80 protein-coding genes and 3 pseudogenes are annotated in these 87,481 nt (G+C 53.6%); 43 read left to right on the top strand and 40 right to left on the bottom strand.

What is annotated here, in order from left to right; genetic code table 11:
* Window positions 1-391 precede the first annotated feature (391 nt).
* The gene (lysC, locus tag NNN64_RS07535; RefSeq protein WP_271440982.1) at window positions 392-1,741 is read right to left on the bottom strand and encodes a lysine-sensitive aspartokinase 3; all 1,350 of its coding nucleotides are present in this window, start codon (window positions 1,739-1,741) and stop codon (window positions 392-394) included.
* A gap of 436 nt (window positions 1,742-2,177) precedes the next feature.
* Here lysC and pgi point away from each other — a divergent pair, with 436 nt between their 5' ends.
* From pgi to psiE, 6 genes are all read left to right on the top strand, one after another.
* Window positions 2,178-3,827, top strand: coding sequence for a glucose-6-phosphate isomerase (gene pgi / locus NNN64_RS07530; protein WP_271440981.1), 1,650 nt, complete (start codon window positions 2,178-2,180; stop codon window positions 3,825-3,827).
* Between the two features lie 418 nt (window positions 3,828-4,245).
* Window positions 4,246-4,488 carry an exopolysaccharide production protein YjbE gene (gene yjbE, locus NNN64_RS07525; RefSeq protein ID WP_003826562.1) on the top strand — a complete coding sequence of 81 codons (243 nt, stop codon included), beginning with the start codon at window positions 4,246-4,248 and terminating at the stop codon, window positions 4,486-4,488.
* A 119-nt stretch (window positions 4,489-4,607) separates the two neighbouring features.
* Window positions 4,608-5,246 carry a YjbF family lipoprotein gene (locus NNN64_RS07520; protein WP_271440980.1) on the top strand — a complete coding sequence of 213 codons (639 nt, stop codon included), beginning with the start codon at window positions 4,608-4,610 and terminating at the stop codon, window positions 5,244-5,246.
* On the top strand, window positions 5,243-5,980 hold the full coding sequence (locus NNN64_RS07515) for a capsule biosynthesis GfcC family protein (protein WP_271440979.1): 738 nt from the start codon (window positions 5,243-5,245) through the stop codon (window positions 5,978-5,980). The genes NNN64_RS07520 and NNN64_RS07515 overlap by 4 nt, the downstream gene beginning before the upstream one ends.
* Complete coding sequence (locus NNN64_RS07510) at window positions 5,980-8,076, top strand: YjbH domain-containing protein (RefSeq protein ID WP_271440978.1); 2,097 nt, start codon at window positions 5,980-5,982, stop codon at window positions 8,074-8,076. The genes NNN64_RS07515 and NNN64_RS07510 overlap by 1 nt, the downstream gene beginning before the upstream one ends.
* Before the next feature lie 175 nt (window positions 8,077-8,251).
* A complete protein-coding gene (psiE, locus tag NNN64_RS07505; protein ID WP_003031674.1) occupies window positions 8,252-8,662 on the top strand; it encodes a phosphate-starvation-inducible protein PsiE in 411 nt (136 codons plus the stop codon).
* Window positions 8,663-8,702: 40 nt separating this feature from the next.
* Here the strand turns inward: psiE and xylE are convergent, their stop codons facing one another.
* The 3 genes from xylE to malF form a co-directional block, all read right to left on the bottom strand.
* On the bottom strand, window positions 8,703-10,178 hold the full coding sequence (gene xylE / locus NNN64_RS07500) for a D-xylose transporter XylE (RefSeq protein ID WP_271440977.1): 1,476 nt from the start codon (window positions 10,176-10,178) through the stop codon (window positions 8,703-8,705).
* A gap of 335 nt (window positions 10,179-10,513) precedes the next feature.
* A complete protein-coding gene (malG, locus tag NNN64_RS07495; RefSeq protein WP_016155340.1) occupies window positions 10,514-11,404 on the bottom strand; it encodes a maltose ABC transporter permease MalG in 891 nt (296 codons plus the stop codon).
* A 14-nt stretch (window positions 11,405-11,418) separates the two neighbouring features.
* On the bottom strand, window positions 11,419-12,963 hold the full coding sequence (gene malF / locus NNN64_RS07490; protein WP_271440976.1) for a maltose ABC transporter permease MalF: 1,545 nt from the start codon (window positions 12,961-12,963) through the stop codon (window positions 11,419-11,421).
* Between the two features lie 40 nt (window positions 12,964-13,003).
* Here malF and NNN64_RS23325 point away from each other — a divergent pair.
* Window positions 13,004-13,078: pseudogene (locus NNN64_RS23325) on the top strand (hypothetical protein); the annotation flags it as partial.
* A gap of 15 nt (window positions 13,079-13,093) precedes the next feature.
* On the opposite strand, the gene malE reads toward NNN64_RS23325, so the two are convergent.
* Window positions 13,094-14,284, bottom strand: coding sequence for a maltose/maltodextrin ABC transporter substrate-binding protein MalE (malE, locus tag NNN64_RS07485; RefSeq protein ID WP_003031680.1), 1,191 nt, complete (start codon window positions 14,282-14,284; stop codon window positions 13,094-13,096).
* A gap of 361 nt (window positions 14,285-14,645) precedes the next feature.
* On the opposite strand from malE, the gene malK reads away from it, so the two are divergent.
* The 5 genes from malK (at window position 14,646) to ubiA (ending at window position 19,794) form a co-directional block, all read left to right on the top strand.
* On the top strand, window positions 14,646-15,755 hold the full coding sequence (gene malK / locus NNN64_RS07480) for a maltose/maltodextrin ABC transporter ATP-binding protein MalK (protein ID WP_005132674.1): 1,110 nt from the start codon (window positions 14,646-14,648) through the stop codon (window positions 15,753-15,755).
* A 91-nt stretch (window positions 15,756-15,846) separates the two neighbouring features.
* The gene (locus tag NNN64_RS07475; protein ID WP_271440975.1) at window positions 15,847-17,169 is read left to right on the top strand and encodes a maltoporin; all 1,323 of its coding nucleotides are present in this window, start codon (window positions 15,847-15,849) and stop codon (window positions 17,167-17,169) included.
* Window positions 17,170-17,282: 113 nt separating this feature from the next.
* Window positions 17,283-18,230, top strand: a complete 948-nt coding sequence (gene malM / locus NNN64_RS07470) for a maltose operon protein MalM (RefSeq protein WP_137381187.1) — start codon at window positions 17,283-17,285, stop codon at window positions 18,228-18,230.
* A gap of 180 nt (window positions 18,231-18,410) precedes the next feature.
* Complete coding sequence (gene ubiC, locus NNN64_RS07465) at window positions 18,411-18,908, top strand: chorismate lyase (protein ID WP_005132668.1); 498 nt, start codon at window positions 18,411-18,413, stop codon at window positions 18,906-18,908.
* Window positions 18,909-18,921: 13 nt separating this feature from the next.
* Window positions 18,922-19,794 carry a 4-hydroxybenzoate octaprenyltransferase gene (ubiA, locus tag NNN64_RS07460; protein WP_137381186.1) on the top strand — a complete coding sequence of 291 codons (873 nt, stop codon included), beginning with the start codon at window positions 18,922-18,924 and terminating at the stop codon, window positions 19,792-19,794.
* 58 nt (window positions 19,795-19,852) lie between these two features.
* On the opposite strand, the gene plsB is transcribed toward ubiA, so the two are convergent.
* Window positions 19,853-22,273, bottom strand: a complete 2,421-nt coding sequence (gene plsB, locus NNN64_RS07455; protein ID WP_188232235.1) for a glycerol-3-phosphate 1-O-acyltransferase PlsB — start codon at window positions 22,271-22,273, stop codon at window positions 19,853-19,855.
* A gap of 171 nt (window positions 22,274-22,444) precedes the next feature.
* On the opposite strand from plsB, the gene NNN64_RS07450 reads away from it, so the two are divergent.
* From NNN64_RS07450 to NNN64_RS07435, 4 genes are all read left to right on the top strand, one after another.
* Complete coding sequence (locus NNN64_RS07450) at window positions 22,445-22,813, top strand: diacylglycerol kinase (protein WP_003031701.1); 369 nt, start codon at window positions 22,445-22,447, stop codon at window positions 22,811-22,813.
* Window positions 22,814-22,922: 109 nt separating this feature from the next.
* Window positions 22,923-23,531 carry a transcriptional repressor LexA gene (gene lexA / locus NNN64_RS07445; protein ID WP_103777801.1) on the top strand — a complete coding sequence of 203 codons (609 nt, stop codon included), beginning with the start codon at window positions 22,923-22,925 and terminating at the stop codon, window positions 23,529-23,531.
* A 121-nt stretch (window positions 23,532-23,652) separates the two neighbouring features.
* Window positions 23,653-24,972 (top strand): MATE family efflux transporter DinF, encoded by a 1,320-nt coding sequence (gene dinF, locus NNN64_RS07440; RefSeq protein WP_271440974.1) that lies wholly within the window; start codon window positions 23,653-23,655, stop codon window positions 24,970-24,972.
* Between the two features lie 136 nt (window positions 24,973-25,108).
* Window positions 25,109-25,318: a CsbD family protein gene (locus NNN64_RS07435; RefSeq protein ID WP_005132658.1), complete on the top strand. Its 210-nt coding sequence runs from the start codon at window positions 25,109-25,111 to the stop codon at window positions 25,316-25,318.
* A gap of 44 nt (window positions 25,319-25,362) precedes the next feature.
* On the opposite strand, the gene zur is transcribed toward NNN64_RS07435, so the two are convergent.
* Window positions 25,363-25,881, bottom strand: coding sequence for a zinc uptake transcriptional repressor Zur (zur, locus tag NNN64_RS07430; protein WP_137381183.1), 519 nt, complete (start codon window positions 25,879-25,881; stop codon window positions 25,363-25,365).
* A 115-nt stretch (window positions 25,882-25,996) separates the two neighbouring features.
* Between zur and NNN64_RS07425 the strand changes: the two genes are divergently transcribed.
* The 3 genes from NNN64_RS07425 (at window position 25,997) to pspG (ending at window position 27,966) form a co-directional block, all read left to right on the top strand.
* Window positions 25,997-26,485 carry a cupin domain-containing protein gene (locus NNN64_RS07425; protein ID WP_048213928.1) on the top strand — a complete coding sequence of 163 codons (489 nt, stop codon included), beginning with the start codon at window positions 25,997-25,999 and terminating at the stop codon, window positions 26,483-26,485.
* A 106-nt stretch (window positions 26,486-26,591) separates the two neighbouring features.
* Window positions 26,592-27,590 (top strand): tRNA dihydrouridine(20/20a) synthase DusA, encoded by a 999-nt coding sequence (dusA, locus tag NNN64_RS07420; protein WP_137381181.1) that lies wholly within the window; start codon window positions 26,592-26,594, stop codon window positions 27,588-27,590.
* Window positions 27,591-27,723: 133 nt separating this feature from the next.
* Entirely contained in the window at window positions 27,724-27,966 is a 243-nt protein-coding gene (gene pspG / locus NNN64_RS07415; protein ID WP_048213926.1) for an envelope stress response protein PspG, read from the top strand.
* 228 nt (window positions 27,967-28,194) lie between these two features.
* Here pspG and NNN64_RS07410 read toward each other — a convergent pair whose 3' ends face one another.
* Window positions 28,195-29,178, bottom strand: a complete 984-nt coding sequence (locus tag NNN64_RS07410) for a quinone oxidoreductase (RefSeq protein ID WP_271440973.1) — start codon at window positions 29,176-29,178, stop codon at window positions 28,195-28,197.
* 61 nt (window positions 29,179-29,239) lie between these two features.
* On the opposite strand from NNN64_RS07410, the gene dnaB reads away from it, so the two are divergent.
* The 3 genes from dnaB (at window position 29,240) to tyrB (ending at window position 33,210) form a co-directional block, all read left to right on the top strand.
* Window positions 29,240-30,655: a replicative DNA helicase gene (gene dnaB, locus NNN64_RS07405; protein WP_137381179.1), complete on the top strand. Its 1,416-nt coding sequence runs from the start codon at window positions 29,240-29,242 to the stop codon at window positions 30,653-30,655.
* A 145-nt stretch (window positions 30,656-30,800) separates the two neighbouring features.
* Window positions 30,801-31,880, top strand: a complete 1,080-nt coding sequence (alr, locus tag NNN64_RS07400; protein ID WP_271440972.1) for an alanine racemase — start codon at window positions 30,801-30,803, stop codon at window positions 31,878-31,880.
* A 136-nt stretch (window positions 31,881-32,016) separates the two neighbouring features.
* The gene (gene tyrB / locus NNN64_RS07395) at window positions 32,017-33,210 is read left to right on the top strand and encodes an aromatic amino acid transaminase (RefSeq protein WP_271440971.1); all 1,194 of its coding nucleotides are present in this window, start codon (window positions 32,017-32,019) and stop codon (window positions 33,208-33,210) included.
* Here tyrB and NNN64_RS23320 read toward each other — a convergent pair.
* Window positions 33,211-33,329, bottom strand: a pseudogene (locus NNN64_RS23320) (hypothetical protein); the annotation flags it as partial.
* Window positions 33,330-33,450: 121 nt separating this feature from the next.
* Here NNN64_RS23320 and aphA point away from each other — a divergent pair.
* Both aphA and NNN64_RS07385 read left to right on the top strand, forming a co-directional pair.
* Window positions 33,451-34,164, top strand: a complete 714-nt coding sequence (aphA, locus tag NNN64_RS07390; protein ID WP_137381176.1) for an acid phosphatase AphA — start codon at window positions 33,451-33,453, stop codon at window positions 34,162-34,164.
* A gap of 127 nt (window positions 34,165-34,291) precedes the next feature.
* The gene (locus tag NNN64_RS07385; RefSeq protein ID WP_006688292.1) at window positions 34,292-34,648 is read left to right on the top strand and encodes an MmcQ/YjbR family DNA-binding protein; all 357 of its coding nucleotides are present in this window, start codon (window positions 34,292-34,294) and stop codon (window positions 34,646-34,648) included.
* 589 nt (window positions 34,649-35,237) lie between these two features.
* Here NNN64_RS07385 and uvrA read toward each other — a convergent pair.
* Window positions 35,238-38,060 carry an excinuclease ABC subunit UvrA gene (uvrA, locus tag NNN64_RS07380; protein WP_271440970.1) on the bottom strand — a complete coding sequence of 941 codons (2,823 nt, stop codon included), beginning with the start codon at window positions 38,058-38,060 and terminating at the stop codon, window positions 35,238-35,240.
* A 251-nt stretch (window positions 38,061-38,311) separates the two neighbouring features.
* Between uvrA and ssb1 the strand changes: the two genes are divergently transcribed.
* Window positions 38,312-38,836 carry a single-stranded DNA-binding protein SSB1 gene (ssb1, locus tag NNN64_RS07375; RefSeq protein ID WP_003826621.1) on the top strand — a complete coding sequence of 175 codons (525 nt, stop codon included), beginning with the start codon at window positions 38,312-38,314 and terminating at the stop codon, window positions 38,834-38,836.
* Window positions 38,837-38,902: 66 nt separating this feature from the next.
* Here the strand turns inward: ssb1 and NNN64_RS07370 are convergent, their stop codons facing one another.
* Entirely contained in the window at window positions 38,903-39,184 is a 282-nt protein-coding gene (locus tag NNN64_RS07370) for a YjcB family protein (RefSeq protein WP_048213921.1), read from the bottom strand.
* Window positions 39,185-39,735: 551 nt separating this feature from the next.
* On the opposite strand from NNN64_RS07370, the gene NNN64_RS07365 reads away from it, so the two are divergent.
* Window positions 39,736-41,322 (top strand): EAL domain-containing protein, encoded by a 1,587-nt coding sequence (locus NNN64_RS07365; RefSeq protein WP_271440969.1) that lies wholly within the window; start codon window positions 39,736-39,738, stop codon window positions 41,320-41,322.
* Window positions 41,323-41,324: 2 nt separating this feature from the next.
* On the opposite strand, the gene soxS is transcribed toward NNN64_RS07365, so the two are convergent.
* Window positions 41,325-41,648, bottom strand: coding sequence for a superoxide response transcriptional regulator SoxS (soxS, locus tag NNN64_RS07360; protein WP_005132611.1), 324 nt, complete (start codon window positions 41,646-41,648; stop codon window positions 41,325-41,327).
* 86 nt (window positions 41,649-41,734) lie between these two features.
* On the opposite strand from soxS, the gene soxR reads away from it, so the two are divergent.
* The 4 genes from soxR to NNN64_RS07340 all read left to right on the top strand — a co-directional run bounded on the left by soxR (window position 41,735) and on the right by NNN64_RS07340 (window position 46,835).
* The gene (gene soxR / locus NNN64_RS07355) at window positions 41,735-42,193 is read left to right on the top strand and encodes a redox-sensitive transcriptional activator SoxR (RefSeq protein ID WP_003826630.1); all 459 of its coding nucleotides are present in this window, start codon (window positions 41,735-41,737) and stop codon (window positions 42,191-42,193) included.
* A 599-nt stretch (window positions 42,194-42,792) separates the two neighbouring features.
* Window positions 42,793-44,142: a guanine/hypoxanthine transporter GhxP gene (gene ghxP, locus NNN64_RS07350; RefSeq protein ID WP_137381172.1), complete on the top strand. Its 1,350-nt coding sequence runs from the start codon at window positions 42,793-42,795 to the stop codon at window positions 44,140-44,142.
* A 157-nt stretch (window positions 44,143-44,299) separates the two neighbouring features.
* Window positions 44,300-45,946 carry a Na+/H+ antiporter gene (locus NNN64_RS07345; RefSeq protein ID WP_040229801.1) on the top strand — a complete coding sequence of 549 codons (1,647 nt, stop codon included), beginning with the start codon at window positions 44,300-44,302 and terminating at the stop codon, window positions 45,944-45,946.
* Between the two features lie 397 nt (window positions 45,947-46,343).
* Window positions 46,344-46,835 carry an REP-associated tyrosine transposase gene (locus tag NNN64_RS07340; protein ID WP_271440968.1) on the top strand — a complete coding sequence of 164 codons (492 nt, stop codon included), beginning with the start codon at window positions 46,344-46,346 and terminating at the stop codon, window positions 46,833-46,835.
* A gap of 77 nt (window positions 46,836-46,912) precedes the next feature.
* Here the strand turns inward: NNN64_RS07340 and NNN64_RS07335 are convergent, their stop codons facing one another.
* The gene (locus NNN64_RS07335) at window positions 46,913-47,803 is read right to left on the bottom strand and encodes a LysR family transcriptional regulator (RefSeq protein WP_271440967.1); all 891 of its coding nucleotides are present in this window, start codon (window positions 47,801-47,803) and stop codon (window positions 46,913-46,915) included.
* A gap of 101 nt (window positions 47,804-47,904) precedes the next feature.
* Here NNN64_RS07335 and NNN64_RS07330 point away from each other — a divergent pair, with 101 nt between their 5' ends.
* Together NNN64_RS07330 and NNN64_RS07325 are read left to right on the top strand one after the other, a co-directional pair.
* Complete coding sequence (locus tag NNN64_RS07330) at window positions 47,905-48,315, top strand: CidA/LrgA family protein (RefSeq protein ID WP_271440966.1); 411 nt, start codon at window positions 47,905-47,907, stop codon at window positions 48,313-48,315.
* Window positions 48,308-48,997, top strand: a complete 690-nt coding sequence (locus NNN64_RS07325) for an LrgB family protein (protein WP_137381170.1) — start codon at window positions 48,308-48,310, stop codon at window positions 48,995-48,997. Before NNN64_RS07330 ends, NNN64_RS07325 begins: the two co-directional genes overlap by 8 nt.
* Before the next feature lie 45 nt (window positions 48,998-49,042).
* Here the strand turns inward: NNN64_RS07325 and actP are convergent, their stop codons facing one another.
* The 3 genes from actP to acs form a co-directional block, all read right to left on the bottom strand.
* Window positions 49,043-50,692 (bottom strand): cation/acetate symporter ActP, encoded by a 1,650-nt coding sequence (actP, locus tag NNN64_RS07320; protein ID WP_186413820.1) that lies wholly within the window; start codon window positions 50,690-50,692, stop codon window positions 49,043-49,045.
* Complete coding sequence (locus NNN64_RS07315; RefSeq protein WP_003031750.1) at window positions 50,689-51,003, bottom strand: DUF485 domain-containing protein; 315 nt, start codon at window positions 51,001-51,003, stop codon at window positions 50,689-50,691. The genes actP and NNN64_RS07315 overlap by 4 nt, the downstream gene beginning before the upstream one ends.
* 242 nt (window positions 51,004-51,245) lie before the next feature.
* A complete protein-coding gene (gene acs / locus NNN64_RS07310; protein ID WP_271440965.1) occupies window positions 51,246-53,204 on the bottom strand; it encodes an acetate--CoA ligase in 1,959 nt (652 codons plus the stop codon).
* Window positions 53,205-53,636: 432 nt separating this feature from the next.
* Between acs and nrfA the strand changes: the two genes are divergently transcribed.
* From nrfA to gltP, 7 genes are all read left to right on the top strand, one after another.
* Window positions 53,637-55,073: an ammonia-forming nitrite reductase cytochrome c552 subunit gene (nrfA, locus tag NNN64_RS07305; RefSeq protein ID WP_137381165.1), complete on the top strand. Its 1,437-nt coding sequence runs from the start codon at window positions 53,637-53,639 to the stop codon at window positions 55,071-55,073.
* Window positions 55,074-55,117: 44 nt separating this feature from the next.
* Window positions 55,118-55,684, top strand: coding sequence for a cytochrome c nitrite reductase pentaheme subunit (gene nrfB / locus NNN64_RS07300; RefSeq protein ID WP_137381164.1), 567 nt, complete (start codon window positions 55,118-55,120; stop codon window positions 55,682-55,684).
* Window positions 55,681-56,352: a cytochrome c nitrite reductase Fe-S protein gene (gene nrfC / locus NNN64_RS07295; protein ID WP_202037163.1), complete on the top strand. Its 672-nt coding sequence runs from the start codon at window positions 55,681-55,683 to the stop codon at window positions 56,350-56,352. Before nrfB ends, nrfC begins: the two co-directional genes overlap by 4 nt.
* Window positions 56,349-57,305 (top strand): cytochrome c nitrite reductase subunit NrfD, encoded by a 957-nt coding sequence (nrfD, locus tag NNN64_RS07290; RefSeq protein WP_202037162.1) that lies wholly within the window; start codon window positions 56,349-56,351, stop codon window positions 57,303-57,305. The genes nrfC and nrfD overlap by 4 nt, the downstream gene beginning before the upstream one ends.
* Before the next feature lie 8 nt (window positions 57,306-57,313).
* The gene (nrfF, locus tag NNN64_RS07285; protein WP_271440985.1) at window positions 57,314-59,527 is read left to right on the top strand and encodes a heme lyase NrfEFG subunit NrfF; all 2,214 of its coding nucleotides are present in this window, start codon (window positions 57,314-57,316) and stop codon (window positions 59,525-59,527) included.
* Window positions 59,524-60,144, top strand: a complete 621-nt coding sequence (nrfG, locus tag NNN64_RS07280) for a heme lyase NrfEFG subunit NrfG (protein ID WP_271440964.1) — start codon at window positions 59,524-59,526, stop codon at window positions 60,142-60,144. Before nrfF ends, nrfG begins: the two co-directional genes overlap by 4 nt.
* A 345-nt stretch (window positions 60,145-60,489) precedes the next feature.
* A complete protein-coding gene (gltP, locus tag NNN64_RS07275; protein WP_271440963.1) occupies window positions 60,490-61,800 on the top strand; it encodes a glutamate/aspartate:proton symporter GltP in 1,311 nt (436 codons plus the stop codon).
* Between the two features lie 103 nt (window positions 61,801-61,903).
* Here gltP and yjcO read toward each other — a convergent pair whose 3' ends face one another.
* Together yjcO and fdhF are read right to left on the bottom strand one after the other, a co-directional pair.
* The gene (gene yjcO / locus NNN64_RS07270) at window positions 61,904-62,587 is read right to left on the bottom strand and encodes a Sel1 family TPR-like repeat protein YjcO (protein WP_271440962.1); all 684 of its coding nucleotides are present in this window, start codon (window positions 62,585-62,587) and stop codon (window positions 61,904-61,906) included.
* 91 nt (window positions 62,588-62,678) lie between these two features.
* The gene (gene fdhF, locus NNN64_RS07265) at window positions 62,679-64,826 is read right to left on the bottom strand and encodes a formate dehydrogenase subunit alpha (RefSeq protein WP_271440961.1); all 2,148 of its coding nucleotides are present in this window, start codon (window positions 64,824-64,826) and stop codon (window positions 62,679-62,681) included.
* Between the two features lie 288 nt (window positions 64,827-65,114).
* Between fdhF and NNN64_RS07260 the strand changes: the two genes are divergently transcribed.
* Entirely contained in the window at window positions 65,115-65,846 is a 732-nt protein-coding gene (locus tag NNN64_RS07260; protein ID WP_271440960.1) for a response regulator, read from the top strand.
* A gap of 86 nt (window positions 65,847-65,932) precedes the next feature.
* Here NNN64_RS07260 and NNN64_RS07255 read toward each other — a convergent pair whose 3' ends face one another.
* From NNN64_RS07255 to NNN64_RS07230, 6 genes are all read right to left on the bottom strand, one after another.
* Window positions 65,933-66,937 carry a carbohydrate kinase family protein gene (locus NNN64_RS07255; RefSeq protein ID WP_271440984.1) on the bottom strand — a complete coding sequence of 335 codons (1,005 nt, stop codon included), beginning with the start codon at window positions 66,935-66,937 and terminating at the stop codon, window positions 65,933-65,935.
* The gene (locus tag NNN64_RS07250) at window positions 66,934-67,794 is read right to left on the bottom strand and encodes a ketose 1,6-bisphosphate aldolase (protein WP_271440959.1); all 861 of its coding nucleotides are present in this window, start codon (window positions 67,792-67,794) and stop codon (window positions 66,934-66,936) included. The genes NNN64_RS07255 and NNN64_RS07250 overlap by 4 nt, the downstream gene beginning before the upstream one ends.
* A 14-nt stretch (window positions 67,795-67,808) precedes the next feature.
* The gene (locus tag NNN64_RS07245) at window positions 67,809-68,492 is read right to left on the bottom strand and encodes a D-lyxose/D-mannose isomerase (RefSeq protein WP_271440958.1); all 684 of its coding nucleotides are present in this window, start codon (window positions 68,490-68,492) and stop codon (window positions 67,809-67,811) included.
* Window positions 68,493-68,612: 120 nt separating this feature from the next.
* Complete coding sequence (locus NNN64_RS07240) at window positions 68,613-69,554, bottom strand: ABC transporter substrate-binding protein (RefSeq protein ID WP_271440957.1); 942 nt, start codon at window positions 69,552-69,554, stop codon at window positions 68,613-68,615.
* A gap of 88 nt (window positions 69,555-69,642) precedes the next feature.
* Window positions 69,643-70,638 (bottom strand): ABC transporter permease subunit, encoded by a 996-nt coding sequence (locus NNN64_RS07235; RefSeq protein ID WP_271440956.1) that lies wholly within the window; start codon window positions 70,636-70,638, stop codon window positions 69,643-69,645.
* Window positions 70,631-72,154, bottom strand: a complete 1,524-nt coding sequence (locus NNN64_RS07230) for a sugar ABC transporter ATP-binding protein (protein ID WP_202037148.1) — start codon at window positions 72,152-72,154, stop codon at window positions 70,631-70,633. Before NNN64_RS07230 ends, NNN64_RS07235 begins: the two co-directional genes overlap by 8 nt.
* 114 nt (window positions 72,155-72,268) lie before the next feature.
* Between NNN64_RS07230 and NNN64_RS07225 the strand changes: the two genes are divergently transcribed.
* From NNN64_RS07225 to NNN64_RS07215, 3 genes and pseudogenes are all read left to right on the top strand, one after another.
* Window positions 72,269-74,533, top strand: a complete 2,265-nt coding sequence (locus tag NNN64_RS07225) for a hybrid sensor histidine kinase/response regulator (protein WP_271440955.1) — start codon at window positions 72,269-72,271, stop codon at window positions 74,531-74,533.
* A 69-nt stretch (window positions 74,534-74,602) separates the two neighbouring features.
* A complete protein-coding gene (yjdP, locus tag NNN64_RS07220; RefSeq protein ID WP_271440954.1) occupies window positions 74,603-74,932 on the top strand; it encodes a DDRRRQL repeat protein YjdP in 330 nt (109 codons plus the stop codon).
* 10 nt (window positions 74,933-74,942) lie between these two features.
* Window positions 74,943-75,014 (top strand): annotated as a pseudogene (locus NNN64_RS07215) (HigA family addiction module antitoxin); the annotation flags it as partial.
* A 51-nt stretch (window positions 75,015-75,065) separates the two neighbouring features.
* Here the strand turns inward: NNN64_RS07215 and phnP are convergent.
* The 16 genes from phnP to NNN64_RS07135 all read right to left on the bottom strand — a co-directional run bounded on the left by phnP (window position 75,066) and on the right by NNN64_RS07135 (window position 87,109).
* A complete protein-coding gene (gene phnP / locus NNN64_RS07210; RefSeq protein WP_271440953.1) occupies window positions 75,066-75,824 on the bottom strand; it encodes a phosphonate metabolism protein PhnP in 759 nt (252 codons plus the stop codon).
* Between the two features lie 9 nt (window positions 75,825-75,833).
* Complete coding sequence (gene phnO, locus NNN64_RS07205; RefSeq protein WP_137382893.1) at window positions 75,834-76,268, bottom strand: aminoalkylphosphonate N-acetyltransferase; 435 nt, start codon at window positions 76,266-76,268, stop codon at window positions 75,834-75,836.
* Window positions 76,255-76,809, bottom strand: a complete 555-nt coding sequence (phnN, locus tag NNN64_RS07200) for a ribose 1,5-bisphosphokinase (RefSeq protein ID WP_271440952.1) — start codon at window positions 76,807-76,809, stop codon at window positions 76,255-76,257. Before phnN ends, phnO begins: the two co-directional genes overlap by 14 nt.
* A 2-nt stretch (window positions 76,810-76,811) precedes the next feature.
* The gene (phnM, locus tag NNN64_RS07195) at window positions 76,812-77,948 is read right to left on the bottom strand and encodes an alpha-D-ribose 1-methylphosphonate 5-triphosphate diphosphatase (RefSeq protein ID WP_271440951.1); all 1,137 of its coding nucleotides are present in this window, start codon (window positions 77,946-77,948) and stop codon (window positions 76,812-76,814) included.
* Window positions 77,945-78,631, bottom strand: coding sequence for a phosphonate C-P lyase system protein PhnL (gene phnL, locus NNN64_RS07190; protein WP_271440950.1), 687 nt, complete (start codon window positions 78,629-78,631; stop codon window positions 77,945-77,947). Before phnL ends, phnM begins: the two co-directional genes overlap by 4 nt.
* Window positions 78,632-78,899: 268 nt before the next feature.
* Window positions 78,900-79,658, bottom strand: coding sequence for a phosphonate C-P lyase system protein PhnK (gene phnK, locus NNN64_RS07185; protein ID WP_271440949.1), 759 nt, complete (start codon window positions 79,656-79,658; stop codon window positions 78,900-78,902).
* On the bottom strand, window positions 79,655-80,446 hold the full coding sequence (gene phnJ / locus NNN64_RS07180; RefSeq protein WP_271440983.1) for an alpha-D-ribose 1-methylphosphonate 5-phosphate C-P-lyase PhnJ: 792 nt from the start codon (window positions 80,444-80,446) through the stop codon (window positions 79,655-79,657). The genes phnK and phnJ overlap by 4 nt, the downstream gene beginning before the upstream one ends.
* Before the next feature lie 46 nt (window positions 80,447-80,492).
* A complete protein-coding gene (locus tag NNN64_RS07175; RefSeq protein WP_271440948.1) occupies window positions 80,493-81,560 on the bottom strand; it encodes a carbon-phosphorus lyase complex subunit PhnI in 1,068 nt (355 codons plus the stop codon).
* Window positions 81,560-82,144: a phosphonate C-P lyase system protein PhnH gene (gene phnH / locus NNN64_RS07170; protein ID WP_271440947.1), complete on the bottom strand. Its 585-nt coding sequence runs from the start codon at window positions 82,142-82,144 to the stop codon at window positions 81,560-81,562. The genes NNN64_RS07175 and phnH overlap by 1 nt, the downstream gene beginning before the upstream one ends.
* A complete protein-coding gene (gene phnG, locus NNN64_RS07165; RefSeq protein ID WP_271440946.1) occupies window positions 82,141-82,593 on the bottom strand; it encodes a phosphonate C-P lyase system protein PhnG in 453 nt (150 codons plus the stop codon). The genes phnH and phnG overlap by 4 nt, the downstream gene beginning before the upstream one ends.
* Window positions 82,594-83,319 carry a phosphonate metabolism transcriptional regulator PhnF gene (phnF, locus tag NNN64_RS07160; protein WP_271440945.1) on the bottom strand — a complete coding sequence of 242 codons (726 nt, stop codon included), beginning with the start codon at window positions 83,317-83,319 and terminating at the stop codon, window positions 82,594-82,596. It lies immediately after the preceding gene.
* A gap of 20 nt (window positions 83,320-83,339) precedes the next feature.
* Window positions 83,340-84,119 (bottom strand): phosphonate ABC transporter, permease protein PhnE, encoded by a 780-nt coding sequence (phnE, locus tag NNN64_RS07155; protein WP_016155398.1) that lies wholly within the window; start codon window positions 84,117-84,119, stop codon window positions 83,340-83,342.
* Window positions 84,120-84,223: 104 nt separating this feature from the next.
* Window positions 84,224-85,240, bottom strand: a complete 1,017-nt coding sequence (gene phnD, locus NNN64_RS07150; protein ID WP_271440944.1) for a phosphonate ABC transporter substrate-binding protein — start codon at window positions 85,238-85,240, stop codon at window positions 84,224-84,226.
* 23 nt (window positions 85,241-85,263) lie between these two features.
* Window positions 85,264-86,052 (bottom strand): phosphonate ABC transporter ATP-binding protein, encoded by a 789-nt coding sequence (gene phnC, locus NNN64_RS07145; RefSeq protein WP_271440943.1) that lies wholly within the window; start codon window positions 86,050-86,052, stop codon window positions 85,264-85,266.
* 132 nt (window positions 86,053-86,184) lie between these two features.
* Window positions 86,185-86,634 carry a VOC family metalloprotein YjdN gene (yjdN, locus tag NNN64_RS07140; protein WP_271440942.1) on the bottom strand — a complete coding sequence of 150 codons (450 nt, stop codon included), beginning with the start codon at window positions 86,632-86,634 and terminating at the stop codon, window positions 86,185-86,187.
* 139 nt (window positions 86,635-86,773) lie between these two features.
* Window positions 86,774-87,109 (bottom strand): zinc ribbon domain-containing protein YjdM, encoded by a 336-nt coding sequence (locus NNN64_RS07135; protein WP_003031835.1) that lies wholly within the window; start codon window positions 87,107-87,109, stop codon window positions 86,774-86,776.
* Window positions 87,110-87,481: the final 372 nt, after the last annotated feature.

Here is an 87,481-nt window from a genome sequence, read left to right as displayed (position 1 = left end):
ACTATCAATTGAATAATATTATAGAAGGCAAGCATGCTACTATGGGATTGGTTTAAAAAAAAGTGCGGGGTAAATTTTCTGAGAGGGGAACGTCATGAGCTATAAAATAGTCTTTAGGGTATTAATTGATGGCGAGAATGAATTTTGCGATTGTACATGACGATTGTAACAAAAAATTGCATAATGCCTTGATCGGTTATTTATTTTCTGTATAGGTTAAAGCGACGGAGTTATTATATCTAAATTTATTTTTAATAAAATTTAATGTCAGATGGGTTGTTACGATGGTTTGTCGGCGCAATGAAATAGCGCAGCCATTCCTAATGGGGAGGCTGCGCTTGTTGGTTGCGGCAGGAAAAGGGCCTGTTGCTTCTGGCCCTATAACATGATGTTATTCAAACAAATTATGGTGCAGTTTCTGGACGACCAACTCGGCTTCGGTGCCCGGCACCAGGAAGCACAGGTTATGGCTGGATGCGCCGTAGCAAATCATGCGAATGTTGAATGGCTCCAGTACACCGAACACCTCTTTGCCGACGCCACAGGCTTTTGACAGGTCATTACCAATCAACGCCACTAGCGCCAGACCTTCTTCAACTTCAACCCGACACAGGGCAGACAGTTCCATCAGCAGAGACTGTGTTAACAGTGTATCGCCGGTGGAGGTGGAGCCGGTGGTGTCCAGCGTCAGCGCCACACTGACTTCGGATGTGGTGATCAAATCTACCGAGATATTGTGGCGTGCCAGGATGCCGAACACTTCCGCTAAAAAGCCGCGAGAGTGCAGCATATTCAGGCTATGCAGCGTCAACAGTGTTTGTTTGCGGCGCAGGGCCAGCGCCCGAAACAGCGGCGGATTCGCGGTTTTATTACACACCAGCGTGCCGCCTGCTTTTGGATCTTTGCTGGAGCCAACAAACACCGGGATATCGCTACGTACGGCAGGTAACAGGGTTGCCGGGTGCAGGACTTTCGCACCGAAGGTTGCCATTTCCGCGGCCTCTTCGAAGGCGATCTCATCGATACGCTGCGCTGCGGGAACAACGCGCGGATCGGTGGTGTAAATGCCAGGAACATCGGTCCAGATATCGACGCGCGTAGCGTGCAGCGCTTCGGCCAGCAGGGCGGCTGTATAATCGCTGCCGCCGCGTCCCAGTGTGGTGGTACGGCCTTTGCTTTCGCTACCGATAAAGCCCTGAGTAATGACCAGACCTTCGCTCAACCGCGGGGCAAGCTGGATGGCTGCCAGTTCGGCCAGCGCCGCTACATCTGGCTCAGCACGACCAAAGCGATCGTTGGTGCGCATCACTTTGCGGACATCAAACCATTGGGCCTGAACGTTACGCTCGCGCAGGATCTCAACAAACAGCAGGGTAGACATCAGTTCACCGTGGCTGACCAGTTCATCCGTCAGCGCCGTGGAGGTAGCCAGTGAGGCCGCCTCGGCCAGCGTAGTAATGTTTTCCAGCAGACGCTCAATTTCTTCGCGGATCACGTTCGGATAACGCAGGCGTTCCAGAATATTGAACTGAATTTGACGAATGGCGTCGAGTTTCTCGAAGCGCTCAGTCGGCTCCAGCCCTTCTGCCAGTGCAACCAGCAGATTGGTAATACCTGCTGAAGCGGAAAGCACCACTAAGCGGACGTTAGTATCGGAAAGTACGACATCCGCGCTGCGATTCATGGCGTCAAAATCCGCCACGCTGGTACCACCAAACTTGGAGACAACTACATCAGTCATAACTACCTCGTGTCAGGGAATGAATAGAGCGACCATGGCACATAAGGCAGAACAAAAACCGGTGCAGGCGCAAATGCAAATACCGTATTACATTTCGTCCTTCAATCTGCCTCTTCGTTGGCTGCACCTGCTCACCACAGTCACTTACTTCAGTAAGCTTCTGTGGATTCTCAGGTTTGCCGCCTTGACGCAAATCGAATGACTTTATGTATATAAATAAAAGGCATGGCCTGTGCTGTCAACGCTGGGATTATGCGGATTTTTCATGCTGCAACTGCGTTGAGTAACGGTACTAATAACAACGCTGAAAACCGCTATACTTTTTAGCCACGTTTGGCGGATGCCCTGGCAATGGCATTAAAACAATCACACTTTTCTGTGACTGGCGTTACAATCGATCTCAGTCACAATTCTCAAAATCAGAAGAGTATTGCTAATGAAAAACATCAATCCAACGCAGACCTCAGCCTGGCAGGCACTACAAAAACACTTTGAAGAGATGAAAGACGTTACTATCGCGGACCTGTTCGCGAAAGATAGCGATCGTTTCACTAAGTTTTCCGCGACGTTTGACGATTTGATGCTGGTGGATTTCTCCAAAAACCGTATCACGGAAGAGACGCTGGCTAAACTGCAGGATTTGGCGAAAGAGACCGATCTGGCGGGTGCCATCAAGTCCATGTTCTCCGGTGAGAAAATCAACCGCACCGAAGACCGCGCCGTGCTGCACGTGGCGCTGCGCAACCGTAGCAATACGCCGATCATCGTTGATGGCAAAGATGTGATGCCGGAAGTGAATGCGGTGCTGGAGAAAATGAAATCCTTCTCTGAAGCGATTATCTCCGGAAGCTGGAAAGGCTACACCGGCAAAGCGATCACGGATGTGGTGAACATCGGTATCGGCGGCTCCGACCTCGGCCCGTTCATGGTGACCGAAGCGCTGCGTCCATATAAAAATCACCTGAATATGCACTTTGTGTCTAACGTCGATGGTACGCACATTGCTGAAGTGCTGAAGAAAGTGAACCCGGAAACCACGCTGTTCCTGGTCGCGTCTAAAACCTTCACCACCCAGGAAACCATGACCAACGCCCACAGCGCGCGCGACTGGTTCCTGGCGACCGCTGGTGACAATAAACACGTTGCGAAACACTTTGCTGCGCTGTCCACCAACGGTAAAGCGGTTGGCGAGTTTGGTATTGATACTGCCAACATGTTTGAGTTCTGGGACTGGGTTGGCGGTCGTTACTCTCTGTGGTCTGCCATTGGCCTGTCCATCATTCTGTCCGTGGGCTTCGACAACTTCGTTGAGTTGCTGTCCGGTGCACATGCGATGGACAAACACTTCTCCACCACCCCGGCGGAGAAAAACCTGCCGGTACTGCTGGCGCTGATCGGTATCTGGTACAACAACTTCTTCGGTGCAGAAACCGAAGCAATCCTGCCGTACGACCAGTATATGCACCGCTTCGCGGCCTACTTCCAGCAGGGCAACATGGAATCCAACGGTAAATACGTTGACCGTAACGGTAACGCCGTGGACTACCAGACTGGCCCAATCATCTGGGGTGAGCCGGGTACTAACGGCCAGCATGCGTTCTACCAGCTGATTCACCAGGGTACCAAAATGGTTCCTTGTGACTTTATCGCGCCGGCGATCACCCATAACCCGCTGTCTGATCACCATCCGAAACTGTTGTCTAACTTCTTCGCTCAGACCGAAGCGCTGGCATTTGGTAAATCTCGTGAAGTGGTTGAGCAGGAATATCGCGATCAGGGTAAAGATCCGGCCCAGCTCGAACACGTTGTGCCGTTCAAAGTGTTTGAAGGCAACCGTCCGACGAACTCTATTCTGCTGCGTGAAATCACGCCGTTCAGCCTGGGTGCGCTAATTGCACTGTATGAACATAAAATCTTTACTCAGGGCGCCATCCTGAACATCTTCACTTTCGACCAGTGGGGCGTGGAGCTGGGCAAACAGCTGGCAAACCGCATTCTGCCGGAACTGAATGATGATAAAGAAATCACCAGCCATGATTGCTCGACCAACGGTTTGATTAACCGTTATAAGTCCTGGCGTGCCTGATGGCGCTGCGCTAATCAGGCCTACAGGCGCACACTTGTAGGCCGGATAAGGCGTTTCGCCGCCATCCGGCATTAATGAAATAAAAAAGCCGATATTAATATCGGCTTTTTTATAAGATTACTCCAGGATATCTACACCTTTTCTTCATTTCTTAATTGAGCTTAATCCTAAAATAATTCATTCAACGTTATCCTGTTTCTGATATTTTCAGATTTTCCGGGTATTGTGTTTTTTATTTATATATTTTAACTGATTGATTAATTTAACTTTGTTATAAGTGGTTAATAATTTCATTTCTTGCCATCTAATTATCCTAAATATCCGGCCGGTCTAATTTGCATACTTTGGTTGTGTATACTCGATCTCGCCCGAAATTCTTTTGGGTAAATCTCCATTCATGCAATGAAGGGAATTTGTGATGAAAAAAGTTCTGTATGGCCTGTGGGCTATATCTGCGCTTGCGGCGACCTCTGTTTATGCCGCCCCCGTTCAGGTGGGGGAGGCCGCAGGGTCGGCAGCGGCGTCGGTTTCGGCAGGAAGTTCCTCCGCAACCAGCGTGAGCACCGTAAGTTCTGCTGTGGGGGTCGCCCTGGCGGCAACCGGTGGTGGCGATGGTTCTAATACCGGAACAACCACTACTACAACCACCAGTACCCAGTAGTACCGGTACGTTTAACCATAACCACACTTCGGTGTGGTTATTTTGGATTGCCATAAGCCTGTGGGATTTGTAGGCCGGGGTAAACATAGCATCACCCGGCAATAATGCGGAGAAGCGTCGTGAAGCGACCAGCGCTGATATTGGTTTGCCTGTTATTACAAGCGTGTTCAGCTACCACCGAAGGGCTGGGTCATTCGCTGTGGGAGAGTGTGTTTGGGTCACCTGGCGTTCTGATGACGGATGATGATATCCACAATATGCCCTACGCCAGCCAGTATATGCAGCTCAACGGTGGTCCCCGGCTGTTTGTCGTGCTCGCTTTTACCGAAAACGGGCAGCAGAAATGGGTGACTCAGGATCGGGCCATTCTCGTAACGCAGCATGGGCGACTGGTGAAAACGCAACTCGGTGGCGACAACCTGATCGAGGTGAATAATCTGGCGGCGGATCCACTGATCAAGCCCAATCAGATAGTCGATGGCGCAACGTGGACCCGAACGATGGGCTGGACTGAGCATCAACAGGTCCGTTACGCCACTGCCCACTCGATTTTCAAATGGGATGGCCCTGATAGCATCAGCGTGGGCAGCGAAGAGACCGCGGTTCGGGTGCTGGACGAAGAGGTGACGACCGATCAGGCGCACTGGCATAACCGCTACTGGATCGACAATGAAGGGCAAATCCGTCAGTCAGAGCAGTATCTGGGTGCACATTTCTTCCTGGTGAAAACCACGCTGATTAAGGCGGCAAAACCATGATGAAACGGACAATTACCGCGTTGCTCGTCAGTCTGAGTATGTCATCTGTTTTTGCCGCAGGTGACGTAAAAGTGATGATCGCAGGCCACTCAGAACCGCAGATGTTGACCGGTGCTGAACATCTGATCGACCTGGTGGGACAGCCACGATTAAGCAACAGCTGGTGGCCGGCAGCGATTCTCGGTGAAGCGCAAGCCACTATCTCGGCACAACGCCAGCAGCAGGCATTACTGGCGCGCCTGGCAGTGCTGAGTGCAGAGGAAAGTGGTGAGGATGCTGCAGCGATTAACGCGCTACGCCAGCAGATTCAGGCAGTGAAGATAACCGGCAGACAGAAGATTAACCTCGACCCGGATGTTGTGCGCGTCAGCGAACGAGGCAACCCGCCGTTGCAGGGTAATTACTCGCTGTGGGTTGGTCCACAGCCAACGGAGATAACGCTATTTGGCTTACTAAGTCGTCCGGGTAAACAACCGTTTATGCCCGGCCGTGATGTGGCCAGTTATCTCGCTGAACAACATCGGCTCAGCGGTGCAGATCGCAGCTATGCGTGGGTGGTCTATCCCGACGGACATATGCAGAAAGCGCCAGTGGCTTACTGGAACAAACGCCACGTTGAGCCGATGCCCGGCAGCATCATTTTTGTCGGACTTTCCGAAGCCGTCTGGAGCAACGTTCCGGATGAAATCAATGCCGATGTTCTTCGCACCCTGACTCAGCGGATCCCTGAATAATGAGAAAAACTTATCTGCTCAGCCTGTTGGCGCTGGGCGTGAGCGTTGCCTGCCACGGTGAAACCTGGCCTGCACCCGTTGGACCATCACAGTCCGATTTTGGCGGCGTGGGGCTGCTGCAAACCCCGACTGCGCGGATGGCCCGTGAAGGTGAAATGAGCCTCAACTACCGCGATAACGATCAATACCGTTACTACTCAGGGTCGGTGCAGCTTTTCCCCTGGCTGGAAACCACGCTGCGCTATACCGATGTTCGCACCAAAAAGTACAGCAGTGTAGAGTCGTTTTCTGGCGATCAGACATACAAGGATAAGGCGTTTGACCTCAAACTGCGGTTGTGGGAAGAGAGCTACTGGATGCCGCAGGTCGCGGTTGGTGCACGGGATATTGGTGGAACCGGTCTGTTTGATGCGGAGTACATTGTGGCGAGTAAAGCCTGGGGACCGTTTGATTTCTCACTGGGTCTTGGCTGGGGCTACCTGGGGACCAGCGGCAACGTCAGCAACCCGCTGTGTTCCTACAGCGATAAATTCTGTTATCGCGACAATAGCTACAAACAGGCGGGTTCTATCGATGGTAGTCAGATGTTCCATGGTCCGGCATCGTTGTTTGGCGGTGTGGAATATCAAACCCCCTGGCAGCCGCTGCGTTTGAAGCTGGAGTATGAAGGCAATAATTATCAGCAGGATTTTGCGGGTAAGCTGGATCAGAAGAGCAAGTTTAACGTCGGCGCTATTTATCGCGTCACCGATTGGGCCGACGTTAACCTCAGCTACGAACGTGGCAACACTGTTATGTTTGGCTTCACGCTGCGTACCAACTTTAACGATCTGCGGCCCGCGTATAATGACAATGCCCGCCCGAAATATCAGCCCCAGCCCCAGGATGCCATCCTGCAACATTCTGTGGTGGCGAATCAGCTAACGTTGCTGAAATATAACGCTGGGCTGGCAGACCCTAAAATTCAGGTGCAGGGCGATACGCTATACGTCACCGGTGAACAGGTGAAATACCGTGATTCGCGTGAAGGGATCGAACGCGCCAACCGGATCGTGATGAACGATCTCCCTGACGGGATCCGCACGATCCGCATTACGGAAAATCGCCTGAACTTACCGCAGGTGACGACCGAAACGGAGGTTTCCAGCCTCAAGCGCCATCTGGAAGGCGAGCCGCTGGGTCATGAAACCCAACTGGCGCAAAAACGCGTTGAGCCCGTGGTGCCGAATACTACCGAGCAGGGCTGGTATATCGACAAATCACGTTTCGATTTTCACATCGATCCGGTACTTAACCAGTCGGTGGGTGGGCCGGAAAACTTCTATATGTATCAACTGGGCGTGATGGGAACGGCGGATCTGTGGGTCACGGATCACCTGCTGACCACCGGTAGCCTGTTTGCCAACCTCGCCAATAACTACGACAAGTTTAACTACACTAACCCACCGCAGGATTCGCATTTACCGCGGGTGCGTACCCATGTGCGTGAGTATGTACAGAACGACGTCTACGTGAATAACCTGCAGGCCAATTACTTCCAGTCTCTCGGTAATGGATTCTATGGACAGGTTTACGGCGGTTATCTGGAAACCATGTACGGCGGGGCGGGCGCGGAAGTATTGTATCGTCCGCTGGACAGCAACTGGGCGTTTGGCATTGACGCCAACTACGTGAAACAGCGTGACTGGCGTAGCGCACAGGACATGATGAAGTTCACCGACTACAGCGTGAAGACCGGGCATTTGACGGCGTACTGGAATCCTTCGTTTGCTCAGGATGTTCTGGTGAAAGCCAGCGTGGGGCAGTATCTGGCGGGTGATAAAGGCGGCACGCTGGAAATTGCGAAACGCTTCGATAGCGGCGTGATAGTTGGCGGCTATGCGACTATCACGAATGCATCGCCGGACGAGTACGGAGAGGGGGATTTCACCAAAGGGGTGTACGTTTCCGTGCCGCTGGATCTTTTCTCCTCTGGTCCAACCCGCAGCCGTGCAGCGATAGGCTGGACACCGTTAACGCGTGATGGTGGTCAGCAGCTTGGGCGTAAGTTTGGTTTGTACGATATGACCAGTGACAGGAGTGAGAACTTCCGTTGATGTGAATGTTGATCGCCCGGTGGCGCTACGCTTACCGGGCCTACGGCAGGCCGAATAAGGCAAAGCCGCCATCCGGCAAGAACCGTTGTGCGAACAAAATCTAAACAAAAAATGTAGATCTCTGTCACATTTTTGCGTTATACAGGAACCTCGCCACTGAGTAAGAGGTGCTGTTATGACGTCGCTATCTCGTCCGCGCGTGGAGTTTATCTCCACCATCTTGCAGACCGTGCTGAATCTGGGGCTGCTGAGTCTGGGCCTGATCCTGGTCGTATTCCTCGGGAAAGAAACGCTGCATCTGGCAGATGTGTTGTTCGCGCCGGAACAAACCAGCAAATATGAGCTGGTGGAAGGACTGGTGGTTTACTTTCTGTACTTTGAATTTATCGCGCTGATTGTGAAGTATTTTCAGTCAGGGTTTCACTTTCCGCTGCGCTACTTTGTCTATATCGGGATCACTGCGATTGTGCGGTTGATCATTGTCGATCATAAAGCACCCATGGATGTGCTGATCTATTCTGCGGCGATCCTGCTGCTGGTGATCACCCTGTGGCTGTGCAACTCGAAGCGGTTGAAGCGAGAGTAAAAAACAACACGCCGTTGGGGCGGCGTGTTGCAGGTCAGTCTTATTGTGCAGAGACGGGTTTGGCTTTCTCTGCTGCGGGTTCCCACAGCTCTTCAAGTTCTTCCAGTGTTTTACCTTTGGTTTCCGGTACGAACTTCCACATGAACAGCGCCGCCAGAATGCCCATACAACCGTAAATCCAGTAGGAGAAACCGTTGTGGAAATGGGAAACCAGCCAGGAGTTTTTGTCCATCATCGGGAAGGTCCAGGAGACGAAGTAGTTCGCCAGCCACTGGGCTGCGACCGCAATGGCGAGTGCTTTACCGCGAATCGCATTGGGGAAGATTTCTGCCAGCAACACCCAACACACCGGTCCCCAGGACATAGCGAATGCTGCGACATAAAACAGCATCGACAGCAGCGCCACCAGGCCGGAAGCCTGTGTATAAAATGCAGTGCCGAGGCTGAACATCCCAATTGCCATGCCGAGTGCGCCAATGATCTGCAGCGGTTTACGACCAAACTTGTCCACCGTCATGATAGCCAGCACGGTGAAGCTGAGGTTGATTACACCGACAATAATGGTCTGCAATAGCGCCACATCGGTGCTGGCCCCAAGCGTTTTGAAGACTTCCGGTGCGTAGTACAGCACGACATTGATGCCGACAAACTGCTGGAAGATGGATAACATCACGCCGATGACGATCACGCCTGCACCAAACATCAACAGACGACCACCGGTTTTGCGTCCATGCTCAAGTGACTGATTAATCTCCTGCATTGCCTGAGTGGCGAGTGTGCTACCCATAATTTTGCGCAGAATACCTTCTGCCTGCTCATGTCTGCCGCGCGCCATCAGCCAACGTGGGCTTTCTGGTACAGTATACAGCAGCAGTAAAAACAGCAGGGCGGGGATACTTTCGGAGGCAAACATATATCGCCAGCCATCGGTATTCAGCCAGTTGGCATCACCAGAACGGGCAATAAAATAGTTAACGCAGTACACCAGTAACTGGCCAAAAATAATCGCGAATTGGTTAAAGGAAACCAGTTTTCCACGAATATGTGCCGGAGCCAGCTCAGCAATATACATAGGTGAAAGCATGGAAGCTAAACCTACGCCAATACCACCGATGATGCGATAAATAACGAATTCGGGGACATACCCTGCTAAATAAACAGGTACAGCATTATCGGGGTTAATGGTGGTAAAACCTAATTCTGGCCATGCGGAACCGATGCCGGAAATAAAAAATAACAGCGCAGCGATTTTCAGCGAATCCCGGCGACCAAAGCGGTTACTGCAATACCCGCCAAGCGCGCCGCCGATGATGCAGCCAATCAGTGCACTGGCAACACAGAAACCTAACAGCGAGTTAGCGGCGGATTCACCGAGGTTTTGTGGGGCAACAAAAACAGTATTTAAGGACTCTACCGTACCGGATATGACCGCAGTGTCATAACCAAATAATAGACCTCCTAATGTAGCAACTAGCGTAATCGAAAATATATAGCTGGAATTATATTGGGTATTCATTCAGACCTGCCTTAGACGATACAGCTCTTTTTATCAGTATTGGAGATGGTGGATTTAACAGGCAGGGAAGACAATTATCATTTTTTACATTGCAATTACGTTTTGTCTTTTCTGTGATCTTAGCTCTGTTTAATATGTTGCCAGTCAGGTGGGGAATTTAATTGCAGTGATGGAGAGCACGAAAGGAAATAATCATAACGGCAATGCAAAATAACATAAAAAAAGGGCGCTCCGTAGAGCGCCGAATAACAGTCACAGGTTGGGATAACATAAGTTGAGGGTTGCAGTGGCATTGCCCGTTGCCGGGCGGGGTAACACAACTACTTTGATGAAACTTAACCTTTCACACCACCCGCGGTCAGGCCGTTGACCAGCCAGCGCTGTGCCAACAGGAATACCAGCGTGATCGGAATGGCGGAAAGTACAGCTGCGGCGGCAAAGTCGCCCCACAAATAGTTCTGTGGATTGAGGTACTGCTGCATACCTACCGCAAGGGTGTAGCTGTTCACATCACGCAGCAGCAGTGATGCGACCGGGACTTCAGTAATGGCGGCAATGAATGACAGAATAAACACGACCGCCAGAATCGGTACCGAGAGCGGCAACAGCACCAGGCGGAAAGCCTGCCACGGCGTTGCGCCATCCAGCGCGGCCGCTTCTTCCAGCGAACCATCAATGGTTTCGAAATAGCCTTTAATCGTCCACACATGCAGTGCGATGCCGCCAAGATAAGCGAAGATCACACCACCATGGGTGTTGAGACCGATAAACGGAATGTACTGGCCCAAGCGATCAAACAAGGCATACAGCGCGACCAGGGACAGCACCGCCGGGAACATCTGGAAAATCAGCATCCCTTTCAGCAGCGTTGCTTTGCCCGGGAAACGCATGCGGGCAAAGGCATAAGCACAAGTGGTGGAGAGCGTCACAATACCGATCGCGGTAATGGTGGCTACTTTTACTGAGTTCCACAGCCATAACAGCACCGGGAACGGCGGCGGGGTCACGCGGCCATCCGCGTGCTCTACGCTAAAGCCCAGCGCCAGTTTCCAGTGCTCCCAGGAGATGTTTTCCGGGATCAGACTGCCAGTGGCAAAGTTACCTTCGCGCAGCGAGATAGCGATAACCATCAGCAGCGGGAACATGATCGCCGCGATAAAAATCAGCAGCAGCAGGTGCGTTGTTAAGAGACGCAGTTTCTGAGATTTGGGTTGTACCATAGCCATGTTCGTTGTCTCCCTTAATCAAACTTCATACGCGTGGCTTTCAGGTTCACGATCGCCAGTGCGCCTACCAGCAGGAAGATCAGTGTGGCAATCGCGGCCGCCAGACCGAAATCCTGACCACCGCCACCTTCAAAGGCGATACGGTAGGTGTAGCTCACGAGCAGGTCGGTATAACCGGCTGGCGTGGTGGTGCCAAGTCGATCCGGGCCACCATTGGTCAACAGCTGAATCAGCACGAAGTTGTTAAAGTTAAAGGCAAAGCTAGCAATCATCAGCGGCGTTAGCGGCTTAATCAGCAGCGGAAGCGTAATCTTAAAGAAGTTCTGGAACGGGCCTGCGCCATCCATTGCTGATGCTTCATACAGGTCATCAGGAATCGCCTTCAGCAGCCCCATGCACAGGATCATCATGTACGGATAGCCGAGCCAGGTGTTGACGATGATAATCATCGAGCGCGCGGTGGTTGGGTCGCTGAACCAGGCCGGTTTGATGCCAAATAGCGCGCTCAGCATCATGTTAATTTCACCAAAGCTCTGGTTGAACAGCCCTTTGAAAATCAGAATCGAGATAAACGATGGCACGGCATACGGCAGAATCAGCAGGACACGGTAAATCGCTTTACCCTTCAGGGATTCCCACTGCACCAGACAGGCCAGCACCATCCCTACCGCAACGGTGAGGATTACCGTCAGGACTGAGAACACCACCGTCCAGACGAAGATTGCGAAGAACGGCTTCTGGATGCCTTCATCGGTAAATACGCGGGTGAAGTTGTCCCACCCAATAGCGACGGTATAGCCTGGACTGAGTTTTTCTGTACCCCAACTCCCGTCAGCGTTAATTGCCTGATAGTAACCAACATCGTTGTTGGCCCGGTATTTTACGCCGCTCTGGTTATTGGTGAGCGTACCGTCATCAGCGAGCGTATAGAGCGGCTGCGTGCCGGAGAACTGACGCAGCGAACTCATGATAACTTTGCTGTCATCCGGCAGAATGGCCGTTAACTGCGTCAGCGCCTGACGATTTTGGGTGATAATACGCAGCGTCGCGCGTTCGCCAGTTGGCAGTGCATCAGCGTCCTTCAGTTGCAGTTTCTGCTCGCCGCCAAATTTAAAGGCATCGGAAACGTAATTTTTTCCTGTTTCACCGTCGGTAAGGGCCAGTTGCCACTCATCACCCGCCGGGTACAAGCCGAAATTATAGGTTTTGCCTGCCTGATATGAACGTTCCATCAGGACTTGTTGAGCGCGTTCAAAGGTCAGCTGGTTAGTGCTGCTGTAGTTGGTAAAGGCAATGGCAATGGTGCAAACCAACGGAAACAGAACAAACAGCCCCATCCCCGCGACACCAGGATAAACATAGCGCCAGGCATAGGCTTTACGGTTAGCGAAAATATACAGGCCAGCAGAGCTTAAAATCAGCGTCATGATGGCAAACAGGTACTCCCCCTGAGCGTACATCAAAACAACAAGGTAACCGACCAGTAGCCCAAGCAGACCCATCACTGACCATTTCAGCGTGTCGCTTTGCCACCAGTGCTTCTTTTTAATGACATCCATGGGGATCTTCCTCTACAACATTGAACATCTGTCGGCAAAAGTGCCTGATGGCGCTGCGCTTATCCGGCCTACGGTGAGTTGTAGGCCGGATAAGGCATTTATGCCGCCATCCGGCACGTGTGCTACAGCACTACTTGGTGATACGACCCTGTGCGTCTTTCAGTGCAGCATCAACAGTCTGACGACCGCTGGCTGCGTTGATCACTGCGGTACGAACGGCGTACCAGAACGCTGACATCTGCGGGATGTTCGGCATGATTTCGCCTTTCTGGGCGTTATCCATGGTGGCAGCGATGCGTGGATCTTTTGCTAATTGATCCTGGAAGGATTTCAGCGCAACGGCACCCAGCGGTTTGTCCTTGTTCACTTCATCCAGACCCTGATCGGTCAGCAGGTAGTTTTCGAGGAACTCTTTTGCCAGTTCTTTGTTCGGGCTGGCGGCGTTAATACCGGCGCTCAGTACCCCAACAAACGGTTTAGACGCTTTGCCTTTGAAGGTTGGCAGCAGCGTTACGCCGTAGTTGATTTTGCTCTTGTCGATGTTCGACCATGCCCACGGGCCGTTAATGGTCATCGCGGTATCGCCTTTGTTAAAGGCCGCTTCAGCGATGGAGTAGTCGGTATCCGCGTTCATGTGTTTGTTCTTGATGAGATCAACCAGGAAGGTCAGACCGGCTTTCGCGCCAGCGTTATCCACGCCGACGTCTTTCACATCGTACTTACCGTTTTCAAACTTGAATGCGTAACCACCGTCGGCAGCAATCAGCGGCCAGGTGAAGTACGGTTCTTGCAGGTTGAACATCAGTGCAGATTTACCTTTCGCCTTCAGCTCTTTATCCAGCGCAGGGATCTCTTCCCAGGTTTTTGGCGGGTTCGGAACGAGGTCTTTGTTATAAATCAGTGACAGTGCTTCAACCGCGATTGGGTAGGCAATCAGCTTGCCGTTATAGCGTACGGCATCCCAGGTGAACGGATAGAGTTTGTCCTGGAACGCTTTGTCCGGGGTGATTTCGGCCAGCAGGCCAGACTGTGCGTAACCACCAAAACGGTCATGCGCCCAGAAGATAATGTCCGGGCCATCACCGGTCGCGGCAACCTGCGGGAATTTTTCTTCCAGCTTGTCAGGGTGCTCAATGGTGACTTTGATACCCGTGTCTTTCTCGAATTTTTTGCCCACTTCAGCGAGGCCGTTGTAGCCTTTATCGCCGTTAATCCAGATAACCAGCTTACCTTCTTCAATCTTGGCGAGAGCCGAGGCGGAGAACATCATCGTCGTCAATGCGGACAATGCGAGGATGCGTGCGCCAGTTTTGATTTTCATAGTTCCCATCCTGTTTGGTGATTTTGCAGAGGTGGCTTAACGGTTACTAGTTTCTTTATACGACAACCTCTTTCCATCCTCCTTACCCCTACGCCCCACCCGTTCTTTATGTGATCTGTGTTACATAAATGTGAGTAATGCGTACTGGCGCACATAAAAACCCACTGATTTTTGCAAGCAACATCACGAAATTCCTCTGAGGCAGGTAGCCTGGGTCTCAGACGCTGCTCTCTCATCCTCCCGCCTCCTCCCCCATAAAAAAGCTGGGGGGTGGAGGATTCACGCCGTTAAGGGATAACGCATAGTCAATCCATCAATGAATGTTGCTGTCGATGACAGGTTGTAACGAAGGGAGAAGGGCATGGCGAGCGTACAGCTGCGAAATGTAACGAAAGCCTGGGGTGACGTGGTGGTATCGAAAGATATCAATCTCGACATTCACGAAGGGGAATTCGTGGTGTTTGTCGGACCGTCAGGCTGTGGTAAGTCAACCTTGCTGCGTATGATCGCCGGACTTGAGACCATTACCAGTGGTGATTTGTTTATCGGGGAGACCCGGATGAACGACATTCCGCCCGCCGAACGTGGTGTGGGGATGGTCTTCCAGTCCTATGCGCTGTATCCCCATTTGTCCGTCGCTGAAAACATGTCATTCGGCCTCAAACTCGCTGGTGCGAAAAAAGAGGTGATGAACCAGCGTGTTAATCAGGTTGCGGAGGTGCTGCAACTGGCCCATCTGCTGGAGCGCAAACCCAAAGCGCTCTCCGGTGGGCAACGTCAGCGTGTGGCAATTGGCCGTACGTTGGTTGCAGAGCCGCGTGTCTTTCTGTTGGACGAACCGCTGTCAAACCTCGATGCCGCACTGCGCGTCCAGATGCGCATTGAAATCTCCCGCCTGCATAAGCGTCTTGGCCGCACGATGATTTACGTCACCCACGATCAGGTCGAAGCGATGACCCTGGCCGACAAAATTGTGGTGCTGGATGCCGGCCGCGTCGCGCAGGTTGGTAAACCCCTCGAGCTGTACCACTACCCGGCTGACCGCTTTGTTGCCGGGTTTATTGGTTCGCCAAAGATGAACTTCCTGCCGGTGAAAGTGACAGCAACGGCGATCGATCAAGTTCAGGTTGAGCTGCCTAACCGCCAGCAAATATGGCTACCAGTGGAAAGCCGCGCGGTGCAGGTCGGCGCCAATATGTCTTTAGGTATCCGCCCGGAACATCTGCTGCCCAGCGATATTGCTGATGTCACCCTCGAAGGTGAAGTACAGGTAGTCGAGCAGCTTGGTCACGAAACTCAAATCCATATCCAGATCCCCGCCATCCGTCAGAACCTGGTTTACCGCCAGAACGACGTGGTGTTGGTAGAAGAGGGTGCCACATTCGCTATCGGCCTGCCGCCAGAGCGTTGCCATCTGTTCCGTGAGGATGGCACTGCATGTCGTCGGTTGCATCAGGAGCCGGGCGTTTAAGGTCCCCATAAAAAAACGAAACGCAAAACCATTCGTAGTTGCAGAAGGTGGCAGCGTTTAAAGAAAAGCAATGATCTCAGGAGATAGAACGATGATTACTCTGCGCAAACTCCCTCTGGCGGTTGCTGTGGCAGCAGGCATTATGTCTGTTCAGGCAATGGCTGTAGATTTCCATGGTTATGCTCGTTCCGGTATCGGCTGGACGGGTAGCGGCGGTGAACAACAATGTTTCCAGGCGACCGGTGCCCAAAGTAAATACCGTCTCGGTAACGAATGTGAAACCTATGCCGAAATTAAGCTTGGCCAGGAAGTGTGGAAAGAGGGCGATAAGAGCTTCTACTTCGACACTAACGTTGCCTACTCTGTATCTCAGCAGAATGACTGGGAAGCGACCGATCCTGCTTTCCGTGAAGCCAACGTGCAGGGTAAAAACCTGATTGAATGGTTGCCGGGTTCCACCATCTGGGCCGGTAAGCGCTTCTATCAGCGTCATGACGTCCATATGATTGACTTCTACTACTGGGATATCTCTGGTCCTGGTGCCGGTATTGAAAACATCGATCTGGGCTTTGGTAAGCTGTCTCTGGCCGCAACCCGTTCTCAGGAAGCGGGCGGTTCTTACATTTTCACCAGCAACAATACCTATCACGACTTTAAAGATACTGCTAACGACGTATTCGACGTCCGTTTAGCACAAATGGAAATTAACCCGGACGGCATGCTGGAACTGGGTGTTGACTATGGTCGTGCAAATAAAACTGACGGCTACAGCTATGCTGATGGCGCAACGAAAGATGGTTGGATGTTCACTGCTGAACATACCCAGAGCATGCTGAAGGGCTATAACAAGTTTGTAGTCCAGTACGCAACCGACGCGATGACGACCCAAGGTAAAGGTATTCCGCAGGGGTCTTATACCGGTAATGACTACAACAAAGACACCGAAATCGGTGTAGTCAACGGTAATATCAATAACAATGGCAGTTTGGTACGTATTCTCGACCACGGTGCTATTTCTCTCGGCGAGCGTTGGGACCTGATGTACGTCGGTATGTATCAGGATATCGACCGTGATGATAATAACGGTACAACCTGGTACACCGTGGGTGTACGTCCGATGTTCAAATGGACGCCGATCATGAGCACCCTGATGGAAATCGGTTACGACAACGTTAAGTCTCAGAAAACTGATGACACCAACAATCAGTACAAAATCACCCTGGCGCAACAGTGGCAGGCAGGCGACAGCATCTGGTCTCGTCCGGCAATCCGTGTCTTCGCAACCTATGCGAAATGGGATGAAAAATGGGGTTATGACAACGGTATCGCTTACAAAGATACCAGTGCGAAAACCTACAGCCGTGGCGACAATGATGAGTGGTCCTTCGGTGCCCAGATGGAAATCTGGTGGTAATCCAGCATTAACCTGACGTAATGACCTAAAGAGGGGCGTAAGCCCCTCTTACTTACGGTTTAGCGCGCTATTGCCTGGCCACCGCTGAACCCATGCTATCTGAGGTGATAACAATGAAAATGAAGAAAAGTCTCGTTGCCCTTTGTTTATCGGCAGGGTTATTTGCCAGCGTTCCTGGAATCAGCCTGGCCGATGTGAATATCGTTCCGCAGGACACCGCCGCTGCACCGTCGATTCCGACGGCTGCATTGCAACAGCTGACCTGGACGCCAGTCGACCAATCGAAAACCCAGTCAACCCCGTTGGCAACAGCGGGACAGCGTCTGGACATTGCCGGTATTAGCGGCCCGGTTGCCGCCTATAGCGTACCGGCCAACATTGGTGAACTGACCCTGACGCTGAGCAGTGAAGTTAACAAACAAACCAGTGTATTTGCGCCAAACGTCTTAATTCTTGATCAGAACATGACGCCATCTGCGTTCTTCCCCAGCAGTTACTTTACCTACCAGGCTCCGGGTGTGATGAGTGCGGATCGCCTGGAAGGGGTGATGCGTCTGACGCCAGCGCTGGGACAGCAGAAGCTTTATGTTCTGGTCTTTACTACTGATAAAGATCTCCAACAGACCACCACGCTGCTTGACCCGGCGAAAGCGTATGCCAAGGGTGTGGGCAACGCTGTTCCGGATATTCCGGACCCGATTGCCCGCCATACTACCGATGGCCTGGTGAAGCTGCAGGTGAAAACCAACAGCACCTCCAGCGTGCTGGTTGGGCCGTTATTTGGTTCCTCTGGCCCGGGGCCGGTGACAGTGGGTAATACCGCAGCGCCTGCGGTGGCTTATGCGGCTCCGGCTGCCGCGGTAGCCGCGCCGGCACCGCAACCCGTGAAGAAAAGTGAACCGGTGCTGAATGACACTGAGAACTATTTTAACCAGGCGATTAAGGATGCCGTGGCGAAAGGTGATGTTGATAAAGCGCTGAAGCTGCTTGATGAAGCTGAACGTCTGGGATCCAAATCTGCCCGTTCCACCTTTATCAGCAGTGTAAAAGGCAAGGGGTAACCATCTCCCCACATTGTTGATTTTGCAACAACTGGTGCGTCTCCTGGCGCACCTTTTTTTATCCTTCGATGCTACTTGTTACACTTATGTTGCCCTACCGATCACTTAATCGTGTTTGCTCACCCCGCAAAGCCTTTTCTGCGATACAATGCCCTCAGGTTATGAATCGGAGAGTAAGGCATGCCACACCCCGCGTTAACGCAACTGCGTGCTCTGCGTTATTTTGATGCGATCCCGTCGCTTGACCCTCAATTGCTCGACTGGTTGTTACTGGAAGATTCCATGACCAAACGTTTTGAGCAGCAGGGAAAACAGGTCACCGTAACATTGATACGAGAAGGATTCGTTGGGCAAAATGAGGTCACTGAAGAGTTGACGCTGTTGCCGGCAGAATCCCGCTATTGGTTGCGGGAAATCCTGTTATGCGCGGATGGTGAGCCGTGGCTTGCCGGTCGGACTGTCGTGCCGGAATCTACCTTGTGCGGCCCCGAACTGGCTTTACAAAATCTGGGGAAAACCCCGCTCGGGCGCTATCTGTTTACATCATCGACATTGACCCGCGATTTTATTGAGATTGGCCGCGATGCAGCGCTGTGGGGACGCCGTTCCCGCCTGCGGCTGAGCGGTAAGCCGCTGATGCTTACCGAGCTTTTTTTGCCTGCATCGCCGTTGTACTGAGAGGAAGATAAAGATGGAGTGGAGTCTGACGCAGAATAAGCTGCTGGCGTTTCACCGCTTGATGCGTACGGATAAGCCAATTGGCGCCTTACTGCTGCTCTGGCCGACGCTGTGGGCGCTGTGGGTAGCGACCCCTGGCGTACCGCAATTGTGGATACTGGCGGTGTTTGTCGCCGGTGTGTGGCTGATGCGCGCTGCCGGATGCGTGGTGAATGATTATGCCGACAGGAAATTTGACGGACACGTCAAACGCACCGCAAACCGACCGCTGCCGAGCGGTGCAGTCACGGAGAAAGAGGCCCGAACGCTGTTTGTTGTGCTGGTGTTGCTCGCCTTCCTGCTGGTTCTGACTCTTAACACGATGACGATTTTGTTGTCCGTTGCCGCGTTAGCACTGGCGTGGGTTTATCCCTTCATGAAACGCTATACGCACCTGCCGCAGGTGGTGCTGGGGGCGGCGTTTGGCTGGTCTATTCCCATGGCGTTCGCTGCCGTCAGTGAATCTGTACCGCTGAGCTGTTGGTTGATGTTCCTCGCCAACATTCTCTGGGCGGTGGCGTATGACACCCAGTACGCGATGGTTGATCGTGATGACGATCTGAAGATTGGCATTAAATCGACCGCCATTCTGTTTGGTCAGAACGATAAGCTGATTATTGGCATTCTGCAGGTCGGTGTTTTGGCGCTGATGGCGACGGTGGGCTGGTTGAATGGGTTAGGACTGGGCTATTACTGGTCACTGCTGGTGGCGGGCGCGCTGTTTGTGTATCAGCAGAAACTGATTGTCGATCGTGAACGGGATGCCTGCTTTAAAGCGTTTATGAACAATAACTATGTGGGGCTGGTGCTGTTCTTAGGGCTGGCGATGAGCTACTGGCACCTTTGAGTTTGGCTTAGCCCGCAAAATAAAAACCGGTCATTTCATTTTGACCGGTTTTTTATGCTTACTCGCCCTGCGTTGCGCTTTCGATGGTCAGACGCACATCGGATGTGACCAGCTCGGCCAGCATCTGATAGATCTTCATCGTTTCTTCCGGTTCGGCATCACCGGTATCGCTGATGTAGCCCTCGTCACGCAGCGTCAGCACCAGAGAGCTGAACACGGCTTTATCGAAGAACTCAGGCGCGTTGATACCGTGCAGCACGGAAAGACGTTGCGCCACGGTGCGGCTCTCTTTCTCCAGTGTACTGCGGTTGATGGACGGGTTCGCACTCAGCAGCCAGAAGGTAATGGCATAGCGCTGTAGCGTTTCACGCGCGCCCGCAGCCAACAGCTGCAGCGTGCGAGAGTGAACCGGGTTGATATGCAGCTCATCGTTCTGCAGGGTTATCAGACCCTGACGCTGCATTTCGTTGGCCAGCTCGTCAATCACACCGGCAAGCTCATCGCGCTCCCAACGCAGGAACAGCTCTGCTTTCAGCATCGGGTACAGCGCTTCAATATGCTGCTGCAATGCAGCGCGTGAAATCCGACGGTGCTGAGTCACAATCGCGGCCATCAACGAAGGTAGCACCAGCATGTGCGCAATGTTGTTGCGGTAGTAGGTCATCAGTACCGCCTGCTCTCGCGGCAGAATGATGATGTCACCGATCGTGTCTTTCTCAACCTCAAACTTGTTCATCTGCAAGGCGTGGTCGATCAGTTCACTGGCGCTTTGTGTCGGCACTGTCGTATCCGAAGCATACGGCACATTGCGTAGCAGGCTCAGGTAGCAATCGAGCTGTTCGGTTAGCTGCTCGCGGGTCAGAGAACGCTGACGGGAAGCCAGTAACGCGGTACAACACAGGTTCATGGCGTTGGCCGCGCCCGCGTTGTTAATGCGTACCATCAGATCGGCAGCAATGTTATTCACCGTCGGCGTCAGCCAGGCCGGGCGAATAGACTCGATAGGATCGATAGATTCGCGCCACTCCGGCACATGCTGATTCAGGTAGGTCATCAATGGCATAGGTTCGCCAAAGTTAACGTAGCCCTGACCCAGATTACGTAGCTTGCTCAAACCGCGTAGCATTTGCGGCAGGCTCTCTTTCTCTTTGGTCGCGCCACGCAGCTCTTTGGCGTAAGTTCCCACTTCCATCACATGCTCATAGCCGATGTAAATCGGAACGAGGGTAATCGGACGCGTACCGCCACGCAGCATCGCCTGGATGGTCATCGACAGGGTGCCGGTTTTCGGGTCAAGCAGACGGCCGGTACGTGAGCGACCACCTTCGACAAAGTATTCAACCGAGTAACCACGGCTGAACAACTCGCCCAGATATTCGCGGAATACGGTGGAATAGAGCTTATTGCCTTTAAACGTACGACGAATAAAGAATGCGCCCAGACGGCGGAAAATCGGACCTGCCGGCCAGAAGTTCAGGTTGATCCCTGCAGCGATATGCGGTGGAACCAACCCCTGATGGTACAGAACATACGACAGCAGCATGTAATCCATATGGCTGCGGTGGCACGGTACATAGACGATTTCATGCCCGTCGTGCGCCAGTTGGCGTACGCGCTCGGCATTGTGAACGTTAATTCCCTGGTACAGACGGTTCCAGGTAAAGCCCAGGATACGGTCCGTCAGGCGGATCATCTCATAGGAGAAATTCGCGGCAATCTCTTCCATCAATGCGATAGCGTTTTGCTGCGCCTTTTCATGGGAGATTTTTTTGCTGCGTGCTTCATCTTCCACCGCGCGTGCGATGGCTTTTGAGGCCAGCAGTTTATTAAACAGATCCTGGCGGGCAGGAAGGCGAGGGCCAACCGCGGCTAAGCGCTGGCGGGCAAAGTGCATACGCGCCACGCGTGCCAGTTTCTGTGCGATGGTTTTATCTGTGCCGTGTTCGTCTGCCATGCGGCGCAGGGAGACGGAAGGTGAGAAGCGGACAAAACTGTCGCGCCCCAGCCAGGAGACGGCAAAGAATTTCTGCACGCCATTCAGCATGCGCAGTGGCGGGTTGACCTCGCCTTTCTCGCGCCCTGGGGCTCGGCCAAACATCACCGATACCGGCACCATCTGCACATCCAAATCGGGGTTGCTGCGATGCAGATCGAGATAGTTATGGAACAGCTTGATGGACTCTTCTTTTGGCGTGTAATAGGTGAATACACGCGGGCCGCCGTGTATAAACACGTAGCGCGGCAGCAAAGTCCCGTCTATCTCCAGCGGTTCCAGGGGATCGGGGAGGTCGTGCACCAGACATTGTGCACGCAGTGTCAGCAAGTCAGCTTTTGAGTTGTACGGTAATACGTACATAATGGGACGAGAGGTATCGAGTCCCAATTCCGGGGCGGGTTCCGCCGGGATAGACTTGCTTTTTACCAGGATGCTTAATGGTAAATTCAGTAATTTGTAGTAAATTCGTGGCCAGCCGGACATAAACGATGTAAAGCCTCTGGTTAATAATGCAAATGCGCTGCAAGGATATCAGAAAGTTTAGTGAATTTCTGTGGTATCCCGTCATACTTCGCGCAGCTTTGCTTATGCCCTGAAACAAACAGGGTAACGATACAATGATACTAACGCTAATAATGTAAAAAGGTTCTTTTGATGGCCAATAATACCACTGGATTCACCCGGATTATCAAAGCAGCAGGCTATTCCTGGAAAGGTTTCCGCGCCGCATGGATCAATGAGGCGGCATTCCGTCAGGAAAGCGTTGCCGTACTGTTGGGGGTAGCCATTGCCTGCTGGCTGGACGTTGACGCAATTACCCGCGTACTGCTGATTGGTTCGGTGATGCTGGTGATGATCGTTGAAATTCTGAACAGCGCCATTGAGGCGGTTGTCGACCGAGTTGGTTCTGAGTATCACGAGCTTTCTGGCCGGGCGAAAGATATGGGATCGGCTGCGGTATTGCTTTCTATTTTCGTCGCTCTGATCACCTGGGGCATCCTGTTGTGGTCGCATTTGCGATAAAGATTCCACAACTTCATAAATCTCCTGTTTTTTGTGCAGTTTGCGGTTCCAAATTCGCCTTTAGCTGTATATACTCACAGCATAACTGTATATACACCCAGGGGGCGGAATGAAAGCGTTAACGGCCAGGCAGCAAGAGGTGTTTGATCTCATTAGAGATCACATCAGCCAGACAGGTATGCCACCGACGCGTGCGGAGATCGCGCAGCGTTTGGGGTTCCGTTCCCCAAACGCGGCTGAAGAACACCTGAAAGCGCTGGCGCGGAAAGGTGTGCTGGAAATCGTTTCTGGCGCATCGCGTGGTATTCGTCTGCTGCAGGAAGAAGAGGAAGGCTTACCGCTTGTTGGTCGTGTCGCGGCCGGTGAGCCACTTCTGGCACAGCAGCACATAGAAGGCCATTACCAGGTTGACCCATCACTGTTCAAACCGAACGCCGATTTTCTGCTGCGCGTCAGCGGTATGTCGATGAAAGATATCGGGATTATGGATGGCGATTTACTGGCTGTGCATAAAACGCAGGACGTACGTAACGGCCAGGTTGTTGTTGCCCGTATTGATGATGAAGTCACGGTTAAGCGCCTGAAAAAGCAGGGCAACAAGGTTGAACTTCTGCCAGAAAACAGCGAGTTTAAGCCAATCATCGTTGATCTACGTGAGCAAAGCTTCACTATTGAAGGGTTGGCTGTCGGCGTGATTCGTAACGGTGAATGGCTGTAATGATCTGCTGATTTCCTGTAGGCCGGAAAGGGCGTTTATGTCGCTCTCCGGCAAGTTGCCCGATGACGTTTCGCTTGTCGGGCCTACAAAAACGCGTTAATTCCTTTTCAGGCTACCTTCCATGCCTTTCTTTACCTCCTCTGATAAAGCACTTTGGCACCTTGCCTTACCGATGATTTTCTCCAACATCACTGTTCCACTGCTGGGGCTGGTGGACACGGCGGTGATTGGTCATCTGGATAGCCCGGTTTATCTTGGCGGCGTTGCCGTTGGCGCAACAGCGACCAGTTTTCTCTTTATGCTGCTGCTGTTTTTACGCATGAGTACCACCGGTCTGACAGCCCAGGCGTTCGGCGCGAAAAATCCGCAGGCACTGGCACGCGCGCTGGTTCAGCCGCTGATGCTGGCGTTGGGCGCCGGATTGCTTATCGCACTGTTTCGTACACCGATTATCAGCCTGGCGTTACATATCGTGGGAGGTAGTGAAGCGGTGCTGGAGCAGGCCCGAAGGTTCCTGGAAATCCGCTGGCTCAGCGCGCCCGCCTCGCTGGCAAATCTGGTGCTGCTTGGCTGGCTGCTTGGCGTCCAGTATGCACGCGCGCCGGTTATCCTGCTGATTGTTGGCAATGTGCTTAACATCGCGCTCGATTTGTGGCTGGTGATGGGCCTGCATATGAACGTGCAGGGCGCGGCGCTGGCGACGGTGATTGCCGAATATGCCACTTTGCTGATCGGCCTGATGATGGTACGTAAAGTCCTGCATATACGCGGAATTTCGCTGGCGATGTTGAAGCTTGCGTGGCGCGGCAACTTCCGCCGTTTACTGGCGCTTAACCGCGACATCATGCTGCGCTCGTTGCTGCTGCAACTCTGTTTTGGCGCTATCACGGTGCTGGGCGCGCGTCTGGGGGGCGATATCATTGCGGTTAATGCCGTTCTGATGACCCTGCTGACGTTCACCGCCTACGCGCTGGACGGATTTGCCTATGCTGTAGAAGCGCACTCTGGCCAGGCCTATGGGGCACGCGATGGTAGCCAGTTGCTGGATGTCTGGCGGGCGGCTTGCCGGCAGTCGGGTATCGTGGCGATCCTGTTTTCCCTGGTCTATGCCCTGTTCGGCGAGCAGATCATTACGCTATTGACCTCATTGCCGCAGATCCAACTGCTGGCCGATCGCTATCTCATCTGGCAGGTGATTTTACCGCTGGTGGGCGTCTGGTGTTATCTGCTGGACGGGATGTTCATTGGCGCAACACGAGCCGCGGAAATGCGTAACAGCATGGCCGTTGCGGCCGCGGGTTTCGCGTTAACGCTACTGGCTTTACCGTGGCTTGGAAACCACGGCTTGTGGCTGGCGTTAACCGTTTTTCTCGCGCTGCGCGGGCTTTCACTGGCCTTCATCTGGCGACGTCACTGGCGTAATGGCACCTGGTTTGCCTGATGCTTATGGTTAAAAATTCTGAATAGTAAATAAAACCCAGAATCCCTGACTACACTTATTATCACGCCCAGCAAAAACAGCATGTATCCGGGCGCAGCACTCTCGCTATTCACAACCTAACGATGAGGACTTGATGATGAATAAAGACGAAGTCAGCGGTAACTGGAAACAGTTCAAAGGTAAAGTGAAAGAGCAATGGGGCAAACTGACCGATGATGATATGACGGTCATTGAAGGTAAACGCGACCAGCTGGTAGGTAAAGTCCAGGAACGATACGGGTACGCGAAAGATCAGGCGGAGAAAGAAGTTAAAGATTGGGAAAAACGCAACGATTACCGCTGGTAATTAACCCCTCCCTCCTGAGAGTACAAGGATGTACGCTCTTTTATTTACCGCCCGACTTTCTTCTTCACCTGAATGGTATGGTCATGCTGGCAATCGCCAGGATGGCGGCATGATTCCACTTCCACACATGCCGGACACAGGCCGTGGGCTTCAATCACGTTATGGCGCAGAGCAAATCCCATTTTAGCTGCCAGCGTATGCATAATATCTTCCACGCCTTCCGCACACTCTTCTTTTACCACGCCACAGCGGTCACAAATAAACATTGCCGAGCTATGGGTTGGCTGATCGAACAGATGACAGAGCACATAGCTGTTGGTGGACTCCACTTTGTGCACAAAACCTTGTTCAAGCAGAAAATCAAGCGCACGATACACGGTAGGGGGTTTGGCCTGCGGCTCGGTTTCCCGCAGCAGATCAAGCAGATCATAGGCGCTGATCGCCCCTTCCTGCAGGCTCATCAGGCGCAGCACTTCGAGGCGTTGTGGCGTTAGTCGCACGTTACGTTGCACACAGAGTTTTTCAGCTTGAGCCAATAACTCCTGCGTGGTGGTTTTGTCCATTTGGCGCCTCGATTTGTGTGGAAGGTTAATCCCTTACTTTATCATGTTCTGCTTAAAACGCCGAGATCCACCGCTGTGTGCTATACCTGACGCATCGCAACACTGGAAAATTAACATGAAAAGACCCGATTGTATTCGCCACTGGCGTGAAGTTGAGGGGCCTGATGACTCCACCTATCCAGGCAGCGATGAGCTATTTTCTATTGGTGCGCCGTTGGCCCGCAGGTTGGGGTTAGGGCGATTAGGCATTCATCACGAACGTCTACCGCCGGGGCGTCGTACTTCTTATCCACACGCTGAAAGCGATGAAGAAGAGTTTATCTACGTGCTGGAAGGCTACCCGGAAGCCTGGATAAATGGTTACTTATGGAAGCTGGAACCCGGCGATAGCGTCGGTTTTCCGGCAGGAACCGGCGTGTGCCACACTTTTATCAACAACACCAGTGACGAGGTGCGGCTGCTGGTCGTCGGTGAGGCGAACAAGAAGCATAACCGTATCTACTATCCGCTCAATCCGGTCTATGCGGTCACACGTGAGGATCGCTGGGTTGACCATCCTCCACAGTTTTTTGGTCCACACGACGGAAAACCTGGGCGGAAATGACGATCTACGCGAACGAAGGGCGCTATCCACGACGATGTGGCTCACTATCGCAACGGTCTATGCTATAGTAGCGCCCCTTTTTTAACCGGATGCTTGAATATTCGCCATGCTGCCTGAATCTCAGTCTACCGCTTTTCCCGCTCATCGTTTTTCTATCGCGCCGATGCTCGACTGGACGGACAGACACTGCCGTTACTTTTTGCGCCTGCTGTCCCGCCAGACGTTGCTCTATACGGAGATGGTGACCACCGGGGCAATTATTCATGGCAAAGGCGATTACCTGGCGTATAGCGAAGAAGAACATCCGGTTGCACTTCAGCTAGGTGGGAGCGATCCGGCCGCGCTGGCCCAGTGCGCAAAGCTGGCTGAAGCACGAGGCTATGACGAGATTAACCTCAACGTCGGCTGCCCTTCCGATCGCGTACAAAACGGGATGTTTGGCGCTTGCCTGATGGGGAATGCGCAACTGGTCGCTGATTGTGTGAAGGCGATGCGCGATGTGGTGTCGATTCCGGTGACGGTGAAAACGCGTATTGGCATTGATGACCAGGACAGCTACGAATTCCTGTGTGACTTCATCAATACGGTTTCCGGTAAAGGTGAGTGTGAGATGTTTATCATCCACGCCCGCAAGGCCTGGCTGTCCGGGTTAAGCCCGAAAGAAAACCGTGAGATCCCGCCGCTGGATTATGACCGTGTTTATCAGTTGAAGCGTGATTTCCCGCACCTGACGATGTCGATTAACGGTGGAATTAAATCACTGGAAGAAGCAAAGACGCATCTGCAATATATGGACGGCGTAATGGTGGGTCGGGAAGCCTATCAAAACCCGGGGATTCTGGCATCGGTCGACCGTGAAATTTTTGCTGCGACTACTCCAGATGCTGACCCTGTCGCCGTGGTGCGCGCCATGTATCCCTATATTGAGCGGGAGCTGAGTCAGGGGACGTATCTGGGGCATGTGACCCGCCATATGCTCGGGTTGTTCCAGGGCATTCCAGGCGCACGTCAGTGGCGTCGTTATCTGAGTGAAAATGCGCATAAAGCCGGGGCTGATATTAACGTTCTGGAGCATGCGCTGAAACTGGTCGCAGATAAGCGTTAAGTTCTCACCAAAAGTTAGTCAATTTCACCACGCCCTGCGTTTTATCGCGGGGCATTTTCGTTATAAATCAATGCATTAATTTTGGCATGTTTCTTGTAATGCAATGGAGAGAACTTCATTTCGGGAGAGCGTCATGCTGGAACTACTTTTTGTGATTGGCTTTTTTATCATGCTGATGGTCACTGGCATATCACTGTTGGGCATCCTCGCCGCGCTGATGGTGGCGACGGCAGTCATGTTCCTCGGTGGGATGTTTGCGTTGATGATTAAACTGCTTCCCTGGCTGCTGCTGGCCGTCGCCGTGGTGTGGGTGATTAAGGCGATTAAAGCGCCAAAAGTCCCACAGTATCAGCGCAATAACCGCCGCTTTTACTAAGGTATTGAGCGGTGCGTCACAACCTGCAACATTGCCTTTAGAACCAAATAGGAATTGATTATCAAATCTGTCACTATTACGTGGTTAACGAATTCATCGAGCTGTACCCTACATACAGCCGAACTAAAAAAAGAAAGGGCTTCCTGCGGGAAGCCCTAATTCTTTCTTTCCCCGTCATAATTCAAACCGCAGGTGTGTTGGCTGCTTGAATTATTTAAGAGGGAAGTCTCACGGGATCAGCAAACTCGAACCCTGCGTGACCCGGCTTTCCAGCACTTCATGGGCACGCCGTGCGTCGTGCAGCGCGAATGTCTGACCAGGCGCAACATCCACTTTAATCACCCCACTGGCAATCAACGAGAAAAGCTCATTGCTGGCTTCCGTTAATTCGTGGCGGTTGGTGATGTAACCCTGCAGAGAAGGGCGCGTGACATACAGCGAGCCTTTCTGATTCAGAATACCTAAGTTAACGCCGGTTACCGGCCCGGAGGCGTTGCCAAAGCTGACCATCAATCCCCGGCGTTGCAGGCAATCCAGTGAGGCTTCCCAGGTATCTTTCCCCACCGAGTCGTATACCACCCGTACTTTTTTACCACCGGTGATTTCCTTAACCCGTTCGACGATACTTTCTTCACGGTAGTTAATCACTTGCCATGCACCGGCCTGCTGCGCTATTTGCGCCTTCTGCGCATTGCCGACAGTACCAATCAGCTTCGCTCCCAGCGCTTTTGCCCACTGGCAGGCAATCAGCCCAACGCCGCCCGCTGCAGCATGGAACAAGAAGGGCTCATCGGGCTGGATTTCGTAGGTTTTACGTAACAGATAAAAAACGGTCAACCCTTTCAGAAATGAGGCCGCTGCCTGCTCAAAAGAGATGGCATTAGGCAGAATGGCGGCTTTATCGGCTGGCACGTTGTGCACTGAGCTGTACGCGCCAAGTGTTGACTGGGCATACACCACACGGTCGCCAACTTTAATGTGCGTCACTTTGCTGCCAACTTTACTGACCACGCCTGCGGCTTCTGTGCCCAGACCACTGGGTAACGAGGGAGGCGGATAAAGTCCACTGCGGATGTAGGTGTCGATGTAGTTGATGCCAATCGCTTTGTTCTCGACCTGGATTTCATGTTCCGCCGGGTCAACGGGCGTAAACTCCACAGCCTTCAGTACATCAGGGCCGCCGTGCTTGTGAAATTCAATACGTGTTGCCATGCTTCCTCCAGAAATGTGGTAATCTTTCGACCCAATCATTATCTCGGTAACTCCATTCACTATGGCAGGAAATAAACCCTTCAACAAACAACAGACTGATGCTCGTGAGCGCGATCTCCAGGTCGCCGGGCTGAAAGTACCGCCGCACTCGATTGAAGCGGAACAGTCGGTGTTGGGCGGTTTAATGCTGGATAACGAACGCTGGGACGATGTCGCCGAGCGCGTGGTTGCGGAGGACTTTTACACCCGCCCACATCGGCATATTTTCACCGAAATGCATCGCCTGCAGGAGATGGGAAAACCTATCGACCTGATTACGCTGGCAGAGTCGCTGGAAGTTCAGGGACAACTGGACAGCGTCGGCGGTTTTGCATACCTGGCTGAGTTATCTAAAAACACGCCAAGTGCGGCGAATATTAGCGCCTATGCTGATATCGTCCGCGAACGCGCCGTTGTTCGTGACATGATTTCGGTGGCCCATGAGATTGCGGAAGCGGGTTTCGATCCGCAAGGGCGCTCCAGTGAAGACCTGCTGGATCTCGCGGAATCCCGCGTCTTTAAAATTGCCGAAAGCCGCGCCAATAAAGACGAAGGCCCGAAAAATATTACCGATGTGCTCGACGCCACCGTCGCGCGTATTGAACAGTTGTTCCAGCAGCCGCACGACGGTGTCACCGGGGTGAATACCGGCTATGACGACCTCAACAAAAAGACCGCGGGTCTACAGCCGTCGGACTTGATTATTGTCGCGGCACGTCCGTCGATGGGTAAAACGACATTTGCGATGAACCTCGTCGAAAATGCGGCGATGTTGCAGGATAAGCCGGTTCTTATCTTCAGTCTCGAGATGCCCTCAGAACAGATCATGATGCGTTCTCTGGCCTCGCTTTCGCGCGTGGACCAGACCAAAATCCGTACCGGTCAACTGGATGATGAAGACTGGGCGCGGATTTCCGGAACAATGGGTATTTTGCTGGAGAAACGAAACATCTATATTGATGATTCCTCCGGTCTGACGCCAACGGAAGTGCGATCGCGCGCACGCCGTATCGCCCGTGAACACGGCGGTATCGGACTTATCATGATCGACTACCTGCAGCTGATGCGTGTACCGTCGCTTTCCGATAACCGTACGCTGGAAATTGCCGAAATTTCCCGCTCGCTGAAAGCGTTAGCGAAAGAACTGCATGTGCCGGTGGTGGCGCTGTCACAGCTTAACCGTTCTCTGGAACAACGTGCTGACAAGCGCCCGGTCAACTCAGATTTGCGTGAATCAGGCTCTATTGAGCAGGATGCCGACTTAATCATGTTTATCTATCGTGATGAGGTTTATCACGAAAACAGCGACCTGAAAGGGATCGCAGAAATCATTATTGGTAAGCAACGTAACGGCCCAATCGGTACGGTACGTCTGACGTTTAACGGACAGTGGTCGCGATTCGATAATTATGCGGGCCCACAATACGACGACGAATAAATCTCCGTCATCCTTCATGCTGCAGATGCGTTGGCTACGCCTGTTCACCCCGGTCACTTAGTTTACTAAGCTCCCGGGGATTCTCAGGCTTGTCGCCTTTCTGCAACACGAATGATTCAGGCGATTCTTTTATTAAGGAATTAAAATGCAAGCGGCAACTGTTGTCATTAACCGCCGCGCTCTGCGACACAACCTGCAACGTCTGCGTGAACTGGCACCTGCCAGTAAACTGGTTGCGGTCGTGAAAGCGAACGCTTACGGCCATGGTCTGTTAGAGACCGCGCGAACGCTCCCGGATGCGGACGCTTTTGGTGTCGCTCGTCTTGAAGAAGCCCTGCGGCTACGCGCGGGAGGGATCACGCAGCCCATCCTGCTGCTGGAGGGATTTTTTGATGCTTCCGATTTGCCGACGATATCCGCGCAGCGTCTGCATACTGCCGTACATAACCAGGAGCAGCTTGATGCTCTGGAAGCGGCCGAACTGACTGAACCTGTCACTGTCTGGATGAAGCTCGATACGGGTATGCACCGCCTGGGCGTACGCCCGGAGCAGGCTGAGGCGTTTTATCAGCGCTTGACGCAATGTGAAAACGTGCGCCAGCCGGTCAATATCGTTAGCCACTTTGCCCGTGCCGACGAACCTGAGTGTGGCGCGACCGAAAAGCAGCTCGATATCTTCAATAGCTTTTGCGCAGGTAAACCGGGGCAGCGATCAATTGCTGCATCTGGCGGTATTTTGCTGTGGCCGCAGTCTCACTTCGATTGGGCGCGTCCGGGTCTGATTCTGTACGGTGTATCGCCGCTGGAAAATCACTCCATCGGAGAAGATTTTGGTTGCCAGCCAGTGATGTCACTGACATCAAGCCTGATTGCCGTGCGCGAGCATAAAGCTGGTGAGCCAGTGGGTTATGGTGGCACATGGCAGAGCGAACGCGACACACGTCTCGGAGTGGTGGCGATGGGGTATGGCGATGGTTATCCGCGAGCTGCGCCGTCGGGTACGCCAGTGCTGGTTAACGGCCGTGAAGTGCCGATTGTCGGTCGTGTTGCGATGGATATGATCTGCGTTGATTTAGGCCCCGAGGCGCAGGACAAAGCGGGCGATCCCGTGATCCTGTGGGGCGATGGCCTGCCTGTGGAACGCATCGCAGAGATGACGAAAGTAAGTGCTTACGAACTTATCACGCGCCTGACATCAAGGGTTGCGATGAAATATATCGATTAATTACCTGATATGCCGGATCAGGCGCTACCGCCGCCATCCGGCAATATTCTCACCAACTGCAACATCCTCTCGATCTTCTCCCGCTTCCGGTTTATTGTGTTCTTATCCCACTGCCTGTAAACCTGGAGAACCACACGTGTTTCAAAAAGTTGACGCCTACGCTGGCGACCCGATTTTATCGCTCATGGAGCGCTTTAAAGAGGATTCACGTAGCGACAAAGTGAACCTCAGCATTGGTCTGTATTACAACGAAGATGGGATTATTCCTCAACTTAAAGCCGTTGCAGAAGCGGAAGCCCGCCTCAATGCGAAGCCGCATGGCGCTTCGCTGTATTTGCCGATGGAAGGTCTGAACACGTATCGCCATACCATTGCGCCGCTACTGTTCGGGGCGCAGCATCCGGTACTCCAGCAACAGCGTGTGGCAACGATTCAGACGCTGGGGGGGTCTGGTGCGTTAAAAGTGGGAGCGGACTTCCTGAAGCGTTACTTCCCTGATTCTGGCGTATGGGTCAGCGACCCGACGTGGGAAAACCATATCGCGATTTTTGAAGGTGCGGGATTCGAAGTAAGTACTTACCCATGGTATGACGACGTGACTAATGGCGTTCGTTTCAACGACCTGCTGGCAACATTGAGCACCTTGCCAGCGCGTAGCATTGTGCTGCTCCATCCGTGCTGCCATAACCCGACGGGTGCGGATTTAACACCTGCACAGTGGGATGCGGTTATTGAGATCCTGAAAGCGCGCGACCTGATCCCGTTCCTCGACATTGCCTACCAGGGCTTTGGTGGCGGAATGGAAGATGATGCCTACGCCATCCGCGCGATTGCGAGTGCTGGTTTACCGACTCTGGTCAGCAACTCATTCTCGAAGATTTTCTCGTTGTATGGCGAACGTGTTGGCGGGCTTTCTGTGGTGTGTGAAGACGCAGATGCCGCTAGTCGTGTTCTGGGGCAGCTAAAAGCGACGGTTCGTCGTAACTACTCCAGCCCGCCAAACTTTGGCGCACAGGTTGTTGCCGCGGTACTGGGTGATGAAGAGCTGAAAGCCAGCTGGCTGGCGGAAGTTGAGGTAATGCGAACCCGCATTCTGGCGATGCGTCAGGAACTGGTCAACGTGCTGAACGCTGAGATTCCGGGCCGTAATTTCGACTACCTGCTGCAACAGCGTGGTATGTTCAGCTATACCGGGCTGAGTGCGGCTCAGGTTGACCGCCTGCGTGATGAGTTTGGTGTTTACCTGATTGCCAGTGGACGCATGTGCGTTGCGGGCTTGAATCACGGCAACGTGAAGCGGGTTGCGAAGGCATTTGCCGCAGTAATGTAATTAGGTGCCGGATGGCGGCGTAAATGCCTTATCAGGCCTACAAAGGCATATGGATTTTTCATTTGTAGGCCTGATAAGCGCAGCGCCATCAGGCACGTTTCCCTGTGTGATCGTCCTCTTTTTCTGTAACAAAACCAGAGAAAATCCTTCCTTTCCCTTCCCCCAGGGGGTAAGGTCAGATAGTTTTTTGACCAGTTGTTAAATAAAAAATCATAACTAACTGACTACTTAGGGAAAAATATGCGCAAGATTACTTTGGCACTGAGTGCCGTTTGTTTATTGTTCACGTTGAATCAGCCAGCCCAGGCTTTAGTTTCTTCTCCTTCTCAGCTCAATCCAGGTACTAACGTTGCAAAACTTGCTGAGCAGGCCCCCATTCACTGGGTCTCTGTTGCACAAATTGAAAATAGTTTGACGGGCCGCCCGCCGATGGCCGTTGGCTTTGATATCGATGATACGGTTCTCTTTTCCAGCCCGGGCTTCTGGCGCGGTAAAAAAACGTACTCCCCGGACAGCGAGGATTACCTGAAAAACCCAGCCTTTTGGGAGAAAATGAACAACGGTTGGGATGAATTCAGCATTCCGAAAGAAGTAGCGCGGCAGTTGATTGATATGCACGTGCGTCGTGGGGACAGCATCTTTTTCGTGACTGGACGCAGCCCGACGAAGACCGAAACGGTCTCTAAAACGCTATCTGATAACTTCCACATCCCGTCTGCAAATATGAATCCGGTTATTTTTGCCGGTGACAAGCCAGGGCAGAACACCAAAACGCAGTGGTTGCAGGAAAAAAATATCCGCATGTTCTACGGCGACTCCGATAATGACATCACCGCCGCTCGCGATGTCGGTATCCGCGGGATTCGTATTCTGCGCGCCTCTAACTCTACCTATAAGCCGCTGCCACAGGCAGGAGGGTTTGGCGAAGAGGTGATCGTAAATTCAGAGTACTGAGGTCACCGAATGCGGGGTGATGATTTTTTAAACAAATTTACGTTACCGGCTTTTACCTTTTGCGGACTTGCTGCACACTGAATAAATGATGTTCTCATTAGGCGACTTGCTGGTAAGGGGAATAAAAATGACGAATTCGGAGTTGCTGCAATACTGCATGGCGAAAACAGGCGCGGAGCAGAGCGTGCACAGTGACTGGAAAGCCACACAAATCAAAGTCGAAGATGTGCTCTTTGCCATGGTAAAAGAGGTGGAAGAACGCCCGGCAGTCTCTCTGAAAACCAGCCCAGAACTGGCGGAGTTGTTACGCCAGCAGCATAGTGATGTCCGGCCAAGCCGGCATCTGAACAAAGCACACTGGAGTACGGTGTATCTGGACGGCTCGTTGCCGGATTCACAAATTTATTATCTGGTCGATGCCTCTTATCAGCAGGCGGTGAACACGCTACCGGAAGATAAACGCCGGATACTGGCGCAGCCCTGATCTGTTTCGCCGGATGCGGCGCAAGCGCCTTATCCGGCCTACAGCTATTTATGTATTTTCGACCCGTTTCGTAGGCCTGATAAGCACAGCGCCATCAGGCGCAACCGTTGCCGGATGCGGCGCAAGCCCCTTATCCGGCCTACAGCTATTTATGTATTTTCGGCCGGTTTCGTAGGCCTGATAAGCACAGCGCCATCAGGCGCAACCGTTGCCGGATGCGGCGCAAGCGCCTTATCCGGCCTACGGCTATTTATGTATTTTCGGTCCGTTTCGTAGGCCTGATAAGCACAGCGCCATCAGGCGCAACTGTTGCCGGGTGCGGCGCAAGCGCCTTATCCGGCCTACGGCTATTTATGTATTTTCGGTCCGTTTCGTAGGCCTGATAAGCACAGCGCCATCAGGCGCAACCGTTGCCGGGTGCGGCGCAAGCGCCTTATCCGGCCTACGGCTATTTATGTATTTTCGGTCCGTTTCGTAGGCCTGATAAGCACAGCGCCATCAGGCACAGCCATTGCCGGGTGTGGTGCAAGCGCCTTATCCGGCCTACAATATTTACGGCTATACTGCAGGCCTGATAATTTCAGCGCTATTACAGCAGCGGTTTGAGGAAGCGGGCCGTGTGTGAGGCTTCACACTCAGCAACTGTTTCTGGCGTACCAGAGACCAGAATTTCGCCGCCGCCGCTACCCCCTTCCGGACCGAGGTCGACAATCCAATCGGCTGTTTTAATCACGTCCAGATTGTGCTCAATCACCACAATGGTGTTGCCCTGATCCCGGAGCTGATGCAACACGTCAAGCAGTTGCTGAATATCGGCAAAATGTAGCCCGGTTGTTGGCTCATCAAGAATATACAGCGTCTGCCCGGTACCGCGTTTTGACAGCTCACGCGCCAGCTTCACACGCTGGGCTTCACCGCCAGAAAGCGTGGTCGCGGACTGGCCCAGTCGAATGTACGTCAAGCCAACATCCATCAACGTTTGCAACTTACGCGCCAGCGCAGGAACAGCATCGAAGAACTCGCGAGCTTCTTCAATCGTCATATCCAGCACTTCGTGGATGGTCTTGCCCTTGTACTTAATCTCCAGCGTTTCACGGTTATAACGCTTACCTTTACACTGGTCGCACGGCACGTAAATATCTGGCAGGAAGTGCATTTCGACTTTGATCACGCCATCGCCCTGGCAGGCCTCGCAGCGTCCACCACGAACGTTAAAGCTGAAACGACCTGGCGTGTAACCACGCGCACGGGATTCCGGTACGCCGGCAAACAGTTCGCGCACTGGCGTAAACACGCCGGTGTAGGTTGCCGGGTTGGAACGCGGTGTACGACCAATCGGGCTTTGGTCAATGTCGATCACTTTGTCGAAATGTTCCAGACCCTGAATATCCCGGTATGGCGCGGGCTCTGCCAGCGTGGCGCCGTTAAGCTGAGTTTGGGCAATCGGGAATAATGTGTCGTTAATCAGCGTCGACTTCCCGGAACCGGACACGCCGGTAATACAGGTGAACAGACCCACCGGCAGCGTCAGGGTGACATCTTTCAGGTTGTTGCCGCGTGCGCCAGTCAGCTTCAGCACTTTTTCCGGATCAGCCGCAACACGTTGTTTTGGCACTTCAATCTTACGCTTACCGCTCATGTACTGGCCGGTTAACGATTCCGGTACGGCCATGATGTCTTCCAGCGTCCCTTCGGCCACAACCTGACCACCGTGAACGCCTGCACCTGGGCCAATGTCGATAACGTGGTCGGCGGCGCGAATGGCATCCTCATCGTGTTCAACCACAATCACGGTGTTACCCAAATTGCGCAGATGGATAAGTGTCCCGAGCAGGCGTTCGTTATCACGCTGATGCAGACCGATTGACGGTTCATCCAGCACGTACATCACACCGACCAGACCTGCGCCAATCTGGCTTGCCAGACGAATACGTTGTGCTTCGCCACCGGAGAGTGTTTCTGCTGAACGGGACAGTGTCAGATAGTTCAGGCCTACGTTGACCAGGAACTTAAGGCGGTCGCCGATCTCTTTGAGGATTTTCTCAGCAATCTTCGCCCGTTGACCTGCAAGTTTCAGGTTGTTGAAGAAATCCATTGCATGGCCGATGCTCATGTCGGAAATCGCAGGCAATGGCGTATTCTCGACAAACACGTGACGGGCTTCCCGGCGTAAACGGGTTCCGTCACAGCTGGCGCAAGGTCTGTTACTGATAAACTTGGCTAACTCTTCGCGGACTGCACTGGATTCCGTCTCTTTATAGCGACGTTCCATATTGTGCAATACACCTTCAAACGGGTGGCGACGTACGGACGTATCGCCACGATCGTTCATGTATTTGAATTCGATATTCTCTTTGCCGGAACCGTATAGCACCACTTTGTGGACCGTAGGATTCAGGCTGGCCCACGGGGCTTCTACATCGAATTGATAGTGCTCAGCCAGAGACTTAAGCATCTGGAAGTAATAGAAATTACGGCGATCCCAGCCACGAATCGCCCCGCCTGCCAGCGACAGTTCCGGGTTCTGGATCACACGGTCCGGGTCGAAGTACTGTTGTACGCCAAGACCATCGCAGGTCGGACACGCGCCTGCCGGGTTGTTGAACGAGAACAACCGTGGCTCCAGTTCGCGCATGCTATAGCCACAAATAGGGCAGGCGAAGTTGGCGGAGAAGAGCAGCTCTTCTGCTTTCGGGTCATCCATATCAGCGACCACTGCCGTACCACCGGAAAGCTCCAGCGCAGTCTCAAACGATTCGGCCAGACGTTGAGTGAGATCGTCTCGTACCTTGAAGCGGTCAATCACCACTTCGATAGTGTGTTTCTTTTGCAGCTCAAGCGTAGGCGGATCGGAAAGGTCGCACACTTCACCATCAATACGTGCGCGGATATAGCCCTGGCCTGCCAGGTTTTCCAGCGTTTTGGTGTGCTCACCTTTGCGTTCTTTAATTACCGGTGCCAGCAGCATCAGGCGCTTGCCTTCTGGCTGCGACAGGACGTTGTCTACCATCTGGCTGACCGTTTGCGCCGCCAGCGGCACGTCGTGATCCGGGCAGCGTGGCTCGCCAACGCGGGCATACAGCAGGCGCAGATAATCGTGAATTTCGGTAATTGTCCCAACCGTGGATCGCGGGTTATGCGACGTCGATTTCTGCTCGATTGAGATGGCGGGAGAGAGCCCCTCAATGTGGTCGACGTCCGGTTTTTCCATCAGCGACAGAAACTGACGTGCGTACGCGGAAAGGGATTCAACGTAACGACGCTGCCCTTCGGCATACAAGGTGTCGAAAGCGAGCGAAGATTTGCCTGAGCCCGAAAGCCCGGTGACGACAATCAGCTTGTCGCGCGGGATGACGAGGTTGATGTTTTTGAGATTATGGGTGCGGGCGCCCCGAACTTCGATCTTATCCATTCATCTTTCCCGGATTAAACGCTTTTTTGCCTGGCTGCATGGTGCTACCGGCGATCACAAACGGTTAATTATGACACAACCCAACCTGAATGGATATACAGTATTGGAATGCAAAACACAGGCGTCTGTGCAACAATGTCTGGCTGAGGTTGTTTACTGGAATCAACTTCGCAACGTAGTAAAAGCGCTATTGGAAATGCTACAATCCCGCGCTTACACTTATTCAGTAACGTTTTTCAGGAGACACGATCATGGCCAGCAGAGGCGTAAACAAGGTGATTCTCGTCGGTAATCTGGGCCAGGACCCGGAAGTACGCTATATGCCGAATGGTGGCGCAGTTGCCAACATTACGCTGGCTACTTCCGAATCCTGGCGTGATAAAGCGACCGGCGAAATGAAAGAGCAGACTGAGTGGCACCGTGTTGTGCTGTTCGGCAAACTGGCGGAAGTCGCCAGCGAATATCTGCGTAAAGGTTCTCAGGTCTATATTGAAGGCCAACTGCGTACTCGCAAATGGACCGATCAATCCGGCGTAGAAAAATACACCACTGAAGTCGTTGTTAACGTTGGCGGCACCATGCAAATGCTGGGTGGTCGTCAGGGCGGCGGCGCACCGGCAGGTGGTGGTCAGCAGCAGGGTGGTTGGGGTCAGCCTCAGCAGCCACAGGGCGGCAACCAGTTCAGCGGTGGCGCACAGTCTCGCCCGCAGCAATCCGCTCCGGCAGCACCGTCTAACGAACCGCCGATGGATTTCGACGACGATATTCCGTTCTAATCCCTCTGCTTTATTTCGTTAATCAGGGTTGCCCCAGTGTCGGGGTAACCCCATTCCTTTCTGTTATCAGTTCAACACCATCGGCCAGTCTGGCGGAGTATGGCTCATCACGTCGAGCATCACGGATTCGATGTTATTCCAGATAGTGGATACATCTACTAGGGTGATACCGAGTAATCCGGTTGCAAACCAGCAGGCAAAAACAAGCCCTAAACCGCTACTGATAACGGCCAGTCCAACATAATCTGATTTACGAAAACGAATATTGAGCGTACTGGCTAAAAACATCAGTACTGCGCTGAGCAGTTGCCACCGCAGAAGAACCACGCCAGTTGTTATTGTTGCCATGAAAAACGTCCTCAGAAAGTCTTGATGCCCAGGACAGCGCGGGGGTGTTCACAGAGGGTGTGGTACTCTGGCTATCGACGGGCAATAACACGAATGAAACAATGTTTCTGTTACATCAATTCTGTGAACTATATCACAACCGCTCGTTTGTTCACCAGTATCTGACGTTATTTTTGCCTGTCATTATCCATTGTAGTTGTGTGGTTATTTGGGTTCATAAACGAATAATAAATTATGCGTTATGTAAGATGCATTCATGTTGCTTGTTTTCTTTATCCGAAATTAATCGTTAAAAAAGTTAATGTGTTTTATACGTGCCGTCAGTATAACGCGTGTAAAACATTACTCCTTCTTGATAATGATGTTGCAAAATAAGCGTAACTTTAAGTTTGCCTTACGGGAAAATAATATCATCATCCACTATTATCAGACTTTTACATAGAGACGTCTGTTGATAATGTTGATAGATTCATGCAACTTAACCAGCTGGTGTTTATAGCATCCTGCCTTGATGGGTACTGGCATATACGAAACAGGGAAATAGGGCTGACATGAATCTCAGTGCGCAAAGCAAGATGCTGAAGCTCCTCGGCACGCTCACGGTGGTATTGCTCCCCGTGGTGCTGGCGCTATGGTTTGCTCATATCCGGGCGATGTCCGAAACCCGCACTCAACTCCGCTCTTTTGCTCAACTGGTGTTAAATAAAACGGAATTGGTGATCCAGCAAGCCGATTTAGCGCGTGATATGGCTCAACTGTATCAGGGCAAGATGTGTACCCCTGCACATCAGAAAAGTATGCTGAATATTATTCGCGGGCGTTTATATATCAGCGAGCTAATTTATGCACAAGCTGATCATTTTTTGTGCTCTACGTCGATGGCGCCGTCAGTTCCCTATATTATGCCAACCGCTGACTATAAACGTACGCCGGACGTTTCGATCTATTACTATCGCGATACGCCTTTTTTCTCTGGCTACAACATGACGTATATGCAAAGAGGAAACTACGTCGTAGTCATTAACCCATTATCTTACAGCGAAGTCATGTCAGATGACCCTGGCCTATTGTGGGGCGTCTATGACACGATAACGGATACTTTCTTCTCCGCCAGCAATCAGGCGCATGTTAAGCAATTTCTGCCACTGGTGCGCGGTAAAGCCTCTACCTTCCAACTGGACGATCGGTTCTATACCATCGTTCGTTCTGAGAAGCGCCCGATCGCGATTATTGTTTCGACTACCAGCGATCGCGTCCATCAAAATTTCTATCACGAAGCCGCACTAACGGTCCCCTTTGGAGTGATCTGCAGCATTCTGATGCTGTTGATGTGGTGGCGCACGCGCCAGCAGTACCATTCCCCTCGTCGTTTGCTAAGACGTGCACTGGAAAAGCGCCAGCTACGCCTGCATTACCAGCCGATCATCGATATCAAGAATGGTCAATGTGTGGGGGCCGAGGCGCTGATGCGTTGGCCAGGTTGCAAAGGTGAGGTCATGAGCCCGACGGAATTTATTCCGCTGGCTGAAAAAGAAGGCATGATTGAAAGGATCACGGATTACGTGGTCGAAGAAGTGTTCAATGATTTAGGGTATTTTCTTTCTGCGCATCCCCAGATTTATATCTCAATTAACCTCTCAGCTTCTGATTTCCATTCATCCCGACTGATTGCCCTGATCGCTGAGAAAGCGCGTGATTACTCAGTGGCTGCTCAGCAAATCAAAGTCGAAGTGACGGAACGTGGATTTATTGATGTGCAGAAAATGACCCCGGTAATCCAGGCATTCCGTCAGGCAGGTTATGAAGTGGCATTTGATGATTTTGGGACGGGATATTCCAATCTGCACAACCTGGCGGCACTGAACGTGGATATCCTGAAGATTGATAAATCTTTTATTAGTACGCTGGCGACCAACAGTACCAGCCACCTGATTGCCGAACATATCATCGAGATGGCGCAAAGCTTACATCTGAAGACAATTGCTGAAGGGGTGGAAACGGCAGATCAAATTGAATGGCTGCTTGAACGTGGCGTTCAGTATTGTCAGGGGTGGTACTTTGCGAAAGCGTTACCGCCGCAGGAGTTTATGCACTGGCTACAGCGCTCGCCCGCCATACTGACGCAGAGCGGGCAATAATCTTACAGGCGATGACGGTAGTCGCTGGGAGTGCGATCAAACTCGCGACGGAACACCCGTGAGAACGTTTGTTGCGACACATAGCCGAGATCCATTGCGATATCGAAAATAGGTCGTTCGGTCGTCCGTAGTTCCACGGCGGCTAACAAAAGTCGGCGCTGGCGGATATAGTCACCCAACGTCTGACGCATCACCGTGCGGAACATCCTCTGTAAATACCACTTCGAGTAACCTGATTTTTTCGCCACCGCCTCAATGTTCAGCGGTTGATCGATATGTTCATCAATCCATTCAATAAGGGTCTGAATTATCTGCTGATGGGACATAGGGCTGCCTCTTTCTCAGTATTCGATTCGTCGTTTTGTCTGTGGGCGAGTATAATTCCTCAAGTTAACTTGAGGTAAAGCGATTTATGGAAAAGAAATTACCCCGGATAAAAGCGCTGCTCACGCCTGGTGAAGTTGCAAAACGTAGCGGTGTAGCGGTATCAACTTTGCACTTCTATGAAAGCAAAGGGTTAATCAGCAGTATGCGCAACAGTGGCAATCAGCGTCGATACAAACGTGATGTGTTGCGTTATGTTGCGATTATCAAGATTGCTCAACGCATCGGGATCCCACTGGCAACGATTGGTGATGCGTTAGGGGTATTACCTGAAGGGCATTCGCTCAGTGCCAAAGAGTGGAAGCAGCTCTCGTCGCAATGGCGTGAAGAACTGGACCGACGTATTCATACTCTGGTGGCATTACGCGATGAGCTGGATGGTTGTATTGGTTGCGGTTGTTTATCGCGCAGCGATTGCCCGTTGCGTAACCCAGGCGACCAGCTTGGCGAGCAGGGAACCGGGGCGCGCCTGCTGGAAGATGATTGATGGGTTTGAAATATGTGACGGGTATAAAACTAAAGCGCCACAGAGGGCGCTTTAGTTTGGTTCCGGTCTTTGTCTTTCACTCTATCCCGCTGGTTCACGGGAGGGTTTCCCCCGACATCAACACCCCTCAGTCGAGCACATTAGGGGAGGTTCCGGCTTGTGTTGATAAGGTAAGTGTATGCCACCCCCGTCTATTTACCAGTCAATTGGTGATTTTTTAGCCGAAAAATTTTCCGCATCTTCATCCATTTTTTTGCGCGAGTGAACGTGAAAGGTAACTGTCGAGGTTGTAATAACTGCGCGAAATTTGTTGTCAGATTGCGCATTGACGATAACGTTTGCGCATCGACTGGCTATTTCTTGTGCGTTATAAGAAGAAATGAGTAAAAAGCGGCAAAGTTCAGTTGAAAACCGGCACATGATCGCTAGATAATCGTTTGCTTTTTTTTACCACCCGTTTTTTATGCGCGGAGCTAAACGTTTGCTTTTTTGCGACACCCCTACTGACGCAAACCTGGCACAGGGAGAAAACGTTAAGCAGGCAGTGGATTGTCCAGCACGCATAATGACGAAAAATAAACTCTCAGGGGATGTTTTCTATGTCTACGCCTTCAGCGCGTACCGGCGGTTCACTCGACGCCTGGTTTAAAATTTCGCACCGTGGCAGTACTGTTCGACAGGAAGTCGTTGCCGGATTAACGACGTTTCTGGCAATGGTCTACTCTGTTATCGTGGTTCCAGGAATGCTGGGTAAAGCCGGTTTTCCGCCTGCCGCTGTATTTGTGGCAACCTGCCTGGTCGCCGGTGTCGGCTCTATTGTGATGGGGCTGTGGGCAAACCTGCCGCTGGCGATTGGTTGTGCCATTTCGTTGACGGCGTTTACCGCGTTCAGCCTGGTGCTGGGGCAGCATATTAGCGTGCCTGTTGCGCTGGGCGCGGTATTCCTGATGGGTGTTCTGTTTACCATCATTTCCGCGACAGGTATCCGTAGCTGGATCCTGCGCAATCTGCCACAGGGCGTTGCGCATGGTACAGGTATTGGTATCGGCCTGTTCCTGCTGCTGATTGCGGCAAACGGTGTTGGTCTGGTCATTAAGAACCCGCTGGACGGCCTGCCGGTTGCGCTGGGTGACTTCGACACCTTCCCGGTCATTATGTCGCTGATTGGTCTGGCGGTGATTATTGGCCTCGAAAAACTGAAAGTACCGGGTGGCATACTGTTGACCATTATTGGTATTTCCGTTGTTGGTCTGATTTTCGATCCCGCGGTGCATTTTTCCGGTATTTTCGCCATGCCTTCTTTGAGTGATGCTGAAGGTAACTCTCTGATTGGCAGCCTGGACATTATGGGAGCGCTGAACCCTGTCGTCCTGCCGAGCGTGCTGGCGCTGGTTATGACTGCGGTCTTTGATGCGACCGGAACCATCCGCGCGGTTGCGGGTCAGGCGAATCTGCTGGATAAAGACGGTCAGATTATCGATGGTGGCAAAGCGTTAACGACGGACTCCCTGAGCAGCGTGTTCTCTGGTCTGGTAGGGGCAGCTCCGGCGGCGGTTTACATTGAATCTGCAGCGGGTACCGCGGCAGGTGGTAAAACCGGTCTGACGGCGATCACCGTAGGTGTTCTGTTCCTGCTGATCCTGTTCCTTTCTCCGCTCTCTTACCTTGTTCCTGCTTACGCAACGGCGCCGGCCCTGATGTATGTTGGTCTGCTGATGCTGAGCAACGTGGCGAAAATCGACTTTACCGACTTCGTCGATGCGATGGCGGGACTGATTACCGCCGTCTTTATCGTGCTGACCTGTAATATCGTTACCGGTATTATGATCGGTTTTGCCACTCTGGTTATTGGCCGTATTGTTTCCGGCGAATGGCGCAAACTGAATATCGGAACGGTGGTGATTGCCGTGGCGCTGGTTGCATTCTATGCGGGCGGTTGGGCTATTTAATCCCGATACGCTCTTGATCCTGAAAACGGGTGGCTTTTGCCGCCCGTTTTTATTTTCAGAACACACTCGTTGTCTTTTGCGTTACTCTCGAGTAGATAGAATTGAGGCACGACGCCTCTCATCACTAATCATAAGAAACATCGCAAACAGGGAACGCATGGAAATCTTTTTTACCATACTCATCATGACCCTTGTGGTCTCGTTGTCGGGGGTATTTACTCGCGTATTACCCTTCCAACTCCCTTTACCCCTTATGCAGATCGCCATTGGCGCGTTGCTGGCGTGGCCGACGTTTGGTTTGCATGTGGAATTTGACCCTGAACTGTTTTTGGTTCTGTTCATCCCGCCGTTGCTGTTTGCCGATGGCTGGAAAACGCCAACGCGAGAGTTTCTGGAGCATGGACGAGAGATCTTCGGTCTGGCACTGGCGCTCGTATTGGTTACGGTGGTCGGCATTGGTTTTATGATTTATTGGCTGGTCCCGGGGATTCCGCTGATCCCCGCTTTTGCGCTGGCCGCAGTGCTGTCGCCAACCGATGCCGTTGCCCTTTCTGGCATTGTAGGCGAGGGGCGTATACCGAAGAAAATCATGGGTATCCTGCAGGGCGAAGCGTTGATGAACGATGCGTCTGGCCTGGTATCGCTGAAATTTGCTGTGGCCGTGGCAATGGGGACGATGGTGTTTACCGTCGGCGGAGCGACGGTTGAGTTCTTCAAGGTAGCGATTGGCGGCATCCTGGCGGGTTTTGTCGTCAGCTGGTTGTATGGACGCTCTCTGCGCTTTCTTAGCCGCTGGGGTGGTGATGAGCCAGCAACGCAAATCGTTCTGCTGTTCCTGCTGCCGTTTGCTTCTTACCTGATTGCCGAACACATCGGTGTTTCCGGGATCCTCGCGGCGGTCGCAGCCGGGATGACGATAACCCGTTCAGGCGTAATGCGTCGTGCGCCATTGGCGATGCGTTTACGTGCTAACAGCACCTGGGCAATGCTGGAGTTCGTCTTTAACGGCATGGTCTTCCTGCTGTTAGGGCTGCAATTACCGGGGATTCTGGAGTCTTCGCTGGTGGCGGCAGAAGCCGATCCGAACGTTGAAACCTGGATGCTGTTTACCGATATCGTGCTGATTTACGTGGCGCTGATGCTGGTGCGTTTTGGCTGGCTGTGGACGATGAAAAAATTCAGTCTGCGCTTCCTGAAGAAAAAGCCCATGGAGTTTGGTTCCTGGACAACGCGTGAAATCCTGATCGCCTCCTTTGCGGGTGTTCGCGGGGCGATTACGCTTGCCGGTGTGCTCTCCATCCCGCTGCTGTTGCCGGATGGTAGCGGCTTCCCGGCGCGCTACGAGTTAGTATTCCTTGCCGCGGGCGTGATCCTGTTCTCGCTGTTTGTCGGTGTGGTGATGCTACCGATTCTGCTGCAACACCTGGAAGTGGCAGATCACTCACAGCAACTGAAAGAAGAACGGATAGCCCGTGCTGCGACGGCGGAAGTCGCGATTGTTGCTATCCAGAAAATGGAAGAACGTCTGGCGGCGGACAGCGAAGAGAATATTGATAATCAACTGCTGACCGAAGTGAGCTCTCGTGTCATCGGTAACCTGCGTCGTCGCGTCGATGGACGTAACGATGTGGAAAGCTCATTACAGGAAGAGAACCTCGAGCGACGTTTCCGCCTGGCGGCATTGCGTTCGGAACGAGCAGAACTGTATCACCTGCGCGCCACGCGCGAAATCAGCAACGAAACGCTGCAAAAACTGCTGCACGACCTGGATTTGCTGGAAGCGTTGTTGATTGAGAATCAATAAACGGTAGTGCCTGATGCGCTACGCTTATCAGGCCTACAAGACCGGCAATAGCGATGTAGGCCGGATAAGGCGTTAGCCGCACCCGGCGAAAGGTGTGCCTGATGCGCTACGCTTATCAGGCCTACAAGATCGGCATACTGATGTAGGCCGGATAAGGCGTTAACCGCATCCGGCGAAGGTTGTGCCTGATGCGCTACGCTTATCAGGCCTACAAGACCGGCAATAGTGATGTAGGCCGGATAAGGTGTTAAGCCGCATCCGGCGAAGGTTGTGCAAAATGGCGTACAGCTGATTGCAAATAATTATTATCGTGTAATTTGCGAGCGGCTTTCCTGAGTTCAGCTGTCTTTCTTGTCAAGGCTCCCTTTGTTCTCTACGTTGGAGAAAAGGGGGAAACATGTCTAACTATCGGCGCCATTACATCAGCGGTGGAACATGGTTTTTTACGGTGAATTTACAGGACCGTAGAAGCCATCTTTTGACATCCAACATTAACCAGCTTCGCTGCGCTATTTCGGCGGTAAAGAAGGTTATGCCTTTTCAAATCAATGCGTGGGTGGTTTTACCTGAGCATATGCATTGCATATGGACGTTACCTGATAGCGACGCTGATTTTTCCTCTCGTTGGCGGGAAATTAAAAAGCATTTCACCCGATCGCTATCCGCCAGGCATATCTGGCAACCCCGCTTTTGGGAACATACCATTCGTGATGAGCGCGATTATTGCCAGCATGTGGATTACATTTATATCAATCCTGTGAAACACGGTTGGGTGCAGCAGGTGAAGTCATGGCCTTTTTCAACGTTTCATCGTGATGTTAAATCGGGGTTGTATCCGGAGAACTGGGCGGGGGAAATGATGGACCTCCGTACGGGTGAACGAGCCTGATGGCGCTGTGCTTATCAGGCCTACAAAATCGGCATACCGATGTAGGCCGGATAAGGCGTTTACGCCGCATCCGGCACTTACGATTCTTGCGTTAGCCAAAACCCTTCGCAGCATGTCAGCCACGCCTGAGCGCTGTGCGAGAGATACACACCTTCACGCCAAATCATGCCGAGTTGCCAGCGTAAATCGCTCTCCAGCGGGATCCAGCGCAGCGTCTGTTTGTCCAGTCGTTGGCAAATCGGCTCAGGTAAAATGGCGATACCGACCCCGGCTTGCACCATGGCCGCCAGAAAATCCCACTGCCCGCTACGTACCGCGATGCGGGGTTTTACATCGTGCTGGTTAAACAGTTCCAGTAACTGACGGCTGAGGGCGAAATCTTCGTTGTAGATAAGCAGCGGGTGTTCCGCCAGTGCCTCGGGGGAAATGGATTCGCAGGTTGTCCACTGGCCCGAGCGCGGGACCAGCACGCAGAGCGGATGACTGAAAAGCGGCAAGGTTGCCAGTCCACTCTCTTCTTCAACCGGAAGTGCCGTCATTGCGACATCCAAATCACCGTTCATTACTGCCTGCTGGACGGTTAAGCCGCCAAACTCTGATACTTTAAGTTCAACGCCGGGATAACGCTGGCGAAACAGGCTGATGGGACCTGCCATCAACATACCGACCATTGGCGGGATACCAAGGCGTAATAGCCCTTTGTTCAGGTGGTTAATGTCGCTAAGTTCGGCTTCAAGCTGGCGAAACTCGGCCAAAATCGCCAGACCGCGCTCAAAAACAACCTGTCCGGTATCGGTCAGCAACAGCCGTCGTCCGTCGCGGATTAACAGCGTGCAGTTCAGCTCGTCTTCAAGGTTCTTCAACATTTTGCTGATGGTGGGTTGGGTGACAAAAAGCTTCTCCGCTGCGCGGGTAAAGCTCTGCTGACGCACCACCTCAACAAAATATCGCAGTGTTCTGATATCCATGATTATTCCTTAAGACTATGCCTGCAATGAGTTTAATTCATTTCAGTCCTGGACGGGTGCTCTCTATACTGGCGCTCTCTATTTTTTAAGGACATACCCTCATGGCTGTGGCGATAAGCCGCGTGACGCCTGCTGTCATTCACCGACTTCAGATACCTGTCCAGGTGCTGTTGTACGCAGGTTTATTTGTATTTGCTCAATATCTTGTCTCCTGGCTGCATTTACCGCTTCCCGCCAATCTGGTTGGGATGGTGCTGATGTTGGCGCTGATTGTCTGTCGGATCATCCCGCTGAGTTGGATACGTGCCGGTGCCCGCTGGTTACTGGCTGAAATGCTACTATTTTTTGTTCCAGCGGTGGTTGCCGTCGTCAACTATACGCAGCTGCTGTTGGTCGATGGCTGGCGTATTTTTGCTGTCATTGCGATAAGCACGCTGATGGTTCTCGGCGCAACCGCGTGGGTGGTGGATAAAGTGTACCGCTATGAAATGAGCAGGTTAAACCGTGAGTAACTTCCAGCTAAGCGTGCTGTGTCTGGTGATTACGCTGGGTATCTATTTTGCCAACAAGCGTCTGTATCGCCGTTTTCGCAAATTGCCGTTGATGCCGCTGGTTCTCACGCCAGCGTTACTGGTGCTGATGCTGGTCTTCGGCCATATCTCCTGGCAAAACTATATCGGTGAATCACACTGGCTGCTGTGGCTATTAGGTCCCGCGACCATTGCCTTCGCTGTTCCGGTTTACGATAACCTCGCGGTGATTAAGCGTCACTGGATGTCGTTGACAGCGGGGGTAATCACGGCGACGCTGGTGGCTGTCACCAGTTCCGTGTGGCTGGCGCGTCTGTTTATGCTGCCTGATGAGATCCAACGTAGCCTGGCGGTACGTTCCGTCACTACGCCTTTTGCGCTGGCAGCGGCAGAACCCTTGGGTGGGCAGCCAGATCTGGTGGCGTTGTTTGTGGTCGTGACCGGTGTATTCGGTATGGCGGTCGGCGATGTGTTGTTTTTACGACTCTCTATCCGCGAAGGTATGGCCAAAGGGGCAGGGTTTGGCGCAGCATCGCACGGTGCAGGTACGGCTCGCTCTTATGAGCTCGGTCAGCAGGAAGGCGTAGTGGCAAGTCTGGTGATGATGCTGTCCGGAGTGGTGATGGTTCTGGTTGCCCCGCTGGTTGCGAGGGTAATGTTCTGAGATTCGGTGATATCCTCCGGCCCGAAAGCCGGAGGATAAGTGAGATTAATGCGCGCGACCTTGCTCCACACCGTACCCGGTTTGGGAACGGATGAACTGCGCACGGAACTGCTCACGCTCACGGTTACCTTCTTCTGAGTTATCCGTGGCAGAGAAGAACCAGATCCCGAGGAATGCAACGCTTATCGAGAACAGCGCCGGATATTCATACGGGAAAATGGCTTTTTCGTGACCGAGGATTTGTACCCAAATTGTTGGACCAAGCACCATCAGCACAACGGCAGTCAGCAGACCTAACCAGCCGCCCATCATGGCACCACGCGTGGTCAGTCTTGACCAGTACATGGAAAGCAGAATGATGGGGAAGTTACAGCTTGCGGCGATGGCAAATGCCAGACCTACCATGAAAGCGATGTTCTGATTTTCGAACAGCACGCCGAGCACGATGGCAATGACACCCAATACCAGTACGGTAATTTTCGAGACGCGCAGTTCTTCACGTTCGGTCGCGCCTTTGCGGAACACGTTAGCGTACAGATCGTGCGACACCGCCGATGCGCCCGCGAGCGTCAGACCGGCAACCACCGCCAGAATGGTGGCAAATGCTACGGCGGAGATAAAGCCGAGGAACAGGTTACCGCCCACTGCATTCGCCAGGTGCACCGCCGCCATGTTGTTACCACCGATCAACGCACCTGCAGCGTCTTTGTACGCCGGATTAGCCCCTACCAGCATGATGGCACCAAAGCCGATGATAAAGGTCAGGATATAGAAATAACCCATAAAACCGGTCGCATAGAACACGCTCTTACGCGCTTCGCGGGCATCGCTGACCGTGAAGAAGCGCATCAGGATGTGCGGCAAGCCTGCCGTACCGAACATCAGACCGAGGCCTAACGACAGCGCGGATATCGGATCTTTAACCAGCCCGCCCGGGCTCATGATTGCGGAGCCTTTCGGGTGTACCGCCATTGCTTCAGTGAACAGATTGTTGAAGCTGAAGCCGACGTGCTTCATCACCATGAAAGCCATAAAGCTGGCGCCGAACAGCAGCAGAACCGCTTTGATGATTTGCACCCAGGTGGTCGCCAACATGCCGCCGAACAGCACATACATCATCATCAATACGCCAACCAACACCACGGCAATGTGATAGTTCAGACCAAACAGCAGTTCAATCAGCTTGCCTGCGCCAACCATCTGCGCGATCAGATACAGTGCGACCACCACCAGCGATCCACATGCTGACAGAATACGGATGGGGCCTTGCTTCAGGCGATAAGAGGCCACGTCGGCAAAGGTGTAGCGACCGAGGTTACGCAGACGTTCAGCAATCAGGAACAGAATGATCGGCCAGCCGACGAGGAAGCCGAGCGAGTAAATCAGCCCGTCATACCCGGAGGTGAAGACCAGCGCGGAAATCCCGAGGAACGAGGCCGCTGACATATAGTCGCCCGCAATCGCTAACCCGTTCTGGAAGCCGGTAATGTTGCCGCCTGCGGTGTAATAGTCATTACGCGAACGCACACGTTTAGACGCCCAGTAGGTAATACCGAGCGTAAAGATGACGAAAATCAGGAACATGATAATCGCCTGCCAGTTGGTTGGCTGGCGTTGGACTGCACCGCTAATAGCATCCGCCGCGTTCGCAGCGAAGGGCAGCGTGGCGGCAAGCGCCGTCAGGACTCTCTTCATGATGCTTTAACCTCGTGCAGAACCGCGTTATTAAGACGGTCGAATTCACCGTTTGCCCGCCAGATATAGATCCCGGTCAGGATAAAGGAAATAAGGATCACGCCGACGCCAATCGGGATACCTCGGGTGACGCTGGTTCCCGCATGCAGTGGGGTGCCCAGCCAGCCAGGTGCAAAAGCAATCAGTAAAATAAAGCTGATATAAACTGCCAGCATGATGATGGACAGAATAGTGGCAAACCGTTGCCGTTTTTCAACTAACTCCCTGAAACGCGCACTGTCTTCTATCCGCTGATAAATTTGGTCATTCATCACAGAGCTCTCCAGAGGTCCCCCTGCGTCTTTCGCGCTACAGGTTCGTTGGCCGCACTCGCCCACCCCAGTCACATAGTGAACTATGCTCCTGGGGATGTGCTCGCTTGCCGCCTTCCTGTAACACGAAATCCTTTGGGGGAGGTTTTTTATATTTCCCCCCCGGTGAAGAGAGGGTAGGGTCAGATTTGTAGGCCGGATAAGACGCTTTCGCGTCGCCATCCGGCATTTTCAGGACTTTGTTATGATGGCATCGCGATGGCCTGCTTCTCTTCGAGCAGTTTCTCTACCACGCCAGGATCGGCGAGGGTCGAGGTATCGCCCAGATTGCTGGTATCGCCCGCCGCAATTTTACGCAGAATGCGGCGCATGATTTTGCCGGAGCGGGTTTTCGGCAGTGAGTCGGTCCAGTGCAGCACGTCTGGCGTTGCCAGCGGGCCAATTTCTTTTCGTACCCAGTTGCGAACCTCGGCGTACAACTCAGGTGACGGCTCTTCGCCGTGATTCAGCGTGACGTAGGCGTAAATGGCCTGGCCTTTAATACTATGTGGAATGCCGACCACGGCGGCCTCGGCAATCTTTGGATGCGACACCAGCGCCGACTCGATTTCTGCTGTACCCAGGCGGTGACCCGAGACGTTCAGCACGTCATCCACGCGTCCGGTTATCCAGTAATAACCATCTTCATCACGGCGTGCGCCGTCGCCGCTGAAGTACATATTCTTGAAGGTAGAGAAGTAGGTTTGCTCAAAGCGTTCGTGATCGCCAAACAGTGTTCTCGCCTGACCCGGCCAGGAGTCGGTGATCACCAGGTTGCCTTCGGTCGCCCCTTCCTGCGGATTGCCCTCGTTATCAACGATGGCCGGTTGTACGCCAAAGAATGGACGGGTTGCGGAACCCGCTTTCAGCTCGGTGGCGCCCGGCAGTGGGGTGATCATGAACCCCCCGGTTTCGGTCTGCCACCAGGTATCGACGACCGGGCATTTTTCGTTACCGATCTTCTTCCAGTACCACTCCCATGCTTCCGGGTTAATCGGCTCGCCAACGGAACCTAAAATGCGCAGTGATGAACGGTTAGTGCCTTCTATCGCCTTATCACCTTCTGCCATCAGGGCGCGGATAGCCGTTGGTGCAGTATAGAGGATGGTGACCTGGTGCTTGTCCACGACCTGTGACATACGCGCCGGGGTCGGCCAGTTAGGTACGCCTTCAAACATCAGCGTGGTGGCACCGCAGGCCAGTGGGCCGTACAGCAGGTAGCTGTGGCCGGTAACCCAACCCACATCAGCGGTACACCAGTAGATATCGTCCTGATGGTAATCAAACACATACTTAAAGGTCGTTGCCGCGTAGACCAGATATCCGCCGGTAGTATGCAGCACGCCTTTTGGCTTACCGGTTGAACCAGAGGTATACAGGATAAACAGCGGATCTTCCGCATTCATTTCTGCCGGCTGATGTTCCGGGCTCGCTTTCTCGATAAGATCGGACCACCATAGATCGCGGCCTTCCTTCCAGTCCGTTTTTCCGCCGGTACGTTTGAGGACAATGACATGCTCAACCGTCTTCACATTCGGGTTTTTCAGCGCATCATCAACGTTCTTTTTCAGCGGGATACCGCGCCCGGCACGTACGCCTTCATCGGCGGTGATCACCAGACGTGAATTGGAATCGATAATACGTCCGGCAACGGCTTCTGGAGAGAAACCGCCAAAGATGACCGAATGTACCGCGCCAATACGGGCGCAGGCCAGCATGGCAACCGCGGCTTCCGGGACCATTGGCATATAAATAGCCACGACATCGCCTTTTTTAACCCCCAAATCCAGAAGGGTATTAGCAAAACGGCAGACATCGCGATGCAGTTCGCGATAGGTAATATTTTTACTCTGGGTAGCATCATCGCCTTCCCAGATAATGGCGGTGCGATCGCCGTTTTCCTGTAGGTGGCGATCAAGGCAGTTTGCTGCCAGATTCAGCGTGCCGTCTTCGTACCATTTAATGGATACGTTGCCAGGGGCAAAAGAGGTGTTCTTTACCTGGCTGTACGGTGTGATCCAATCAAGAATTTTTCCCTGCTCGCCCCAAAATGTGTCGGGATCGGTAATGGACTGTTGGTATTTCGCTTCGTACTGCTCCGGGTTGATCAGGCAACGGTCCGCAATATTTGCGGGAATAGCGTGTTTGTGTATTTGGCTCATGGCTTTTGTTCTCCTTGTAGGATGTTAATAATATGTCGCACAAACGTTAAATGTAGGGGCTTTGCAAGTTTTGTTTAGTATTTGGGCGACAGATCACGCAATAACCGAATTGTGCAAATTAGCGGCAAACTGAATTTTGAAGAGAACTAGCAAAAATTGATTAAACATCGCGATAACATGCGGTTATATAGAGAGTTTTGAAAAGGTGATCTGTGTCGGGTATAGACAAAAGAGTAAGGGGTTAGAGGGGGTGAATAACTCTAAAGTGGTATTTTACATACACTTACAATTGATTAAAAACAACATTTCTTGTGGGGTTTCTTGTTACAAATAGGGTGGAGCAATGTCATGACAGTATTGTGTGGTTGCTGTTATGGAAAACAATAAAAGAACCGCCATTGCAGATAATGGCGACATCTGGATGAGACCCCTATGGCAAGGACAAAATCACGCGTACGCCGTTTCTTCAGCCTGATATTACCGTTTTTATTTATTACTGCCGTTCACGCTGAGCAAACCTCTGTACCCGCAAAGACCGTCACCGTTGAAGCGAAGAATGAAACCTTCGCCCCTCAGCATCCTGATCAATACCTCTCCTGGAAAGCCACGTCTGAACAGTCAGCCCGTGAAGATGCGCTGGCAGAAGACCCTCGCCTGGTGATCCTGTGGGCGGGATATCCTTTCTCCCGCGATTACAACAAACCGCGTGGACACGCGTATGCGGTTACCGATGTGCGTGAAACGTTACGTACCGGTGCGCCAAAAACGGCTGAAGATGGTCCGTTGCCGATGGCCTGCTGGAGCTGTAAAAGCCCGGATGTGGCACGTCTGATCCAGAAAGACGGTGAAGATGGGTACTTCCACGGTAAATGGGCGCGTGGCGGCCCGGAAATTGTTAACAACCTCGGCTGTGCTGACTGCCATAACACGGCATCAGCAGATTTCGCGAAAGGGAAACCGGAACTGACGCTGTCGCGTCCTTATGCCGAGCGAGCGATGGAAACCATTGGCAAACCGTTTGAAAAAGCCAGCCGCTTTGATCAGCAATCCATGGTCTGCGGTCAGTGCCACGTGGAGTACTACTTCGACGGTAAGAACAAAGCCGTTAAGTTCCCATGGGATGACGGTATGAAAGTCGAGAACATGGAGAAATACTACGACAACATAGCTTTCTCTGACTGGACCAACTCTCTGTCTAAAACCCCAATGCTGAAAGCGCAGCACCCGGAGTATGAAACCTGGAGTGCGGGCATTCACGGTAAGAACAACGTGACCTGTATCGACTGCCACATGCCGAAAGTGCAGAACGCAGAAGGTAAAATCTACACCGACCATAAGATTGGTAACCCGTTCGACAACTTCCCACAGACTTGCGCCAACTGCCACACCCAGGACAAAGCGTCTCTGCAAAAAGTGGTTGCTGAGCGTAAGCAAGCGATTCATGACCTGAAAATCAAAGTTGAAGATCAACTGGTCCATGCGCACTTCGAAGCGAAGGCTGCGTGGGATGCGGGTGCGACGGAAGCGGAAATGAAGCCGATTCTGGAAGACATTCGCCACGCACAATGGCGCTGGGATCTGTCGATTGCTTCTCACGGTATCCATATGCACGCACCGGAAGAAGGCCTGCGGATGCTGGGTAGCGCGATGGATAAAGCCGCTGATGCACGTACCAAACTGGTCCGTCTGCTGGCGACCAAAGGCATCACGCATGAAATCCCACTGCCGGATATATCTACCAAAGAGAAAGCCCAGCAGGCGATTGGTCTGAACATGCAGCAAATTAACGCTGAGAAGCAGGACTTCATCAAAACGGTGATTCCGCAATGGGAAGATCAGGCGCGTAAAAACGGTCTGTTAAGCCAATAACCCCATTCCGCCTCGCAAGGGGCGGATAACTCAACGGAGTGAATATGAGCGTATTACGTTCGTTATTAACTGCTGGGGTGCTGGCGTCAGGTCTGTTCTGGAGCCTGAGCGGGATAACCGCCACGCCAACCCCACAGGAGTCAGATCAACGCTGGACGGTCACCCAACAGCGTAATCCGGATGCGGCGTGCCTCGATTGTCACAAGCCGGATACCGAAGGCATGCATGGTAAACATGCAGAAGTCATCAACCCAAATAATAAACTGCCGGTTACCTGCACCAACTGTCACGGCCAGCCATCTCCAAACCACCGTGAAGGGGTGAAGGATGTGATGCGCTTTAACGAGCCGATGTACAACGTGGAGCAGCAGAACAGCGTCTGTATGTCCTGTCACCTGCCTGAGCAGTTGCAAAAAGCGTTCTGGCCGCACGATGTTCACGTGACGAAAGTAGCGTGCGCCAGCTGTCACTCACTGCATCCGAAGCAAGACACGATGCAGACGCTAAGCGATAAAGGACGGATCAAGATTTGCGTCGATTGCCACAGCGATCAGCGTAACAATCCAAACTTTAACCCGGCGTCTATTCCCTTGCTTAAGGAGCATCCATGAGTTGCTCTCGTCGCCAGTTTATCACCGGCGTCGGCGCGCTGGTGGCTGTTAGCGGGACGGCGGGACGCGTCGTAGCGAAGACGTTAAACATTAATGGCGTGCGTTACGGCATGGTACATGATGAGTCATTATGCATCGGCTGTACCGCGTGCATGGATGCCTGTCGGGAAGTTAACAGCGTACCGGAAGGCGTCTCGCGTCTGACGATCATTCGCAGTGAACCGCTGGGGACGTTTCCCGATGTGAAGTATCGTTTCTTCCGCCATTCGTGCCAGCACTGCGATCACGCACCCTGCGTTGACGTCTGCCCGACGGGGGCATCGTACCGCGATGCCGCCAGCGGCATTGTGGATGTGAACCCGGATCTGTGCGTCGGTTGCCAGTATTGCATCGCCGCCTGTCCTTATCGCGTGCGCTTTATTCATCCGGTCAGCAAGACGGCGGATAAATGCGATTTTTGCCGCAAAACCAACCTGAAAGCGGGCAAGCAGCCCGCCTGCGTGGAGTCATGTCCGACGAAAGCGCTGACGTTTGGTAATCTGGACGACCCCAACAGCGAAATCTCGCGGTTGTTGCACCAGAAAAATACCTACCGTTACAAGCTGGCGCTGGGCACGAAACCGAAGGTCTACCGCGTTCCCTTTAAATATGGGGAGGTGAGCCAATGACACCCGCTTCTGCATTTCATTTTGAATCACTGGTGTGGGACTGGCCCATTGCCATCTATCTGTTTCTGATAGGCATCTCTGCCGGGCTGGTGACACTGTCGGTATTGTTACGACGGCTGCACCCGGAAGCGGGCGGTGCTGACAGCACGTTGCTGCGCACCACGCTGGTACTGGGACCGGGAGCCATTATTCTTGGTCTGCTGATCCTGGTATTCCACCTGACGCGTCCATGGACTTTCTGGAAGCTGATGTTCCACTACAGCTTCACGTCAGTGATGTCGATGGGGGTCATGCTGTTTCAGTTGTACATGGTGGTGTTGGTGCTGTGGTTGGCAAAAATCTTTGAAAAAGAGGTGATTGCCTTACAACAGCGCTTCATTCCACGCCTGAGCATTGTGCCGAAACTGCTGGCGTTGATCGCACCGTTCCACCGGATGCTTGAAACGGTGATGCTGGTGCTGGCGGTACTGCTCGGGGCGTACACCGGGTTCTTGCTGTCGGCGTTGAAATCCTACCCGTTCCTGAATAACCCGATCCTGCCGGTACTGTTCCTGTTTTCTGGGATCTCCTCCGGTGCTGCAGTGGCGTTAATCGCCATGGCATTACGCCATCGTAGTAACCCACACAGCACTGAAGCGCACTTTGTCCACCGTATGGAAACGCCGGTGGTGTGGCTGGAAATCTTCCTGCTGGCGGCTTTCTTTGTCGGGCTGGCGCTGGGTGATGACGGCAAAATGCGCGCGCTGGCTGCTGCCTTGGGCGGTGGGTTCTGGACCTGGTGGTTCTGGCTGGGTGTGGCAGGGCTTGGACTGATCCTCCCGATGTTGTTGAAACCGTGGGCGAATCGTAGCTCAACGTTTCATGGCGTACTGGCGGTATGTGGTGCCAGCCTGACTGGTGTTTTACTGCTGCGTTTCTTTATTTTGTATGCAGGACAGCTAACCGTTGCGTAAGGTGATATCTGGACGTCTTCCTTCCTGAAGCCGGTTTTCTGGCTCTGTTGTTAAGTTTCGGGGTCAACGTGTTGACCCCGCTTGTCGCGCTGGTGGGGCTCCGCCGGCGCTGGCAGGGTGTGATGCAGCTGGCCTGCGTGGGGACGTGGACGCAATTTACGCTACAGCTGATCGCTTTTGCCATTCTGTTCTTCTGTTTTATGACCAGCGACTTCTCGGTTGTCTATGTTGCTCAGCATAGCTATAGCCTGCTGCCGTGGGGACTAAAACTGGCGGCGGTGTGGGGCGGTCATGAAGGATCGCTGCTGCTGTGGGTGCTGTTTCTTTCCGGCTGGAGCGCGCTGTTCGCTCTTCGCTATCGGCGTGATACCGACGCGCTTTTTCCGCTGACGCTCTGCGTCCTGTCAATGATGTTGGCCTTACTGCTGCTGTTTGTCGTGGTGTGGTCCGATCCGTTCGTGCGCATCTTCCCGCCAGCCATTGAAGGACGCGATCTTAATCCGATGTTGCAGCATCTTGGGCTAATCCTCCACCCTCCGCTGCTCTATCTGGGTTACGGTGGATTGATGGTTGCGGCTGGGGTTGCGCTGGCTTCGCTGCTGCGTGGCGGCTTTAGCGCAGAAACTGCATGGGTCTGCTGGCGCTGGGCTTTACCCGGCTGGTGTGCGTTGACGCTGGGCATCATCCTCGGCTCCTGGTGGGCGTACTGCGAGCTGGGTTGGGGCGGCTGGTGGTTCTGGGACCCGGTGGAAAATGCCTCTTTATTACCCTGGCTTTCTGCCAGCGCGTTGCTGCATAGTTTGTATGTCTCGCGCCAGCGCGGGCTCTTCCGTCACTGGTCGCTGCTGCTGGCCATCGTCACACTGATTCTATCGCTGCTCGGGACGCTGATTGTGCGTTCCGGCATCCTGGTGTCTGTTCATGCTTTCGCGCTGGATAATGTCCGCGCCGCGCCGCTGTTTGCACTATTTTCCGTCTTAAGCCTGGCGTCGCTCGGGCTGTACGCCTGGCGGGCACAGGATGGTCGCCAAACTGCGCGTTTCGGCGGTTGGTCGCGCGAGATGTTAATTCTGGTCGCGTTACTGCTTTTTTGTGCGGTGCTACTGATTGTGCTGATCGGCACGCTCTATCCCATGATTTACGGTCTGTTTGGCTGGGGGCGACTCTCGGTTGGCGCACCGTACTTTAACCGCGCCACGTTGCCGTTTGGGTTATTGATGCTGGCGGTCATCGTTATCGCAACCATCAGAAGCTGGAAAGGATCGCTGCGAAGCCAGCTTCCGGCCCTGTTAGCGCACAGTGGGGTACTGGTTTTCGCGGCGGGGATCGTGTTTTCCAGTGGCAGTCGTCAGGAGATTAGCCTGAATCTGAGTCCGGGCCAGCAGGTTGAGCTGGCAGGTTATCTCTTCCGTTTTGAGCGCCTCGACCTGGAAGCAAAAGGAAATTACACCAGTGAAAAAGCACTGATTTCGCTGTGGCAGGATGAGAAACGTATCGGCAGTCTTCAACCCGAACGGCGCTTCTATGCCGCGCGTCGCCAGCAAATGATGGAGCCGGGTATCCGCTGGAATCTGCTGCATGACTGGTATGCGGTAATGGGCGAAAAAACAGGGCAGGATCGTTATGCCATGCGCTTATACGTGCAAAGCGGCGTGCGCTGGATTTGGGGGGGGGGACTGCTGATGGTATTTGGTGCGCTGCTGAGCGGCTGGCGGGGAAGGAAACGCCCTGAGTTATTGCCTGATGGCGCTGCGCTTATCAGGCCTACGAGTGAAAAGCCTGGTAGGCCGGATAAGGCGTTCACGCCGCCATCCGGCAAAACGATGTTACTTATGCTCTTGCTGATTTTTCTACCTTTCATCACGCATGCTCAGGTTGTGGACACCTGGCGCTTTGCAAACCCGCAACAGCAGGAAAAGGCGCTGTTTATTGCCAGCCAACTGCGGTGTCCACAATGCCAAAACCAAAACTTACTGGAATCCAATGCGCCGGTGGCGGTCAGTATGCGTCACCAGGTTTATAGCATGGTTGAAGAGGGTAAAAACGAAGCAGAGATCACTGCCTGGATGACCGCGCGTTACGGTGATTTCGTTCGTTATAACCCCCCACTGAATGAGCAAACGCTGCTGCTATGGGCGCTACCGTGCGTGTTATTGCTGCTGATGGGCGTGGTGATTTGGCGGGTGAGATCGCGCCAGCGTACTGAGGAGGACGAGCGATGAGTCACTCCGAACGCGCCGTGGCACCGTTTCGTCCGATGCCGGTAAAACGGCTGGTTACCGCGGTTGTGATGATGGTTATTGCCTGCATCGGAGGTTATCTGTTAACGCCAAAATGGCAGGCTGTCCGTCAGGAGCAAGCACGACTGGCCGACCCATTGCACGCGTTCTCTGATGAAAATATTCAGGAAAAACAGCTGCTTTCTTTGCAGTCGCAGATTCGTGCCACGCCACAGGACGGTGTGTTATGGGCGCAACTGGGGGAATATTATCTTTGGCAAAATGCGTATCACAATGCACTGCTGGCCTATGAGCAGGCGCTGCGTTTTCGGGGTGAAAACGCCGAAATCTATTCGGCGTTGGCGACGGTATTGTATTACCAGGCCGGACAGCATATGACACCGCAAACGCACGAAATGATAGATAAATCCCTGGCGCTGGACGGCAACGAAGTCACCGCGCTGATGCTGTTGGCTTCTGATGCGTTTATGCAGGCTGATTACGTACAGGCGATTTCAATGTGGCAAAAAGTAATGGATTTAAACTCGCCAAGGGTGAATCGTGCGCAGTTGATCGACTCCATTAATATGGCGAAGTTGTTGCAGAATCGGCAAAAATAAATTTGTTTTTTTTGTGATTTGTATCATTTTGCCTGTTTAAAAAACAGGCAGTCGAACAAGTGGGTAAAAAAAACTCACGGAAGAACTTCTTCATTTTTTATCAAATAAAAATTCTTTTATAACAAAAAGTTATTCATGATTACCGATATAAACTCGCGTTTTTATGCATAATTTCAGCTAAACCCCCTGTTCTGAAAGGCTTGCGCGAGATAGCGTGCAAATGATAATGATAATAAGCGTTAAAAAACTCTATAAACGAACGCAACACAAATCATACCCTTTCAGTATGTACTGTTCTCGCATTTTTATATGCGGAATAGCGCTCCATCGAGGAAGTCCGTTGTTATGAAAAATTTGAAAGTCAGCCTGGCATGGCAGATCCTCATCGCCATGGTGCTGGGCATTTTGCTAGGGAGTTACCTGCACTACCATAGTGACAGCCGCGAATGGCTGGTATTAAACCTGCTGCAACCGGCGGGTGATATCTTTATCCACCTGATTAAAATGATCGTCGTGCCCATTGTAATTTCCACGCTGATTGTGGGTATCGCCGGGGTGGGGGATGCAAAACAGCTGGGCCGTATTGGCGCCAAAACCATTATCTATTTCGAAGTGATCACCACCGTGGCGATTATCCTCGGTATTACGCTGGCAAACGTATTCCAGCCAGGTACCGGTGTTGATATGTCGCAGCTGGCGACTGTGGATATTTCGAAATATCAAAGCACAACGGCAGAAGTGCAGAGTCATGCACATGGCCTGATGGGTACAATTTTGTCACTGGTGCCGACCAACATCGTTGCGTCGATGGCGAAAGGTGACATGCTGCCGATTATCTTCTTCTCAGTGCTGTTCGGTTTAGGTCTGTCTTCTCTGCCTGCCACGCACCGTGAACCGCTGGTTACCGTGTTCCGCTCTATCTCCGAAACCATGTTTAAAGTGACCCACATGGTCATGCGTTATGCGCCGGTCGGTGTCTTTGCGCTGATCGCCGTCACGGTCGCAAACTTTGGCTTTGCCTCCTTGTGGCCGTTGGCGAAGCTGGTGCTGTTGGTGCATTTTGCCATCCTGTTCTTTGCACTGGTGGTGCTGGGTATCGTGGCGCGTGTCTGTGGTCTGAGTATCTGGATCTTAATCCGTATCCTGAAGGATGAGCTGATTCTGGCGTATTCAACCGCCAGTTCTGAGAGCGTACTGCCGCGTATTATTGAGAAAATGGAAGCCTACGGTGCACCGGCATCAATCACCAGTTTCGTGGTGCCGACCGGCTATTCATTCAACCTGGATGGTTCGACGTTGTACCAGAGTATCGCCGCTATCTTTATTGCCCAGCTGTACGGTATTGACCTGTCGTTGTGGCAGGAAATCGTGCTGGTACTGACGCTGATGGTAACCTCGAAAGGGATTGCAGGTGTGCCGGGCGTATCGTTTGTGGTGCTGTTGGCGACGCTGGGCAGTGTGGGGATCCCGTTGGAAGGTCTGGCATTTATCGCCGGTGTTGACCGTATTCTCGATATGGCGCGTACTGCGCTGAACGTGGTGGGTAACGCGCTGGCGGTACTGGTAATCGCCAAGTGGGAACACAAATTTGACCGCAAGAAAGCGCTGGCCTATGAGCGTGAAATATTAGGTAAGTTTGATAAGACCGCTTTGTAGGCCGGATAAGGCAACGCCGCCATCCGGCAACCTGCTCCGGGTTGCCTGATGGCGCTACGCTATCAGGCCTACAACGACTACGTTCATCCGGCAATGCCAACCGTTACCCGTTCGTTAACTTATCAAACTCTTCGCAGCCGGTATCGAATCCTTCTGTACAGCTCAGATTCAGCCAGTGCAGCGCCTTCTGTTTATTCTTTTCGATAAAACCCTGCTCGCCGTTTAAGAACATCATCCCGGCCCAGTATTCGGAATACCCGGTGCGAGAAATGGCCGAGCTACGTTTGAAATACCAGGTGGCTTTCTCATCGTCGGCAGGAATACCCACGCCATTGGCGTAGATCAGTCCGAGCAGCATTTGCGCATCGACAGCGGAGTCGTTCTCCAGGTTTTCCGAGGCGTTTTGCAGCAATGTAATCGCTTTGGGGTAATCTGTGTGCCCGGCCTGCGTGTTCACCAGAATTCTCGCCAGCGTAATTTCCCCCGCCTTACTACCTGCCTGGGTCGCTTTTTCGGCCAGCGTTTTGGCTTGTGGATAATCCAGACTGACTGGGTTGGTTATCTTAATTTGCGCCAGTAAGGCCCAGGCATCCGCATCACCGCTGTCGGCTGCTTTTTGGGCCCAGTATTCGGCTTTGCTCAAATCGCCTGAACTAAACCAGGTATCGGCGAGAAAGTATTGTGCGCGTCGGTCTCCAGATTCGGCTGCCTTCAGAAACTGACTGCCAGGCTCTTCGGCATGAACAAAGCCTGTTATTAGCAACATCAAGGCGAAAAGTCGTTTCATCTTATATTTAGATTTAGAGTAGGGAATGGACAGTATAGAGAGATTATTGGCATAAAAAAACGGCCTCCGAATGGAGGCCGTCAGGGGAAGCTTAACCCATCGCGCTTTCGCGCAGGCTGGCTTTCAGCTTGGTGTACTCATCAATCACATACTGTTCGGCAGCACGCTGATCGGCAATGCGTTCAACATTAACGGCACAGTATTTGTACTCCGGCGTTTTGGTAATCGGGCTTAAGTTCTCGGTTACCAGTTCATTACATGCACCAATCCACCATTGATAGGTCATGTAAATCGCGCCTTTGTTTGGACGATCGCTTACTGCAGCGCGGGTGATAACCCGGCCTTTACGCGAGTTAACCCACACTAGCTCTTCATCCTGAATGCCTAGGCGTTCAGCGTCAGCAGTGTTGATCTGGGCATAGCCCGGCTCATCAGCCAACGCAGCCAGTGCCGCACAGTTACCGGTCATAGAACGGCAAGAGTAGTGGCCGACTTCACGCACCGTTGACAGTACCATTGGGTACTCTGGGGTGAGTTTGTCGATTGGCGCTACCCAGTCACAAGTGAAGAACTGCGCCAGGCCGTTCGGGGTGTCAAACTTCTCTTTGAAGAGGTAAGACGTACCCTGATCGGCGTCTGAGGTGTCGCGGCAAGGCCACTGGATATAACCCAGTTCGCCCATCTTCTCGTAAGTGGCACCGTAGAAATCCGGGCACAGATGACGCAACTCGTCCCAGATTTCCTGGGTGTTGTTGTAGTGCATCGGGTAACCCATACGGGTGGCAATTTCACTGATAATCTGCCAGTCCGTTTTCAGATCCCACTTCGGCTCAACGGCTTTAAAGAAGCGCTGGAAGCCACGGTCAGCCGCGGAGAATACGCCTTCATGCTCACCCCATGACGTAGACGGTAAAATAACGTCTGCGGCAGCAGCGGTTTTGGTCATGAAGATATCCTGCACGATGACCAGTTCCAGATCTTCAAAGCCTTTGCGCACTGCGGAGAGTTCAGCATCGGTCTGTAATGGATCTTCACCCATAATGTAGGCCGCACGAACTTCGCCATGGGCCGCACGGTGCGGCAGCTCGCTGATGCGATAGCCGGTGTGTGCAGGCAGGCTTTCCACGCCCCAGGCTTTGGCGAATTTCTCGCGGTTAGCCGGATCTTTCACGTACTGATAGCCCGGATAGGTATCCGGCAGCGCACCCATGTCACATGCGCCCTGAACGTTGTTCTGGCCACGAACCGGGTTAACACCGACGCTTGGCTTACCGAGGTTACCGGTCAGCATGGCGAGGCTGGTCAGTGAACGCACGGTTTCCACGCCCTGATAGAACTGGGTAACACCCATGCCCCACAGGATGGCCGCGCTTTTCGCCGAAGCATACATACGTGCAGCCTGACGGATATCCTGAGCGCTAACGCCAGTAATATCTTCGACGGACTCCGGCGTATAGCCTTCGACAATCTTGCTGTACTCTTCGAATCCTTCCGTACGCGAGGCGACAAACGCCTGGTCGTACAGTTTTTCTTCGATGATGACATGACCCATAGCGTTAAGCAGCGCGATGTTCGAGCCGTTTCTCAACGCGATGTGCATGTCGGCAATACGCGCAGTTTCAATTTTGCGCGGATCGCAGACGATAATTTTCGCCCCGTTGCGTTTAGCGTTGATCACGTGATTCGCCACGATAGGGTGGGAATCCGCCGGGTTGTACCCGAAGATGAACACTAAATCTGTGTTATCAATTTCATTGATAGCATTACTCATTGCGCCGTTACCGACCGATTGGTGCAGACCTGCAACCGAAGGGCCGTGTCAGACGCGAGCGCAGCAGTCAACGTTATTGGTACCAATAACGGCGCGCGCGAATTTTTGCATTACATAGTTGGTTTCGTTACCCGTACCGCGAGATGAACCGGTCGTCTGAATGGCGTCCGGGCCATACTTCGCTTTGATGGCGCTCAGGCGATCGGCGACGTAATTAAGCGCTTCATCCCAGGAAACGGATTCCAGTTTGCCGCCACGCTGGCGACGGATCATTGGGGTCTTCAGACGAGGGGTCAGGATCTGGGTATCATTAATAAAATCCCAGCCATAGTAGCCCTTCAGACACAGGGTACCCTGGTTGGTTTTCCCCTGCGCCGCTTCAGCCCGGACGATTTTGCCGTTATCGACCACCAGGTTGATTTTGCAACCTGATGCGCAATATGGGCAAACCGTGACGACTTTTTTCATCGGTCTCGCTCCAGTTAATCAAATCGCGCATACGCGCTTGTCGCTTTCGTTATGCATCTTTTATGCCATGTTTTTATCAGGGGCATTCGCCGATAATACGGGCGAATTTTGCGCAAAACCCTGACGAAAAACAGGCTGTCGTCATATTTGACGTGACGAATCTTCAATACGTGACGCCCCGGCAGTGTGACCGAGGTTATGTTTCCCACATGTCCTTGTGCCTTATCGCTGTCACTCTGTGCAGAATCAATCACACTCATTTAAGTTGGCCAGAAATGGGGAGGAACGATGAAGCCAGCCATACTGGTTGTGGATGATGACGAGGCAATCTGCACATTGCTCCAGGATGTGCTGAGTGAACACGTCTTTGCGGTGACCGCCTGTCATACCGGACAGGATGCGCTGCGCTGCGTTGATACTCAGCCGGATATCGCGCTGGTATTGCTGGACATGATGTTGCCCGATATTAATGGCCTGATGGTGCTTCAGCAGGTGCAAAAAATAAGACCGGGATTACCGGTGGTGATGCTGACAGGGTTAGGTAGCGAATCGGATGTGGTTGTGGGGCTGGAAATGGGGGCTGACGATTATATCGGCAAACCGTTCAATGCGCGGGTACTGGTGGCGCGGGTAAAAGCCGTGCTCAGGCGTGTCGGTGTTTTAACACCTGAAAGCAGCGGTCCACAAACCACGGGGTTATCCTTTAATGGCTGGCATCTGGATACCGCAGGTTGTCAGTTACGTAATCCTCAGCAGTTGAAGGTGGACCTGACGCAGGGCGAATACAGTCTGCTGCTGGCGCTGGCACAGAACGCCCGCCGGGTGCTTAGCCGCGAACAATTGCTGGAGTTGACGCGCAGCGACAGCGTTGAGGTGTTTGACCGCACTATTGATGTGTTAATCATGCGACTACGGCGAAAGATAGAGGTTAACCCTCATCAGCCGATGTTGATTAAAACCCTGCGCGGGCTGGGTTACGTTTTTGCCGCCGACGTGCAGCATCACGATAAGGCGGCGTGATCTGCGCAGTTGCCGGATGCGGCGTAAACGCCTTATCCGGCCTACAAAAGCGATAACGACCCCGTAGGCCTGATAAGCGTAGCGCATCAGGCATCAGCCATTCCGGCTTTTAACTCCTCCAGCGTTTTTGCGCCGTCGATTGCATTGGCACACAGCAGGCTTGCCCGCGCGCAGGCGTGTGCCAGCCTGATACTGTCCGCTAACGACCAGCGCTCGTGGCAGCCATACAGAAAACCGGCGCAAAATGCATCTCCTGCCCCGACACTGCCGACGATCTCTTCCTGGGCCAGAAATTGTGAGGGTATCCAGGTGCCAGCCTGATCAGGATCTTCACCCCATGCGCCTTCCGGACAGTGGATCACCACCCGCTGGCGTACACCCGCGTCCAGTAGTTCACGGGCGGCAGTAGCGATGTGCGGAATATGCAATTCGCCGTTGGGCTGGCGGATCTCCAGTCTGCTGAATTCCCCGGCCTCCAGTTCATTGATCACCAGATAGTCGAGATGGCGAAGCGCTGGCATCACCAGTGGCTGGTAGCGAGGATCGCCTTTGCGTGAGACCAGATCCAGTGACGTTTCAAAGCCATTTTCACGCATTTGTGCCAGTAGTCGTGCGCTTCGCGTACCGAACTCGTCGTCAGGCATGTCCAGACTATCGAGCAGCAGCAGATAGCCCAGATGGAAAATTTTCATCGAGGTATCCAGCAGCTCAAACGCAGGCAGATCGAGTAGCCGATTGGCACCCGGTGAGTGAAAAAAGGTGCGCTGGCCGCTGGGATCGGTCATCACCTGCGACATCGACGTGGGGGCTGATGTCGTGCGCTGAACATGCTGGCGATTAACGTGATACTGTTCCAGCATCGCCATGATATAGTCGCCATCGCTGTCCTTGCCAATTAAGCCCACTGCCTGCAACGGTAGCCCGGTGTGCATTTTTGCCAGCGTGAGCAATACGTTAAGCGGAGCCCCCCCCGTTGCGCGTTCGCTATGGGTTATCTCCGCCAGCCAGCCGCGTTCTGGCCACTGCACAATCTGATGTACATGATCGACCAGCATGTTACCTGCGGCGATAATGCCTTTACGTTCCATCAGATCTGCCCCGCGCTACCAAAAATACGCATCTGTTCAGAAACGGTATCGGTAATGGCTTCCTCAATACTCAGCAGCAGTTCGGCGAATTCGTCGTACAGCGGTTGGCGATTAGCCATACGCGACTCTACCGCAGCCAGTGCCGCCTGCGACATACCGGTGTAGAAGTTGATTTTGTGAATGCCAAGCTCGATTGCCCGACGGAAATCGTCGTCGCTAATGCCGGAGCCGCCGTGTAGTACCAGCGGAATTGCCGCCTGTTGGCGAATAGCGTCCAGACGGGGAAAATCGAGTTGTGGCACGCCTTTGTACTTGCCGTGTGCATTGCCAATAGCAACGGCCAGCGCATCAATACCGGTTCGATCGACGAAATCCCGTGCCAGCATGGGGTCGGTAAACAATGATTCATCGGCATGACCATACAGTGCTCCGCCTTCATCGCCGCCCACCGCACCGAGCTCTGCTTCCACCGACACACCCACCGCATGACACATCTTCACGACTTCGCGGGTTTGACGGATATTGTCTTCGTATTCCAGCGTGGAACCATCAAACATGACCGAACTGAAGCCTAAGCGCAGCGCCCGAACCACTGACTCAAAGTGCAGGCCGTGGTCAAGGTTTAGTACCACCGGAATATCATGGCGTGCGGCTTCAAATTTGACCGCTTCGACGAGGGAGTCCAGCGAGATATATTTAAAATGCACTTCGGCAATGTTGATAATAAAAGGCGAACGTTCCTGTTTTGCGGCGGCAAACAGCGCGCGCAGGAAGTGTGAGTCCAGTACGTTAAATGCCCCTAAGGCATAGCGGTGCTCGCGGGCATGGGCAAGCCCATCGGCGAGGGAAATTAACGGCATAATACGCTCCTTGGTTAACGGAACAGGCGGTACTCGTTACACAGCACCAGATGCGCCGGTTCGTCTTCTTCAATGTCGTTATAGCGGGCTATCGGTTGCAGAAAATGGTTATCGTGGTCGTCGTCATTGACGGAAGAAACCTCACCGACCAGCACGTCACCAAACCCTTCCTCAGCCCAGAAGCTGTGATACAGACCGGGCGTCAAACAGATGCTTTCCCCTGGTGCCAGGCGTAGCTGGCTACCTGCAGCATGGGTTTGTCGGCAACCATCAATGACCACATTGACGTCGCTGTCCTCCGTTTGTTCTCTGATACCGGCGTTCCACAGTTCGACAATCAGATTGCCGCCGCCGCGATTGATGATGTCTTCACGCTTGCGCCAGTGAAAATGCATCGGCGTAACCTGGGCATCGCGAACATGCATGATCTTCTCTGCGTAGCACTTCTCGTATGGCATGCCTTTTGGCGAGCCATTTCGCAGGGTGAACAGCGTTAAGCCCTGAGCGGCGAAATTGTCGCCGCCAAATGCGGTGACATCCCAACCCAATTTGAGGTCAAAGACTTCACTCCAGGCGGAAGCATCAAGTTTTCGCCATTGCGTGGGTGGGAAGCTGGCGAAAGCGGGGAGATGCACGTCGTGCTGGGAAAAAAACTGGCGTGTGTGGCCAAGAATTTCGTTTATTGCGGAGCGTTTCATGGACAGAATTCTCCTGAGTATAATGCCGAATGGCGCTGTGCTTATCCGGCCCACAAATTCATATCGATCTTGTAGGCGGGATACGGCATTTTTGCCGCCATCCGGCGTTGTTGTGGCGGGTTATTTCACCGTCCAACCCTTATAGCTACCGACGTTGTTTTTATCGATCATCGTCACTGGGATCAGCACAGGTTCTTTCGGCGCGGGTTTCCCCTGTAATATGTCATAGCCGATTTCGACTGCCTTGGCTGCCATTACCTGCGGATCTTGTGCCGGAGTCGCCACAAATAGTGAGTTTTCGCGCTTCAACGCTTCTTCGCCGTCCGGCGATCCATCTACGCCGACAATAAAGAATTCATTGCGCTGTGCCTGTTTCGCTGCCAGATCGGCACCGATCGCAGTCGGATCGTTAATGGCGAATACGCCGTCGATCTTCGGATTAGCCGCCAGCAGTGCGGTCATAATCTCCAGGCCGCCTTCGCGACTGCCTTTGGCGTTTTGGTTATGTGATAGCACCTTGATATCGGGATGGCGTTTGAATTCAGTCTGGCAGCCTTCCACGCGGTTCTGAACGGCGGAAACTGGTGGCCCGTTGATGATCACCACGTTGCCTTTACCTTTCAGGCGGTCGGTGATGTATTTACAGGCCATTTCGCCTGCCTGGGTGTTATCGGAGGTGATGGTTGCATCAGCACCTTCCGCCGCCACGTCAACGGCGACCACCACGATCCCCGCGTCTTTCGCGCGTTTTACCGCTGGGCCGATGCCTTTGGAATCCGCTGCGTTAAGAATGATCATGTCGACTTTGGCAGCAATAAAGTTGTCGATTTGCGATACCTGTTGCCCCAGGTCGTAGCCGCTGGAGACCAGCGTCACTTTGACGTTATCACCGGCCAGTTTACGCGCTTCCAGCTCTGCGCCTTTGGTTATCTGCACGAAGAACGGGTTGGCCAGATCGCCCACCGTAACGCCGATCGATTTCAGTTCTTTTGCCTGCACAAACGGAGCTGCAGCAAGCAGTGCGCCAGCACAGAGCGCGGTCACTAATGGCTTCAAACGCATACTCGTTTCCTCACGTAGGGTATTGTTGTTATACGCCTCATGGCGCTGCGCTTATCAGGCCTACGAATATGTAGGCCAGTAAGCTTGTCTATGCACTTTGATGGTGTCGGGTACGGTATTTGTCGATCAGCACCGCTATGATGATCACCGCCCCTTTGATCACCAGTTGCCAGAAATAGGAGACGCCCATTAGCGTCATGCCGTTATTAAGCGTGGCAATAATCAGCGCCCCTACCAGCGTGCCGGTGATGGTGCCAATACCGCCGACAAAGCTGGTGCCGCCGAGGATCACCGCGGCAATCGCGTCCAGCTCATAACCCATCCCTAAGTTGCCGTTGGCGCTGTACAGCCGCGAGGCGCTCATCACCCCACCAAGGCCCGAGAGCAGACCGCTCATGCCATAGACGAACAGTAGCACCAGCCAGACTTTGATACCGGTTAAACGTGCGGCCTGCATATTGCCGCCAACCGCGTAGATATGGACGCCCAGCGTGGTGCGGCGCAGAATGAACCAGCACACCACCACCACCGCCAACGCAACCACCACCAGCCACGGTACCGGACCGAGATAGTTATTGCCGATCCACTCAAAGCTGATGTTGGAGTTGATAACCGTCGTGCCATCCGCCAGCAGATAGGCCGCACCACGTAACGCGGTATAAGTCCCAAGCGTGACGATAAACGGCGGCAATCCGGCGAAGGCAACCAGTGCGCCATTGAACAGCCCCAGCACCAGGCCGAGCATCAGCGCCGCCGGAATCGACAGCATGGCAAACTCAGGAATAAGAGAAACGACCATGGCCGCAACGGCGGTGGTGCCGAGAATTGAACCGACGGAGAGATCGATCCCGCCGGTCAGGATGATGAAAGTCATGCCGGCCGCCAGGACGATATTGATCGACGCCTGGCGGGTAATATTCAGTAGGTTGCTCTCAGTAAAAAAGTTTGGCGCGATAAAGCCAAACACCGCCACAATCAGGATCAGAATAGGTAAGATGCCGACCGTTTGCATTAGATCGCTCATCAACATCTTTTTCGCAGAGGCGGATTTCGCCACTTGCTGGGGAGGGGTTGGATTATTCATGGGGCACCGCCTGATGATGGGAGTCGTTCACGCCGGTTGCCAGCGTCATAATGTTTTCCTGGGTAATGCTTTTCCCGTCCAGTTCGCCGGCAATACTGCCTTCCCGCATGACATATACCCGATCGCTCATGCCGACCACTTCCGGCAATTCACTGGAGATCATCAGGATCGCCACGCCTTTGCGCGCCATATCGTTCATGATCCGGTAGATCTCGCTTTTGGCACCGACGTCTACGCCGCGCGTGGGTTCATCAAGGATCAAAATGCGGGGGCCGATCGCCACCCAACGCGAGATCAGCAATTTTTGTTGATTGCCGCCGGACAGCCCACCCGCCCGTACCTGAGCATGCGGCACGCGGATGTTGAGTAATTGAATCGCGTCATCGGAAATGGCCTGCGCTTTTTTGCGATCGAGCAACCCCCAGTTGGCATCACGTTCCAGCGTCGCCATGGTGATGTTCTCCGCTGCCGCCAGTTCTAAAAATAACCCCTGTTCTTTGCGGTTCTCCGTCAGAAAGCCAATACCGTGGTCAATTGCTTCACGTGGGGAGTGGATCACTACCGGTTCGCCGTCGACTTCAATCATGCCGCCGATCGCTTTGCGTACGCCAAAAATCAGCTGCGCCAGTTCGGAACGTCCGGCTCCCACCAGACCTGCAAGGCCGACAATCTCCCCAGAGCGCACCAGCAGACTACACGGTTGCACTTTGTTGCCATCTGTCAGGTGATGAACGTTCAGGCGCGCTTTGCCTAAGGGAATATCGCGCTCCTTGTTGAACAGGTCGCTCAATGGGCGGCCAACCATCATGCGCACCAGTTCCGAAGCATTAAGCTTGTCGCGGGTCAGGCTACCGACATACTGCCCATCGCGCAGGACGCTGACGCGATCGGACAATTCATAGACTTCCGCCATGCGGTGACTGATATAGATAATCGCCATTCCTTCATCGCGCAGGCGCATGATCAGTTCAAACAGGCGGTGCGTTTCACGTGAGGAGAGGGCGGCGGTGGGTTCATCCATCACCAGGATACGACTGTTACGGTGTAGGGCGCGGGCGATTTCGACCTGCTGCTGCTCGGCGATGGTCAGCGTCATTACCCGGTCGCTGGCCTTAAACTGGGCTCCGAGTCGGTCGATAACCTTCTGCGACTGCATCACCATCTCTTTGCGCTGGACCAGACCACCGCGCGACAATTCACTGCCGAGGAAGATATTCTCCGCCACTGTCAGGTTAGGTGCGAGCTGCATCTCCTGATAAATCAGGGTAATGCCGGCACTTAACGCATCCTTTGGTCCACGAATATGAAAAGGCTGTCCGTCAATCAGGATCTCGCCGCTGGTGGCGGTATAGGCCCCCGCGAGGATCTTCATCAGGGTGCTTTTCCCCGCACCGTTTTCGCCCATCAGGGCATGGATCTCACCCGGCCAGACCGTTAAATCGACCCCTTTCAGCGCGTAAAATTTGCCAAACGCTTTGGCAATGTTGCGCATTTCCAGAACCGGTGTCCTGCTCATCGCGGATCTCCTGCGGGGGGGCCGATATCAGCAGTCCATCACAGGAATGTAAATGCAAAATGTCAGAAGCCGTTCATATTTGTCATATTGCGATTTTTCTTCATGGAGCGTGATATGCCGCAACCGGGACGTCACTTTTTCGCCAGCGCGCGCGGGCGATTACTGTTTTTCAACCTGCTGGTGGTGGCGGTCACGTTGATGGTCAGCGGCGTAGCGGTGCTGGGTTTTCAGCATGCCAGTCAGATTCAGGAGCAGGTGCAGCAACAAACGGTTGATGACATGACCGGCAGCATGAATCTGGCGCGCGATACGGCAAATGTAGCAACGGCGGCGGTGCGGCTCTCTCAGGTGGTGGGGGCACTGGAATACAAAGGCGAAGCGGAACGTCTACAGGAGACCCAGCGGGCGCTGAAGCAGTCGCTGGAACAACTGGCCGCTGCGCCGCTGGCACAGCAGGAGCCGGGGTTGGTTGAGCGTATTATTCAACGCAGCAATGAGCTGCAAAGCAGTGTGGAAGGTATGTTGCAGCGCGGACAGCGGCGGCATCTGGAGCGTAACGCGCTACTCAGTTCGCTGTATCAGAATCAAAGCTACTTACGCCATCTGCAAAAGTTGACTGACGCACAGGATGACGCGCTGCTGGATCAAATGGATCGTTTAATTATGGCCGCCATTGAAACACCTACGCCGCGATCGGTGGTCAAACAACTGGACGGCGTGATGCCTGCGCTGCCTCTGCAAGCCAGTAACCTGCTGATTAGCCGTATTCTCAATGATTTCAATCAGGAACTGCATAAGCTGGAGCCGCTTTCTGCCGCCCTGGAACAAAGCGATCTGGCGATCAACTGGTATATGTTTCATATCAAAGCGCTGGTCGCGATCCTCAACAGTGATATCAACCAGTATGCTTCGCAGGTGGCGTTAATCTCCGAACAGCGGGTGGCGCAAAGCCACCAGGAGCTGCAATCCGGCGCGTTGTTTATTCTGGTCTTTGCGCTGCTGGCGGTGGTGATCACCGGTTTTGCTGGCTGGTATATCTACCGCAATCTTGGCTCCAACCTGACCGCCATTTCGCGAGCGATGACCCGACTGGCGCACGGTGAATCGGACGTCAGCGTCCCGGCTCTACAACGCCGCGATGAGCTGGGCGAACTGGCGCGTGCCTTTAGTGTATTCGCCCGTAATACGGCGTCGCTGGAGCACACCACCCGCTTGCTAAAAGAAAAAACCAGCCAGATGGAAATCGACCGCACCGAGCGCCAGGGGCTGGAAGAAGCGCTGCTACACAGCCAAAAGCTGAAAGCGGTAGGGCAACTGACGGGGGGGCTGGCGCATGATTTCAATAACTTGCTGGCGGTGATTATCGGCAGTCTGGATCTGGTGAATCCGGATTCTCCCGATGCACCGCGGATTCATCGGGCGCTAAAAGCGGCTGAACGTGGGGCGCTGCTGACCCAGCGGCTGCTGGCCTTTTCACGCAAACAGTCTTTGCATCCGCACGCGGTAGAGCTGAAAACGCTGCTGGAAAACCTGGGAGAGTTGATGCGTCATTCGCTACCTGCCACATTGACCCTTGAAATCGAGGCCCAATCCCCCGCCTGGCCGGCGTGGATTGACGTCAGCCAGTTGGAAAACGCCATTATCAATCTGGTGATGAACGCCCGTGATGCGATGGATGGGCAGGCCGGTATAATTAAGATCCGTTCGTGGAATCAGCGCGTTACGCGTAGCGATGGCCGCAAGCAGGACATGGTGATGCTGGAAGTGGCTGACCAGGGCAGTGGCATGTCACAGGAAATTAAGGCACAGGTCTTCGAACCGTTCTTCACGACCAAACAAACCGGTAGTGGGAGTGGGCTGGGGCTGTCGATGGTGTACGGCTTTGTGCGTCAATCTGGCGGTCGCGTAGAGATCGAAAGCGCGCCGGGGCAGGGAACCACCGTCAGATTACAGCTTCCTCGTGCCGTTGTGCCAGTGCAAGTTCCGGTCGAACCGATAGCAGAGCATCCTGCGACCCGCGGTGAGAAGCTGGTTCTGGTGCTTGAAGATGAGGCCGATGTGCGTCAGACGTTGTGCGAACAGCTACACCTTTTGGGCTACCTGACGCTCGAAGCCGCTAACGGTGAACAGGCAATGCATATGCTGGCGGCTTCAGCAGAGATTGATATTCTTGTCAGTGACTTAATGTTGCCAGGCGGATTGAGTGGTGCGGATGTGGTCAATCATGCCCTGAAGCATTATCCCCAACTGAATATTCTGCTGATTAGCGGCCAGGATTTACGCCCGGCGCATAATCCGGCACTGCCGGATGTGGCGCTATTGCGTAAACCGTTTACCCGAGGGGAGCTGGCCCAGGCGCTGCGACGCGCACGTAATTGAGATTCCTCCGCTACTCGCGTCAAAGCACTTTGATTACCGTGGAGCCAGTTTCTTTATGAGGCTGGTTTTATGAAACGCTCCCCGACGCTCTTTTTATTCAGTTTGTTGATGTTGACGACGATTTCGGCGCATGCAGACATTATTGATGACGCCATTGGCAATATTCAACGCGTCGTCAGCGATGCTTATAATCCGGATAACAATCGGGATTATGACGACTCACGTGATGATGGCTGGCAGCGTCAGATGAGTGACGATCGCCGCAGGCAGTACGACAATCGTCGTCGCCAGTTCGAAGACCGCCGTCGTCAGTTAGACGACCGCCAGCGGCAGCTCGATCAGGAACGTCGACAGTTAGAAGACGAAGAACGCAGGATGGAAGAGGACTACGATCGTTAGCTGTAACGATATGAAACAGGCATCCAGAAAACCAACGACTGTGGGTGATATCCTGCAATATGAATACCTGGAACCGCTTAACCATCTGTTTGTAGGCCGGATAAGATGTTTTCATCGCATCCGGCAAATTTCCTTACTCCAGCACAATCTCCATTCCGTCATACCCGGCTTCAAACCCTGCCGGTAGTGGATTTTCCATCATCCACAGGTCGAACTGATGGCTGATGTGCGTCAGGATCACCCGTGGGCAGCGGATAACCTCGTTTAGGGCGATGACGGTATTTACATCGCTGTGATTGCGAGGCGGCTCGGCGCGTGGGGCATGGCTGCAATCGATGATAATCACTTGCGGCTGGTTATTGTGCAGAAACTTCAGCGTCTTGTCGGGAAGCCCGGCGGTATCGGAGAGCCACGCCACGCGGCTGTGCGCGGTTTCCAGCAGATAGCCGAACGTCAGCTTCGAGTGGTTGAGCGGTAAAGGGGTCACCTGCAATCCCTGTAAATCGAACACCACAAACGGCGCGACGGTCTGGCTAAAATCCAGAATGCCGGGGTGCTTAAACAGATCGTCGCAGCCCTGTTCATCCGGTGGGCCGTACACCGGGATTGTTTTTCCCACTCCCCAGCGCAGCGGAAACAGTCCCTGTACATGATCCATATGATAGTGAGTGAGCAGGAACTGCTGGAAACTGCCTGCCGGCCAGTCGTCCATCAGATGGGGGATCCCTGCATCCAGGAGCGTCACCGCGTCGTTGAATTTGACCACGCCACTGCAGGGGCGTCGGCGGTATTGCGCCTGTAAACGTGCTCGTTGGCAAGCGGCACAGTTGCAGCCAAAAGCCGGTACCAACTGTGCGCCGCCGGTTCCTGTAAGCGTAATGGTCAGACTCATCGCATCCCCCTACAACGGCTTGGTAAAGCGAAAATGGCTCTGCGTATAACCTTCGCGGCGGTAAAAACGATGCGCATCAAGGCGCTGCGTGCTGGTGGAAAGCTCGGTCATTTCCGCCCCCGCTTCGCGCGCGGTGGCTTCGGCCCAGGCCAGCAACTGGCTGCCTACCTTCAACCCCCGAGCCTGTGGCATCACCACCAGTTCCTGAATCTCACCAATCCAGTTAGCGTGGTGCAGGTGAAACTGCAAATGCAGACCGATCAATCCGATAACCTGTCCGTCAAGCAGCGCCAGTTGGTAGTGCATATTGGGGTCTTGCAGATTGGCTATATACCCGGTGCTAAAGGCCTGGTGGTCGAATTTACCCTGCTTCAGTTCGCAGACCAGCGCGTAAACCGCATCGGTGTCATACAGCGTAGCGCGGCGTAATTCACAGACAGACATGTTTCTTCTCCTTGCGTCCCATCAGGGTGAGCAGTGTATCGACTGACTGTAGCAAACTTCCATCGTTATTGAGGACGTGGCAGTCGTAAGGCGCGTAGCGGGCCGCGCGTTCAAGGCGGGCAGCGATTTCCGTTTCGCTTTCCCGTCCGCGTGCCTGCAGACGTTGGCGTAAAATCGCCGGAGAAACCTGTAAGCAGATAGGCATTAAAGCCGTGCCATAGCGTGATTGCGCCTGCGGCAGATGGGCGCGTGAACCGTTGACCACCACATCAAAACCGGCATGCAGCCAGAGATCAATCTCCACGCCGACGCCGTAGTACAAACCGTTGGCATGCCAGCTTAGCGCCAGCAGGTTTTGCCCGGCACGGGTAAAAAACTCTTGTTCGCTGAGGGCGATGTGGTTTTCATTCCCGGCATTGGCCGCCCGGGTGATGTAACGATGTGCCACCAGCAATTGTGCCGGTTCCTGTAGGCGGAGTTCCGCCAGCAGACTGTCCTTTCCGGAGCCGGATGGCCCCATCAGCCAGATCAGTTTACCCATAGTCAGAATACCCTTTTGCCCTGACGCCAGACGTGGTCGATATGGATGTTGCCGCCTTTGCGGTGTGCCAGCACCAGGTCTGCACGTTTTCCTTCGGCAACCACGCCACGGTCGTCAAGATTCAACGCCCGTGCGGGATTACGGGTCACCAGACGAATAGCCTGTGGAAGTGTAAAACGGTTGGTATCGTCATCCGCGACACGAAATGCTGCGTCGAGCAGACTGGCGGGGTAGTAATCGGAAGAGAGGATATCCAGTAGCCCCAGTTCGGCCAGCTTATGGGCCGCTACGTTGCCGGAGTGCGAACCGCCTCGCACGATATTCGGCGCGCCCATCAGCACGTTCATACCATGCTGGCGTGAGGCTTCGGCAGCTTCGAAAGTCGTGGGAAATTCGGCGATCACGCTGCCAAGTTGATGCGATTCAAGGACATGATCATGAGTGGCGTCATCGTGGCTCGCCAGTGCAATCTGCCGTTCACGACACATCTGCGCGATGGCGGTGCGGTTGGGTTGTGACCAGCGTGCCGCCAGGGCGAGTTGCTCTTCTTCATAGCGGGCCATCTGCTCGTCGGTCAGCGAATACTTGCCCTGATAGTACTCGCGGTACTTTTCACGGTTGGCGAACTGACGCTGGCCCGGTGAGTGATCCATCAACGACACCAGCGTCACCGGCTCACGACCAACCAGCTTTTCAAACAGCGGCAGGGTGGTGTGGTGCGGCAGCTCACAGCGCAGATGCAGACGGTGTTCGGCACGGTTGACACCGCGCTTTTGCGTCTCTTCCACCGCATTGATCATTTTTTCCAGGTTTTCCAGACGGTCGCCACCGTCTCGCACATCGCCAATCGCCACCGCGTCCAGTACGGTGGTAATACCGCTGGCAACCATTAAAGCATCGTGGCTGCTCATCGCTGAGTGGGCAGGCCAGTCTACTTTTGGGCGTGGGGTAAAGAACTTGTCGAGGTTATCGGTATGCAGTTCAATAAGCCCCGGCAGCAGCCAGCCGCCTTCACCGTCCAGCGCTTCAGGCAAGCTGCTCTGGCTTTCGGCAAAAGTGCGAATAACCCCGCCTCCAATCTCCAGCGATCCTTGCACCACTTCATCTTCCAGCACCAGCTTTACATTGTTGATAATCATGCTGTTGTTCCCATCAGGTGCAGACGATCCGCGACGCGGTCACGCACGGTTTGATCGTGAAAAATGCCGACAATTGCCGCGCCGCGGGCTTTTGCTTCTTCAATCAGCGCCACCACGGCGGCGCTGTTTTTGGCGTCCAGCGAGGCGGTAGGCTCATCGAGCAGCAGAATGGGGTAATCGACAATAAACCCACGGGCGATGTTGACGCGTTGCTGTTCGCCGCCGGAAAAGGTTGATGGCGCGAGATGCCATAAGCGCTCAGGAACATTCAGGCGGGTGAGCAGGCTTGCGGCTTTGGCGGCACATTCCTCACGAGATACGCCCAGATCCAGCAGTGGCTGCATCACCACATCCAGCGCGGAAATTCGAGGGATCACGCGCAGGAACTGACTTACCCAGCCGATAGTTGAACGACGGACCTCCAGCACTTTACGGGCCGGAGCCTGCACCAGATCCACCCATTCGCCGCTATGGCGAATATGGATATGCCCTTCATCTGGCAGGTAGTTGGCATACAGCGAACGTAGCAGCGTCGATTTACCGCTGCCGGAATGGCCGTGCAGCACGACGCATTCGCCGTTTTTAACGTCCAGAGTCGCGTTTTGCAGCACCGGCAGACGCACGCCGTTTTGCTGGTGGAGCACGAAGGTTTTACTGACATTTTCAACGCGGATCGCGTTCATTTTTAGCCTCTTTAAACATTTGTGCGTTCGATTGCCTGATGGCGCTGCGCTTATCAGGCCTACAACCAATGCCGCTCCGTAGGCCGGATAAGGCGCAGCCGCCATCCGGCACAACCAATGCCGCCCCGTAGGCCGGATAAGGCGCAGCCGCCATCCGGCACAAGCGATGCCGCTCCGTAGGCCGGATAAGGCGCAGCCGCCATCCGGCACAAGCGATGCCGCTCCGTAGGCCGGATAAGGCGTAGCCGCCATCCGGCACAACAAAAAATCAGTTCTGCAACACCGACGACACCAGCAACTGGGTATACGGATGATGCGGATCGTCGAGCACGCGATCGGTTAACCCACTTTCCACCACCTGGCCCTGTTTCATCACCAGCAAACGGTCTGCCAGCAGACGTGCCACGCCCAAATCATGGGTGACAATCACCACTGCCAGATCCAGTTCCACCACCAGGCCACGCAGCAGGTCGAGCAGCTTGGCCTGTACCGAGACGTCCAGGCCGCCGGTCGGTTCGTCCATAAACACCAGTTTGGGATGGGTGACGAGGTTGCGGGCGATCTGTAAACGCTGCTGCATGCCGCCGGAAAAGGTGGTCGGCAGGTCGTCGATACGTGAGGCGGGGATTTCCACCTCTTCCAGCCAGCGCTGGGCGGTGGCGCGGATGTCGCCGTAGTGGCGAGCCCCGGTGGCCATCAGGCGTTCACCAATATTACCGCCAGCGGAAACCTGGCGGCGCAGGCCGTCCATCGGATGCTGGTGCACTACGCCCCATTCCGTGCGCAGCAGGCGGCGACGATCGGCTTTGTTCATGCCGTATAGCGAACGGTTCTGATATAAGATCTCACCGTTTTGTGGCGTCAGCCGTGAAGAGATAGATTTTAGCAGCGTAGTTTTACCGGAACCGGATTCCCCAACGATGCCCAGCACTTCGCCAGGCCACAGGTCAAAAGAGACATCGCTGAAGCCTTTGCCCGGCGCGTAGAGATGGGTCAGGTTGTTGACTGAAAGCAGCGGTTGCGTCATTGGCTGAGGGCCTCGCTCTGTTGGCGGCAGTAGTCGGTGTCGGAGCAGACAAACATGCGTTTGCCGCTGTCATCGAGCACCACTTCGTCGAGATAGCTATGGGTTGATCCGCAGATGGCGCAAGGTTCATCCCAGCTCTGCACGGTAAACGGGTGATCGTCGAAATCGAGGCTTTCCACCCGTGTATACGGTGGTACGGCATAGATACGTTTTTCGCGGCCTGCACCGAACAATTGCAGGGCAGGCATCATGTCCATCTTCGGGTTGTCGAATTTCGGGATGGGCGACGGGTCCATCACGTAGCGGCTGTTAACCTTCACTGGATAGGCGTAGGTGGTGGCGATATGGCCGAAGCGGGCGATATCTTCATACAGTTTTACCTGCATGATGCCGTACTCTTCCAGTGCATGCATGGTGCGGGTTTCCGTTTCGCGCGGTTCGATAAAGCGCAGCGGCTCGGGGATTGGCACCTGGAAGATGATTATCTGATCTTCCACCAGCGGCGTCTCCGGAATGCGGTGGCGGGTCTGAATTAGCGTGGCGTCTTCTGTACGTTCGGTGGTGTTAACGCCGGTTACGCGCTTGAAGAAGTTGCGGATCGACACAGCGTTGGTGGTGTCATCCGCCCCCTGGTCAATCACTTTCAGTACATCCGGCTCGCCAATCACACTGGCGGTAAGCTGAATGCCGCCCGTACCCCAGCCGTACGGCATTGGCATTTCGCGTCCGCCAAACGGTACCTGATAACCGGGGATGGCCACCGCTTTCAAAATTGCGCGACGGATCATGCGTTTGGTCTGCTCATCAAGATAAGCAAAGTTGTAGCCGGAGAGGTTAGTGGTCACGGTCGGCCTCCTGTTGCAGGCGTTTAAGCAGTTCCAGTTCGGCCTGGAAATCGACGTAATGGGGGAGCTTGAGGTGCGAAACAAAACCCGCCGCCTCGACGTTATCCGCATGCGCCAGTACGAATTCTTCGTCCTGCGCCGGTCCCGTGACCGTTTCATCGTATTCGGCTGCCTGTAGGGCGCGGTCCACCAGCGCCATCGCCATCGCTTTACGTTCGCTCATGCCGAACACCAGCCCGTAACCGCGGGTAAAATGGGGCGCGTCGTTTTCCGGCGCGACAAAGCCGTTAACCATTTCACATTCAGTCATTAGAAGCTCGCCGACGTTTACCGCAAACCCCAGCTCTTCCGGCACGGTTTCCAGCGCTACGTACCCGCTGCGGATTTCGGCGGCAAACGGGTGGTTGCGCCCGTAGCCACGCTGAGTGGAGTAGGCCAGCGCCAGCAGATAGCCTTCGTCGCCGCGCATCAGCTGTTGCAGTCGCGAAGCGCGTGAGCAGGGATAAACGGGGGGGGTGCGGGTGATATCGTCAGGCGTCGTGCCGCTATCCTCTTCACGTTTTGCCAGTCCTTGATTTGCCAGCAGAGAAAAGACGTGCGGAGAGGCGTCCTGCGTATTTTCCGCGCTGCGCAGCGGTGGCGTTTCCCCGTTGGCCAGCAAGGTAAAATCCAGCAGGCGATGGGTGTAGTCATAGGTTGGACCCAACAGTTGCCCACCGGGAATATCCTTGTAGACGGCAGAAATTCGGCGTTCAAGGCGCATTTCTGCGCTGTTAATCGGTTCGCTAACCGTCAGCTTTGGCAGTGTGGTGCGATAGGCGCGTAGCAGAAAGATGGCTTCGACGTTATCGCCGCTGGCCTGTTTTAGCGACAGTGCCGCCAGCTCGCGGTCGGCAATGCCGCCTTCGGTCATCACCCGGTCGACGGCCAGGTTCATCTGTTGTTCGATTTGCGCCACGCTCAGTTCAGCAATGCTCTCATCGCCCCGGCGTCGACTTTCCTGCAGGGCATGGGCGTTGGCTATCGCCTTTTCGCCCCCTTTGACGGCGACATACATCAGCACACCTCCACATGAGTGGTTCGCGGAATAGCCAGCAGTCGTTCACCGCAGGTAAGGATCAGATCGACCCCCAGCGGGAACGGATGTGGGCGCTCGGTAAGTTCGTGAATCAGGCATTCCGGCAGTTGTGGCGCGATCATGCGTTCTTCGGCAATGCCCGCTCCGGTCAGACGCAGCATGCGTCCGCCGCTTAAGCCTGCAACCTGTACAATCAATGTGGCACTGGTCTCTGGGGCCACAGCAGAACCCGCGGAGAGGGCATTCAGCTGTTCGCTGCTGATGCGTTCGTCGGCGACAGCAAAGGCGGCCTGTTGCGGCTGGTCCACCAGCGGCGCGTTGGTGTGAAAACGCAGGTTCTGCCGGGCGATATCGTTATCTATCGAGGGTGCCAGCCAGACAGGCGTGTCGCCATCGACCAGCGTCAGCAGCACGCTGGTGGTGGCCAGACCCAGCGGCTGCCAGCCGTGTTTCAGTTGATGCAGGGCGACGATTACACCCGGCTCGCTCATGGCCTTCAGCAGACGACGAAAGCTCTGTTGGGCATCCTGAACAGGTAAATTAAAGGCGGTTTGTAAGGTCATGCGTTATCTCCGCGTACCAGCGTGAAGAAGTCGACCCGGCTGGCGTTGACTTCGGCACGGCGTGCGCTAATCAGCGCTTCGCGTTCCGCTTCCAGCGGGGCAATTAAGGTTTCCATTAGGTTCTGGAAATGCGTCTGTTCCTGCAGCAATGCGTCAATTACCGCGCACTGCTCGGCGTGTTGTTTATTGCGACCGAGCAGGTAGCTGTAGCCCAGCGCGCCGCTCTTCAGGCGAATAACCGCGCGGGTGAGCGTGGTGTCGCCAGCAAAGAAGCGATTACCGGTGCCGCCCATGCGGGCCTGGATCTGCATCAGTCCGCTTTCCGGGGCGCGGATAAGCTCATAGTCCGGCGTCAGTTTGAGCGCCTTGATACGCGCATTCAGGGCATCGGCATTGCTGTAAGCCAGCGCGCGCATCCAACGCTGGCGAGTGGCGGTATCGAAATGCATTCAGTGCTCCATGGTGAATTCGATCATGTCGGCGCGGGTCAGGCTGACGGAATATTCCGCGGCCTGTTCTTCGCCTTCACGGTGGTTCAGGGTGCGCACGCACAGCAGCGGCGCCATGTTGGGGATTTCCAGCACTTTGCTCTCTTTAGCCTGTGCGCGGCGGGCGCTGATACGCGTTTGCGTGCGTAGCAGCGTCAGGCCCGACCGTTCGCGCAGGTAGTCGTGCAGTGAGCCGTGGTTAAAGCCTTGTAATAGCGGCCAGAGAGTAAGGTCGGAAAAATAGTGGTCGATTTGGCACAGGGCGATGCCGTTGACCCGGCGCAGGGTGCGCAAATGAATGACGTTATCGCCCTCGTTAATACTCAGCGCATCAGCAATGTGGCTGGAAGCCGGACGCAGTACCGCCAGCAGTTTTTCGCTGGTGGGGTGGCTGCCCTGGTCCAGTAGGTTCTGGCTGAAGCGCGCCTGGGCATTCAACGGGTAGTCGAACGGGCGCATCAGCACCAGCACGCCCACGCCCTGACGACGTTGAACCCAACCACGCTCAACCAACTGGTCAATGGCGCGGCGTAGGGTGTGGCGGTTTACCTCGTAACGCGCGGCCAGTTGATGCTCGGCGGGCAGGTAATCACCGCAGCGATAATGTTGACGAAGCTCCTGCTCAAGTCTCGCGGCAATTTCCTGATAACGCGTTGGATAACTGGTCGGATGTGTAGACAAGTGCATAGCAATCAATGCCTCGCTAGTCAGATAAAGTGCTTACGCAAACGCTGGGAGAGGAAATCCAGCAGACTGACGGTGACGATGATTAACACCATCAGGGCGCAGGTTTGCTGGAACTGGAAGCCGCGAATCGCTTCCCATAAGGTCACGCCGATACCACCGGCTCCCACCATCCCGACCACCGTTGCCGAACGAACGTTGGACTCAAAGCGATACAGCGAGTAGGAGATGAGCAGCGGCATGACCTGTGGCAGAACGCCGTAAAGAATCTCTTCAATCTTGTTGGCTCCGGTGGCGCGAATACCTTCTACCGGACCGGGTTCAATGGCCTCTACCGCTTCGGAAAGCAGCTTGGAGAGCACCCCGGTGGTGTGGATAAACAGCGCCATTACCCCGGCGAACGGACCCAAACCAACGGCGACGACAAACAACATGGCGAAGACCATTTCGTTGATGGCGCGACAGGCATCCATCAGGCGACGCATCGGCTGGTAAATCCACCACGGCACGAGGTTATCGGCGCACATCAGACCGAACGGAATCGACAGCACCACGGCGAGGGCGGTACCCCAGACGGCGATTTGTAGCGTGACGGCCATTTCACCGAGATAGTCCTGCCACTGGCTGAAGTCAGGTGGGAAGAAGTCGGCAGCGAAGGTTGCCATATTGCCGGAATCCTGGATCAGCGTGAGCGGGGCCATTTCGGCACCTTTCCACGAGACCACCAGCACGGCGAGAAGAATGGCCCAGCTCAGCAGCGAGAACCAGCTACGCTTGGGCGGGGCGACGGTGATGGTTTGCATATTTAGCTCCGTGCGTCGGTTATTGCCGGATGGCGGCGCTTGCGCCTTATCCGGCCTACGATGTCCTGTAGGCCCGGTAAGCGAAGCGCCACCGGGCATCAGGGTTACTGCACCGCTTTGGTCACGCTGGTCATGGCACCCAGCGCGGCGGTCAGGCGGTCGAGATCATCAAGCTGTGCTTTCAGTGCCGACGTTTTGCTGGTTTTTTCTTCTGCATTCAGGCCTTTGTTGTCCTGCACGCCCTGCATCTCTTTAAACAGCGCGAGTTGGCGAATCGGGACCAGTTGCAGATCGCTGGAGGCGCGGAACGGTGCCCAACCCAGGCGTTCCAGGACGGTTTTCTGCTCCGGCGTTTTGCCGTAGTTCATGAAGAAGTCGTACACCTTGTCCTTGGTGGTTTCAGAGAGGTTCTTACGCCAGACGATCGGATCGCCTGGGATCAGCGGTGACTTCCAGATAACCTTCAATTCTTTCAGCTTGTCCGGTGCGGAGGTTTTCAGCTTGTCGAGGTTTTCGGTGTTGTTGGTAGCCACATCCACCTGTTTGTTGGCGACGGCCAGGGCGTTGGTTTCGTGTCCGGCATTGACGGTGCGTTTGAAGTCGGTGGCGGAGATGTTGTTTTTCGCGAAGACGTAGTAACCAGGGACGAGGTAGCCTGAAGTGGAGTTGGGATCGCCGTTGCCGAAGGTCAGATCCTTACGTTTGGCGATCAGATCGTTCAGGTTGTTGATCGGGCTGTCCTTGTTAACGATCAGTACGCTCCAGTACCCCGGAGAGCCGTCCGCAGCGACGGTCTGGGCAAAGACCTGTCCGTTGGCGCGATCCACCGCTTCCATTGCTGAGAGGTTGCCGTACCAGGCGATATCGACTTTGTTAAAGCGCATTCCCTGGATGATCCCGGCGTAGTCCGGCGCAAAGAAGGCGTTCACTTTTACGCCCAGTGATTTTTCCATATCTTTCAGGAACGGTTCCCACTGCGGCTTCAGGTTTTGCTGTGATTCAGTCGAAATAATGCCAAAGTTCAGCGCTTTTTCTTGCTCTTCGGCAAATGCTGGATTCAGCAGAGTACTGACGCTAAACATGCTGGTGAAAGCCAGCGCGGCAACTGTCTTATAGCTCATTTCCATTCCTCATTGTGGGGATGTCAGGCAGCCTGCGCGTTCTGTTCGACGCGGTTCATGCTGCGGTAGAGATGATCAAAACGATCGTTATCGAAGTGCTGACTGCTGCCATCAAAGAAGACGTTCCCCTGACGCAGCGCGACAATGCGTTCGCAGTAGCGCAGGGCGTAATCCACCTGATGCAGCGTGACGACCACGGTAATACCGTCGGTCTGGTTAATGTCGCGCAGGGTGTCCATCACGATGCGCGCCGATTCCGGGTCCAGCGAGGCAATAGGTTCATCGGCGAGGATCACTTTTGCCTGTTGCATCAGTGCACGGGCGATTGCGACGCGCTGCTGTTGCCCGCCGGAGAGCGTGGAAACGCGCTGATAAGCAAAGTGCGCCATACCCACGCGGGTCAGCGCCTGTAACGCGCGTTGTTTCTGCTCTGGCGTAAACCAGCTAAAACAGGTGCGCCAGAATGGCGTGCTGCCGAGCGCGCCAATCAGCACGTTCTCCAGTACGCTCAGTCGGTTCACCAGATTGAACTGCTGGAAGATGTAGCCGGTGTGGGCACGGCTTTTGCGGATGTCACGCGCCAGTCGGCCTTCATGTTGAACGGTACGGCCTAATAGCTCGACGTGACTGCCCGGCGATTTATCACCCGTAATCAAACCGCTTAGATGACGTAAAAGGGTGGATTTGCCGGAGCCGGATGGCCCAAGCAGAGCCACCATCTCACCGGCACAGATATTCAGGTCAACTGCATTAAGCGCCTGATGTTGATTGAAGGATTTGGAGAGTTTCTCGACGCGAATAACCGTTTGCATGATGCGGCCTCCCTAAAAAAGTGGCCCCATCGTGGCGGATTAATGTGACGTTTTCGTTAAAGGAAGGTTACTTGGCGATGAAGAGTTGAGCGATATTTGATGACAGTCCGGGAGGACGAGCCTCCCGTTACATCACTCGGTAGGGGGTTGCTGTTGTTTGACGACGTTGATCATCCACGGCACGCCGTACTGGTCGGTTACTTTACCGAAACCATGTGCCCAGAAGGTCTCTTGCCAGTCCATTTCGATTTGTCCTTTTGCGGCCAGGTTATCAAACCAGCGCTTCCCTTCATCGACATTTTGCGTGTCAAGAACCAGCGTGAAGCCGGAGTAGTGGGCTTTTCCGGTGGCGACGCTATCGCTCATCATAATGTCGCTGCCCGCAATGCGTAGGTTGGCATGGGCGATGGCGGTTTCGGGGAATGTCATTCCAGAAGGGCAACCTTCTTCGCTGTCCTGCGCCGATTTGGGCATTTCACCGAAGTTGATTTTGTAGAGCAGTTCGGCACCTAACGTCTGTTGATAATAGGCGATGGCGTCAGCGCAGTTGCCTGCAAAGGAGATGTAGGGACTTAACGGCATAATTTTTACCTCAGGTAAAAGAAGCCAGTTAAGTGTAGATGTCGTGTGCAAAAACAAACCAGGCGGGAAGTATGGGTTTCCCGCCTGACAAATGAGCTGGAGCAGGCCTGATAAGCGTAGCGCCATCAGGCCAGTTAAATCAGTTCTTTTTCACAAACTCAGATTTCAGCTTCATTGGGCCAAAGCCATCAATTTTGCAATCGATGTTGTGGTCGCCTTCAACCAGGCGGATATTCTTCACTTTGGTACCGATCTTCAGCATGGAAGAGCTACCTTTTACCTTCAGATCTTTTACTACAGTAACGCTGTCGCCATCGGCGAGCAGGTTGCCGTTAGCATCTTTAACGATCAGTTCGTCGCTGTCCTGAGCGGGTTCAGCGTCGTTCCATTCGTGAGCGCATTCCGGGCAGATGAACATGCCGTTATCTTCGTAAGTGTATTCGGAGTTGCATTGTGGGCAGTGTGGTAATGACATGTGGATTTCCTCAAAAGTCAGCAGGGGCAAAAGCGCCCAAAAGTTGGCAGATTGCCGAAAAAGGCCGCAATTATACATAAAATCCCTGCTTTTGTCGGGGCTACAGGCCAATTATGCGCAACTATCTGTTGTGGCGTCAGGTTGCTTTCACGTCTATGAAAACCAGAAGGAATATTTTTTAAGGGAAATTGCTACGTTTAGTTATTTAAGATAAGGTGAGGCGAAACACCCGATATTCATAGGTAGCATGGCTTACAGACTAGCTAAGTCATTGTGAGTGAATACTTTGTGACCCCCTTAATTTTGGTAGGGGAATTAAGCTGGCATTGTTTAAAACTGAACTACTCTGTTTATCTTTCTTACTTAATATAG

The organism is Citrobacter sp. Igbk 14 (assembly GCF_028069825.1).
Taxonomy (GTDB): domain Bacteria; phylum Pseudomonadota; class Gammaproteobacteria; order Enterobacterales; family Enterobacteriaceae; genus Citrobacter.
The sequence above is the reverse complement of the archived record's forward strand: the minus strand, read 5'-3'. Positions and strand labels throughout refer to the sequence as shown.

What these genes read in the sequence shown, in the direction of transcription:
- NNN64_RS07515 (WP_271440979.1), top strand. Translation starts at nt 5,243, where the DNA reads ATGATGAAACGGACAATTACCGCGTTGCTCGTCAGTCTGAGTATGTCA.
- NNN64_RS07260 (WP_271440960.1), top strand. Translation starts at nt 65,115, where the DNA reads ATGAAGCCAGCCATACTGGTTGTGGATGATGACGAGGCAATCTGCACA.
- NNN64_RS07235 (WP_271440956.1), bottom strand. Translation starts at nt 70,638, where the DNA reads ATGAATAATCCAACCCCTCCCCAGCAAGTGGCGAAATCCGCCTCTGCG.
- malE (WP_003031680.1), bottom strand. Translation starts at nt 14,284, where the DNA reads ATGAAAATCAAAACTGGCGCACGCATCCTCGCATTGTCCGCATTGACG.
- yjdN (WP_271440942.1), bottom strand. Translation starts at nt 86,634, where the DNA reads ATGCCGTTAAGTCCCTACATCTCCTTTGCAGGCAACTGCGCTGACGCC.
- pgi (WP_271440981.1), top strand. Translation starts at nt 2,178, where the DNA reads ATGAAAAACATCAATCCAACGCAGACCTCAGCCTGGCAGGCACTACAA.
- NNN64_RS07230 (WP_202037148.1), bottom strand. Translation starts at nt 72,154, where the DNA reads ATGAGCAGGACACCGGTTCTGGAAATGCGCAACATTGCCAAAGCGTTT.
- phnN (WP_271440952.1), bottom strand. Translation starts at nt 76,809, where the DNA reads ATGGGTAAACTGATCTGGCTGATGGGGCCATCCGGCTCCGGAAAGGAC.
- phnF (WP_271440945.1), bottom strand. Translation starts at nt 83,319, where the DNA reads ATGCACTTGTCTACACATCCGACCAGTTATCCAACGCGTTATCAGGAA.
- ubiC (WP_005132668.1), top strand. Translation starts at nt 18,411, where the DNA reads ATGCCACACCCCGCGTTAACGCAACTGCGTGCTCTGCGTTATTTTGAT.
- yjcO (WP_271440962.1), bottom strand. Translation starts at nt 62,587, where the DNA reads ATGAAACGACTTTTCGCCTTGATGTTGCTAATAACAGGCTTTGTTCAT.
- phnP (WP_271440953.1), bottom strand. Translation starts at nt 75,824, where the DNA reads ATGAGTCTGACCATTACGCTTACAGGAACCGGCGGCGCACAGTTGGTA.
- NNN64_RS07385 (WP_006688292.1), top strand. Translation starts at nt 34,292, where the DNA reads ATGACGAATTCGGAGTTGCTGCAATACTGCATGGCGAAAACAGGCGCG.
- nrfA (WP_137381165.1), top strand. Translation starts at nt 53,637, where the DNA reads ATGGCAAGGACAAAATCACGCGTACGCCGTTTCTTCAGCCTGATATTA.
- dusA (WP_137381181.1), top strand. Translation starts at nt 26,592, where the DNA reads ATGCTGCCTGAATCTCAGTCTACCGCTTTTCCCGCTCATCGTTTTTCT.
- phnE (WP_016155398.1), bottom strand. Translation starts at nt 84,119, where the DNA reads ATGCAAACCATCACCGTCGCCCCGCCCAAGCGTAGCTGGTTCTCGCTG.
- NNN64_RS07175 (WP_271440948.1), bottom strand. Translation starts at nt 81,560, where the DNA reads ATGTATGTCGCCGTCAAAGGGGGCGAAAAGGCGATAGCCAACGCCCAT.
- dnaB (WP_137381179.1), top strand. Translation starts at nt 29,240, where the DNA reads ATGGCAGGAAATAAACCCTTCAACAAACAACAGACTGATGCTCGTGAG.
- uvrA (WP_271440970.1), bottom strand. Translation starts at nt 38,060, where the DNA reads ATGGATAAGATCGAAGTTCGGGGCGCCCGCACCCATAATCTCAAAAAC.
- lexA (WP_103777801.1), top strand. Translation starts at nt 22,923, where the DNA reads ATGAAAGCGTTAACGGCCAGGCAGCAAGAGGTGTTTGATCTCATTAGA.
- NNN64_RS07435 (WP_005132658.1), top strand. Translation starts at nt 25,109, where the DNA reads ATGAATAAAGACGAAGTCAGCGGTAACTGGAAACAGTTCAAAGGTAAA.
- NNN64_RS07345 (WP_040229801.1), top strand. Translation starts at nt 44,300, where the DNA reads ATGGAAATCTTTTTTACCATACTCATCATGACCCTTGTGGTCTCGTTG.
- yjbE (WP_003826562.1), top strand. Translation starts at nt 4,246, where the DNA reads ATGAAAAAAGTTCTGTATGGCCTGTGGGCTATATCTGCGCTTGCGGCG.
- actP (WP_186413820.1), bottom strand. Translation starts at nt 50,692, where the DNA reads ATGAAGAGAGTCCTGACGGCGCTTGCCGCCACGCTGCCCTTCGCTGCG.
- NNN64_RS07330 (WP_271440966.1), top strand. Translation starts at nt 47,905, where the DNA reads ATGGCTGTGGCGATAAGCCGCGTGACGCCTGCTGTCATTCACCGACTT.
- soxR (WP_003826630.1), top strand. Translation starts at nt 41,735, where the DNA reads ATGGAAAAGAAATTACCCCGGATAAAAGCGCTGCTCACGCCTGGTGAA.
- NNN64_RS07245 (WP_271440958.1), bottom strand. Translation starts at nt 68,492, where the DNA reads ATGAAACGCTCCGCAATAAACGAAATTCTTGGCCACACACGCCAGTTT.
- NNN64_RS07225 (WP_271440955.1), top strand. Translation starts at nt 72,269, where the DNA reads ATGCCGCAACCGGGACGTCACTTTTTCGCCAGCGCGCGCGGGCGATTA.
- NNN64_RS07365 (WP_271440969.1), top strand. Translation starts at nt 39,736, where the DNA reads ATGAATCTCAGTGCGCAAAGCAAGATGCTGAAGCTCCTCGGCACGCTC.
- phnH (WP_271440947.1), bottom strand. Translation starts at nt 82,144, where the DNA reads ATGACCTTACAAACCGCCTTTAATTTACCTGTTCAGGATGCCCAACAG.
- nrfB (WP_137381164.1), top strand. Translation starts at nt 55,118, where the DNA reads ATGAGCGTATTACGTTCGTTATTAACTGCTGGGGTGCTGGCGTCAGGT.
- phnK (WP_271440949.1), bottom strand. Translation starts at nt 79,658, where the DNA reads ATGACGCAACCGCTGCTTTCAGTCAACAACCTGACCCATCTCTACGCG.
- soxS (WP_005132611.1), bottom strand. Translation starts at nt 41,648, where the DNA reads ATGTCCCATCAGCAGATAATTCAGACCCTTATTGAATGGATTGATGAA.
- NNN64_RS07450 (WP_003031701.1), top strand. Translation starts at nt 22,445, where the DNA reads ATGGCCAATAATACCACTGGATTCACCCGGATTATCAAAGCAGCAGGC.
- NNN64_RS07240 (WP_271440957.1), bottom strand. Translation starts at nt 69,554, where the DNA reads ATGCGTTTGAAGCCATTAGTGACCGCGCTCTGTGCTGGCGCACTGCTT.
- NNN64_RS07410 (WP_271440973.1), bottom strand. Translation starts at nt 29,178, where the DNA reads ATGGCAACACGTATTGAATTTCACAAGCACGGCGGCCCTGATGTACTG.
- phnL (WP_271440950.1), bottom strand. Translation starts at nt 78,631, where the DNA reads ATGAACGCGATCCGCGTTGAAAATGTCAGTAAAACCTTCGTGCTCCAC.
- malG (WP_016155340.1), bottom strand. Translation starts at nt 11,404, where the DNA reads ATGGCTATGGTACAACCCAAATCTCAGAAACTGCGTCTCTTAACAACG.
- NNN64_RS07335 (WP_271440967.1), bottom strand. Translation starts at nt 47,803, where the DNA reads ATGGATATCAGAACACTGCGATATTTTGTTGAGGTGGTGCGTCAGCAG.
- NNN64_RS07370 (WP_048213921.1), bottom strand. Translation starts at nt 39,184, where the DNA reads ATGGCAACAATAACAACTGGCGTGGTTCTTCTGCGGTGGCAACTGCTC.
- NNN64_RS07425 (WP_048213928.1), top strand. Translation starts at nt 25,997, where the DNA reads ATGAAAAGACCCGATTGTATTCGCCACTGGCGTGAAGTTGAGGGGCCT.
- NNN64_RS07315 (WP_003031750.1), bottom strand. Translation starts at nt 51,003, where the DNA reads ATGAATGACCAAATTTATCAGCGGATAGAAGACAGTGCGCGTTTCAGG.
- nrfG (WP_271440964.1), top strand. Translation starts at nt 59,524, where the DNA reads ATGAGTCACTCCGAACGCGCCGTGGCACCGTTTCGTCCGATGCCGGTA.
- aphA (WP_137381176.1), top strand. Translation starts at nt 33,451, where the DNA reads ATGCGCAAGATTACTTTGGCACTGAGTGCCGTTTGTTTATTGTTCACG.
- NNN64_RS07250 (WP_271440959.1), bottom strand. Translation starts at nt 67,794, where the DNA reads ATGCCGTTAATTTCCCTCGCCGATGGGCTTGCCCATGCCCGCGAGCAC.
- malM (WP_137381187.1), top strand. Translation starts at nt 17,283, where the DNA reads ATGAAAATGAAGAAAAGTCTCGTTGCCCTTTGTTTATCGGCAGGGTTA.
- dinF (WP_271440974.1), top strand. Translation starts at nt 23,653, where the DNA reads ATGCCTTTCTTTACCTCCTCTGATAAAGCACTTTGGCACCTTGCCTTA.
- nrfD (WP_202037162.1), top strand. Translation starts at nt 56,349, where the DNA reads ATGACACCCGCTTCTGCATTTCATTTTGAATCACTGGTGTGGGACTGG.
- NNN64_RS07135 (WP_003031835.1), bottom strand. Translation starts at nt 87,109, where the DNA reads ATGTCATTACCACACTGCCCACAATGCAACTCCGAATACACTTACGAA.
- phnC (WP_271440943.1), bottom strand. Translation starts at nt 86,052, where the DNA reads ATGCAAACGGTTATTCGCGTCGAGAAACTCTCCAAATCCTTCAATCAA.
- gltP (WP_271440963.1), top strand. Translation starts at nt 60,490, where the DNA reads ATGAAAAATTTGAAAGTCAGCCTGGCATGGCAGATCCTCATCGCCATG.
- phnG (WP_271440946.1), bottom strand. Translation starts at nt 82,593, where the DNA reads ATGCATTTCGATACCGCCACTCGCCAGCGTTGGATGCGCGCGCTGGCT.
- alr (WP_271440972.1), top strand. Translation starts at nt 30,801, where the DNA reads ATGCAAGCGGCAACTGTTGTCATTAACCGCCGCGCTCTGCGACACAAC.
- ghxP (WP_137381172.1), top strand. Translation starts at nt 42,793, where the DNA reads ATGTCTACGCCTTCAGCGCGTACCGGCGGTTCACTCGACGCCTGGTTT.
- malF (WP_271440976.1), bottom strand. Translation starts at nt 12,963, where the DNA reads ATGGATGTCATTAAAAAGAAGCACTGGTGGCAAAGCGACACGCTGAAA.
- NNN64_RS07340 (WP_271440968.1), top strand. Translation starts at nt 46,344, where the DNA reads ATGTCTAACTATCGGCGCCATTACATCAGCGGTGGAACATGGTTTTTT.
- NNN64_RS07510 (WP_271440978.1), top strand. Translation starts at nt 5,980, where the DNA reads ATGAGAAAAACTTATCTGCTCAGCCTGTTGGCGCTGGGCGTGAGCGTT.
- phnO (WP_137382893.1), bottom strand. Translation starts at nt 76,268, where the DNA reads ATGTCTGTCTGTGAATTACGCCGCGCTACGCTGTATGACACCGATGCG.
- zur (WP_137381183.1), bottom strand. Translation starts at nt 25,881, where the DNA reads ATGGACAAAACCACCACGCAGGAGTTATTGGCTCAAGCTGAAAAACTC.
- psiE (WP_003031674.1), top strand. Translation starts at nt 8,252, where the DNA reads ATGACGTCGCTATCTCGTCCGCGCGTGGAGTTTATCTCCACCATCTTG.
- plsB (WP_188232235.1), bottom strand. Translation starts at nt 22,273, where the DNA reads ATGTCCGGCTGGCCACGAATTTACTACAAATTACTGAATTTACCATTA.
- yjdP (WP_271440954.1), top strand. Translation starts at nt 74,603, where the DNA reads ATGAAACGCTCCCCGACGCTCTTTTTATTCAGTTTGTTGATGTTGACG.
- phnD (WP_271440944.1), bottom strand. Translation starts at nt 85,240, where the DNA reads ATGAGCTATAAGACAGTTGCCGCGCTGGCTTTCACCAGCATGTTTAGC.
- malK (WP_005132674.1), top strand. Translation starts at nt 14,646, where the DNA reads ATGGCGAGCGTACAGCTGCGAAATGTAACGAAAGCCTGGGGTGACGTG.
- phnJ (WP_271440983.1), bottom strand. Translation starts at nt 80,446, where the DNA reads ATGATCCGTCGCGCAATTTTGAAAGCGGTGGCCATCCCCGGTTATCAG.
- NNN64_RS07475 (WP_271440975.1), top strand. Translation starts at nt 15,847, where the DNA reads ATGATTACTCTGCGCAAACTCCCTCTGGCGGTTGCTGTGGCAGCAGGC.
- nrfC (WP_202037163.1), top strand. Translation starts at nt 55,681, where the DNA reads ATGAGTTGCTCTCGTCGCCAGTTTATCACCGGCGTCGGCGCGCTGGTG.
- ssb1 (WP_003826621.1), top strand. Translation starts at nt 38,312, where the DNA reads ATGGCCAGCAGAGGCGTAAACAAGGTGATTCTCGTCGGTAATCTGGGC.
- ubiA (WP_137381186.1), top strand. Translation starts at nt 18,922, where the DNA reads ATGGAGTGGAGTCTGACGCAGAATAAGCTGCTGGCGTTTCACCGCTTG.
- phnM (WP_271440951.1), bottom strand. Translation starts at nt 77,948, where the DNA reads ATGATTATCAACAATGTAAAGCTGGTGCTGGAAGATGAAGTGGTGCAA.
- pspG (WP_048213926.1), top strand. Translation starts at nt 27,724, where the DNA reads ATGCTGGAACTACTTTTTGTGATTGGCTTTTTTATCATGCTGATGGTC.
- lysC (WP_271440982.1), bottom strand. Translation starts at nt 1,741, where the DNA reads ATGACTGATGTAGTTGTCTCCAAGTTTGGTGGTACCAGCGTGGCGGAT.
- xylE (WP_271440977.1), bottom strand. Translation starts at nt 10,178, where the DNA reads ATGAATACCCAATATAATTCCAGCTATATATTTTCGATTACGCTAGTT.
- acs (WP_271440965.1), bottom strand. Translation starts at nt 53,204, where the DNA reads ATGAGCCAAATACACAAACACGCTATTCCCGCAAATATTGCGGACCGT.